General features: G+C 66.0%; 114 protein-coding genes and 1 tRNA gene (1 of these 115 cut by a window edge). 63 read left to right on the top strand and 52 right to left on the bottom strand.

Features of this window, described 5'->3' with window-relative positions; all coding sequences use genetic code 11:
• The 25 genes from ACW2Q0_RS00575 to ACW2Q0_RS00455 form a co-directional block, all read left to right on the top strand.
• Positions 1–704, top strand: partial view of a hypothetical protein gene (locus ACW2Q0_RS00575; protein ID WP_457184953.1) — the 3' end only. Its footprint begins 859 nt before the window's first position; only the last 704 of its 1,563 coding nucleotides appear in the window; its start codon lies off the left edge, out of view; it ends in the stop codon at positions 702–704.
• Between the two features lie 11 nt (positions 705–715).
• Complete coding sequence (locus tag ACW2Q0_RS00570; protein WP_457184951.1) at positions 716–2,086, top strand: phage portal protein family protein; 1,371 nt, start codon at positions 716–718, stop codon at positions 2,084–2,086.
• On the top strand, positions 2,083–3,570 hold the full coding sequence (locus tag ACW2Q0_RS00565) for a phage protease (RefSeq protein WP_457184949.1): 1,488 nt from the start codon (positions 2,083–2,085) through the stop codon (positions 3,568–3,570). Before ACW2Q0_RS00570 ends, ACW2Q0_RS00565 begins: the two co-directional genes overlap by 4 nt.
• A 1-nt stretch (position 3,571) precedes the next feature.
• Entirely contained in the window at positions 3,572–4,024 is a 453-nt protein-coding gene (locus ACW2Q0_RS00560; protein WP_457184947.1) for a hypothetical protein, read from the top strand.
• 28 nt (positions 4,025–4,052) lie between these two features.
• Positions 4,053–4,985, top strand: a complete 933-nt coding sequence (locus ACW2Q0_RS00555) for a phage major capsid protein (protein WP_457184945.1) — start codon at positions 4,053–4,055, stop codon at positions 4,983–4,985.
• Positions 4,982–5,392, top strand: coding sequence for a hypothetical protein (locus ACW2Q0_RS00550; RefSeq protein ID WP_457184943.1), 411 nt, complete (start codon positions 4,982–4,984; stop codon positions 5,390–5,392). Before ACW2Q0_RS00555 ends, ACW2Q0_RS00550 begins: the two co-directional genes overlap by 4 nt.
• Positions 5,392–5,769 carry a hypothetical protein gene (locus ACW2Q0_RS00545; RefSeq protein WP_457184942.1) on the top strand — a complete coding sequence of 126 codons (378 nt, stop codon included), beginning with the start codon at positions 5,392–5,394 and terminating at the stop codon, positions 5,767–5,769. Before ACW2Q0_RS00550 ends, ACW2Q0_RS00545 begins: the two co-directional genes overlap by 1 nt.
• Complete coding sequence (locus tag ACW2Q0_RS00540; protein ID WP_457184940.1) at positions 5,766–6,080, top strand: hypothetical protein; 315 nt, start codon at positions 5,766–5,768, stop codon at positions 6,078–6,080. Before ACW2Q0_RS00545 ends, ACW2Q0_RS00540 begins: the two co-directional genes overlap by 4 nt.
• Before the next feature lie 2 nt (positions 6,081–6,082).
• Positions 6,083–6,334 (top strand): hypothetical protein, encoded by a 252-nt coding sequence (locus tag ACW2Q0_RS00535; RefSeq protein ID WP_457184938.1) that lies wholly within the window; start codon positions 6,083–6,085, stop codon positions 6,332–6,334.
• Complete coding sequence (locus ACW2Q0_RS00530; protein ID WP_457184936.1) at positions 6,331–6,735, top strand: hypothetical protein; 405 nt, start codon at positions 6,331–6,333, stop codon at positions 6,733–6,735. Before ACW2Q0_RS00535 ends, ACW2Q0_RS00530 begins: the two co-directional genes overlap by 4 nt.
• 35 nt (positions 6,736–6,770) lie before the next feature.
• Entirely contained in the window at positions 6,771–7,304 is a 534-nt protein-coding gene (locus tag ACW2Q0_RS00525) for a hypothetical protein (RefSeq protein WP_457184934.1), read from the top strand.
• 95 nt (positions 7,305–7,399) lie between these two features.
• Positions 7,400–7,759 (top strand): hypothetical protein, encoded by a 360-nt coding sequence (locus tag ACW2Q0_RS00520; RefSeq protein ID WP_457184932.1) that lies wholly within the window; start codon positions 7,400–7,402, stop codon positions 7,757–7,759.
• A 116-nt stretch (positions 7,760–7,875) separates the two neighbouring features.
• Positions 7,876–8,145, top strand: a complete 270-nt coding sequence (locus ACW2Q0_RS00515) for a hypothetical protein (RefSeq protein ID WP_457184930.1) — start codon at positions 7,876–7,878, stop codon at positions 8,143–8,145.
• Positions 8,142–11,552, top strand: a complete 3,411-nt coding sequence (locus ACW2Q0_RS00510; RefSeq protein ID WP_457184928.1) for a phage tail tape measure protein — start codon at positions 8,142–8,144, stop codon at positions 11,550–11,552. Before ACW2Q0_RS00515 ends, ACW2Q0_RS00510 begins: the two co-directional genes overlap by 4 nt.
• Positions 11,549–12,451, top strand: a complete 903-nt coding sequence (locus ACW2Q0_RS00505; RefSeq protein WP_457184926.1) for a phage tail protein — start codon at positions 11,549–11,551, stop codon at positions 12,449–12,451. Before ACW2Q0_RS00510 ends, ACW2Q0_RS00505 begins: the two co-directional genes overlap by 4 nt.
• Positions 12,451–14,085, top strand: coding sequence for a Gp37-like protein (locus tag ACW2Q0_RS00500; protein WP_457184924.1), 1,635 nt, complete (start codon positions 12,451–12,453; stop codon positions 14,083–14,085). Before ACW2Q0_RS00505 ends, ACW2Q0_RS00500 begins: the two co-directional genes overlap by 1 nt.
• An 8-nt stretch (positions 14,086–14,093) precedes the next feature.
• Complete coding sequence (locus ACW2Q0_RS00495; protein ID WP_457184922.1) at positions 14,094–15,134, top strand: hypothetical protein; 1,041 nt, start codon at positions 14,094–14,096, stop codon at positions 15,132–15,134.
• 10 nt (positions 15,135–15,144) lie between these two features.
• The gene (locus tag ACW2Q0_RS00490) at positions 15,145–16,221 is read left to right on the top strand and encodes a hypothetical protein (RefSeq protein ID WP_457184920.1); all 1,077 of its coding nucleotides are present in this window, start codon (positions 15,145–15,147) and stop codon (positions 16,219–16,221) included.
• Positions 16,218–17,258 carry a hypothetical protein gene (locus ACW2Q0_RS00485; RefSeq protein WP_457184918.1) on the top strand — a complete coding sequence of 347 codons (1,041 nt, stop codon included), beginning with the start codon at positions 16,218–16,220 and terminating at the stop codon, positions 17,256–17,258. Before ACW2Q0_RS00490 ends, ACW2Q0_RS00485 begins: the two co-directional genes overlap by 4 nt.
• Positions 17,255–17,887, top strand: coding sequence for a hypothetical protein (locus ACW2Q0_RS00480; protein ID WP_457184916.1), 633 nt, complete (start codon positions 17,255–17,257; stop codon positions 17,885–17,887). The genes ACW2Q0_RS00485 and ACW2Q0_RS00480 overlap by 4 nt, the downstream gene beginning before the upstream one ends.
• Entirely contained in the window at positions 17,880–18,695 is an 816-nt protein-coding gene (locus ACW2Q0_RS00475) for a peptidoglycan recognition protein family protein (RefSeq protein WP_457184914.1), read from the top strand. The genes ACW2Q0_RS00480 and ACW2Q0_RS00475 overlap by 8 nt, the downstream gene beginning before the upstream one ends.
• The gene (locus ACW2Q0_RS00470) at positions 18,695–19,081 is read left to right on the top strand and encodes a hypothetical protein (RefSeq protein ID WP_457184912.1); all 387 of its coding nucleotides are present in this window, start codon (positions 18,695–18,697) and stop codon (positions 19,079–19,081) included. Before ACW2Q0_RS00475 ends, ACW2Q0_RS00470 begins: the two co-directional genes overlap by 1 nt.
• Positions 19,071–19,343, top strand: a complete 273-nt coding sequence (locus ACW2Q0_RS00465) for a hypothetical protein (protein WP_457184910.1) — start codon at positions 19,071–19,073, stop codon at positions 19,341–19,343. The genes ACW2Q0_RS00470 and ACW2Q0_RS00465 overlap by 11 nt, the downstream gene beginning before the upstream one ends.
• Position 19,344: 1 nt before the next feature.
• Positions 19,345–20,787: a hypothetical protein gene (locus ACW2Q0_RS00460; RefSeq protein WP_457184908.1), complete on the top strand. Its 1,443-nt coding sequence runs from the start codon at positions 19,345–19,347 to the stop codon at positions 20,785–20,787.
• 5 nt (positions 20,788–20,792) lie between these two features.
• On the top strand, positions 20,793–21,221 hold the full coding sequence (locus ACW2Q0_RS00455) for a hypothetical protein (protein ID WP_457184907.1): 429 nt from the start codon (positions 20,793–20,795) through the stop codon (positions 21,219–21,221).
• A 93-nt stretch (positions 21,222–21,314) separates the two neighbouring features.
• On the opposite strand, the gene ACW2Q0_RS00450 is transcribed toward ACW2Q0_RS00455, so the two are convergent.
• The 6 genes from ACW2Q0_RS00450 to ACW2Q0_RS00425 form a co-directional block, all read right to left on the bottom strand.
• Positions 21,315–21,902, bottom strand: a complete 588-nt coding sequence (locus ACW2Q0_RS00450; protein ID WP_457184905.1) for a DUF2510 domain-containing protein — start codon at positions 21,900–21,902, stop codon at positions 21,315–21,317.
• A 101-nt stretch (positions 21,903–22,003) separates the two neighbouring features.
• Positions 22,004–22,339, bottom strand: coding sequence for a Clp protease N-terminal domain-containing protein (locus ACW2Q0_RS00445; RefSeq protein ID WP_457184904.1), 336 nt, complete (start codon positions 22,337–22,339; stop codon positions 22,004–22,006).
• 16 nt (positions 22,340–22,355) lie between these two features.
• Positions 22,356–22,700 (bottom strand): hypothetical protein, encoded by a 345-nt coding sequence (locus ACW2Q0_RS00440; protein ID WP_457184902.1) that lies wholly within the window; start codon positions 22,698–22,700, stop codon positions 22,356–22,358.
• A gap of 217 nt (positions 22,701–22,917) precedes the next feature.
• Positions 22,918–23,205 carry a helix-turn-helix domain-containing protein gene (locus tag ACW2Q0_RS00435; RefSeq protein WP_457184900.1) on the bottom strand — a complete coding sequence of 96 codons (288 nt, stop codon included), beginning with the start codon at positions 23,203–23,205 and terminating at the stop codon, positions 22,918–22,920.
• Positions 23,187–23,465: a hypothetical protein gene (locus ACW2Q0_RS00430; protein ID WP_457184898.1), complete on the bottom strand. Its 279-nt coding sequence runs from the start codon at positions 23,463–23,465 to the stop codon at positions 23,187–23,189. The genes ACW2Q0_RS00435 and ACW2Q0_RS00430 overlap by 19 nt, the downstream gene beginning before the upstream one ends.
• A 162-nt stretch (positions 23,466–23,627) precedes the next feature.
• A complete protein-coding gene (locus tag ACW2Q0_RS00425; RefSeq protein WP_457184896.1) occupies positions 23,628–23,810 on the bottom strand; it encodes a hypothetical protein in 183 nt (60 codons plus the stop codon).
• Between the two features lie 338 nt (positions 23,811–24,148).
• Between ACW2Q0_RS00425 and ACW2Q0_RS00420 the strand changes: the two genes are divergently transcribed.
• The gene (locus tag ACW2Q0_RS00420) at positions 24,149–25,375 is read left to right on the top strand and encodes a helix-turn-helix domain-containing protein (RefSeq protein WP_457184894.1); all 1,227 of its coding nucleotides are present in this window, start codon (positions 24,149–24,151) and stop codon (positions 25,373–25,375) included.
• A gap of 268 nt (positions 25,376–25,643) precedes the next feature.
• On the top strand, positions 25,644–25,859 hold the full coding sequence (locus ACW2Q0_RS00415; protein ID WP_457184892.1) for a hypothetical protein: 216 nt from the start codon (positions 25,644–25,646) through the stop codon (positions 25,857–25,859).
• Positions 25,860–25,905: 46 nt separating this feature from the next.
• On the opposite strand, the gene ACW2Q0_RS00410 is transcribed toward ACW2Q0_RS00415, so the two are convergent.
• Positions 25,906–27,513 carry a multicopper oxidase family protein gene (locus tag ACW2Q0_RS00410; protein ID WP_457184890.1) on the bottom strand — a complete coding sequence of 536 codons (1,608 nt, stop codon included), beginning with the start codon at positions 27,511–27,513 and terminating at the stop codon, positions 25,906–25,908.
• On the bottom strand, positions 27,510–27,917 hold the full coding sequence (locus ACW2Q0_RS00405; protein WP_457184888.1) for a hypothetical protein: 408 nt from the start codon (positions 27,915–27,917) through the stop codon (positions 27,510–27,512). The genes ACW2Q0_RS00410 and ACW2Q0_RS00405 overlap by 4 nt, the downstream gene beginning before the upstream one ends.
• Before the next feature lie 62 nt (positions 27,918–27,979).
• On the opposite strand from ACW2Q0_RS00405, the gene ACW2Q0_RS00400 reads away from it, so the two are divergent.
• Both ACW2Q0_RS00400 and ACW2Q0_RS00395 read left to right on the top strand, forming a co-directional pair.
• Entirely contained in the window at positions 27,980–28,417 is a 438-nt protein-coding gene (locus ACW2Q0_RS00400) for a MarR family winged helix-turn-helix transcriptional regulator (RefSeq protein WP_457184886.1), read from the top strand.
• A gap of 236 nt (positions 28,418–28,653) precedes the next feature.
• Positions 28,654–29,175 carry an anthrone oxygenase family protein gene (locus ACW2Q0_RS00395; RefSeq protein WP_457184884.1) on the top strand — a complete coding sequence of 174 codons (522 nt, stop codon included), beginning with the start codon at positions 28,654–28,656 and terminating at the stop codon, positions 29,173–29,175.
• Positions 29,176–29,514: 339 nt separating this feature from the next.
• Here the strand turns inward: ACW2Q0_RS00395 and ACW2Q0_RS00390 are convergent, their stop codons facing one another.
• Together ACW2Q0_RS00390 and ACW2Q0_RS00385 are read right to left on the bottom strand one after the other, a co-directional pair.
• Positions 29,515–29,784, bottom strand: coding sequence for a hypothetical protein (locus ACW2Q0_RS00390; protein ID WP_457184882.1), 270 nt, complete (start codon positions 29,782–29,784; stop codon positions 29,515–29,517).
• 50 nt (positions 29,785–29,834) lie between these two features.
• The gene (locus tag ACW2Q0_RS00385) at positions 29,835–30,272 is read right to left on the bottom strand and encodes a hypothetical protein (protein WP_457184880.1); all 438 of its coding nucleotides are present in this window, start codon (positions 30,270–30,272) and stop codon (positions 29,835–29,837) included.
• Between the two features lie 102 nt (positions 30,273–30,374).
• On the opposite strand from ACW2Q0_RS00385, the gene ACW2Q0_RS00380 reads away from it, so the two are divergent.
• Positions 30,375–31,655: a helix-turn-helix domain-containing protein gene (locus tag ACW2Q0_RS00380; protein WP_457184878.1), complete on the top strand. Its 1,281-nt coding sequence runs from the start codon at positions 30,375–30,377 to the stop codon at positions 31,653–31,655.
• Here ACW2Q0_RS00380 and ACW2Q0_RS00375 read toward each other — a convergent pair.
• Both ACW2Q0_RS00375 and ACW2Q0_RS00370 read right to left on the bottom strand, forming a co-directional pair.
• Positions 31,652–31,960: a putative quinol monooxygenase gene (locus ACW2Q0_RS00375; RefSeq protein WP_457184876.1), complete on the bottom strand. Its 309-nt coding sequence runs from the start codon at positions 31,958–31,960 to the stop codon at positions 31,652–31,654. The genes ACW2Q0_RS00380 and ACW2Q0_RS00375 overlap by 4 nt on opposite strands.
• A gap of 621 nt (positions 31,961–32,581) precedes the next feature.
• Complete coding sequence (locus tag ACW2Q0_RS00370) at positions 32,582–32,983, bottom strand: carboxymuconolactone decarboxylase family protein (RefSeq protein ID WP_457184874.1); 402 nt, start codon at positions 32,981–32,983, stop codon at positions 32,582–32,584.
• A gap of 104 nt (positions 32,984–33,087) precedes the next feature.
• On the opposite strand from ACW2Q0_RS00370, the gene ACW2Q0_RS00365 reads away from it, so the two are divergent.
• Complete coding sequence (locus ACW2Q0_RS00365) at positions 33,088–33,990, top strand: LysR family transcriptional regulator (RefSeq protein WP_457184872.1); 903 nt, start codon at positions 33,088–33,090, stop codon at positions 33,988–33,990.
• Between the two features lie 500 nt (positions 33,991–34,490).
• Here ACW2Q0_RS00365 and ACW2Q0_RS00360 read toward each other — a convergent pair whose 3' ends face one another.
• From ACW2Q0_RS00360 to ACW2Q0_RS00350, 3 genes are read right to left on the bottom strand one after another with little or no spacing between them, the layout of a single operon-like run.
• Positions 34,491–34,862: a hypothetical protein gene (locus ACW2Q0_RS00360; RefSeq protein WP_457184870.1), complete on the bottom strand. Its 372-nt coding sequence runs from the start codon at positions 34,860–34,862 to the stop codon at positions 34,491–34,493.
• Between the two features lie 52 nt (positions 34,863–34,914).
• Positions 34,915–35,331: a roadblock/LC7 domain-containing protein gene (locus ACW2Q0_RS00355; protein ID WP_457184868.1), complete on the bottom strand. Its 417-nt coding sequence runs from the start codon at positions 35,329–35,331 to the stop codon at positions 34,915–34,917.
• Positions 35,328–35,768, bottom strand: coding sequence for a hypothetical protein (locus ACW2Q0_RS00350; RefSeq protein WP_457184866.1), 441 nt, complete (start codon positions 35,766–35,768; stop codon positions 35,328–35,330). The genes ACW2Q0_RS00355 and ACW2Q0_RS00350 overlap by 4 nt, the downstream gene beginning before the upstream one ends.
• Positions 35,769–36,861: 1,093 nt before the next feature.
• On the opposite strand from ACW2Q0_RS00350, the gene ACW2Q0_RS00345 reads away from it, so the two are divergent.
• From ACW2Q0_RS00345 to ACW2Q0_RS00335, 3 genes are all read left to right on the top strand, one after another.
• Positions 36,862–38,832, top strand: coding sequence for a serine/threonine-protein kinase (locus ACW2Q0_RS00345; protein WP_457184864.1), 1,971 nt, complete (start codon positions 36,862–36,864; stop codon positions 38,830–38,832).
• 1,375 nt (positions 38,833–40,207) lie between these two features.
• Positions 40,208–41,077, top strand: a complete 870-nt coding sequence (locus ACW2Q0_RS00340) for an EamA family transporter (protein WP_457184861.1) — start codon at positions 40,208–40,210, stop codon at positions 41,075–41,077.
• A gap of 101 nt (positions 41,078–41,178) precedes the next feature.
• Entirely contained in the window at positions 41,179–41,946 is a 768-nt protein-coding gene (locus ACW2Q0_RS00335; protein WP_457184859.1) for an SDR family NAD(P)-dependent oxidoreductase, read from the top strand.
• A 169-nt stretch (positions 41,947–42,115) separates the two neighbouring features.
• On the opposite strand, the gene ACW2Q0_RS00330 is transcribed toward ACW2Q0_RS00335, so the two are convergent.
• Complete coding sequence (locus ACW2Q0_RS00330; protein ID WP_457184857.1) at positions 42,116–42,748, bottom strand: TetR/AcrR family transcriptional regulator; 633 nt, start codon at positions 42,746–42,748, stop codon at positions 42,116–42,118.
• A gap of 89 nt (positions 42,749–42,837) precedes the next feature.
• Between ACW2Q0_RS00330 and ACW2Q0_RS00325 the strand changes: the two genes are divergently transcribed.
• Positions 42,838–45,003, top strand: a complete 2,166-nt coding sequence (locus ACW2Q0_RS00325) for an MMPL family transporter (RefSeq protein WP_457184855.1) — start codon at positions 42,838–42,840, stop codon at positions 45,001–45,003.
• 726 nt (positions 45,004–45,729) lie between these two features.
• Here ACW2Q0_RS00325 and ACW2Q0_RS00320 read toward each other — a convergent pair.
• Positions 45,730–46,761: a stage II sporulation protein M gene (locus tag ACW2Q0_RS00320; RefSeq protein WP_457184853.1), complete on the bottom strand. Its 1,032-nt coding sequence runs from the start codon at positions 46,759–46,761 to the stop codon at positions 45,730–45,732.
• A 41-nt stretch (positions 46,762–46,802) separates the two neighbouring features.
• Here ACW2Q0_RS00320 and ACW2Q0_RS00315 point away from each other — a divergent pair, with 41 nt between their 5' ends.
• Positions 46,803–47,609: an RDD family protein gene (locus tag ACW2Q0_RS00315; RefSeq protein WP_457184851.1), complete on the top strand. Its 807-nt coding sequence runs from the start codon at positions 46,803–46,805 to the stop codon at positions 47,607–47,609.
• A gap of 169 nt (positions 47,610–47,778) precedes the next feature.
• On the opposite strand, the gene ACW2Q0_RS00310 is transcribed toward ACW2Q0_RS00315, so the two are convergent.
• The 5 genes from ACW2Q0_RS00310 to ACW2Q0_RS00290 form a co-directional block, all read right to left on the bottom strand.
• Positions 47,779–49,074, bottom strand: a complete 1,296-nt coding sequence (locus ACW2Q0_RS00310) for a DUF58 domain-containing protein (RefSeq protein ID WP_457184849.1) — start codon at positions 49,072–49,074, stop codon at positions 47,779–47,781.
• Between the two features lie 3 nt (positions 49,075–49,077).
• Positions 49,078–50,061 (bottom strand): AAA family ATPase, encoded by a 984-nt coding sequence (locus ACW2Q0_RS00305; protein WP_457184847.1) that lies wholly within the window; start codon positions 50,059–50,061, stop codon positions 49,078–49,080.
• Entirely contained in the window at positions 50,058–51,113 is a 1,056-nt protein-coding gene (locus ACW2Q0_RS00300) for a DUF4129 domain-containing protein (RefSeq protein WP_457184845.1), read from the bottom strand. Before ACW2Q0_RS00300 ends, ACW2Q0_RS00305 begins: the two co-directional genes overlap by 4 nt.
• Positions 51,110–51,976, bottom strand: a complete 867-nt coding sequence (locus ACW2Q0_RS00295; RefSeq protein ID WP_457184843.1) for a hypothetical protein — start codon at positions 51,974–51,976, stop codon at positions 51,110–51,112. Before ACW2Q0_RS00295 ends, ACW2Q0_RS00300 begins: the two co-directional genes overlap by 4 nt.
• Positions 51,977–52,336: 360 nt before the next feature.
• A complete protein-coding gene (locus ACW2Q0_RS00290; protein ID WP_457184841.1) occupies positions 52,337–54,115 on the bottom strand; it encodes a DUF4407 domain-containing protein in 1,779 nt (592 codons plus the stop codon).
• A 295-nt stretch (positions 54,116–54,410) separates the two neighbouring features.
• Here ACW2Q0_RS00290 and aroQ point away from each other — a divergent pair, with 295 nt between their 5' ends.
• The 4 genes from aroQ (at position 54,411) to ACW2Q0_RS00270 (ending at position 63,379) form a co-directional block, all read left to right on the top strand.
• The gene (gene aroQ, locus ACW2Q0_RS00285; RefSeq protein WP_457184839.1) at positions 54,411–54,965 is read left to right on the top strand and encodes a gamma subclass chorismate mutase AroQ; all 555 of its coding nucleotides are present in this window, start codon (positions 54,411–54,413) and stop codon (positions 54,963–54,965) included.
• Positions 54,966–55,729: 764 nt separating this feature from the next.
• Positions 55,730–60,382: a glutamate synthase large subunit gene (gene gltB / locus ACW2Q0_RS00280; protein ID WP_457184837.1), complete on the top strand. Its 4,653-nt coding sequence runs from the start codon at positions 55,730–55,732 to the stop codon at positions 60,380–60,382.
• A gap of 248 nt (positions 60,383–60,630) precedes the next feature.
• Positions 60,631–62,100: a glutamate synthase subunit beta gene (locus ACW2Q0_RS00275; RefSeq protein WP_457184835.1), complete on the top strand. Its 1,470-nt coding sequence runs from the start codon at positions 60,631–60,633 to the stop codon at positions 62,098–62,100.
• Positions 62,101–62,479: 379 nt separating this feature from the next.
• Complete coding sequence (locus ACW2Q0_RS00270) at positions 62,480–63,379, top strand: cutinase family protein (protein WP_457186027.1); 900 nt, start codon at positions 62,480–62,482, stop codon at positions 63,377–63,379.
• Positions 63,380–63,926: 547 nt separating this feature from the next.
• Here ACW2Q0_RS00270 and ACW2Q0_RS00265 read toward each other — a convergent pair.
• The 3 genes from ACW2Q0_RS00265 to lysX form a co-directional block, all read right to left on the bottom strand.
• Positions 63,927–64,544 (bottom strand): histidine phosphatase family protein, encoded by a 618-nt coding sequence (locus ACW2Q0_RS00265; RefSeq protein WP_457184833.1) that lies wholly within the window; start codon positions 64,542–64,544, stop codon positions 63,927–63,929.
• 290 nt (positions 64,545–64,834) lie between these two features.
• Complete coding sequence (locus ACW2Q0_RS00260; protein WP_457184831.1) at positions 64,835–65,062, bottom strand: hypothetical protein; 228 nt, start codon at positions 65,060–65,062, stop codon at positions 64,835–64,837.
• A 127-nt stretch (positions 65,063–65,189) separates the two neighbouring features.
• Entirely contained in the window at positions 65,190–68,504 is a 3,315-nt protein-coding gene (gene lysX / locus ACW2Q0_RS00255; protein ID WP_457186025.1) for a bifunctional lysylphosphatidylglycerol synthetase/lysine--tRNA ligase LysX, read from the bottom strand.
• A 152-nt stretch (positions 68,505–68,656) separates the two neighbouring features.
• On the opposite strand from lysX, the gene ACW2Q0_RS00250 reads away from it, so the two are divergent.
• Positions 68,657–68,878, top strand: coding sequence for an RNA-binding S4 domain-containing protein (locus ACW2Q0_RS00250; protein ID WP_457184829.1), 222 nt, complete (start codon positions 68,657–68,659; stop codon positions 68,876–68,878).
• Positions 68,879–68,882: 4 nt separating this feature from the next.
• Here the strand turns inward: ACW2Q0_RS00250 and rraA are convergent, their stop codons facing one another.
• From rraA to ACW2Q0_RS00205, 9 genes are all read right to left on the bottom strand, one after another.
• The gene (gene rraA / locus ACW2Q0_RS00245) at positions 68,883–69,371 is read right to left on the bottom strand and encodes a ribonuclease E activity regulator RraA (RefSeq protein WP_457184827.1); all 489 of its coding nucleotides are present in this window, start codon (positions 69,369–69,371) and stop codon (positions 68,883–68,885) included.
• Between the two features lie 78 nt (positions 69,372–69,449).
• Entirely contained in the window at positions 69,450–69,815 is a 366-nt protein-coding gene (locus ACW2Q0_RS00240; protein WP_457184825.1) for a DUF5313 family protein, read from the bottom strand.
• A gap of 63 nt (positions 69,816–69,878) precedes the next feature.
• On the bottom strand, positions 69,879–70,259 hold the full coding sequence (locus ACW2Q0_RS00235) for a DUF5313 family protein (RefSeq protein WP_457184823.1): 381 nt from the start codon (positions 70,257–70,259) through the stop codon (positions 69,879–69,881).
• Positions 70,260–70,312: 53 nt separating this feature from the next.
• Positions 70,313–70,771, bottom strand: a complete 459-nt coding sequence (locus tag ACW2Q0_RS00230; protein ID WP_457184821.1) for an SRPBCC family protein — start codon at positions 70,769–70,771, stop codon at positions 70,313–70,315.
• 51 nt (positions 70,772–70,822) lie between these two features.
• The gene (locus ACW2Q0_RS00225; RefSeq protein WP_457184819.1) at positions 70,823–71,758 is read right to left on the bottom strand and encodes a copper resistance D family protein; all 936 of its coding nucleotides are present in this window, start codon (positions 71,756–71,758) and stop codon (positions 70,823–70,825) included.
• 13 nt (positions 71,759–71,771) lie between these two features.
• Positions 71,772–72,326, bottom strand: a complete 555-nt coding sequence (locus ACW2Q0_RS00220; protein WP_457184817.1) for a copper resistance CopC family protein — start codon at positions 72,324–72,326, stop codon at positions 71,772–71,774.
• Entirely contained in the window at positions 72,323–72,982 is a 660-nt protein-coding gene (locus ACW2Q0_RS00215; protein ID WP_457184815.1) for a YcnI family copper-binding membrane protein, read from the bottom strand. The genes ACW2Q0_RS00220 and ACW2Q0_RS00215 overlap by 4 nt, the downstream gene beginning before the upstream one ends.
• Positions 72,983–73,025: 43 nt before the next feature.
• Positions 73,026–73,571 (bottom strand): hypothetical protein, encoded by a 546-nt coding sequence (locus ACW2Q0_RS00210; protein ID WP_457184813.1) that lies wholly within the window; start codon positions 73,569–73,571, stop codon positions 73,026–73,028.
• An 8-nt stretch (positions 73,572–73,579) separates the two neighbouring features.
• On the bottom strand, positions 73,580–74,230 hold the full coding sequence (locus ACW2Q0_RS00205; protein WP_457184811.1) for a DUF6474 family protein: 651 nt from the start codon (positions 74,228–74,230) through the stop codon (positions 73,580–73,582).
• A 304-nt stretch (positions 74,231–74,534) separates the two neighbouring features.
• On the opposite strand from ACW2Q0_RS00205, the gene ACW2Q0_RS00200 reads away from it, so the two are divergent.
• The 4 genes from ACW2Q0_RS00200 (at position 74,535) to ACW2Q0_RS00185 (ending at position 79,841) form a co-directional block, all read left to right on the top strand.
• Positions 74,535–76,208: a TM0106 family RecB-like putative nuclease gene (locus tag ACW2Q0_RS00200; protein WP_457186023.1), complete on the top strand. Its 1,674-nt coding sequence runs from the start codon at positions 74,535–74,537 to the stop codon at positions 76,206–76,208.
• Positions 76,209–76,229: 21 nt separating this feature from the next.
• A complete protein-coding gene (gene htpG, locus ACW2Q0_RS00195; RefSeq protein WP_457184809.1) occupies positions 76,230–78,185 on the top strand; it encodes a molecular chaperone HtpG in 1,956 nt (651 codons plus the stop codon).
• A gap of 245 nt (positions 78,186–78,430) precedes the next feature.
• Positions 78,431–78,913 (top strand): N-acetyltransferase family protein, encoded by a 483-nt coding sequence (locus ACW2Q0_RS00190; protein ID WP_457184807.1) that lies wholly within the window; start codon positions 78,431–78,433, stop codon positions 78,911–78,913.
• A gap of 91 nt (positions 78,914–79,004) precedes the next feature.
• The gene (locus ACW2Q0_RS00185) at positions 79,005–79,841 is read left to right on the top strand and encodes a methyltransferase domain-containing protein (protein WP_457184805.1); all 837 of its coding nucleotides are present in this window, start codon (positions 79,005–79,007) and stop codon (positions 79,839–79,841) included.
• A gap of 137 nt (positions 79,842–79,978) precedes the next feature.
• Here the strand turns inward: ACW2Q0_RS00185 and ACW2Q0_RS00180 are convergent, their stop codons facing one another.
• Entirely contained in the window at positions 79,979–80,746 is a 768-nt protein-coding gene (locus ACW2Q0_RS00180; RefSeq protein WP_457184803.1) for an SDR family NAD(P)-dependent oxidoreductase, read from the bottom strand.
• A 216-nt stretch (positions 80,747–80,962) separates the two neighbouring features.
• Here ACW2Q0_RS00180 and ACW2Q0_RS00175 point away from each other — a divergent pair, with 216 nt between their 5' ends.
• Both ACW2Q0_RS00175 and ACW2Q0_RS00170 read left to right on the top strand, forming a co-directional pair.
• A complete protein-coding gene (locus ACW2Q0_RS00175; protein WP_457186021.1) occupies positions 80,963–81,109 on the top strand; it encodes an SDR family NAD(P)-dependent oxidoreductase in 147 nt (48 codons plus the stop codon).
• A 28-nt stretch (positions 81,110–81,137) separates the two neighbouring features.
• Complete coding sequence (locus ACW2Q0_RS00170; protein ID WP_457184801.1) at positions 81,138–81,809, top strand: TetR/AcrR family transcriptional regulator; 672 nt, start codon at positions 81,138–81,140, stop codon at positions 81,807–81,809.
• Positions 81,810–82,021: 212 nt separating this feature from the next.
• Here the strand turns inward: ACW2Q0_RS00170 and ACW2Q0_RS00165 are convergent, their stop codons facing one another.
• The 4 genes from ACW2Q0_RS00165 to ACW2Q0_RS00150 all read right to left on the bottom strand — a co-directional run bounded on the left by ACW2Q0_RS00165 (position 82,022) and on the right by ACW2Q0_RS00150 (position 85,340).
• Positions 82,022–82,744, bottom strand: a complete 723-nt coding sequence (locus ACW2Q0_RS00165) for a TMEM165/GDT1 family protein (protein ID WP_457184799.1) — start codon at positions 82,742–82,744, stop codon at positions 82,022–82,024.
• Between the two features lie 417 nt (positions 82,745–83,161).
• Positions 83,162–83,689: a peptidase gene (locus ACW2Q0_RS00160; RefSeq protein WP_457184797.1), complete on the bottom strand. Its 528-nt coding sequence runs from the start codon at positions 83,687–83,689 to the stop codon at positions 83,162–83,164.
• 172 nt (positions 83,690–83,861) lie between these two features.
• Positions 83,862–84,485, bottom strand: coding sequence for a superoxide dismutase (locus ACW2Q0_RS00155; protein ID WP_457184795.1), 624 nt, complete (start codon positions 84,483–84,485; stop codon positions 83,862–83,864).
• A 243-nt stretch (positions 84,486–84,728) separates the two neighbouring features.
• Positions 84,729–85,340 carry a hypothetical protein gene (locus ACW2Q0_RS00150; protein WP_457184793.1) on the bottom strand — a complete coding sequence of 204 codons (612 nt, stop codon included), beginning with the start codon at positions 85,338–85,340 and terminating at the stop codon, positions 84,729–84,731.
• 530 nt (positions 85,341–85,870) lie between these two features.
• On the opposite strand from ACW2Q0_RS00150, the gene ACW2Q0_RS00145 reads away from it, so the two are divergent.
• The 4 genes from ACW2Q0_RS00145 (at position 85,871) to ACW2Q0_RS00130 (ending at position 89,427) form a co-directional block, all read left to right on the top strand.
• Positions 85,871–86,257: a rhodanese-like domain-containing protein gene (locus ACW2Q0_RS00145; protein WP_457184791.1), complete on the top strand. Its 387-nt coding sequence runs from the start codon at positions 85,871–85,873 to the stop codon at positions 86,255–86,257.
• Between the two features lie 94 nt (positions 86,258–86,351).
• The gene (locus ACW2Q0_RS00140) at positions 86,352–87,392 is read left to right on the top strand and encodes a DUF4328 domain-containing protein (protein WP_457184789.1); all 1,041 of its coding nucleotides are present in this window, start codon (positions 86,352–86,354) and stop codon (positions 87,390–87,392) included.
• The gene (locus ACW2Q0_RS00135) at positions 87,389–88,156 is read left to right on the top strand and encodes a glycerophosphodiester phosphodiesterase (RefSeq protein WP_457184787.1); all 768 of its coding nucleotides are present in this window, start codon (positions 87,389–87,391) and stop codon (positions 88,154–88,156) included. Before ACW2Q0_RS00140 ends, ACW2Q0_RS00135 begins: the two co-directional genes overlap by 4 nt.
• A gap of 347 nt (positions 88,157–88,503) precedes the next feature.
• Positions 88,504–89,427 carry a DUF5926 family protein gene (locus tag ACW2Q0_RS00130; protein WP_457184786.1) on the top strand — a complete coding sequence of 308 codons (924 nt, stop codon included), beginning with the start codon at positions 88,504–88,506 and terminating at the stop codon, positions 89,425–89,427.
• Positions 89,428–89,697: 270 nt separating this feature from the next.
• On the opposite strand, the gene ACW2Q0_RS00125 is transcribed toward ACW2Q0_RS00130, so the two are convergent.
• The 5 genes from ACW2Q0_RS00125 to ACW2Q0_RS00105 all read right to left on the bottom strand — a co-directional run bounded on the left by ACW2Q0_RS00125 (position 89,698) and on the right by ACW2Q0_RS00105 (position 94,079).
• Entirely contained in the window at positions 89,698–90,246 is a 549-nt protein-coding gene (locus ACW2Q0_RS00125; protein WP_457186019.1) for a ferritin, read from the bottom strand.
• Positions 90,247–90,317: 71 nt separating this feature from the next.
• Positions 90,318–90,866 carry a ferritin gene (locus ACW2Q0_RS00120; RefSeq protein ID WP_457184784.1) on the bottom strand — a complete coding sequence of 183 codons (549 nt, stop codon included), beginning with the start codon at positions 90,864–90,866 and terminating at the stop codon, positions 90,318–90,320.
• Positions 90,867–90,876: 10 nt separating this feature from the next.
• The gene (locus ACW2Q0_RS00115; protein ID WP_457184782.1) at positions 90,877–92,253 is read right to left on the bottom strand and encodes an LCP family glycopolymer transferase; all 1,377 of its coding nucleotides are present in this window, start codon (positions 92,251–92,253) and stop codon (positions 90,877–90,879) included.
• Between the two features lie 108 nt (positions 92,254–92,361).
• Positions 92,362–93,153, bottom strand: a complete 792-nt coding sequence (locus ACW2Q0_RS00110; protein WP_457184780.1) for a CPBP family intramembrane glutamic endopeptidase — start codon at positions 93,151–93,153, stop codon at positions 92,362–92,364.
• Between the two features lie 164 nt (positions 93,154–93,317).
• Positions 93,318–94,079: a DUF2470 domain-containing protein gene (locus tag ACW2Q0_RS00105; RefSeq protein WP_457184778.1), complete on the bottom strand. Its 762-nt coding sequence runs from the start codon at positions 94,077–94,079 to the stop codon at positions 93,318–93,320.
• A gap of 124 nt (positions 94,080–94,203) precedes the next feature.
• Between ACW2Q0_RS00105 and ACW2Q0_RS00100 the strand changes: the two genes are divergently transcribed.
• Genes ACW2Q0_RS00100 through ACW2Q0_RS00090 form a run of 3 tightly spaced genes read left to right on the top strand, consistent with a single transcriptional unit; the run spans position 94,204 to position 96,228 of the window.
• Complete coding sequence (locus tag ACW2Q0_RS00100) at positions 94,204–94,644, top strand: hypothetical protein (RefSeq protein ID WP_457184776.1); 441 nt, start codon at positions 94,204–94,206, stop codon at positions 94,642–94,644.
• A gap of 10 nt (positions 94,645–94,654) precedes the next feature.
• Positions 94,655–95,569, top strand: a complete 915-nt coding sequence (gene pheA / locus ACW2Q0_RS00095; RefSeq protein ID WP_457184774.1) for a prephenate dehydratase — start codon at positions 94,655–94,657, stop codon at positions 95,567–95,569.
• The gene (locus ACW2Q0_RS00090; protein WP_457184772.1) at positions 95,566–96,228 is read left to right on the top strand and encodes a histidine phosphatase family protein; all 663 of its coding nucleotides are present in this window, start codon (positions 95,566–95,568) and stop codon (positions 96,226–96,228) included. Before pheA ends, ACW2Q0_RS00090 begins: the two co-directional genes overlap by 4 nt.
• A 34-nt stretch (positions 96,229–96,262) precedes the next feature.
• Here the strand turns inward: ACW2Q0_RS00090 and ACW2Q0_RS00085 are convergent, their stop codons facing one another.
• The 6 genes from ACW2Q0_RS00085 to ACW2Q0_RS00060 form a co-directional block, all read right to left on the bottom strand.
• Complete coding sequence (locus ACW2Q0_RS00085; protein ID WP_457184771.1) at positions 96,263–97,090, bottom strand: ESX secretion-associated protein EspG; 828 nt, start codon at positions 97,088–97,090, stop codon at positions 96,263–96,265.
• On the bottom strand, positions 97,087–98,241 hold the full coding sequence (locus ACW2Q0_RS00080; protein ID WP_457184769.1) for a PPE domain-containing protein: 1,155 nt from the start codon (positions 98,239–98,241) through the stop codon (positions 97,087–97,089). The genes ACW2Q0_RS00085 and ACW2Q0_RS00080 overlap by 4 nt, the downstream gene beginning before the upstream one ends.
• Before the next feature lie 51 nt (positions 98,242–98,292).
• Complete coding sequence (locus tag ACW2Q0_RS00075) at positions 98,293–98,604, bottom strand: PE family protein (protein ID WP_457184767.1); 312 nt, start codon at positions 98,602–98,604, stop codon at positions 98,293–98,295.
• A 167-nt stretch (positions 98,605–98,771) separates the two neighbouring features.
• The gene (locus ACW2Q0_RS00070; protein ID WP_457184765.1) at positions 98,772–99,122 is read right to left on the bottom strand and encodes a metallopeptidase family protein; all 351 of its coding nucleotides are present in this window, start codon (positions 99,120–99,122) and stop codon (positions 98,772–98,774) included.
• Positions 99,122–100,261, bottom strand: a complete 1,140-nt coding sequence (locus tag ACW2Q0_RS00065; RefSeq protein ID WP_457184763.1) for a septum formation family protein — start codon at positions 100,259–100,261, stop codon at positions 99,122–99,124. The genes ACW2Q0_RS00070 and ACW2Q0_RS00065 overlap by 1 nt, the downstream gene beginning before the upstream one ends.
• Before the next feature lie 89 nt (positions 100,262–100,350).
• Complete coding sequence (locus ACW2Q0_RS00060; RefSeq protein WP_457184761.1) at positions 100,351–102,042, bottom strand: aldehyde dehydrogenase family protein; 1,692 nt, start codon at positions 102,040–102,042, stop codon at positions 100,351–100,353.
• A 92-nt stretch (positions 102,043–102,134) separates the two neighbouring features.
• On the opposite strand from ACW2Q0_RS00060, the gene serS reads away from it, so the two are divergent.
• From serS to ACW2Q0_RS00040, 4 genes are all read left to right on the top strand, one after another.
• Positions 102,135–103,397, top strand: a complete 1,263-nt coding sequence (gene serS, locus ACW2Q0_RS00055) for a serine--tRNA ligase (RefSeq protein WP_457184759.1) — start codon at positions 102,135–102,137, stop codon at positions 103,395–103,397.
• Positions 103,398–103,585: 188 nt separating this feature from the next.
• Positions 103,586–105,373, top strand: coding sequence for a putative bifunctional diguanylate cyclase/phosphodiesterase (locus ACW2Q0_RS00050; RefSeq protein WP_457184757.1), 1,788 nt, complete (start codon positions 103,586–103,588; stop codon positions 105,371–105,373).
• Positions 105,374–105,528: 155 nt separating this feature from the next.
• On the top strand, positions 105,529–106,929 hold the full coding sequence (locus ACW2Q0_RS00045; protein WP_457184755.1) for an MFS transporter: 1,401 nt from the start codon (positions 105,529–105,531) through the stop codon (positions 106,927–106,929).
• A 114-nt stretch (positions 106,930–107,043) separates the two neighbouring features.
• Positions 107,044–108,000 (top strand): DMT family transporter, encoded by a 957-nt coding sequence (locus tag ACW2Q0_RS00040; protein ID WP_457184753.1) that lies wholly within the window; start codon positions 107,044–107,046, stop codon positions 107,998–108,000.
• A gap of 79 nt (positions 108,001–108,079) precedes the next feature.
• Here ACW2Q0_RS00040 and ACW2Q0_RS00035 read toward each other — a convergent pair whose 3' ends face one another.
• The gene (locus ACW2Q0_RS00035; protein WP_457184751.1) at positions 108,080–109,618 is read right to left on the bottom strand and encodes a Rieske 2Fe-2S domain-containing protein; all 1,539 of its coding nucleotides are present in this window, start codon (positions 109,616–109,618) and stop codon (positions 108,080–108,082) included.
• Between the two features lie 42 nt (positions 109,619–109,660).
• On the bottom strand, positions 109,661–110,569 hold the full coding sequence (locus ACW2Q0_RS00030; RefSeq protein ID WP_457184749.1) for a hypothetical protein: 909 nt from the start codon (positions 110,567–110,569) through the stop codon (positions 109,661–109,663).
• 100 nt (positions 110,570–110,669) lie between these two features.
• Here ACW2Q0_RS00030 and ACW2Q0_RS00025 point away from each other — a divergent pair, with 100 nt between their 5' ends.
• The 5 genes from ACW2Q0_RS00025 to ACW2Q0_RS00005 all read left to right on the top strand — a co-directional run bounded on the left by ACW2Q0_RS00025 (position 110,670) and on the right by ACW2Q0_RS00005 (position 113,642).
• Complete coding sequence (locus ACW2Q0_RS00025) at positions 110,670–111,416, top strand: lysophospholipid acyltransferase family protein (protein ID WP_457184747.1); 747 nt, start codon at positions 110,670–110,672, stop codon at positions 111,414–111,416.
• A 15-nt stretch (positions 111,417–111,431) separates the two neighbouring features.
• Positions 111,432–112,181 (top strand): lysophospholipid acyltransferase family protein, encoded by a 750-nt coding sequence (locus ACW2Q0_RS00020; RefSeq protein ID WP_457184745.1) that lies wholly within the window; start codon positions 111,432–111,434, stop codon positions 112,179–112,181.
• A 207-nt stretch (positions 112,182–112,388) separates the two neighbouring features.
• Positions 112,389–112,748 (top strand): hypothetical protein, encoded by a 360-nt coding sequence (locus ACW2Q0_RS00015; RefSeq protein ID WP_457184743.1) that lies wholly within the window; start codon positions 112,389–112,391, stop codon positions 112,746–112,748.
• A gap of 47 nt (positions 112,749–112,795) precedes the next feature.
• Positions 112,796–112,871 (top strand) — tRNA-Gly (locus ACW2Q0_RS00010).
• A gap of 585 nt (positions 112,872–113,456) precedes the next feature.
• A complete protein-coding gene (locus ACW2Q0_RS00005; RefSeq protein ID WP_457184741.1) occupies positions 113,457–113,642 on the top strand; it encodes a hypothetical protein in 186 nt (61 codons plus the stop codon).
• Positions 113,643–113,779 lie beyond the last annotated feature (137 nt).

Below are 113,779 nucleotides of genomic sequence, written 5' to 3'. Positions count from 1 at the left end.
TCTCCACCCCAGCCGGGCGCAAGAGCTTCGACGTCGAGTACCTCGGCCGCGGTGATTGGCCGGAAGACCCGGAGGACGCTCCCGCGGTCATCGACCCGGAGGTGTGGTCGGACATGACGAACACCGCGCCGAGCCTGCGCGGCCAGATCGCGATGGCGCTGGACCGGACACCGGACCGGAACTGCTGGATCGTCGCGGCCGCGCAGGCCACTACCGACGGGCGCACGCACCTCGAGATCGGCTACTACCAGGCGGCCACGCACGACGAGGTGGTGGCGTACTTGCTGGCTGTCATCGCGGCGTGGGATCCATGCGCGCTGGTGATCGACCGCAAGAGCCTGGCCTTTGCGATCGTGCCGAAGTTGATCGCGGCCGGCATCGAGCCGGAGGTAACCGGCACTCCGCAGATGGCCGCGGCGTGTGGAGGGTTCTACGACGACGCGGTCGCCTCCCTGCTGTCGCACACCGGCCAGAAAATCCTCACTGACTCGGTCGAAATCGCGGAAAAGCACGAACTTCCGGGCGGCGACTGGGTGTGGAACCACCGCGCATCGCCACTGCGAGCCGCATCCCTCGCTCGCTGGGGCCTGCTGAGTTTCGGATCGACCATCTCGCCGCCTGCCGCGCCGTCGACCGGCAGCTCTACTGCGGCGTATCCGCCGCGTTCGTCCGGCGAACTCGACGTTTTCGCTGCCGCGTTCTGAGGAGGTGAGTTGTGCCGACCGAGATCAAGCCTCCGAAGCCGTCGTTCCGTGAGAAGGGGTACGTGTCGGGGCAGAATGCCGCGACCGGGCTCGGCGATTGGTCGCAGTGGGAGCAGTTCGAGCAGGTTCCAGAGCTGCAATGGCCTGCCGCGATCAAGGTCTATACCCGGATGGAGCGCGAAGACTCGCGTGTGACGTCGCTGCTGTCCGCGATTGGCCTGCCGATTCGCCGCACCCCTTGGCGGTTCGCGCAGGCGGGCGCTCGTGATGAGGTCACCGAGTTCTGTGCCCGCAATTTCGGTCTGCCGATCGTCGGTGGGCCCGATTTCAGCGACACAGGACGCCGTAAGGGCCGGTTCTCGTGGCCGCGGCACCTCAACTGGGCGCTGGGGTCGCTGCAGTTCGGGCACAGCGTGTTCGAACAGGTGTACCGGCCCGGTGACGACGGGTACGTGTGGCTGCACAAGCTTGCGCCGCGTCCGCAACGCACGATTTCGGCGTGGAATGTGGCCCTCGATGGTGGCCTGGACTCGATTGAGCAGATGGCACCGGCGTCGAACGCGAAAGTGCTGTATGGGGTTTCGCCGCTCACCATCCCGATCGGCCGTCTGGTGGTTTACAGCCGCAACATGGAGCCCGGAATGTGGGTCGGGAAGTCGATTCTGCGGCCGTCGTACAAGCACTGGCTATTGAAAGACGAGTTCCTGCGTATCGAGGCTGTCGCCGCGCGGCGCAACGGTGTCGGTGTGCCGGTTGCGACCGCGGCCGAGGGCGCATCGCAGGCTGATGTGGACATGCTTGCCGACATGGCGCAGCAGTACCGGGGCGGCGAGTACGCCGGTGCGGGCCTGCCGCACGGCGCGGACCTGAAACTGCTCGGCGTCTCGGGCAATCTGCCCGATATCCGGGCTGCGGTCGAATACCACGACAAGATGATCGCGATTTCCGGGCTCGCGCACTTCCTCAACCTCGCCGGTGGCGGCTCGTACGCGCTGGCGGATGCACAGAAATCGACGTTCGTCGACAGCGTGCAGACCGAGGGCGAGTGGGTGCGCGACATCACGCAGGAGCACATGGTCGAGGACCTCGTCGACATCAACTTCGGCGTCGACGAGCCCGCGCCGCGCTTGGTGTTCGACGAGATCGCGAGCAGACAGGACGCGACAGCCGCCGCGCTCAAGATGCTGGTCGAGGCCGGGCTACTCAGTCCCGACATCCTCGTCGAGCAGACCGTTCGACAGCGGCTCGGATTCCCGGCCAAGCCGGAAGGTGAGCCGGCCGCGCAACCGTCTGGCGGATACGCCCCCGTGACCCCAGCCGCGCCCGCGCCAGTGGCCGCGCAGCGGCGCCGCAACCCGGCCGAGCAGGAGGGCCTGTTTTGACCGCGCCGCTGCCGGTGCCTGCCGCGCCGCCCCTGTCGCACCTGCCACAGGTCGAGCTGATGCATGTCGGCACCTGGGACGCATCGACTGGCACGCACACCTTCACCCCCGACGATCTCGCGTTCGCGGTCGCGGCGATGGACTGCCCGGCGGTGCACCGGCCACGGATCAAGCTGGGCCACACCGACCCCCGCTTCGACGGCGAACCGGCGGTCGGCTGGGTCGATCACCTGACCGTCGTCGACGGTCGCGCGCTGATCGGCGACCTTGTCGGTATGCCCGGCTGGCTGGCGACGCCGGACGAGTCCGGGCACACCGTGATCGCGTCCGCGTACCCGCAGCGGTCGATCGAGGGCGAGTTCGACTACCGCTGCGCCCTCGGCCACACCCACCCCTTCGTGCTGACCGGTCTCGCGTTGCTGGGTGTGACCGAGCCCGCGATCGGCACCCTCACGTCGCTGCAGGACGTCGGCGCCCTGTACGGGATCGCCGCGTCGACGCCGCACACCAGCGGCACCCGCATCACCGTCCACATGAAAGGGCAGCTCATGCCGAATCCGAAGGCGCTCAAGGTCGCCGCCGGTGTGACCACCGAAGACGTGCGGCGCAAGTTCTATGACTCCGCGCCGTGGTCGCAGTGGATCGAGGAGTTCCACCTCGAACCGCTGCAGCTGATCGTCCTGGACGACGACACCGGCACCCGGCAGCGCGTGCCGGTGAGCGTCGACGCGGCCGGTGACGGTACCGAGGGCGTCACCTTCGGTACCGCAGTCCCGGTCGTCGTCCGTTACGACGACGCCGCCCCGGCCACCGACCCGGCGGCACCCGACCCGACAACCGAGGAGGCCCCCGTGGCTGCATCGAAAGTCCTCCGGTACGCCAGCCGTGCCGAATCCCGCCCCGGCCATCCGGTCGCGGCGGCCGCCCCCGCCGACCCGGCGCAGGGCGACACCACCACCACCACGACGGAAGGGAGCTCGGGAGTGGAGATCACCAACGAGCAGCTCGCGGCGCTGCGGACGGCTCTCGGCCTGGCCGACGACGCCGACCTCGCCACGATCATCGCCGCGATTCAGGAGCTCGCGATCAGCGCCGCAGAGCAAGCCCAGACCGACGCGCAGGCGCAGGCCGACGCCGCCGCGCAGGTCGCCGCCGGTCGCGTCCCCGGTGCGGTCGTCGTCGACTCCGGCCGCCTCGCTGCGCTCGAGGCCGACTCGGCGCAGTTCAAGACGTTCCTCGCCAAGCAGCGCCGCGACGACATCGAGGTCACCCTGTCGACCGCGATCAGTGACGGCCGTATCACCCCGGCCAACAAGGAGACCTGGCGCGAAACCCTCGACGCCGACCTCGAGCGCGGCAAGACGTTGCTCGCCTCGATGGCGGCGAACTCGGCCGTGCCAGTGACCGAGCTCGGGCACGCCACTGAGGCGGCCGACATCACCGACGTCCGCGGCAACGCGGCCTACCAGAACTGGAGCATCTGACATGGCAGGAATCGTCCAGGCCACTCAGGGTGGCCCGAAGACCTTCACCCCGGCCGATAACGAGGTGATCCTCGGCGGGCAGCTCGTCGAGGCGCGCACCGGTGGCCGGATCGGTGTCGCCGCGGCGGGCACCGTGAAGTTCCTCGGCGTGGCGCTCAACGACGCCGTCGCGCCGGAGGACTTTCCGCCCGCCGACACCATCGACGCCCTCGGCCGGACTGTCGTGTCGGCGGTGGCGATCCCGACCACGGTCGCGGTCGCCTACGCCGGAACCGAGGTCACTGTTCAGTACTCGGCGAACGCCGCGTTCGGCGACAAGCTCGTCGCGACCGCGACCGGCAAGGTCGCGCCCGCCGCCGCGACTCCCGATGCCCGCACGATCGTCGGGATCTGCACGGAACCGCTCGGTGTCACCTTCGCCACGAATCCGCGTGGCCTGATGCGGATCGCCTGACCGGCGACTACGAGACAGGAGTAATCCCATGGCCACTTCGATCGTGAGCGTCAGCGATGGCAATCGGCTGACCGTTTCCGACCTGGTCAAGAACCCGCTGTTCATCCCGACCAAGCTGAAAGAACTGATGGAAAATCAGTTCATCAGCGAGGCGCTGTTCCGCAACGGCGGCAAGAACGAGGCCGGCATCGTCGCCTACCGCGAGGGCGACCCGATGTTCCTGGATTCCGACGTCCAGGACGTTGCCGAGTTCGGCGAGATCCCGGTCTCGTCCGGTCAGCTCGGCACACCGCGCGTCGCCTTCGCCACCAAGAAGGCGCTCGGCGTGCGCGTCTCCAAGGAGATGATCGACGAGAACAACATCGACGCCGTCAACAAGCAGATGAACGGCCTGAAGAACACGTTCATCCGTGCCAACGACCGCGCCGCGAAGGCGCTGTTGCAGTCGGCCGCCGTCCCCACCATGGCCGTGTCGGCGGCGTGGGACAACGCATCCGGCAAGCCCCGCACCGACCTGGCGAAGGGCATCGAGAAGATCTCGACCGCGGCCCCGGCCAATGCCACCGCCGACGAGTCCTGGGCGTTCGAGCCCGACACCCTGGTCGTGCATCCCGGGCTGCTGTCGATCCTGATGGACAACGACCAGATCCTGAAGGTCTACAACGGCAACGTCGCGAACGAGTCCATCGCCTACACCGGCGTGATCCCCGGCGAGCTCATGGGCTTGACCGTGATCAAGTCGCGGACGTTCCCGATCGACCGCGTATTCCTGTGCGAGCGCGGCACCATTGGTTTCTACAGCGATACCCGCCCGTTGCAGTTCACCGCCCTGTACGCCGAGGGTGGCGGCCCCAACGGCGGCCCGCGCGAGACCTTCCGCTCGGACGCCTCGCACAAGCGCGCGCTCGGTCTGGACCAGCCCAAGGCCGGCTTGTGGCTGACGGGAGTGACCACGCCGTGAGCGAATACATCCTGACCGCCGACTATTTCGATCAGATCGTCGAGGTGCGCGAGGACGGCACCGCCAAGCGGTACGCCAAGCGTCGCCGCGGCGACATCATCGTCGGCCTGCCTGAGGACGACGTCGACCGTCTGCTGCGCGCTGGGGCGATCAAGGCCCGCGCCGACGTGGCCGGTCCGGCGGCACGGCAGGAGCCCGACGGCGGCAACTCCGCACCCGTAACCGGCACCGAGGTCGGCAGCGCCAGCGCGGGCGGCGCGGAGACGCCATCACCTGACGCCTTCGACCTGCCGAAGCGGACAGCCAAGACCGAGGAGTGGCAGGACTACGCGGTCGCGCGTGGCCTGCCGCGCGCCGACGCCGAGGCCATGTCCCGCGCTGAGCTGATCGAGAAGTTCGGCGCCTGATGCCGCTCGCCACCGTCGACGAGGTCGCCCGCGGCTGGCTCGACCTGGACAACGATCAGCGCGCGGACGCCGAGCTGCTGATCGCGGCGGCCGAGCAATGGATCCGCCACCCGGACCGGCGACCGGACGTGCCCGACGGCGACCCGATCGCGAAGCGGGTCGTGCTCGAGGTCGTGCGGACCGCGCTCGCACCGCCAGCCGAAGTCACCGGGCACACCTCGTACTCGGACGCGATGGGTCCGTGGTCGCAATCGGGGACGCTGGCGACCCCGGCGGGGACGCTGGTGTTCACCGAGGCGCACGCCCAGCTGCTCGGCGTCACGTCGACCGCGGCGCCGTCCTGGCATTTCGGTGACCAGCCGCGGGGCTCGGTGTGAGCGAGACCGTGATCCGTCACCGCGGCGGCGGGATGGACGACGACGGCAACCCGATCCCGTGGGCCGACACTCCGCTCGTCGCGGTTGCCGTCGCGCCCGGCGCGACCGCCGAATACGTCGAGCGGGCCCGCGATGGCCAGCACATCGAGTGCACCGTGTATTTCCGTCCCGCTGTCGACCTCACCGGCGCTGACGAACTCACCGTCGATGGCGACCGGTACCGGGTGCAGGTCGAGCAGTGGAAGCCGCGCCGGACCGGGCGACCGGGCCGGACCGGCACCGTCGCTCTGTGTAGCAGAGGGGAGGGCTGATCATGGCCCGCAGCAGAATCCGTCTCAATCAGCGCAACATCGGAAAGCTGCTGAAATCGCCCGAGTTCGCCGCGATGACGAATCAAGCGGCTCGGCGTATCGCCGAGGCCGCGGGCCCGGACGCCGAGGTGCAGCCCTACACCACCGACCGCAAGGCGGCAGCGGTCGTGGTGCCCGCTGCGCAGCAGGCCCGCGACGGCGTACTCACCCGCGCCGCAGCAGCCGCCGGCCTCGAGGTCAAGCAGAAGCCGTGAAACCGGCGCGGCTTCCGGGTGATCCGGCGAAGGCGGCCAAGAACTATCTGGCCTCGGTAGTGCCCGGGATGGTGGCGGCCCCGGCCCCGACGTGCGGTCTGGTGCTCCCGGCTGCCTGGACCACGAAATCGCCGCCAGCTGTAGTGGTTTTCGACGACGGCGGACCGACACGGTGGCCGGTGTCGACGCGTCCACTGCTGCGGGTCACGGTGTGGGCCGACGGCCGCGACCGGGCCCGCGCGATCGCTGGTGCCGCGATGTCGGTGCTCACCTCTCACCGAGTGCCCGCCATCGCCACCCTGAGCGAACCGTCCGGGCTGCTGGAGACCCGCGACCCCAACACCGGCGCGACGCTCGTTTCTTTCACGGTGCGCGCTCAATCACGAACTCTCCCAGCCTGATCCGGCTGGACCCATCAAGTTAGGAGGTGCCTGCAATGGCACGAGATCCCGACAACGTCAAGATCTGGCAGGACGCGCGCGTCCGCCTTTCCGACGCCGCGGTGCGGCCCACGCTGCCGACCGATATCGACACGGCATTCACTGAGCTCGACTGGCCTGAGGTGGGCATCCTCGACGGTGACGCCGGTTTGGCTGAGGACCGCTCCCTCGCCGAGTCCAAGCACTACGGCTGGGGCCTGGGGCTGATCAAGTTCGGGTCCAAGAACTTCGAGGTCATGCGCAAGATGACCTTGCTCGAGGACAACGCCCAGACCGCAGCCCTGATCTACCCGGGCCGCACGCCTACCAAGGTTCCCATTCCGAAGCCGGTCTATCGCTGGGTGGCGTTCGAGACCGATAGCGATCTGGCTGACCGTGAGCGGCTCATCACCACCACGCGGGCGCGTCTGTGGGTGTCGAGCAACACCCGCAACGAAAGCGATCCGACCAAGTGGGAAGTCGAGATCGCCATATTCGCCGACGGCAGCGGCAACATCTTCGACCGCCAGGCCGGCGACCTCACCCCGTAGGTCGCCTCGCTCGGCGGCGCGCGTTCTGTGCGGGTTCCCGCGCCGCCGAGCACCCCCATTCGTGAATCCCGCACACCTCAGAAAGGAACCCGCACATGTCTAATCGTCGACCCCGCCGTCCGCGTCCCGCCGGTGCTCCCGAACCTCGCGACTACCAGCCGCCGAAGTCTGCGGCCCAGGCTGAGGCCGAAGGCGCCGACACTGTCACCGTCCAGTGGCAGGGCCTGTCGCTGAACGTCCCGGCACGACCGGAGGACTGGCCGTACTGGACGGTGATGCGGCATCTGCAGACCGATCTGCCAGTCGGCGTGTGCAACCTGATCGGCCCCCGACAGGTTACAAAGATCTACGCTCGCCATCCCGACCTCACCGCGCGCGAGGCGTCTCGCCTGTTCGGTGAGCTGTTCGAGGAGATCGCCAAGGCGGTCGGTTTCGGTGGCGCGGGAAACTCCTGACGCTGCTGTGGCTGATTCAGCATCACGAGAATCAGCTCGAGGCTGATCTCGCGCACCACTGCAACGGCACCCGCTACACCGACCGCTGGCGTCGCGATGAACTCGGTGTCCCGCGGTTGACGTTGCGCGAGATCTGGGTCCGTATTCAGCAGCTACCCGCCACCGCCGAGTTGGTGATGCTCGGCAACGAAGGCCGACCCCGCTGGTCGGACACCGACTATCTGCTGTCCGACGTCGTGCACGTCTTGTCCGGCAAGCCACACCCGGCGCGCCCGAAACCGCGCGCCAAACCGGCTGATTCACGGCGCGAGGAGCTGCGCCAGCGCCGTATCCGTGAGAAGCGGGAGCGGGAGCGCCGCCAGCTCGAGGAAAGGGGGAGCCAGTGACTGAGCCCATCGGCTACGCGGCCCTACAGGTCATCCCGACTGTGCAGGGCATCGCTGGCCAGCTCGATAGCCAGCTGAGCGGACCGCTTGCCAGCGCTGGACGCAGCGCCGGGCAAGCCGCCGGTCGCGCGGTCGCTCAAGGTATCGAGCAGAAACGCGCCGATGTCCAGCGGGCGTCGGCGACGCTGGCGGCTGCCCGCGACAAAGAGGCCGACGCCGCGGGCAAGGTTCGTGTCGCCGAGGCGAAGCTGCAAGAGCTGCGCGACTCCGGCAGGGCGAGCGCGACCCAGCTCGCCCGCGCCGAGGAGGCACTCGCTACCGCGCAACGCAACGCCGACCGCGCATCGCAGACGCGCCAGCGCGCGGTGCAGGACCTGTCGGACGCGCGGATCCGACTTGCCAACCACACCGAGGAGGCTGAGCGCGCCGAAGGGCGTTTCTCAAACGCTTTGTCGGGCATGACATCCCGCCTCGGCCCGGCCGCCAAACAGTTGCTCGCGGTCAGTGCGGCGACCGCCGGTGTCGGCTCGGCGATGGAAATCGCATCCGATGCGATGCAGACCGACAAGCTCAACGACAAGCTCGCCGCCCAGCTCGGCGCGACACCGGAGATGGCCGAGCAGTTTGGGCATATCGCGGGCCAGCTGTATGCCAACGCCTACGGCGAGGACCTCGGCCAGGTCAACGACGCACTGAAAAACGTCTGGCAACAGGGCCTCGTCGGCGAGAACGCCAACGACGCGGAAATCCAGAAAGTCACCGCGTCGGTGATGACCCTGGCGAGCGCGTTCGACGAGGACGTTTCCGGCGCTGCCGCGGCTGTCGGAACCATGCTGAAAACCGGTATGGCACCCGACGCCGAAGCCGCGATGGACATCCTCACCCGCGGTTTCCAGCAGGGCGCGGACAAGGGCCAAGACCTGCTCGACACGTTCGTCGAGTACCCGACCCTGTTCCGATCGCTGGGTATGGACGGCCAGGAGGCTATGGGTCTCATCTCCCAAGCCCTGCAGGCCGGCGCGCGCAACGCCGACCAGGTCGCCGATGCGCTCAAGGAATTCCAGCTACGCGCGATCGACGGCAGCGACACCACCGCCAGCGCCTATCAGGCTCTCGGCCTGGACGCGCAAGCGATGGGTGCGCAGATAGCCCAGGGTGGCGAGGCCGCGAACCAGGGTCTGGCGACCGTGCTCGAGCGGCTGCGCGCCATGGACGACCCGCTTGCCCAGAACGCGGCGGCTGTCGGCCTGTTCGGCACCAAGGCCGAGGACCTCGCGCAAGCCCTGTTCGCGATGGATCCGACGACCGCTGTCGCCAGCCTCGGCCAAGTCGACGGCGCGGCCCAGAAGCTCGACGAAACCCTCAGTGACAACACCGCCACCACGCTGGAGAAATTCAAGCGGGGCATCCATGAGGCGATGGTCGAAAAAATGGGTGAGGCGGTGCACTGGGTCGAGGAAAACAAAACGGCCACAATGGTTTTGGCGGGCGTGTTCGGCACTGTGGCGGGCGCGATCGTCGCCGTCAAGGTCGCCACTATCGCGTGGAACACCGCCCAGACCGTCGCCGCTGGCGCTACCAAGGCTTGGACGGCGGTGCAGTGGCTGTGGAACGCCGCCATGTCGGCGAACCCGCTCGGACTGGTCGTGATCGCGATCGCCGCCCTGGTCGCCGGAATCGTTGTGGCCTACCAGAAGTCGGAAACATTCCGGGAGATCGTGCAGGGCGCGTGGGAAGGCATCAAGACCGCCGCCCTGTTCGTTTGGGACAACGTACTCAAGCCGTTCTTTTCCTGGTGGGTCGGCAACCTCCAGAAGGCGGGCGAGATCGCAACCTGGTTGTGGCAGAACGTCATTCAGCCAGGGTTCGACGGGATCGGGGCGATCATCTCCGGCGCGTGGTCGAACGTGATCAAACCGGCGCTCGATGCACTGGGCGCGGCCTGGTCGTGGATCGGCGACAAGGCGGGCGAGGCGAAGGACTGGATCGTCGACAAGTGGAACGCGATGGTCGATTTCGTGACCGAGCTTCCCGGTCGGGTGACATCGGCCGCGTCCGGGCTGTGGGACACCATCAAGGAAAGCTTCAAATCGGCCATAAACTGGCTGATCAAGGCGTGGAACGATTTCCGCCTGAGCTTCGATTTCACCATCCCGATTATCGACAAGCGGATCCAATTCTCGATCGAAACTCCAGACATTCCGATGCTCGCTGGCGGCGGTATCGCTGGACGCGGCGCGGACGGCCTGCTGTGGGGGCCGGGCACCGGCACCTCCGACAGCATCCTCGGCGTCGACAGCAAGGGCACGCCGACCGCGTTGGTCTCGACCGGTGAGGGTGTGGTCACGCAAGCAGCGATGGCGCGCGGCGGCGCCGAGCTGGTCGCCGCGCTGAATGCCGGTTGGGTGCCGCCCATAGAGCTGTTGCGTGCGATGCTGCCGGGCCTCGCGGACGGCGGCCTGGTCGAGGTCCAGGACTGGGTGCGCGGTGAGGCCGGGAAGCCGTATCAGTACGGCGGCACGGGCAATCCGTCGTGGGACTGCTCCGCGATTCAGGGCGGCATCTGGGCGCAGCTGAATGGCAAGAACCCGAACGCCCGCTACTTCAACACCGAATCCGATTTCACACAGTTCGGATTCCTGTCCGGCCCTGGCGGTCCCGGCGACTTCACGATCGGCGTGATGCGTGGCGGTGGCGGGCCCAATAGCCACATGGCCGGCAGGCTGGGTGACCTCAAAGTCGAGTCGAGCGGCAGCGATGGCGTCGAGGTCGGGCCGGGTGCGACCGACCCGTCGGAGTTTCCGCTGCAGTGGCACTTCCCGATTCCAGGCAACCCGCTCGCTGAGGGCAGCCCTGGTCTGGGTGGTCCGGGCTCTGGGGCATCCGGTGGGCTCGGCGGCAGCAGCTCTGGATCCGGGTCGGGCAGTTCGGCGGGCGGATCCGGAAGCGGTGGCACCCGCCCATCGGGACAGGCCGTCCCGGTGTGGGTGGACAACTGGCCGGCCAACTTCGGCGGAACTGGCGCCAGCGCAAGCACCGGCGCCGCGGACACCTCGAGCGGTGCCGCGGCGGATGCGGGCACCGCCACCGGAGCATCGAGTGGTGGCGCGGCAGCGACGCCGAAGGAGCATCCGCTAAAGGACAACCCGTGGGAGTACCTGCAATCGAAGTCGACCGAGAAATGGGACGCCACACAGAAAGACGTGCAGTCCTATTTCGAAAACAACTGGAAAGAGATGGTCGACAGCGGTCTGTCGCTGCTGGGTATGGGCGCCACCGGCGCCGCTGATGCCGCTCCGACGTTCAACATCTCGGGCACCGACCCGATGGGCGCGGCCGCCGCGGTCGATCGCGTTATGCGGCGCCGAACGCTGGCGTTGCAGCGGGGAGGGGGGATCTCGCGATGAGGCTGCACCCCCTGCTCGATCTGGAGCTGACGAAACTTGTCTACCTCTCGCCCGAGGGCCGGTGCTGGCATCTGGCTGGACCCAATGCTGGCGCCGAGGGCGTTGTGCTCGGCGACAGCATCGGCGGGCATTTCGATACCCCGGTGTCGCTGCTGCTGTCCAAGGGCGCCCGCCAGGACGGCGTAACCGTGCTGCGGTCAGTACGCAGCGAGAAGGAAATCGACTTCAACGTCTCGATCGGCGGGGACGCGATCCCGCTGATCTTCCGGTCGGCGCGGCATTTTCACGCCGTGCATGACGCCTGGCTGCGCGACTGGTCGACGGACCGGCCGGGCACGTGGGCGGGGTTCACCCGCCATCAGGGCTGGCGATTTCAGCGTGTCCAGCGTGACGGGCCCGTGGTGCCGCTCACCGGCATCGATCCACAGCTCAATTACCACGAAATCCTGCAGATGTCGGTGCTGGCCGCGGATCCGGCGATGCGCTCGTTCGACGAGATGAGTACGTGGACGAATGTCGACGGGTTGAACGAGGGAATCGTGGTCGCGCGCAACGCTGCCGACCAACCGGCGCACCCGCGGTACACGATGAACGGCCCCGGCCGCTGGCATATCGGCGACCCGGTCGACGGCGACGTGTCCCGTCTGGTGCAGACCCCGGTGATCGCGGCCGGTGAAACATTGCGCATCGACACGCACCCGCGCCATCGTACGGCCCGCGTCTACTCCGAGGCCGCGCCGTCGGGGCGCAATGTGTGGGCGCAGCTGGCCGGGCGGCGCTGGCTCGCCCCGATCCCGCCGTGGTCGAGCGTGCCGATACCGGTCGCTGTAACCGATGGCGGCACAACGGAATCAAGCATCACGGTCACCGTTACGCCGCGCTCGTCGAGGCCGTACTGATGGCCGCGTGGAACGCGGCCGCCGAAGTGCGGCGCATGGACGCCCTCGAGCGGGCAGATGACCAGTGGCGCACCGACCAAACCGCGATCGTCACCTGGTACGACAAGTGGCTCGACGAGGTCGGCGAAGAGGGCCGCTACCTCGACCTGCAGTTCTCGAAACTGAAGAACCGCGCGGGTGGGCTCAAGATGTCGTGCCCGCGCGACATGGTGCATTTCGACCACCTGTTCAACAACCCGGACGGCGAAGACGCGACGATCCCGATCACGGTCGAAACCAAGGCCTACAGGTGGGATGGGTACATCACGAAGGCCTCGCTCTTGCGGGCCGCCGACGGTACCGAATCGGTCGATATCGAGGCGATTCACTGTTGGAATCACGTTGCCACCACGGCACTGTGGGCGTCGCCATTCGCGCCGATCTTGGCGCAGTGGCCCCGTCACATGATCTTGGTCGGCCCGGTCGAGGTTCTGTTCGGCGTCTATATGTCGTGCAACATCCTGCGTCAGCAGTCGACGGCCATGCCGGCGAAGTGGGCCGACGCGCCTGATTGGGTGGTCGGCGGGGGAGATGGCCTGTGGCCGATCGCGATCGTGCCGGTCGACATCCTGACCAACACGAGCAAGTGGGCCGCGGGATCGGCGCGGTTCGACATGGCGGATGTGTTTTTCGAGCCGATGCTCGATGACTCCGGCGTGATCGTAGAGGCCTCGTTCTACCTGCCCGACAAGGGTGACGAACAGCCTGCGCCCGAATGGTTCTGGCTGGACCGCAACACCGTTGTGCTGCGCACCCGCGACCACAGCGCATCTGTCGGACCGACCGGCACCCTGCTCGATGGCCTCGTGAGTTGGTTCGAGGATTTCATCGACGACACCTCGCCGGTGCGGTATCCGAATTTCGACGCGCAGACCGAATACGAAGCGGTGTACGCCAATTACGGCCCGCTCGGTACCGCGCGCGGGCTGCCGTGGGTGTGGTACCGCGAGGGTGAATATTCCGGGCTCGGCGAGTCTCAGGTTTCGATTCACAAGCCCACCGCGACCCATGTCATCGTGGGCGGCAAGTCGCCGGGCTGGGTCAATGCCGGCATCGAGTTCGCCATGAAAAATCTGCTCAGCTGGATCGGTCTGCTGATCGGCATTCCTGGCCTGGATTCGCTGTATCAGGGGCAGCTTGACGACGTGTTTCTCGCGTGGATGCAGTACGAGGACGTCGGCCGCACGCAGCGCGCCGGGCCGTTCGCGCCCAAGGAATTCGTTGCCACCAACAGCCAGAAGGCGTTCACGTTGGACGGTCTCATGGCGGGCCGCCAGGCGCTGCACACGACCCGCGGCTACACCGCGAACTCGGTCACCGTGGCCGACGGCGCCCCCTATCTGCCGGGCAAGGACTTCGACATCGGGCATCAGATCGGTTTCGAGGTCGGCGGCCAGATTTTCACCGACTACGTGACCGAGATGACGTTCACCGACGACCGAACCGGCGGCGGCCGCTGGGAACTCAAGATCGGCGACGGCGCGGATGAGGAGGACACCCTCGTCAAGGCGTGGGGCCGCCTGGGCAGCCTGGCGACGATCGTCAAGACGATCTCGACCGATGTCGGCGCCGACCTCGATCTCATCATTTTCTAGGAGGTTCGTTGTCCGACATCGTGTTTCCCGCGCGGCTGACCGCGACGCGGGAGGTCGACCTCGACGGTCTGCCGATCCTGACAGCCACCGTAACGCCGGACGGTGAGGCGGCCGCGCTACCGCTACCACCCGGCCAACCCGGCCCGCAGGGACCGCGCGGGCGCCCCCGGTCGACGTTCGTCAAAGCGGGCACGATCACAGGCGTGGGCGCGCGCCCGACCGGACTCGGCCCGGACGACCGCGGCCGCTGGTGGCATCGGCTCGACGACAACGGCATGGACGTGTGGACCGGCGCGGGCTGGGTGCACTCACCCGGTGCCGTCGGCGCACAGGGGCCCGTCGCCCCGGCCGCCACCATCGCCGCGGTCACCACCACCCACGACCCGGCACTGACCACGCCCGCACTACGCGTCTCCGCCGAGGGGGCGGCGCTCACGATCACCGCGACGGCTCCGGCCGGTGTCGCCGGTCCGGCCGGACCGGCGGGCGCGTCGGGCTCGATCGCTACCGCGACCGACTACGACGGCACGACGGGCCCGACGCAGCGCGGCATGTTCGCGCTCAGCCTGGGCGGGCGTCGCTGGTCGGCGACCGCGCCGCCGAATGGTTTCGGGCCGTGGTCGTGGTGGGACGCCGACCTCGCCGCCGATCAGCTGGCCGACACCGATCAGCTCATAGCGCTCACCGCGACCGTGCCCGCGATGCCGTTTCAGTGGCGGCCGCTGTGCTACGGGAATCTGTCGACCTACTGCGAGTCCTCGACCACCGTCGATGCCGAGGTGCGTGTGCGTCTCGGGTCGGCGACCGGGGTGATGGTCGCCAGCGGTGCTGGCCTGCGCGTGGGTGTCAGCCAGTACCTGATGATCCCGTTCAACCCGACCTTCGGCGACGAGGGCACTAAACCGCTGTCGCCGAGCTCGACATACGCATGTGTCCCCGCCGGTGTGCCCGCGACGCTGCTGCTCACCGTCGAGCGCGTCGGCACCGGCCTCGACATCGGATACGCCCGGTCGCGCGGCTCTTTGACCGTGTGGGCCCAACCCGTCTAGGAGGCAACCCGTGACCACTGTCGGCGACTATTTCGCGGCCGCGCTCATTCGCGGCATCGACGAGGGCATCGGCGGCGAGGGCATCGTGCAGTCGCTACACGTCACCCCGGCCGATGGCGCCCTCGAGCTACCCATCGGCTCGATCGGCCCCGACGGCGACGACGGCGCGGCCGCGATCCCGTTTCGCTGGGAGGGCGATATCGCCGACGTCGCGGCCCTGACCGCGCTCTCTGCGAACCTCGGCCCCGCCCAAGCGGGCAAGGCATGGAGGGTTGTGTCGACCAATGCCCTGATGTATTGGGACGGCCGGCTATTCGAGATCTTCCCCGACGCATTCGGCGGCACCGGCCCGCAGGGTGTGCCGAACTCGCTGTCGATCGGCACCGTCACCACCGGCGCCGCAGGGTCCGACCTCGTCGCCAGCATCACCGGCACCCCGCCCTCGCAAACGTTGAATCTCACGGTGCCCCGCGGTGTGGCGGGCGCGCAGGGCCCCGACGGGCCGCCCGGACCGATCACCGGCGCCTCGGATTTCGACGGCACGGTGACCCGAACCGACGGCATGGTGCCGCTGTGGTCGGCGGCGGCGTCGAAATGGGTCCCGACCGCCTATCCCGGTTGGCGTGGGCCGTGGACGATCACCGAGGGGGAGGCATGGAACGGTGGGGCCGGTTTCGTGGCCTCGGCGTCGGGGGTGTCGACCTCGCCGTACACGATCGCCCAACTCGCCATCCCGGCCCAAGACACCGCCTGGCGGCCGTTCGTGACCGGCGGCGCGGTCGTCCGCACGGCCGCCACCGACCACACATCGCGGGTCGACATCGAGGCGTGCATCGGCTCCGCGGCCGGCCAAATCGTCGCACTCGGCGTCGGCGTCCCCTACGCCACCGACTCATACGCCCGGATGCAACCCCAGTTCCAGAGCTCGGCGATGACACCCGCCTCATCGGTCGGCGTGATCGCCGCCGGTGTCGCGACCACCCTGCACATCGTGATCCGCCGCAACCTCGGCAGCGCGAGCTTCACCTACACCCGCACCGGCGCGCACGTCGCCGCGTGGGCCGTACCCGTGACAGGAGCGCCATGACCGTGTACGACGAGACCGTCTCGATCACCATGCGGTCGGTCGACGACCCGGTCGGGCTGCCCTACACCGTGCACCCGCTCGAAGTGGTCGACCGCGAGGCGCTCGTCGAGCTACGCGAGGGACCACCCGGCGAGCCCGGCCCACAAGGCGCACCCGCCTGGCCGTGGCTCTGGCAGGGCGATATCGCGACCCCGGCGGCGCTGACCGCACTCAACCTCACCACCGCCGACGCCCGCAAGGCGTGGCGCGTCGTGTCCGAGAACGCCATCTACTTCTGGACCGGCATGGACATGATCGCGTTCGCCGCGGCATTCCAGACCCCCGGCCCGCAAGGCGCACCGGCCGCGCCCGCCGGCTCGGCCGTGGCCGGTTCTGTGGGCTCATCGGCGGCCGCGACGCTCACCGGAACCGCGCCAACGCAAGCCCTCGAGGTCACGATGCCGCGCGGCGCGACCGGCGCAACCGGCGACCCCGGCGAGGCGGGCAAGATCTCCGACGCCGCCGATGTCGGCGACCTGACCGCAGCCCGGCAAGGGTCGGTGCTGGCATGGTCGGCGACGGGCAGCCAGTGGCGGCCGATCCCGGCACCGCGCCTCGGCGGACCGTGGGCAATCGCCTCATCGCAATTCGTCGGCGGCTCGAACCTCTCGGCCACAACGAAAACCATTGCGACCATGACGATCCCGGCGCAGCCGATCGCCTGGCGCCCGATCGTGCTGGCCGGGAACATCACCACACAGGTCCATGTGTCGGTGCTCAACGAAGCACACGTCGAGATCGAGATCCGTCTCGGCTCACCCGAGGGCGACATCATCGGCGGCGGCTACGGCATCGGAGCCGCCAACCGCTTCGAGGTGCAGCTCTACCCGCGCTGGCCGCACGCCGTCACACCCGAGTCCGACCTCGGCATCGTCGGCCCATCCGAGACCGCCGTGATCTATGTGATCGCCCGAAAAATCGGCGACCGCAATTACTCGATCGTCACCGCCGGCGCGCAGCTCGTCATCGCCGCCCAACCATTGAGGAACCAGCCGTGACCGACACACCCGAACCCGAGGTGCTACGCACCTTCACCACCGAAGCGGGCCGCAAAGAACAGCAACGCGCCGAAGCTGAACGGCAGCGCGCGACCGAACAGGAACGGATCACCGAGCGCTACCGCGAATTCGCTCGGATGGCGCTCGACGGCAAGCTCCCCGACCCCGGCGAAGTCGCCCCGCTCGACCCCGCCGTCACCGACCTACTCAGCGACCTGGCCATCCTGCACCTGCCCGAGTGGCACAACAGCGCGGGCCGAAAGCTCGCCGATGCCACCGTGTTCACCTTGCCCAGCTCGGCGCGGGTCGCCGCCTACCTCGTCGAACGCGGCTGGCGACGCGACCCCGCCCACGAACAGATCCGGTGGACACCGACACCCGGCGGGCTGCCCGGCCCCCACGACCTCGGCCTGCACATCCGTCCCGACCCCGACACCGGCGAATGGCCCGCACCCGACCCCGAGACGTTCTGGGACGTCGACGAGGTGAAAACTACCCAGCTCCCCGACGGGAGCTGGAAAGCAGAACACCCCCGCGGCTTGGGATTCCAGGCCGCGACCAAGAGCGAGGCACTCGCCGGGATCGTCGAGCGCATCCGCACCAAGATTCAGGAGGCAAACGATGGCTGATCCCACCTGGCTACCCGACGTGCTACGCGCCGCGGGCCTGCAGGTCCGCGAGTACCCCGGTTGGCGCGACCGCGGACACGGCGATTTCGGCGACATCTGGGGTGTCGTCTGCCACCACACCGGCAGCTTCGGCGAATCGCCACGCGGCATCGCCGAGCACCCCGACCTCGGGCTCGCCTCTCAGCTGCACCTCTCACCCGAGGGCGTGTACACGGTGTGCGGTGTCGGCGTCGCCTGGCATGCGGGCATGGGCTCGTACCCGGGCCTGCCGACCAACGGCGCCAACCAGCGCACCATCGGCATCGAGGCCGCCAACGACGGCGGCGGGACCCCCGGATTGCCGCACCGCGAGAGCTGGCCCGACGCCCAGTACGACGCCTACGTGCGCGGTGTCGGCGCGATCCTCGACCACCTCGGCGAGCCCGCCTCGCATGCCATCGGTCACAAGGAATGGGCCGGTGCCGCGCAAGGCAAATGGGACCCCGGCGCCATCGACATGAACATCTTCCGCGCCGACGTGGCACGAGCCATGGACGGCGGCACCCCCACCGAAGGAGACGACAACATGCTCGACGCACTGATCAAGAACTTCAAGGGCTCGACCCTGAAATTCCGAGACCTGTTCTGGTGGCTGGACAAGAACACCAGCCTGACCAAGGACCAGCTCATGGGCCCCGACGAGAAGGGCTGGAAGATCCTCGGCGCGTCCAAGATCGACGACCAGCGCAACAACACCCTCGTCGAGGCGCTGGCCGAGGTGCGCGCCGATATCGCCGAGATCCGCCGGACCCTCGCGGGCGGCAAGTGATGGGACAACACAGCGCACCCGAGGACGCCAGCCAAATCCGCTACCCCTGGCGGACCATGGCGCGCACCATCTTTCAGCTCGTCGTCGGCCTGGCCGCTGCCATGCCGATGCTCATCGCATCGACCGGCCTGCCGACCACCGCCGCCGGCATCGGTACGGCCCTTGCGGTCTCGGCCACGATCACACGGATTATGGCCATCCCGGCCGTCGCCATCCTGATCGCGCGATACGCGCCATGGTTGGCGGCCGAACCGCGAGCCGCTACCGCCCCGACGTTCAACATTTCCGGCACCGTCGACGACGTGGCCGCCGCGGTCGATCGCGTGATGCGCCGCCGAACGCTGGCGCTACGGCGGGGAGAGGGTACCTCGCCCCGTGAACCCTGATCAGATCGCGGCTGTCGGCGCGATCGTCGCAGCCATCATTGGCGGCGCGACAGCCTGGCAGGGCAAGCGCGTCAACGAATTACAGGGCCGCATCGAGAAACTCGAGCAGGAGCTCGAGGCGGCGCACGCCATCGGCCGAGCGGCCATGAAGTACATCCGCAAGCTGTGGCGGTGGAGCGATCAGCGCGACATCGCGCACCAGCGCGGCACCGAACCACCGCCGCAGCCCGATCTGCCCGAGCTGCTGAAAGACGAGGTGTGACATGGCCGAACTGCACCCCCTGGAGTACGGCAAGGTCGTCGGACGCTACCTCGTGAACATCGCCGACGGACCCGACATCGGCGACCTGCCCGAGTTCCTGCCGCTCGCCGGAACCATAACGTTCACTGCCGGCGCGCCCAAGGTCCTTGTCGCCGCAGCCGAACCGGATCCAGCGACCTACGTCCAGCTCCCCGACTACTACGTCGCGAGCCTCGACGAATTCGGTTACCTGACCTGGCGCGGTCGGCGCGGCATCCGCCTCGTCGCCCCCAACGGCGATACCAACCCGACCGGGTGGACATGGCGCGTCTCGTTCGACCTCACCTACGAGGGCAACCGGGTTCCCATCGACTCGTTCGCGTTCATGGTCCCGCCGTACACGCCGGGCCCGGATCCGGATCACCCGGACATCGACGCGACCGGCCTGGTCGATCTGACCCTCGTCTCACCGGTCCCGGCGTCCAACGGCGAGGCCGTCGTGCGCGGGTTGTCGGTGGTCGGCGTGCACCTCGTCGGCGACGCCCTCGTTTTCGAGCTCGACAACGGCGAGGATCTCGACCCGGTTACCGTGCCCGCCATCACCTCGGCCTCGGCCGCCGCGTCGGCCGCCGCCGCCAGCGCGGGCACCGCGTCGACTGCTGCCAGCGACGCGCAGGCCGCGATCAACTCGTTCACGCTCGGCATCGGCACCGTGACCACGGGCCCGGCCGCCGCCGCGGTGCACGGCGGCCCGCCCGGGTGGACGCTGGACCTCACCCTGCCGCCCGGCCCGACCGGGCCCGCCGCACCGGACGCCAGCGCGAGCACCAAGGGCATCATGCGGATAGCCGGCGACCTCGGCGGCGATGCGAACTCGCCGACCGTACCCGGCCTGGCTGGCAAGGCCCCGCTCGTGCACACGCACGCGGCGACGGATATCTCCGATTCGACGTCGACCGGTCGCGCCGTCCTGACGGCAGCCACCCAATCCGCGGCACGCAGCGCGATCGGTGCGGGCACATCGACTCTGGCGATCGGCACCACCGCCGGTACCGCGTGTGAGGGCAACGACTCTCGGCTCTCGGATGCCCGCACCCCTACCGCGGCGGGTCAGGTGTACGACTTCACGATCAAGTCGCACTCCGGAGCCCGTGCCACCGGGGCAGGCAACGTCATCCCCGAAGGCGTGCGCATCGAACGGAACATCTCGATTCAAGCGATCACCATCCGTGGCGAGACCGCGGGCACCGGCAACCTCGTCGTCGAACTCCGCAAGAACGGCAGCAACACGGGTATGCCCGCCGCCTCGACGATCGCGGCGGCCAACCATGCCGCTGATACGACCGTCGCCGCTGGCGGACCGTGGGCAGTCTCAGCTGGCGACAGGCTCATTCCGTACATCACCACTGCCGACAGCCCTGCGGGCAACGGCTTGCAGGTCAGCTTCAAGGCGGTCACCACGTGATGTTTGTGGTGGCGGGCCGCCCAACCTTCCTGCCGTCCGGGATGACCAAGAACGGCAGCACCCAGCCGTGGGCGAGCTCGACTACCTGGGTCGCGATCACCGGCTGGACGGCCAACACCGGGCCCTACCCCGGATCGACTGTCTCCTCGGACAAGCTGGTCGTCCAGGGCACCAAGTCGAACGCGACGATCACCGCCTCTGTGCCGTACAGCAACAATTTCTCGTCCGCGTCGTTGACGATCCGCGTCGTCGATCAAAGTGGCAACGCAATCGGGTCGGCAGGGGTCAGCGTCACCGCGGCGTCGGGCACAGCAACGTGCACGGTGACCGGCGTCAACCTCGCGTCGATCACGAGCGTCGGCATCCAGATGCAGGCGAACTTCTCCGGCGGTGCCGTCGTCTCGGCGACCACCCCGTCGCTGACGATCACATAGCGGAACCCTCACCATCACCTGACACCAACCCACCCCGAAACCACAACGCGCCCCGACCTTTTTCGGTCGGGGCGCGTTTCGTCGTTCCTGGACTCAACGACCAATCGTCTTATTCACCACACACTGGTCTACGGCCTGAACCACGTCGTCGCCCGGCGAGATGTTGAGCGGCGCGGCCGAGGCTTTCGGAAACGTCGTGTTGTTGCGGGCACCGCCGGTCGAGGCGTAGACCGTTCCGTTCGCAATCACCCACACGTCCGACCGCTCTTTCGTCGCGCCGCTGCCGTCGACGATTGTCGCGCCGAGGAACGTCTTGCCGCCGTCGCTGATGACCATCGCATTGGTGAGCGTCCACCCGGCATGCGTGAGGCCAGCCTGCACAAGCGCGGTCGCGTTGTCGGTCGCGGGCGCGCATCGTGGGTCGGACACTGTCGCCGGTCGGGCGGTCGGCGACACTGGCGCCGGGGCCTTGGTAATCGGCGCGGCGGACGTCGCCGAGGGCGGCGCGGGCGAGCTGCTCGCGGCCTGGTCGTCGTCACCTCTGCCAGCGATAGCGCCGACGAGGACGATCAGCACGATCAGGGCCAGCGCGCCACCGAAGATGGCAAGTATCAGCGTGTTCGCCCGCCGCCGACCGGGATTCGGCGGGGCTGGCGTATGTCGTGGTTGCTGCTGGGTCAATGAATCCCCCTGTAATGGCTAGTCGTTACCGCACTGGATCAGGGCGGTGAAGCTGTGCGCCCCAACCGGTATCGGTTGGGGCGCGTTCAGCGTTTCAGAGGTCAAATTGGCGGTTCATAGTGTTCGGTGATCGTGCCATCTGGATATCGAGTGACGACGCGACCATCCGGGAAGTGCTCGACCTCGCGACCATCGAGGAAGCGAGCGCGGTTGCGGACCTCTCGGAAACTCTCGCTATCCATCGTTTTCCTCAGCTGCGCGATGATGCCGTCGAGATCGACCCCCATGCGTTGCAACTGTCGCGTGGGCACCGTTTCGAGGTCGCTGAGGATGGCGAGAAACAGGTGCTCGACGCCCATGTACCCGTCACGCTGTCCGAGCTGCTCGGCGGCGGCGATGATCTGGTCGACCTCCGGCGTGCGGGGGATATCGTTCATCAACCCATCTTCCTGCTCAGGTGCCGAGAACTTCATACCATTGCCAATAGGTCTGCCCCATCTCGGTTATCTGCATGCATTTCCATTTCCGCCAGCCATTGCCTGCCCACGTCTTGACTCCCGCTCCCTTGTTGAGCCGGGAACACGACAGCGTGGGGCTTCCGTCCGGATTCGCCTCTGATTCCGGCCAGTTGGCGGAGTCGCTGCCCTTGCAGGCGCTGTTGTCGTTGTTGGGGTCGACGTGCCCGAACAGGCATGGCCCGTTGACCGGTGTCGGTGCCGCGTCGGCTGGCGGGGTGATCGCACCGAACATCGATGCGGCGATAGCGCAAGCCGCGAGGGCGGCTCTGATGACCTTCAATTTGTTCCTCCATCAGGGATTCCAAGAAGACGGCCCGACCCTTGTGCGTTGGGGTCGGGCCGCTTTTCGCTGTGCAGAGCGACTACTTACTTGGCGGCGGGTTATCGCCCCCACGGCCGAATCACATCGTCACCGCGGTCTTCGCGAGGGTCTTGATTCCAGTTGTCGCCGCTGTTGCCGTCGGGTCCTGGCGTGCAGAGCTCGTTCACCTTGGTTTTCACCTCCTTTCCGTGGTCAGGCGTGGGTGATCTCGGTATTCGAGGTAGGCGGGGCGGCCGATGACCGAGCGGCCGGTAGCGGTGATCTGCCAGAACGTGGGGACCGTGGTGCCACTGGACACCAAGCCTCGGGTTTCGAGGGTGCGCAGCGCAGTGCGAATGGTGGGCGCGCCGAGACCGGTCAGTTGTGCGAGGGCTGGCGCTGTCTCTGTGCGCTCGAGCGCGTGGAGGATGCCCAGCACTTTTGCCTGAGATTCGGTGAGCGCCATCAGGACTCCTGTGCCCATTCACGGACCGCGTCAGCGAAGCGTTCGATGAGTTCGGCCGGTTGACGCTCCAGGGGAAGCGGTGGCCCAGTGAGGGGGGTCCGCTGCGGCAGGGGCTCGGTCTGTATGTCGTGCATCCCGAAATCGGGAAGCTGGTAGATATCGGGCAGGTCGACGATGAATCCGTCGTCGTCGACCATTTCCCATGTGCCGGTGGTGTTCTGCAGGTATCGGCCCGACCAGTCACGCGACACTTTGGCTTGTGGCTCACTCGGCGCCATCGTGCTCTCCCGGTGGGCGTATGCCGTGTCTATCCAGGAACGCCAGCGCGGCCGATTTCCGGGGGCATGGCGGCGTACACCGGGCGTGGAGCCTGACCAGTCCGAGCGCGTGCTTGACGTCAATGGGCGGGTTGCTGTCGGTGCAGTGGTCGTTGATCCAGCTCATCCGAGTGCCACCGAGACAGCGCTGAGAGCATCTTGGAAAGGCTGGCATTCGCCGCCGTGACCGGAGTGCGCGGACAGAAGGTAGCGCGCGTGCTCCTGGCCCTCGATGACGATGTCGCGCGAGCAGTCGCGGGCCGCTGATGCCCACAGGTCGATCTGCTCCCGGCTGGCGCGGGCCATCATCGGACCCTCGCTGGAACGAAATGCTCGGCAACAACGATCAGAATTGCGGGCATCTTGTACCCCCTACGTGTTTGTGTTCTGGAGTTGGAAGCACTCACCGCTGGGGTCCCCCGGCGGCGCGGCGTAGGTGAATCGTGCTCGCCTGGCGGCGTCCGAACTGGTGGCCGCGCCCCACCATGCGAAGTGGGGGGAATCTCCCTACCTGTTCATTTGCCATATCACCACGCGCACAACGCCGTTATGCTGGGGGAACCTCTTCGCGGAGGACATTCGCCCCCGGCCGACGGGCCGGGGGCATTCGCGAACGAGGCCAAACCGCGAAGAAGGACAGGCCAATGCCGAATCCTGACGAACTCGCCGCACGCGCGATAGGCGAGCGCATCCAGAACATTCGCACCCGCACGGGCAAGCCGCGTGCGGTCGTCGCCGGTCTCGTTGGCAAGTCCGAGGATTGGTTGCGCGACGTAGAGAAAGGCCGCCTACAGCACCCGCCCGGCCTCGAGATGCTGCTGCGCATCGGGCAAGCTCTTGGCGTGCGAGACCTGACCGAGATCACCGGCGAGCATGAGCTGCTCGTCGGAATTGCCCGCCGCGCAGGGCATCCCGTCGTACCCGATATTCGCGAGGCTATCGAGTCTGTCGAACTCGCCCCGTTGCCGTCGCCCATCGACCCGACCGAGCTGCGCGTCCGCGTCGAGCGAGCATGGCGGCTGTGGCACACCAGCGTCACGCCGCGCGCCGACGCGGGCGCGATGCTGCCCGAGCTGATTCGCGACGGCCGTCGCGCGGTGCGCACCCTCGACGGGCAGGAACGTCGCACCGCCGCCGCCGCGCTGTCGGGCGCCTACGCGCTGTCCGAGCAGGTGCTCGCCTGGGTCGCTGACGCGCCGCTGCTGTGGCTCGCGGCCGACCGGTGCATGTCCGCGGCCGAAATCGCCGACGACCCGGTCACGCTCGCCGCCGCGAGTTGGGTACTCGGCAACGTTTGGCGCTCGACCTCGCGCGAGGCGGATGCATACCGCCTGGCGCAGGATGCGGTCGCGCTGCTAGAGCCACGCCTCGACAGCGACCGGGAAGCGCAATCGCTGTGGGGTGCCTGCCACCTGCACGGCGCGATCAGCGCGGCACGCCTCGGTCGCGAGGGCGACGCACTGAGGGGTATCGATCAGGCCATGGGCATGGCGCGGGCGTTACCCGCTGGCAGCACTCACCCATGGACGTTGTTCGGCGTCGCAAACACCGAGTTCTCTGCCGTGTCAGTCATGGTCGATATGCGCAAATCCGGTGGCGCGCTCGAGGCTGCGAGCATCGTCGACCCCGATGCGGTGCCGAGCGTCGACCGGCGAGCCCGTCTGTGGCTTGAGCTGTCGCGAGCCTACGGGCAGCAAAAGGACTGGATCGGCACACTCGGGGCGCTGCGGACTGCGGCGTCGGTGTCGGAGGAGTCGATGCGCTGCCATCCGTTGTCGCGCAGTCTCGCGGCCGAGCTGGTGACGCACGGCGGCAAGATCGTCGAGCGTGAATCGAGGGCGCTCGCCGGTCGGCTCGGCGTCACCGCATAGGGCGTGGACGCGGTCCACAAAACGGGCTATTCTCGCCTCTACCAATCCCGGTGAATCCCGATCAATCCCGATGAATCCCAAGGTCACGCGGTGCGAGCTGGGGCGATATGGCGGTTCAAGTCCCCCTTCGCCCACATTCGTTGCGGCTGGTCAGGGGTAAGATCGAATCGGATCTCTGACCGGCCGTCAACATTCCGGTCAATACTCTTGCATCCCACGGGATTTGTCGGCATAGTCACCCTTTCACGGTGGACTGTGTGCCCACTCCATGTTCTGTCCTCACCACGATGGTTCCATCGCCTGGAAAGTGCTGTTCCGGCTGCCCCAGCCCGGCGGCAAGCTCGAGCAGACTTCCGAGACCTTCGACGACCTCGAGTCCGCGCGTAAGTTCGCCGACCTGGTCGAGAAGCATGGAGGCGTCGAGGCCCTGCGAGTCCTGGAAGCCCAGCGCTCCGCAGTAGTCGCCGCGCCGAAGGGGCACTGAATGGTGCGACTTCGTCGTCGATCACCTCGACGGAGTTGCGCGAGCTTCAGCTCTCGCTCGGTTTTCGGGTGGTGAAGTTGGCCATCATGGCCATGTCTTCGTGTTCGAGGTTGTGGCAGTGGAAGACGTATTTTCCGGGGTAGCCGTCGAATCGGATTGCGATGGCTGCTTCTTCGGCGGGTCGTAGATCGATGGTGTCTTTCCATCCGGCGTCGAATGCCTCGGGCTGGCCGATGCCTCGGGAGAGCACTTGGAAGGGGTTGAGGTGGATGTGTACCGGGTGGTAGAAGTCTGCCGTGAGCCGCCATATCTCGACGGTGCCGAGCTCGGGGGCGGCGGCGGTGTCAGTGGGGCTGAACGGGTGTGCGTTGATGAGCCAGCCGCTTTCGTGGTTGACCTCGCCTGGTTGGAAGCGGAAGGTGCGGGTCGCGGCGGCTCGAGCGGTGGTGAGCGTTTCGATCGTGGCGAGACGGTCGGGAACAGTGAACGGGTTGTCGGCCTTGTCACCGACGATGAAGCGCATGATCTGGGATGTGCTGCCGTCTCCGAGGTCGTTGAGCAAGGTGACCGCGGTTCCTGGTTTGTAGCTGGAGAAGTCGATGATGGCGTCGAGGCGTTGTGCGGGAGCGAGTTCGAAATGCTCGTGGCGCAACGGGGCGGCGAGTAGACCGCCGTCCGTGCCGATCTGTGTGAGGGCGGTTTCGGGCTGCGGATCAAGGCGCAGGTCGAGACGCCTGGCGTTGCAGGCGTTGAGGATGCGCAGGCGGTAGGTGGTGCGGTCGACGTTCGCGACTGGCCAGGGCGTGCCATTGACGAGTATGACGTCGCCGAGGACGCCGGCAACGAACGCGCCAGTGACGCCGGGGGTCATCAGTAAGCTCGCATCGATACTCGGGTAGGACAGTGAGCCGTCGGCGGCGAAGCTGCGGTCGGCGATCATCAGGGGAAGTTCCCTTTCCCCTGAGGGCAGGCGTAGGGCATCTTCTTCCTCGTCCCGCACGATATGGAGCCCGGCGAGTCCACGCCACACGCTCGGCCCCGTGAAGTTCATCCGATGGTCGTGGTACCACAGCATCGCCGCGCGTTGGTCGAGCGGATAGATGTAGGTGCGGTGACCATCGGTGGTGTCTCCGAACATCGATGCGCCCATATTCGCGTGGCCCATGCTCATGTACTTGTTCAGGTAGGACCGGTCGATGGGGTAGATGTAGTCGATCGGGTACCCGTCGCTGTCGTGCGGGGTGCGGCCGCCGTGCAGGTGCACGACCGTGGGCACGGGCAGGTTGTTGGTGTGGGTGACCACGGTGGTGCGGGCACGCCGGCTGATGATGGTGGGACCGGGAAAGATCCCGTTGTAGCCCCAGATTTCCGTTTTCACACCGGGCAGGATCGAGGCCATCGCTCGGGTTTGGGTGATCTGGTAGTAATCGGCATCGGCGTCGCGGTGCACCGGGTGCAGCACGGGCGGAACCTGTAACGGCATCGTGAACGGCTCAGGAAGCGGCGCCTTGCTGCGGAGCAGACTGCCGGTCGAGGAGGACCCACCCAGGCCGAGTGCGAATGGAATTCCCACACTTGAACCGATGGCAGCGACAAGCCCGGCACCGACGAACGTGCGGCGGCTGAGTGCGAATCGATGGCGCTGCTCGGTCATCGCTGCCGCCAGGCCCAAACCGGGAGGGCGGTGGCAAGCATGATGATGGTGACACCGAGCGGTATGTGCACGCTGATCGCTCGCGCGAAACCGAGCGTGATCTGCATCGCGATCAAGCCGAAGATGCCGACGTAGGCCAGGATCGGCCACCAGGGACCGCGACCGGGCCACCGCACCAGCACAGCTGCGACGACCGCGACAATGACCGAGATACCGGCGAAGGTCGCGTTCTCCCGATGGGTGTGCAGGGAGTTGTAAGTGCCGGAAAGGAACTGACCGGCGAAGATCGCCTGATTGAACAACATGATCGCTGCGAACGTGCTCGTTGCCCGGAAGGCCCAGCGCGGCCAGCTCGGCGCAGGTGCGCGTTCGGTAGCGATCTTTATTTTTGCATGTGTCGTCACAGGCTGCCCCGATCTCCACAATAGGTTCAATTGAATTAGATTCATATGAATCTAACATACAGGTGTCGAAGTCACACGGGGTCGATCTCCAACTCGGTCTGCTGTTGCGCCAGTCGCATCAACGCGCGGCCGGATCGCTCAACAACGCCCTGTCTGCACTCGGTCTCACCGGTCGGCATTTCGGCGTGATGCTGCTGCTGCGCCGCGACGGCGTCTCGACTCAGCGTGACCTGATCCGACAGATGGGCAGTGATAAGGCGGGCATGGTTCGCACCGTCGAAGACCTCGAAACACTCGGTTACCTGAGCCGAACTCAGTCGACCACCGACAAACGGGTCGCCCACCTCACCCTGACCGACAAAGGAAACCAGGCGTTCGACAACGCCGAACGCCTCGCCGCGAGCGCCACCCAAGAACTTTTCGGCGCATTCACGCCAGTCGAACTGGGGACCCTCGAAACGCTCCTCAGCAGGCTCATGGCATCAGTCGAACGCGACTGACTGTTTCTGTGTCGACGTGCCATCGCGGGCCGGCAGCATCATGACGCCGAAATGCCTCCCGCTCAGCTCGAGTGGAGCCCAGCGCAGCCGCGAGCGTCGCTGCGGCCGGCCCGGCGGTGCGCCTGCCGCGAGTGCAACCCCAATTGCGGATCGACTGATCGCAGACTCCCGCTGGACATCCCGAGTGTGATAGATTCAAATGAATCGAGTTCATTTGAATCTATTTGGGAGTAGTCATGGCCATCTCGACCGAACCGCAACGCCGAACATCGACACCCGTGACCCCATTTGTGCGGATCGCGGCGTTGCTCACCACCGGCATACTCGCCGGCGCGTTTGCCTATGGGCGATTCGTCGTGTTCCCCACCTTCTTCGATGTCCCGACCGATATCCAGCTCAGATTCCGGGTTCCGCTCATGGACCGCAATGCTCCGCTTATGCCGCCTCTCATGGCGGGCGTGCTGATCAGCTGCCTCCTCCTGGTCGCCTTCGCCAAGGGGCGGGAACGGGTGCTTGCCGGACTTGCCAGCGCCTCAGCGCTCGCTTGCATGCTCATTACCTTCTTCGGGAACGTCCCCATCAACACGGAAGTCAAGACGTGGGACCTCGCAGCTCTACCCGCCAACAGCGCTGATCTGCTCGACCGCTGGAATATGTACAACGACCTGCGCTCCATCGCCGCGATCGCTCCGTTCCTACTGATACTGGGCGTGCTGCTCCCAGCGATGGCGCGGACGACCTCAACTCCTGCGCAGTGATTGCGATCTCCGCTGTCCAACCGGCGGTCGCGGCCCTCGGCGCAGTGCCGGTCCGCGAGCTGATGACTCCAGGATGAGGAGCTGTAAGTCGGGCAATCACAACAACTCGCGACCGTGCATCGACTGTGGATGCACGGTCGCCGTGTGTCGCGCGGCGGAGTTTCGAGACTGCGCCCATCCGATCGCAGCGCCCAACGGGATGCGGTACTGCCCATCACGCAGCCGGAGCCCGGACGCTGTATCCGGATTACTGGACTTATTTCTCCAGCTTCTCCAGCGTTATTACCTACTACTCCCGCACCCGATGGGAGAGATCGGAACCGCTTCGAGCGAGGCGCCCTACCGCTCGACATATGCGGCGGGCCGGAGCACCCCCGCGTCGATCAAGGTCCAGACGACCTCATATTTTGCGCCGCATGAGTCGGCGTCGCAGTTGATGCGCGCACGGAATACGCGGCGCGCTTCATCGACGCTGTACGGATAGTCCGGTGCACGGTGGCACGCGTCGCGAGCGATGCGAGCGAGTATTTCGGTGCTGGGGCGCTCCCCGTCGACGTGCACCGGGCGGTCGACGAGGTACGGCAGCAGGTAGAAGAGCACGGCGCCCAACGTCAAAACCCCGGCGACGGTTGCGCATACAATTCCGTTCGTCGACACGGCTAGTCGACCTCCGTGTCGATCGAGATCGGCTCGACGGTGATCACTGCGTACTTGTCGAGTTCGTGGTGGTCATCCAATTCGAATGCGAACGTCTGGCCGACAAACCCGTCATCGTCGACAGGCGCCCATGATCCGTCGTCGCGCTGCAACCAGCCCGCCGGGCGATCGGTTCCGGCGTTGGCGTTGCGGATCGCGACAAGCAGTGCGCCGCTTGCGCGTTCGATAGCGGCGGTGCAGTAGCGGCAAAGTCCGGGGTCCGGCTCGGCATTCTCGTAGATGCAGCGGGGGCAGAGCTTCGCTTTCGGCTCACTGTGCGCCCACTCGCGGACAGCGTTTGCGAATAGTTCAACCACATCGCCCGGTGCGCCGCTGTACGTACCGGGTGGACCGATGAACGGATCGCGCTGCGGCAGTGTTGAATCGGACGATGCGACCATAGGGCCACCCCCGGTAGGTAGACGGTTGATGCGCCCCGCCGCCGAGGATGAGGGCCGACCCGACGACGCGGCGTGTGTAGAACGATGGCGCAGCTTCCGACTGTGAAGTACGAAGGATTTTCGTACTCTTGGCATTACGGACTCGGCACGGCGTTCAATGAAACGGTGGTGACCATGAGCGCGGATCGCGCGGCATTAGCGGCCCGAGTCTGCGAGGCCCGACGACTGGCGGGACTCACGCAAAAAGAACTGGCAGAGAAGGCGAACGTGTCGACGGCGCTCATCCGCTCTGTCGAACAGCGGCGAGCGCCAGCAACGCCCGCGTTTCTCGGTGCCGTGTCGAAAGCCTTGCGGCTGTCGGTGACCGACCTGACCGGGCAACCGTACGTGCCCGCGCCTGGTCCTGACACCGAAGTGCACTCTGCGATCGCCGTGCTTCGTACTGAGCTGGCCGCCTACGACATCGACAATGCTGCTGTGGCCGAGCCTCGCCCCCTTCCACAGCTCACCGCCGAAGTCGACAAAGTATGCAATTGGCGGCGGGCGGCCAACTTCCACAAGCTTGGCGAGTACCTGCCTGGCTTGCTCGGTGAACTGCGCGCCGCTGTACACCGTGCGACCGGCGTCGACCGTGATCACGCTTTAGTGATGCTGTGCGAGCTGTACTACTCCGCGCACTCACTAGCGCATAAGCTCGGCTACTCCGATCTCGCCTCGCTCGCCGTCGATCGAATCGCATGGGCCGCGGCCGAAGCTGACAACCCGCTCTGGAAGGCAACAGCCCAGTTTCAGCGCGCAGCGCTGCTCACTTCTGGCGGTGACTGGACCGCTGCGCTCAGCTTCCTCGAGCGATGCCGCGGCGATATCGAGCCTCGGCTCGGCGTCGGCCGCCGCCACGACCTGATCGCGTGGGGTGGGCTGCACTTGCAATCCGGCTTGGCTGCGTCACGGTCTGGCCGCCGGAGCCTGGCGGACGAGCATCTCGGTGAGGCTCGAGCCATTGCCGAGCGACTTGGCGACGACCGCGATCGGGTCCTCAGCTTCGGCCCGACGAATGTCGGCATATGGTCGGTCGCGTTGGCAGTCGAAGCGATGGACGGCACCGAGGCGCTAAACCGCGCCCGCGCTCTGGTGCTCCCCGCCGACACACCGAAGGAGCGTGCAGGCCATCATTACATCGACCTGTCGCGCGCCTACCTACTTCACGGTGACCGTCGTCGTGCGTTTCACGCGCTGCTTACTGCGAAGTCGATCGCACCGGCGCAGACCCGGTACAACCCGATGGTTCACGAGACCGCTCGAGCGCTTGCTCGCGCTGAGGCCCGGGCCGTCGACAGCGTGCACGGCTTCGCCGTGTGGTGCGGAATTGCGCAGCGACTCTAGACGGGCAGGCCTTTCGCGACGGCCGGGGCCAGGAACTCGACGCGGAATGACTCAACGTACTCGCTGCGCTTGTCCAGGAAACGCCGAGTGTGCGGCTGGCGCTCATGCTCTTCGAACGCATCGCGGTCGCGGTAGACCTCATAGAAGATCCGCGAGAGCGGTTCACCCTCAACGGTGTTAGTGGCATAGACCAGCGTGCCGGGCTCTCGGTCGATGATGCTCTTCACGGTCTCGGCAACGAGCTGGTCGAAGGCGGCGGCCTTGTCTGCGTCGAACATGTCGAACTTCACCACAAGTGCAAACATCGGCCAACCGTACTTCCGCTTCACCCATCCGCGCCAGCGCTCGAACTCCGTAGCAGAAGTCGTCGGTGTGTGGTCCTGGGGCGAGGTCGAACTCATCTTCGGTCAGGTGCGATTGGACGCGCCGCGCTGAGCCCGTGTTCTTCCGTGGGAATGGGTCCCCTTTCGGCTTGGCCGTGCGTGATTCCCCGTGTACGGCAGTAATTTTGGTGGACGCCACCGATGTGGTCGGTGGCGGCTGCTAGGTGAGTAGGGGAAGGGACCACTTCGAAACCGGTTTTGCCATGAGTATGGGTACTGGCGCAGAAACCGTGACGGCGCCGTCGAGGTGTTGCTGTCGGATGCTCGCTGCTGGTAGTGACGGCGGGCGTGAGTTGGTGATCTTGTCCGAAAGTTGTTGCCGCACTTGGTTGTTGTGGTTATCAGCTATGTCCGGAGCGATGGCTACGGCGTCGTCGTGGAGGCTGCTGTTGCCACATCGATGGGTGCGGCGTGGCGGACGTATGCGACCGTGCTGCGGCACGGACCACACGCCGTCCGATCGACATCCTCGCTATAGAACCGCCGAAAGGGGCCCACTGCTGCGTCAATTGTGCAGGTGGGCCCGGTCCGCCCGCATCCAGGTCAAACGTTGCTGACGGGCAACAGGCCGCGCTCGCCGAAGACCTTCTTGGCGACCAGGGTTGCGTTGATGGCGCGCGGGATGCCGCAGTAGACGGCGGCGTGCAGGACTGCCTCGGAGATCTCTACCGGGCTCAGCCCGACGTTCAGGGCCGCGTTGACATGCACCTCCAGTTCGATCTCGCAGCCGCCCAGCGCGGTCAGTACGCCCAAGGTGACCAGTTGACGGTCTCGGGGCGGCAACTCCGGCCGAGAGTACATGTCACCGAAGGCCCAAGCCACCACCTGGTGACCCAGTTCGGGTGAAGTGTCGGCAAGGGCGTCGACAACGCGCTGGCCGGCCTCACCGTCGACCTGTTCCAACACCTTCATGCCGTGCTCGTAGCGATCCTGTTTCGTGGTCATCTCAGGTCCTTTCGATCTCGATGGCTTCAATGCTCGCCCGAAAACACCCAACATTCGCCGATCAGGCATTGCTGGATATAGTTACCATGCCCAGGAGGTATGGAGTGGAGCTACGTTTGCTCGGCTATGTGGTTGCGATCGCCGAGGAAGGCAGCATCAGCGGTGCGGCGCGGCGGCTGAATCTGACCCAGCCGACTCTGAGCCGCCAACTCAACAAGCTGGAGCGACGCGTCGGCACCGAGCTGTTCGCTCGGGAAGGGCGCGGTCTGGTGCCGACGGCAGCAGGGGCAGCGCTGGTCCGGCGCGCCACCATCGTGCTGGCCGAGGCAGAGGCGGCGCTGGAGGATGTCCGGCTCGCCGCCGAGGGCCGCAGTGGGCGGCTGACCGTGACTTTCGCCGGATCCGGCATCAACGGCCCGCTCGGCGCGGTGCTCGGCAGGGTGCGCCGCGAACTCCCCCGCGTGGCACTGCGACTGGAGGAGAGCTTCAGCGACACCGAGATGTCAGCTGGGGTGCTCGACGGCCGTTTCGACATCGCCGTCCAGCGCTTGCCGGTCCGGGATGCACGCCTGACCACCCAGGTCTGGTGGCACGAGCCGATGACTCTCTTCCTGCCCGATGGCCATCCTCTGGCTTACGGCAAGGACCCTGCACCCTTGGAAGCGCTCGGGCAGGTCCCGCTGGTGCTGTGGCCACGGGAGGTCTCTCCCCAGTCCTACGACGAGATCCTCGCGCTTTGCGCCAAAGCCGCTGTCGTACCTCGAATCGGCGCTGAAGGCCGTAGCGTCCAGACTATCCTGGGCTTGGTCGCCGCAGGCTTCGGCGGCGCCGTCATGTCGGACTCGCACCGCGCCCTTCGACGCGTCGGAGTCACCGCACGCCCATTGGCCGGCACTCGCACAACCCTGCACCTGGCCTGGCGCGCCGCCGACCGCAGCCCGATCGTGGCGCGCTTTCGCTCCGTACTCTCCGACATACACACCCCTGCAACGGCACGCGAATCCTGAACACCTCTTGGCCCGTATCCAACGGCACCACATCGACCGGCGGCATCACGGTTTCTGCCGCCAGAACCGGGGAAGGGAGCATTTGGAGCCGGTTTTGCCTCGAGTATTTCCTACCGGGAAACACTCAACGACGTCATCGCTGGGTTCGAAGTGGCGTGGGGATTCCGGACAACGTGAAGGCGATCGCGGAGGCCGCGAACGCGACCGAGGTTCGGTTGAACGATTCGCTCCGCGAATATGCCGAATCCGTGGCTTCGTCGTTGACCCAACCAGGGTCCGCAGTCCCCAGGACAAGCCGCGCGTCGAACGCGGTGGTCCTTATGTGCGGTCGAATTTCTTTGCAGGAGAACAGTTTCGGGATCTCGACGATTGCCGGGAACGGGCTGTGCGGTGGTGTCGGGAGACCGCGGGCATGCGCATCCACGGCACCGCGCGACTACGCCCGTCCGAAGTGTTCGGCACCGCAAGGCGCCGAAGCTCAAACCGTTGCCCGATTGGGATTAGACCTGCAGCTGGTCTTCGATGCTCTTCAGGCGGTGCCTCGCCAACGCGAGGTTGGCGCGGTTGCGGTCCAGGGCGAGGTAGAGGAAGAGGCCGTGGGATTGGCGACCGCTCAACGGGCGGATGAGGTGATACTGGCCCGACAGCGAGATCAGGATGTCCTCGATATCTTGCTGGAGTCCCAACTGGGCGAGAGTGCGTTGTTTGGCGCGGACGATTTCGGTATTGCCCGCCGCGGCGATCTCGAGATCGAGCGCTTTGGAGCCGCCAGCCGTGCCGAGGGCCATTCCGCTTTCATAGTCGACGACGGCGGCCCCGAGCGCGCCGTCGATGGCCATCATTTCTTTCAGCGCCGTATCCATATCGGACATGAGTCATTCCTCTACTGTCGTTCGATTCATCGGGGTTGTGTGGGTACACACGTCAGCTATCGGGAGCGTGTAACTTGGCGATGATCTTGCGTGCCGCGGCACTCAGGCGACCCAGGCTCACCGACTGGGCACTGCCCACCACCAACACCAGGGTGCTGGTCAGAGGGAAGACTCCGAAGCACCCGCGATCGGCTTCGAAGAGTACCGATTGCGATCGTCCGTGCGAGGCTAGTGCGGAGAAGTGGTCGCCGATACTGGCCGCCGCCGCAGCGATCACCGATCCCCGCAGCGAGACTTCATCTTCTTCGCCGTCACTGGAATTGCCCGATGCCACTACGAGGCCGTCACGGCTGGCGACGAAGATGTATTGCGCGTCGTCGATCGACTCGCGCGCCTCGGCCAACAATTTCGCGACGGAGTCGGGGTCGCTGAGCCGTATTTCTTTGCGCTGTGCGTGTTGTTGGTTCATATCCGGACCGCCTGCTCGATATGACGTAGGCGTCGGCGAGCCAAGGCCAGATTTCCTCGCGCGCGATCGAGCACGAGGTACAGGAACAGCTTGTCGCGACGATCGGGAACGGCCGATATGCTATCGAGCCGGCCCTCCAGCGGCATAACGATGTGATACTGCGATCCCAGGGTTACGAGAATGTCTTCGATTGAGTCGTCGAGTTGCAGCGCCTCGATTGCGCGCATCTTCGCCTGTACTACCTCTGCGAGTGCTGCACCGGCGATGTCGAGATCGAGTAGCGAATTCCCACCCTGCTTGCCGACAGTCGAACCGGTATCGCGGTCGACGATCGCGACACCTATAGCTCCGTCCACCGACATTCCGTCGCGCAGAGCATCATTGAGATTCACGCTACCTCTACATATGAAAGATGTCCGAACACCGGCCGAAACCAATGCGGACGGTATCATTCGATCTGTGCGACTACAAGTCATTGTCGGGACAATCGCGCGTGCTGAAAGTGATGCACTTTAGCTGTTAACGCTCCGGCCGGATATCTTTTGGCTATTAGTCAGCGGAAGGCAGTCGAGCCGACGCTTCGGAGCGCCTACGACGCGGCCCTGGCACCCCGGCAACATTTGCTGCTCGCGGTGGTGTGTTCGGCCACTCATGTTGGTCTCATTCATGGCGGACAGACCCGCGATGCCAAGGAACTGGGGCGCGCGCAATCGCGTCGCGCCGTGAACCAAACGGTTGTACCACCGCCGTGGAATCGGTGCCGACCAGCCGTTTGCCACCACCCAGGGCGGGAGATGTTGCCCCAGGGGGTGAAAACGATCTCCACCTATGGTGGCTATCCGGGGCGAGCGCCGGCGGCGAAGATTTTCGTCGAGGCTGCGACCAACGAAGCGGCAGACCTCACACAGCGCGCCGATACCCGAACCAGCTTCTCAGGAGTTCACGAATGCCGTCCACCTCTGTTGCGGATGTTCGCGACCGAGCCGATGCCTACCGCGCTACTTTCTCTGCGAGGAGGGCCGCGAACTGGTCGCGGCGGCGGTGAACTACCGTGCACTCGACCCCGACGCACAGGTGGTGGCCGTCCGGTCACCTTGCCGTCCGGAGGCGATGCCGTATCCGCCCGGACTCGAGTTCCTACGCGCGTTGTTCGGTCGCCCATACGCCGGCGCGATCGCGGTGCCGACCGCATGCCGCGCGCAACATGCAGCGAACCGAATTGGCGAGTCTGTGGAACGAGACGGTGCCGCCATCAGCGGTAAATCACCAGGATTCGCTGGATGTGTCGGCGCGAGAGGCTGTCGATACCCGAGTGGTCGTGCCAGGTCGGTCTACCCCGTTGGACTACAATGGGACGGGGTATAGATCGTGTGGCAACGGGGTCGCACTTTCGCCGAAGGGGCCGAAGTCGCGTCGTCGACCAGTTGGCAAGTCGACAATGTTCAAGCGCCGATTCTCGATTCTGACCAACCTGCGCAGATTACCCACAACGCAGGCGAGGCAGTCGTGAATAACCTACGGCCGCCACTGATGCCAGGGTCGACGTTCGGGAAGTATCGCCTGCGCCGGCTGATCGGCTCCGGCGGGATGGGCCGAGTATTCGAGGCACTCGACACCACCAAGGGCCGGGTGGTCGCGGTGAAAGTGCTGCCCGAACAGTTGGCCGACGACCCGGTCTATCGGGCCCGGTTCCGGCGCGAATCCCACATCGCCGCGCTATTGCAGGAGCCCCACGTCATCCCGATTCACGACTACGGCGAGATCGACGGGCTGCTCTACATCGACATGCGGCTCGTGCACGGCGAAAGCCTCCGCTCGGTGGTGCGCAGCCACGGCCCGCTGCCGCCCGAGCAAGCTGTCTCGGTGATCAGCCAGATCGCAGCCGGACTCGACGCCGCACACCACGACGGCCTGATCCATCGTGACGTCAAGCCGGACAACATTCTGCTCACCCACGACGGGTTCGCCTACCTCGCCGACTTCGGCCTGGCCAACACCAACACCGACGAACGCCTGACCCAGACCGGAGCGGCGATCGGCTCGTTCAACTACATGGCACCCGAACGTTTCCAAGCCGGCCCGACCACCCCGGCTGTCGACGTGTATGCCCTGGCGTGCGTGTTGCACGAATGCCTGACCGGCACCCGCCCGTACTCGACCGACGGCGGCGACGCCGCCGTCATGCGGGCCCACATGGTCGAACTTCCACCCCGAACGAGCAGCTACGCACCGGGAATCCCGGTCTCGATCGACGCTGTCATCGCCCGTGGCATGGCGAAATCGGCCGATGACCGCTACGCCAGCGCCGGCGAACTGGCCGCCGCCGCCCACGCCGCACTGGAATCGTCTACCGGTGACGCCGAAGATAATAGTCCCCTCGCCGTATTCCAATACGATCCCACCGTGGCGGCGCATCCCACACCCCGGGCGACCTCCACACCCGGGGCGAGATCCGTCCCGGCGCCCAGGCGCTGGCCACGCCGCCTCGGGATCGCCGCTGCCGTGGCCGTCGTGGCGGCCGGGGCGGTCGGGGCCTGGCCGCTGCTCCACAAGCCCGCGCCACCGGCCCCAGGGGCGGCGAAAACCGAATTCACCGACGACGACGTCACCCTGCTGAAGCTCCTGCAAGATCCGTACAACCGCAGCATCTGCCACCACACGAACCCACAGGCGATTCTGGGGGAGAAAGCCCATCTCACCTGCGACGAGATTCCCGAAATCCGCGTGCCCAGCGGTGAGTTCTACCTGTTTCCCAACGCCGACGCACTAGGCAAGGCCTATCACGGCATAGCGTTGGAGACCAGCAACTGTCCGGGCTATCCACCCGGCCCCGACGGCCCCGCGACGAGGGCCGGCAGGCAGGTCGGGCGGATGGCCTGCTTCACGAATACCACGACGACACCACCGACTGCGGGGGTGATCCAAACCGACGATGCGGCTATGAGCATGGCGGTCTTCTCCTTCACCGAGTCGGTGGGCGGTAGCGCCGCCTCCTACTCCACAGTGCACGACACGGGCGAGGGGAATTCGCATTTCCGGACCATTCCGAGGGACCCGGACGTGCCCGCCCCTACTCAGGCCGACCGCGACCTGATTGCCAAACTGCCCAAGGCCTACGACCCGCGATACTGTCGACGTGAGCCACCCGAGAGCGATGCGACCGCCGTGGTTCTGTGCTTGGGCAACGAGTCCGGTGCGCCGACAGCAACGTTTTTCCAATTCCCCAACCACGCGACCGCGACCCAGTATTTCGATGGTGTCATAAGGAAGTCCGGTGGGCGCGCGTGCGACGGTGCAACGCTTCCCGAGCAACCCTCGATTCGAAATGGCACGACCGTCGGCCGGGTCACCTGCATCACCGATCCCTCGCCGACGCTCGTTGCGTTGGATCAGAGCAGCGACATCGCCATCCGAGCCGAATCCATCGGTCCCGATTCCCCGTCCAACCGTCCCAAGACCGATCAGGGATTATTCGATTGGTTCAAAAAGAACTCGCTGTAGACGCCGCGTCGGCAAACCAGCGTCGACCGACCACACGCCGATAACTCGCGTCATGCGGACTGGCGAAGTCAACTGATCTTCGATGCCGATGCCGATGCCGATGCCGATGCCGATGCCGATGCCGATGCCGATGCGACGTGCGAACCCGGTCGATCCGGGCGGTGGCTGCTGTCCGTTGCGACCTCAGCGACACCAGCACCAGCCGGCTGAGGCGGGGGCCTGTGGCTCTGGCCATGGATCCTTGGGCTTCGGTTGCTCGCAGGACAACCGTATCCGGCCTCGAAGCCGCTGCGCTCGTGTCACAGTGTGGGTTGCCGGGGTAGCGCAGCCCAGTCCGCCCTGATCCGGGGCTGGGCCGTGACCTTCCGAATGAATCGCGCAGGCGGCTCTGTCCTTCCGCGACCTCGAGAACCCCCCCGCCGCCCGGTCGGGAACCGAGTTAGCAGTCGAAGCGAGGGCACCGAAGCATCGGCGGATGCCCGTGGCCTTGCGAGGCGACATCGAACGACGACGCGGAAGCCGCCGGTAGTGCCGGTAGCGGCAGCGACCCCGACACTCCCAAAACGCTGGGGCCGAACAGCATGAGTCCACCGGTAAGAGTCATCGTCAACAGGATGCGGCGCCGGGTAGGCGAGCACATTCGCCAGCCGGGCGGCCGAGGGATCGATTCGTGACTCCCTGACCGCGACGCAGGCCCGGGACGAGAAGACAGAAACTGAAAAACGAGAGGCATCTGCATCACTTCCCTGGCGCGGTATCGATCACGACGTGCACAAGGGCAATCCTCGTCGGTGAACGGATCGCGCAACACCCACCCCAGGGTGAAAACCCGCACCCTCCCTGACCTGGCCGATCGGATTTCGGTCAACAGGGACACTCCTGCGGTGACCGATTCGGTGGTCACTGCGAACCCCGTACGGGCCCGTGGTCCCCGGTAGGGATGTTGACCGGTCAACACGTGAGAGGGCGGCAGCGATCGTCAGCATGCCGAAAGCACGTGAACCGCCGGATATTGCGCCGAAACGAACGGACGAGCACGGCGACCGGAAGTTCAAGTCCCTCTTCGCCCACAGATACACGGAAAGCCACAGATCAGTCGCGGAACCGGCGATGACTCGAAGCCCGCATCGAAGGCGATAGAAAATCGAATGACAACCTATTCGGCGGTACCTAACATCGGGCGCGTGCACCGATAGCCGACGATTACCCCGCCGCCGCCCTCCTGAGCGAGGTGCGGGACCGCGCGTCCCCCTAGGTATGGGCGCCGCTCATGTGTCGGTTGTGCACCTCGCTTCCGCGACCCCAATCCATTTCTGTCGCAGGAGCGCGAACTCTCATGTCCACATCTATTTCTACGACCAGTCGATCCGGGTTGGTGAGTCTTGTCGGCGCCGGACTTTCAGCGGGCACCGGTGGTCTACTCGGCACCCTGCTGCACCGTGCGACCGGTCTTTCGCCGGTATCCGTCGCCGCCTGCCGACTAGCCGTCGGCGGGCTGCTGCTGATCGCCTTGCTGACCGTGACGCGACGGCCATTGCCGCGAAGCACCGCGGCCTGGCAGCGGATCGCTGCGGTCGCGGTCCTCGTCGCGATCATCCAGGCCAGCTATTTCGGTGCGGTCGCGGCATCGTCGGTGAGTCTGGCGACGCTGATCACCCTCGGCATGTCCCCGGTGGTCGTGTCACTGCTGGAACATCTGACCCGCAGGCGGATCCTGGATCGTCGGCGTGCGACGACAATCGGCATCGCGGTATTCGGGGTGATCCTGTTGGTCGGCGCGCCCGCCGACGATACGGCGGTCGGCGCGCTATTCGCCGGTGCGGCAATAGCATTGGTGTCCGCCTGTGCTTTCGCGACCTTGACGCTGATCAGTGCCCGTCCGGTGCCCGGACTCGACGCGATCACGACAGCAGGATTCGCTGTCACCGGTGGCGCCGTGCTGTTGCTGCCGCTCGCCGCGATATCCGGGCTCACCTTCCAGCCGACTCCGCACCGCGTTGTGCTGGTAATCGTGTTCGGGCTGATATCCACCGCAATGCCATACACGCTGTACCTGCGCGGTCTCGCCGATGTCGGTGCGGGCACAGCCGCGGTGCTCGCGCTCCTCGAACCGCTGACCGCCGCGATACTGGCCGCCGCCATGCTAGGTGAACGACTGACACCGTCCGGTCTGGTCGGCGCCGCATTTCTGACCGCCGCACTCGTCCACGCCAGCCTTCAGCCGCAAACCGGCGACAAGCAGTAGCGCCGGGTTCAGCGGTTCGGCACTCGGAGTTCGGAGCTTGACGTTGATCGGTTCCGCCAGAACCTGTTGACTCCTAATGAGAACCTGTTCTAATTCTTGGCATGCGTAGATTTGACGGCCGCCGAGTGTTGGTCACCGGAGCAGGATCGGGTATCGGGCAGGGGATCGCCCTGCGGCTGCTCGATGAGGGGGCGACATTGGTCGCCGCCGATATCGATGCGGACGGTCTGGAAAGCACCGCGGCGAAGGCGGGTGACGCGGCCGAGCGCCTGCGCACCGTGCAGGTGAATATCGCCGATATCGAGTCGGTGCGCACCGGGACGGGCGAGGCGGTCGAATTCCTCGGCGGACTGGATGTGCTGGTGAACGCGGCGGGCATTCTGCGGTCCGCGCGCACCGAGGAGATGCCGCTCGAGGTTTGGAACCAGGTGATCGGGGTCAATCTCACCGGCACCTTCCTGATGACCCAGAGTGCGTTGCCCGCGCTGTTGGAGTCCGGCCACGGCGTCGTGGTGAATCTCTCCTCGACCGCGGCCTTCAGTGCGGCGCCCTATCTGGCGTCGTATGCGGCATCGAAGGGCGGGGTGAACGCCTTCACGCACGCGATCGCACTGGAGTACGCCAAGCAGGGGTTGCGCGCAGTGAATATCGTGCCCGCGGGCATCACCAGTGGGATCACCACCAAATCCATCCTCGATCAGCCGGAGGGCTTCGATCCGACGCTGTTCTCGCGCCTGACCGGCTGGCTCAACGGCGGTGCGCTGGGCACTCCGGAGGATATCGCCGGTGTGGTCGCCATGGTCGCCTCCGATGACGGTCGCTATATGACCGGCAGCGAGATCCGCATCGACGGTGGTGCCCTGATGTAGTCATGGGTCGGGCGACGAGCAGGCGATGCGGAACCGGCGGATTCGGCAGTTGTCGATGGTCGACGGTGCAACCCGCGCCTTCGAGTCCTCGAGCAGTATCGAAAGCCCTGCGCCGCCACCGGATCCGATATCCGCGACCGTCGCACCCGCGCCGATCCCGGCGGCGTCGTCAGCTGAAGTCGGAGGCGTTCGGTCCGGTGGCCAAACCCCGCTCGACGCCCGCGAGGGCCCGCTGAATCGCCTTGTCCCGCGCGGCATCGTCGAGGTCGTCGAGTACGCCATCGATGATCAGCGACGCCATGCCGTGCACGGTTGACCAGGCGGCGTATTCGGCGTCCGGTCGGTCCGCGGGATCGAGGAAGCCGACGTCGACGAGTTCGTCCAGAACGGTGGCCAGCAGATCGAACGCGGGCGATGGCCGCTGGTCGCCGCAGAAGGCGGTGCGAAACAGGCCGGGTTCGCGCAGCGCGAAGCTGATGTAGCCCCGGCCCACCGCGCCGAGCCGAGTGATCGCGTCCGCCTGCGGCGCCAGGCTCGCCATCGTCTCGGCCATTGCGCCGAACAGGGTGTGCTGGGCCTGTTCCTGCGCCGCGTTGAGCAACTCCTCGTGATTGGTGAAGTGCCGATAGGCCGCGGTCGGCGTGACGCCGACATGCCGGGCCACCGCGCGCACGGTCACCGCCTCCGGCCCGCCGGTTTCGGCGAGTTCGGCGGCCGCGCGTACCAGGGCATTGCGCAGGTCGCCGTGGTGGTACGGGCCGCCGCGGCTGGCGCGCTTCGTTGTGGTTTTCGAATCTGTCATCGCATCAATGTTGACACCCGCACACATCGCGTGGCAAGTTAACACTCATAAAGTTTACGCATGACAACATGCCTGATCGGAGACTCGATATGTTCGAAAGACTCGGCAGCTTCGTTGTCCACCGCGCCCGCTGGATCCTGGTCGTCGGCGTGTTCGCCCTCATCGCGGGTGGCGTGGTCGGCGCGACGGCCTTCAGCAAGATGCAGCCCGGTGGCCAGGAGGATCCCAATGCCCAATCCACTACCGCGGTAACCCAATTGGCCGATAAGTTCGGCACCGATACCGACTACGTCTTCCTGGTCGAGGCGAAACAGGGAACCGTCGACAGCACTGCGGTCGCCACCATCGGCCGCGATCTGGCCCGGCGGCTCGCGGCCGACCAGCGCCTGACCAATATCGTCTCGTATTGGGATACCGGATCACCGGCCATGCGCTCAGGAGACGGGACCGCGGCCGTCGTCCTGGCGGGCAATGTCGATAAAAACGCTACCGATAAGGAGAAGTCCGCCGCCTCGATCATCGAGACCTACCGCGCTGATGGCCCGGTCGCGCAGATCAAGGTCGGCGGTGGCACCGCGATCTTCCACTCGATCACCAAGCAGATCGGTAAGGATCTGGGCCTCGCGGAAGCCGTTGCGGTGCCGCTGATTCTGGGGCTGCTGGTGCTGGCCTTCGGCAATGTGGTCGCCGCACTACTCACGCAGGTGGTCGGCGGAATCGCCATCCTCGGCACCTTCACCGAACTCTCGATCTTCGGGTCCGTGACCGATGTGTCGATCTACGCGGTGAATCTGACCACCGGACTCGGACTCGGACTCGCCGTGGATTACGGCCTGCTGATGGTGAGCCGCTTCCGCGAACGCCGTGCGGCCGGAGCCGAACCCGACGCCGCGGTGATCGCGGCCGTATCGACGGCCGGACGCACCATCGCATTCAGTGCGGCCACCGTCGTGGCAGCCCTGTCCGCGCTGGTCATCTTCCCGCAGTACTTCCTGCGGTCCTTCGCCTACGGCGGCATCGGCGTCGTCGCCATCGCCGCCGTTGCCGCGGTGGTCGTCTTGCCCGCGCTGCTTGCGGTGCTCGGTACGCGGGCCGATGCGTGGCGGGTGCCCGGTATCCGCGGAATCCGCGGTGACGCAACGCCGTTCTGGGCCGCAGTGGCCGAATTCGCGATGCGCCGGCCGCTGCTGGCGGGTGTACCGGTGGTGGCGATACTGCTGCTCGCCGCCGCGCCACTAGTGCATGTGCAGTTCGGCACGCCCGACGATCGGGTGCTGCCGACGAGCACCGAGGTGCGCCAGGTCGGTGACGCGATGCGGGACGGTTTCGGCGGCGGCGATGTCAACGCACTGTCGGTGATCACCGAAACCGGTGTTGCCACAGCGCCGCTCGCGGATTACGCGCGCACGCTGTCCCGGGTCGAGCACGTCACCCAGGTCGAATCGAGTGCGGGCACCTTCGTGCGCGGCGAGCTGACGGCGAGCACACCCGCCGATGCCCGGTTCGCCCGACCGGATGCGCAGCGCCTGACCGTGCTTACCGATCTGGACCGCAATTCGTCCGCCGCCCGCGATCTGGTCGATCGGGTGCGTGAGGTACCCGGTCCGGCGGGGGCCAATGCGCTGGTCGGCGGACAGGTCGCCGAATTGCGCGACAGCCTCGCGTCGATCGGTGCGAAGCTCCCGATCGCTATCGGGTGGATCGTGGTCACGACCTTCGTCCTGCTTTTCCTGTTCACCGGCAGCGTCGTGCAGCCGCTGCGGGCACTGCTGTCGAATGTGTTGAGTCTGGCCGCCACGCTCGGGCTGATGGTGTTCATCTTCCAGCAGGGGCATCTGTCCGGACTGATCGGATTCACCCCTGCGCCACTTGATGTTTCGATGTTGCTGCTGCTGTTCTGCATCACCTTCGGACTGTCGATGGACTATGAGGTCTTTGTGATCAGCCGGATCAAGGAACTGCACGATCGCGGTGCGTCCACGAAGGAAGCGGTGATCGAGGGCCTGGCCCGCACCGGACGCCTGGTGACTACTGCGGCGGCCCTGATTTCGATCAGCTTCCTGGCCTTCACCACCAGTGATGTCCGGTTCATCCAGTTCTTCGGACTCGGCGCGGGCCTGGCGATTCTGATCGACGCGACGCTGGTGCGCGGCCTGCTGGTGCCGGTGGCGATGCGCCTGCTCGGCCGGGCGGCCTGGTACGCGCCGAGGCCGTTGCGATTGGCGCACGGGCGGCTCGGTCTGGCCGAAGCCTGAGACGTACATCACGCGGCTCCGCACGGGTAGTGCGGGGTCGCGTTTCGGCTGTCGCACCGTCGTTTTCGCCCGATACGGCGAGGTCGAGCGGAGAAGGTGGCGGAAATCACAGAGCTCGTTATGGTTGCGGTCATGGTGCTGACCGTGGTCCGATTCGGCACTCGGGCGCCCGCATTTCCACAGCTGGTTAATCATGATCTTGACTGGATGTAAGTCCATCTCGGAGGGCTGCGACGGGACGTGGATCACGTTTATTACTCAGTAAACCAACCTGAAGTCTTTTTTATCTCATCCAACTGTCAGCAACACCAATTATCGGGAGACAATCGCTCAGGTCAGAGCGGGATTTATCGGCCATCGAGCGGTCTGTGTTAACAATGCAGCTAACTGCTCGAATAACGTTTGTTATCGGCCGTTGGTTTCGCGATTGTGATCTCGGATCGGGTGCCCGAGGTCGGTTCCGAGGTCTGGCGTGGTCGACCCGAATCGCCGCCAAAAGTTTGCTGGAGGACTGGAAAACGATGTCCCCACATGGGTTTGCTGGGGCGCTGCTTTATACGCTTGACGTTGGCGGGGAGGGTTGCATCGGGATAACGATTGTGTAGAGTTGACGGTAACGCTGGCCGCAGCTGAGCTGGACTCGCTGCGGCCAGCGGAACTCAATTGGGGGACTTCGAAACTCATTCGCAACATGGCGTTGCTACCGGTTACCCGGACCCGTTTCACTCACCGTGTGCTCGGCGTTGTCTGCCAGCGTTGTGCGGAATCCTCCTCAGCGCCACCGAATCCCGATGCCGCCGCGGCTCGGGCGTCCTGTTCGAGTGCCGCCCGGCGACCCACGACGAACACGTAGCCGAGAAACAAAGCCTCCACGACGAATCCGATGCCGACCTTCACCGGCACGGGCAGCGAACTCGGTGTGACGAAGCCCTCGAGCAGCCCGCAGACCAGCAGTACCGCGATCAGACCGAGCGCGACTGTCGCGGTGGCCCGGCCCTGGCGCGCCACTGCCTCCAGTCGGCTCGACCGTCCCGGATCGATCAGCGTCCAGCCCAGCTTCAGTCCCACCCCGCCCGCCACGAAGACCGCCGTCAGCTCGAGCGTGCCGTGCGGCAAGATGAATCCGAAGAACGAGTCGAGCCGACCGGCATCGGCCATCAACCCGCCGGTCACCGCCGTATTGAGCGCGTTGCCGAACAGCAGGTACACCGCGGGCAGGATCAGCACTCCGGTGAACAGCACCATCGCGGTCACCCAGGCGTTATTGGTCCACACCTGCGCCGCGAACGCGTCATGCGGATGTTCGGAATAGTAGGTCTCGAATTGGCCGCCGGGTGCGGTGAGCCAGTCGTTGTGGTCGGAGATACCGAACAGATCGCGCGCCGAACCGGATCCGGCGATCCAGACCGCCAGGCCGGTGGTGACGATAACGAAGACCGCCGCCACCGCGACCCACCACGGCCACGCCCGATACAGCGTCGCGGGGAAGCGGTGCGTGAAGAACCGGCCGACCTGACGCCACGCATCGCCCGTGGTGCCGAGCACCCGGCCGCGTGCCTTGGTCAACAGTGCGCTGAGTCCGGCGATGAGTTCCGGATCCGGACTGTGCGATTGCAGCCGCGCCAACTGCTGTGAGGTGCGCCGGTACAGCGCGACCAGTTCGTCGGCCTCCGCGCCGCTGAGCTTGCGCCGCCCGGCCAGATAGGCCAGCCGATCCCATGCTCCCCGCTGTGCGTAGCTGTACGCGTCCACATCCATTGGTTGCCTCCGATACCGCCGGTCGGAAGAATGCTATCGACATGGCTGAATTCACCACCGGCGAAGCGGTCGCACTCGAATTGCCGATCGCCCGGATCCCGACCAGGGCCACCGCGTTCCTCTTGGACGTGCTGGTGCAATTCGTGCTGGGCAGCATGCTGATGCTCGGACTCGGGGCCGCGCTGCTCTTCTTCGGCGCCGACTCCGCGTGGTACAGCGCGGCGGCGATCACCACGATCGTCGGGACACTGGTCGGTTATCCGGTGACCTGCGAAACCCTCATGCGCGGACGCACCGTCGGCAAGCTCGCGCTCGGGCTACGGGTGGTGCGCGGTGACGGCGGGCCGATCGATTTCCGCCATGCCCTGACTCGCGGTCTGGCGGGTGTCATCGTCGACTTCTGGATGTTGGGGGCATTCGGTGCGGTCGGGGTGCTCACTTCGATGTGCTCGCCGAATGCGCGCCGGGTCGGTGATGTGCTCGCGGGCACGGTTGTGGTGCACGGTCAGCGCCGCGTGCCGTTCCCGCTCCTGGCCGTCGCACCGCCCTGGCTGATCGCCTGGTCCGGACAGTTGGACCTATCCGGCATCACCGAGGATCTCGCACTCGCGGTGCGCCAATACCTGTCTCGCGTCAACACCCTCACCCCCGCCGCCCAGGCGAACCTCGGCCACACCCTGCTCATCGCCGTCTGCGACCGCCTCCAGATCCCGATCCCGCCGGGCTACCCGCCCGTCCAGATCCTCGGCGCGGTCATCGCCGAACGCCAACGCCGCACCCTCGCCCCGATCATCACCCCGATGGTGATGGCAGGTCAGCGCCCGATGCCGATCGCCCGCGCGCGCTGAATCTCATCGAATCCATCCCGGCACCACGGTTATTCGGCTGGGCGATTGTCGTGCTCGCCAAGGTTTGTCCGCGCCGGATCGGGAGATAGCGATCCGGGTTCCGATGATGCCTCGGTCCAGAATCGACGTCGACGCCAAGGCATCATCCCGCCGACCGAGGTAAACGACGTTACATAGTGCCGGACTGTTTGAGCTCGAGGTATTCATCGGCCAAGGCTTCCGGGAGGCGTTGCGGGAATGCCGCGACGACGGCAATGCCCATACGGCGCAGAGATTCCTGGACCAGGGTGCGTTCGGCGATCAAGGATTCAGCGGCGGCGGCCGGGTAGAGCTCGGCCAGGGTGTCGCGTTTGGTGGCGGCCGCCGCGACATCGGGATCAATGACCGAGACGATCAGCACGCGGTGGCGTTGGGCAAGAGTCGGCAGTACCGGCAGCAGATTCTCTTCGACGGCGGCACCGTCCAGACTGGTGAACCAGACCACCAGGCTGCGGCGGCGGGCGCGCTGGATGGCGGCGCGCACCAGGCCCGCACTGTCGGTATCGACCAGTGCGGGGGTGACGCCCGCCATGGCGTGCATGAGTTTCAGTTGCAGGCGGCGGCCGCCGACACCACGGACCTCGGCGCGGACCTGCCGGTCATAAGCGAGCAGGTCTACCGAATCGCCTGCGGCGGCGGCCAATCCACCGAGCAGGAGAGCGGCCTCGATACTCGCGTCCAGACGGGTGCCCGTGCCGACGCGGCCCGCGCTGATGCGGCCGGTATCCAGCACCATCAGCATGTGCCGGTTGCGCTCCGGACGCCAGGTGCGCACCAGCACATCGGTGGCGCGAGCGGTGGCACGCCAGTCGATGGCCCGCACATCGTCACCGGCGACATATTCGCGGAAGGAATCGAATTCGGTACCCTGACCGCGCATATTCGCGACATTGCGGCCCTCGAGATGCTGCAGCCGTTTGACCTTCGAGCGCAGCAGCCGCTCGCTCCGGAATTCGGGCAGCGCACGGACCCGCGCGGGCACAGCGTGGCGGCTCTGCCAGCCGGCCATGCCGAGCAGGCCGAACAATCGCACCGTCACCGGCCCGGCGACTCGATCCCCGCGGTACGTCGGGAGCAGTGTGGTGTGCACGCGCAGACGGGTGTTCGGCGGCAGATCCAGCCGGTGCGTGCGGGTTTCGGCGCGGGCACTACCGGGCCAGTCGTCCCACAGCCGCCCGCGCACGGTCCTGGTTCCGTTGTTCACCACGCCGAGTTGCACCTCGGCGCTGCGCCCGAGCCGGATCACGGTCAACGATTCCCGGGTCAACGTGAGGTCGCGCGCTCGCGCCACCGTGCCGAGATCGAAAAGCACAAGGGCGGCAAGCACACTCGTCATGAGGACGACACCGAGCCACGACGGCATGACGAAGCAGACGAACAGCGCGAGCACCGTCGCCGTCAGGGCGAGCCGACCGGTTACGACCACGAGCTACACCGGAACCGGAACCGAAAGCAGCAGTGACGACATGACACTCTCGGTCGTCACACCGTCCAACTCAGCCTCGGGCCGCAACTGCAGCCGATGCCGAAGTACCACGACCGCAACCATTTTCACATCGTCGGGGGTCACGAATCCGCGGCCGTTGAGCCAGGCGAAGGCGCGCGAGGCCGCCATCAGCGCGGTCGCGCCGCGGGTGGACGCACCGTGTAGCACCGCGGGCGAGTTGCGGGTGGCCCGGCAGATATCCACCGTGTAAGCGAGCACCTCCGGACTGATGGTAACCCGGGTGATCGCCGCCCGCGCCGCGGCGATATGCGCCGGACCGGCGACCGGACGCAGACCGGCCGCGGTCAGATCGCGCGGATCGAAACCGGCCGCATGCCGCTGCAGAATACGGAATTCGTCATCACGGCCGGGCAATTGGATATCGACCTTGAACAGGAAGCGGTCCAGCTGCGCCTCCGGCAGCGGATAGGTGCCCTCCTGCTCGATCGGATTCTGGGTGGCGACCACGACGAACGGATCCGGCAGCGGCCGCGGTTTACCGTCTACCGACACCTGCCGCTCCTCCATCGATTCCAGCAGCGCCGATTGGGTTTTCGGGGGCGTGCGGTTGATTTCGTCGGCGAGCAGCAGATTGGTGAAGACCGGGCCGTGCCGGAAAGTGAATTCGGTGGTGTGTGGATCGTAGATCTGCGAACCGGTCACATCGCCCGGCATCAGATCCGGGGTGAACTGGACCCTGGCGTGCTCGAGATCCAAGGCCGTCGCGAGCGCACGGACCAGCAGCGTCTTCGCCACGCCGGGTACGCCTTCCAGCAGCACATGGCCGCGGCAGAGCAGCGCGAGCACCAGGTACATGATGGCGTTGTCGTTGCCGATCACCGCCTTGCCGATCTCGGCGCGCAGCGCGGCGAATGCGGCGCCCGCCGCCTCGGCGGTCGGGGTGTGGTTGGTGTCCGTGCTGGTCATCCGACCTCCGCCTCTATCCATTCGAGTTGTGTGGCAACGAGTTGCAGGGTGCTCGCATCGGGCACCGGCCCGAACAGCGCGGCCCCGACCATGTCCGGATCGGCCCTGGTGCGCGCGGCGACGGTCGTGACAAGCCGGTCCGGGGTGATATCGGTGCCGACGCCGAGCATCGGGCGGATGCGGCGCAGGGTGGCGGCGCGCAGCCGGGCCGCGATATGTTCGTAGTCCTTCGACCGGCGGTAGAGCGCCGCTTGGCCGGCGAGCAGTTCGTTCGCCGCTACCTCCACCGGTCGCGGTTCACCGACCAGCGCACCGCGACGGCGCGCCCGCCACCACACCAACACCGCCGCGGCGATGAGGAATTGCAGGCCGCCGAAGGCGACCGGTGCGGGCAGTCTGCCGAAGATGGAATCCTTGCCCGCGCCGAAGCCGGAGTCGTCGCGGTTGTCGTCCGGATGGTGCTCGGATGGTTTGGGCGGCGGAATATCCGGCGGTGTCGGCTGGCGCGGCGTGGGCGCGGCGCAGGAATTCAGCACCGCGTACAGCAGTACGACCAGCGCGATGGCGGCGAGCAACGCGGCCCAGAATTTCGGATTGCGCAGCAGATCGGGTAGCGGCGGAAGTTGCCTGCGGGACTTGCTTTTCTCGGCGATCGTCGTTTCGACCGGTTCCGGTGCGGGCGGTGGGGCGCTGCGCGAGTAGCGGTCGGCATATTCGAGGCGGCGGTATTCGTCCTCGGTGGCGCGGCGGCCGCCGTAGACGACCTCATCGAAACTGTGTGCGGCTGGATGCAATTCGCTCGCATCCTCGGCCGACAGCGCGATGGTCGCATCGTCGGCGGTTTCGCGCGCCGTCCGCGAGCGGCGGACCTCCAGCATGCCGCGCTGTTCCAGGCCGCGCAGTACCGCGCGGAACCGCTCGCGTAGCGCGGTATCGAAATCCCGGTGCCGTGCGGCATTTTCGGCGGCGTCGCGGTGGGCGTCGGCGGGGCCGAGTCGTGGCGGGGGCGGGGCCGCGGGCTCGTTCGGTGTGGGTTTGCCGAGGTCTGTCATTTTTCCGTCCCAGGGATCCGGATATCCAGCCCCTCGCGACGGCACCGGCGATCCACATACGACACCACCCGCGTCGCCGACTCGACCACCTCACCGAAGGCGATGATCAACAGTGCGGACGCCGACAGCAGGACGATGACCTGCCAGCGATGGGTGCCGGTGAAATCGGAGAGGTACCACGGAATGCCGAGCAGCGGCACGGCGACGAGGACGACCAGTGCGCGGCACGCGAACCACAATCCGGTTATCGACGACTGCGCACCCTCGACGAGCAGTTTCGAGCGCGTGACCGCACCCGCGTGCGTGGTCCGTTCGACGAAGATCACCGGCACCGCGACGAACCGTCCGGCCCGCAGATAGCCGAGCCAGATCAGCGCGAACGGATACGTGATGATCAGCAGGCCGCCGACGATCAGCACGCCGATGCCGACCAGGGTGAACAGCACGTGGAAGGCCAGCAGTGGTCCGATGACCGCGCTCACGCGGCCCAGTGCCGTGCGCCAGCCGATCGGCGATCCGGCGATCGTCGCGAGTCCGAGCGCGACCGTCATCCCGCGCAACAGGAACCGCAGCAGCCATGCGGCGGCCGCCGTGGCGAGGATGGCCGCCCATGCGGTGCCCGCGTCGGAGCCGTCGGTCAGATGAGAAATTCCGCCGGTGACCGCGACGACGAGCAGTTCGGCGAGGACGAGTCCGAGCGCGGTCGTGCCCGCCAGCACGACGACATTCGCCTGGATCAGCGCGAACGGCTCGTCGAGCAGTTCGCGCAAGCTCAGTGGGCGGATCGGCACCGTCGTTCCAGGGGAGGTTGGTACCGGATCGTTCCCCGCCCCGACGGTACCGGCCGGCTCGGCGGGTAACACGCGGCCGAGTCTAGCCGTCGGCGACCCGGCAGGTGGGCCACGGCATACGGCTGGTGCGTCGGGTCAGCGTTCGAGCAATCGGTCCGTGACTTCCCGGTAGCGCGTCGGATCGACCGGCAGGAGGTCGACAGCGCACCCAGTAGACGCCGTCGCCGACCGAACGGATGTCCGCCCACCGCGGATCATCACTGTGGCGATGGCGTTCGACGGCCGTCCGCCCGCAGCCGAGTCCGCCGCGAGCCCATAGGTCCGGCGTGGTCGGCGCAGGTACCTTGCTGCGGCCGCCGGATATGTCAGTAGGTGGAGCCGCAGCTCTCTCGGGCCGCGGTTGCCGGGAGTTCCTTGCGGTGACGGGATATGTCAGTGCGCGGGCGGCAGTTCTCTCGGGCCGCGGTGGCCGGGGAGTTCGTTGCGGTGGCGGGCCGAGAGTTCGTGGTGTCGTTCGGCTTGCGGTAGCCCGTAGCCCTGTGGGGCGGCGGTCGGCGGGAGGGCCGGGTACCGGGGGTCATGGCTGTAGTCCGCGTCGACGGCGGTGGACGCGACGCGCTGTGCGTGCCACGACTCGGGGGTTCCGGGCGCCTGGTAGCCGGGGTTCGGGGGCTGGGCGATGGCCTGGGCGTGCGAGTCCTGGGAGTCGACGGTCACCTTGCGGGTGCGGCGCAGGGTGAAGGTGATCTCCTCGACCTCTTCGAATGCCTGGCGTGCGGTGCGCAGCGGGTGGGTGGCGGTGTCGATCGCGTTGGCGACGAATGCGGGCACCAGCGGTCGAATGAAGCGTGCCGCGGTATCGGAGAACGGCACCGTGCCGATGAGCGGAAGTTCCAGGCCGCCGCCCTTGGGTGCGGCGGATGCGGCCGAGGCGGTGTGCGGCACCATCGCGCCCGCACCGCTGGCCGGTGCCAGCGCGCCGGCGCTCACGGTGGCCGGAAGGTTGGGTGGCACGGTGTCCTGCTGAGACACGGAACTGTCCTCTCGGTCGCCAGCCGTTGCGGCTGGAAGTTCGCCTCGTCGGCCCGGTTCCGAAATACCGATTTCCAACCCGCCGATGGCGGCGATGATCCGGGTGCGCTGACGCTCCCGATCGATGGCGGTATCGGTCTCGACGGCCAAGCGGGCGGCGGCCAATTGTTGTTCGGTGCGCAGATTTTCGGCCTCGGCCCGCACTTCGGCGCGCTTGACCGCGATGGCGGCATCGGCGCTGCGTTCGGCACGGTCCTGCACGGTGTGGAAGGCAAGTCGCCGATCGAGTGAGGTCTCGCCGCGCCACCACCGCAGGATCAGCGGTAGCAACGCGAGCAAGATGAAAATGACGATGGTCAGCACCCGCAGCAGGAATGCGCCCGCCGTAGCGGTGGTGTAGTCGTTCATGGCCAGCCAGCGCGCGCCCAAACCGCGATCAGCGGTGGCGAAGGCGGCGGAGCCGGCCGTGTCGACGGCCTTCTGGTCCTCGGAGATCCGCTGATTCAGTGCGGCCGCCCGATCCTGCGCCGAGGCCAGCTGCTTGCGCGCATCGTCGAGCATCGCGTTGGCGGTCTGCGATTCCGGGCCGCGGCCCGGCACACCGGTGATCCTGGTCTGCGGGCATTCCGGCGTCGGGTTGTATTCACAGCGCGCGATCACCAGCGCGCGGTCGATATCGGCCTGCGCCTCGGTAATCGACCGATCCAATGCGGCGCGATCGGCCTCGGCACGATCGAGTTCGGTCCGCGCGGTGATCACGGCGGGTGCGGAATCGACCGCATGCTGGGCTTTTTCATCGAGCAGCCGATCGATAGTGCCGCCGAACAGCACCGTCGAGGCGAGTTCGGCGACCACTGCCCCGACCGCCACCGCGACGGCGACGCGTCCGGCAAGGCCGCGGCGATCCGGACCATCGGCCGGTCGTGCGGTTGCCGCGGCGCGGGCCACCGCACCGGCCAGTAGTGCGACGACCACCGCGACGAACACGATCGCGAACAGCGGTATGCCATCGGCTGCGCCGAGGGCGAGCGCCGTGACCGCCCCGGCCACCGCTGCGATGAGCAGTACGACGGCGCCACTCACGGCATACCCCGCCCGCTCATGCGGGTAACCGAGTGCTGTCTCCTGCTCGCGCCCGAGACCTCCGCCGAACCAGGTGAACAAGCCGGTGACTGTCATGGGATCCCACATCCTCTACATCCCAAGTCGAGGTGGCCGCGCGCTGGCGACTGCTTGCAGGTCGCTCGAAAATCCTGCCGAAGCTGTCGCAGATTCGTCGTCACAGCGTGACAGGCGCGACAGCGACACACCGAGTACGGAGCCTGGTATGTGGTAAGGCTCACAAATTCCGGTGAAGTGACCGGGCCTATGCGCCCGCTCGCCCTTAATCTGGCATGGATGACCGAATCGGAACGAGCCGACGGACGGGGTGTTGTGAGTGGTTTTCCGAGGCTCGGCAAGGGTTCTGGTGTGTATGGCGGCGGCTCTGTTGGTAGCTGCCCCCGATAGCCGCGCGCAGCCACTCGACGACGATCCAGCCTTGGATCGCATCGTCGCATTGGTGACCGAACGCCTGGATACCGCCGACGCCGTCGCCGCGGCCAAATGGGCGACGGCCGCCCAGAACGGCGGTCGGCCCTCTATCGACGATCCGGAACGTGAAGCCCAGGTATACGACGCGATGACGCGTCTCGGCGCCGACCGCGGGCTGCCCGAAAGCTGGATTCACCAGGTGTTCTACGGACAGATCGAGGCCAATAAGATCGTGCAGCGCGGCCTGGTCACCCGCTGGCGCTTCGATCCGGCCGCGGCGCCGACCACACCGCCCGAGCTGGCGGCGGTGCGCCCGGTGATCGACCGGGTGAATGTGGAAATCATCGACCAACTCGCATTGCGCCGCGTCGAACTCACCGGGCCGAACTGTGCCGTGCGCCTGGCGTCGCCCGTTTTCGGGATGTTCACCTCCGGCCGCGATGCGCTGCATCAGGCGGCGCTGGTCCGGGCAGTCGCCGCGCTGTGCGGTCCCTAGTTCGGTGTGTTGTGACCCGCAATTCCCCGGCACCGCGTGTCTCGCGGCGGAAATGTGTCGTAAACCACTCCGGTGTGATTGCTGGAAATGTGCTGAATCCCACATCGGACAAAAGAGTCCGGACGGTCGGATCGGATCGTGTGCTTGTCACACCCCTGTCGGAAATCTCTCATCCAGCCCGCTGACCAGTTAGCCACCGCGAATCGGGTTTGCGTCGAGGGGAGCGGGGGAAATCCACTGCGATGCAGGTGAGCGCCGGTTCCCGGCTGCGCTGTGCGCTGCTGCGAGGGTCTCGGGTGCCCGTTCTCGCTGGCTGGCACCCGGTGCCAAGGGGATCGATCGGACCGCGTTCGCTGCTTTACACTGGACGGCGCGCACACGTGGAGGACCGCTTGAAGAAGCCCAGCTAGACCTAATTATTAGCACAACCTAAGTTGGTTGGGCTATGGACCTGACTTATCGTTTGCTCTTACGCCGAACACAGAATGTTCGGCACTAGCGCCCGCTGGGGCTCGGCGATCCGGTGCCCAAGCGTAGCGGGCGCACACCCGTGCGGAGGTAAGGAACACGTAAGCGTTCCGTTACCGACGAGCACCCCAACGTCATCGCAGCGGGTGGACAACTGGAGACGTGACTGCACGAAGAGAAGACCATCAGCGCGGCTGGTTTCGCAACGTACGGGCGCAGTCTTGACGGAGGCAATCGACGAAAGGCCCTTTCCCATAGGCCGATTCATCGAGGCCGACTTTCTTGAAGGCAGAGGCATGACGCAACTTCCTGGCCACAGGTCCCCCGGACCCATCGGGCTCTATGACCCGGCGAACGAGCACGACGCCTGCGGTGTCGCATTCGTCGTCGACATGCACGGCCGCCGCAGCCGCGACATCGTCGACAAGGCTATTACGGCTCTGTTGAACCTGGAGCACCGCGGTGCCGCGGGTGCCGAACCCAATAGTGGTGACGGCGCCGGCATCCTGATTCAGATTCCGGACCGGTTCTTCCGTGCCGTGGTCGATTTCGAGTTGCCGCCGGAGGGCTCCTACGCCACCGGTATCGCCTTCCTCCCGCAGGCCCGCCGTGAGGCGACCAAGGCCGCCTACGGCTTGGAGCGCATCGTCGAATCCGAGGGTCTCGCCGTGCTCGGCTGGCGCGAGGTGCCCACCGACGAGTCCACCCTCGGTGCGCTGGCCCGCGACGCCATGCCGACCTTCCGTCAGGTCTTCATCGGCTCGCCGAAGGGTTCGGCCGAACAGCTGTCGGGCATGGATCTGGAACGACGGGCCTACGTCGTGCGCAAGCGCGTCGAGCACGAACTGGGCAAGGCCGGTGCGGGCGAGGGCGCGGTCGGCAAGGAGTCGGTGTACTTCCCGAGCCTGTCCGGTCAGACCTTCGTCTACAAGGGCATGTTCACCACACCACAGCTACGCGCGTTCTACCTGGACCTGCAGGACGGCCGGATGGAGTCCGCGCTCGGTATCGTGCACTCCCGGTTCTCCACCAACACCTTCCCGTCGTGGCCGCTGGCCCATCCGTTCCGCCGGGTCGCGCACAACGGTGAGATCAATACCGTCACCGGTAACGAGAACTGGATGCGCGCCCGCGAGGCGCTGCTGCGCTCGGATGTCTTCGGCATCGACGAGGCGGGCAACAACCGCCTGCAGAAGATCTTCCCGGTCTGTACCCCGGGAGCGAGCGATACCGCGCGCTTCGACGAGGTGCTGGAATTGCTGCACCTCGGCGGCCGCAGCTTGCCCCACGCGGTGCTGATGATGATTCCCGAGGCCTGGGAACGCAACGAGAACATGGACCCGCAGCGGCGCGCGTTCTACCGCTACCACTCGATGCTGATGGAGCCGTGGGACGGCCCGGCATCGGTGTGCTTCTCCGACGGCACCGTGGTCGGCGCCGTTCTCGACCGCAACGGCCTGCGCCCCAGCCGCATCTGGGTCACCGATGACGGTCTGGTCGTCATGGCCTCCGAGGTCGGTGTCCTCGATATCGATCCGGCCAAGGTGATCAAGAAGGTCCGGCTGCAGCCGGGCCGCATGTTCCTGGTCGACACCTCGCAGGGCCGCATCGTCGGCGACGAGGAGCTCAAGAGCCAGCTCGCCGGCGAGCACCCCTATCAGGAGTGGCTCGACGCCGGTGTCACCAAGCTCGCCGATCTGCCCGACCGCCCGCACGTGCACATGTCGCACGATCGCGTGCTGATCCGGCAGCAGATCTTCGGATACACCAATGAAGAGCTGAACCTGCTGATCTCGCCGATGGCCAAGACCGGCGGTGAGGCACTCGGCTCGATGGGTACCGACACCCCGATCGCGGTGCTTTCGGCACGCCCCCGGCTGCTGTTCGACTACTTCTCCCAGCTCTTCGCGCAGGTGACCAACCCGCCGCTGGACGCGATCCGCGAAGAAGTGGTGACCAGCCTGCGCCGGGCGCTCGGTCCGGAGGCCGATCTGCTGCATCCGGGCCCGGAGTCCTGCCACCAGATCACCACTGCGCAGCCGATTCTCGACAACGACGAGCTGGCCAAGCTCATCCATATCAACGACGACGGCTCGCATCCGGAGCTGCGCTCGGTAGTCGTGCACGGCCTGTATCCGGTGCGCAAGGGTGGCGAGGGCCTGCGCAAGGCGCTCGAGGCCATCAACACCCAGGTCTCGGCCGCCATCGAGGGTGGCGCGCGGATCATCGTGCTGTCCGACCGCGAGTCCAACGAGAAGCTGGCGCCGATTCCGTCGCTGCTGCTGACCGCGTCGGTGCACCACCACCTGGTGCGCGAGCGCACCCGCACCATGGTCGGCCTGGTCGTCGCGGCCGGTGACGCGCGCGAGGTGCACCATATGGCCATGCTGGTCGGCTTCGGCGCGGCCGCGATCAACCCGTATATGGCCTTCGAGACCATCGAGGACCTGCTCGAGCGTGGCGGTCTCCAGATGCCGGGTAGCACCGGCGATATGGCCGCCGACTACCGCAAGGCGGTCGCGAACTACAACAAGGCCGCGAGCAAGGGTGTGCTGAAGGTGATGTCCAAGATGGGCATCTCCACCATCGCCTCCTACACCGGCGCGCAGCTGTTCCAGGTCATCGGCCTGTCGCAGGAACTGGTGGACGAATACTTCACCGGCCTGCGTTCGCATCTGGGCGGTATCGGCCTGGACGAGATCGCCGCCGATGTGGCGGCCCGGCACACCGTCGCGTTCCTGGAGAACCGCAACGAACGCGCGCACCGCGAACTCGAGGTGGGCGGCGAGTACCAGTGGCGGCGCGAGGGTGAGTACCACCTGTTCAACCCGGACACCGTCTTCAAGCTGCAGCACGCCACCCGCAGCGGTCAGTACTCGATCTTCAAGGAGTACACCAAGCTGGTCGACGACCAGTCCGAGCGGCTGGCCTCGCTGCGCGGTCTGTTCAAGTTCAAGACCGGTGAGCGCAAGCCGATTTCGATCGATGAGGTCGAGCCCGCAAGTGCCATCGTCAAGCGATTCTCCACCGGTGCGATGAGCTACGGCTCCATCTCGGCCGAGGCGCACGAGACCCTTGCGATCGCTATGAACCGACTCGGTGGTCGCTCGAATTCCGGTGAGGGCGGCGAACATCCGGCCCGCTTCGAGGTCGAGGAGAACGGTGACTGGCGGCGTTCGGCGATCAAGCAGGTCGCCTCGGGTCGCTTCGGTGTCACCGCGCACTACCTGACCAACTGCACCGATATCCAGATCAAGATGGCCCAGGGCGCCAAGCCTGGCGAAGGCGGCCAGCTGCCCGCGCACAAGGTGTACCCGTGGGTCGCCGAGGTGCGGCATTCGACGCCGGGTGTCGGCCTGATCTCGCCGCCGCCGCACCACGACATCTACTCGATCGAGGACCTGGCGCAGCTGATCCACGACCTGAAGAACGCGAACCCGCAGGCGCGGATTCACGTGAAACTAGTCGCGGAGCCCGGTGTCGGCACGGTCGCGGCCGGTGTGTCGAAGGCGCACGCGGACGTGGTGCTGATCTCCGGCCACGACGGTGGTACCGGTGCCTCGCCGCTTACCTCGCTGAAGCACGCGGGCGGTCCCTGGGAGCTCGGCCTGGCCGAAACCCAGCAGACATTGCTGCTCAACGGACTTCGCGATCGCATCGTCGTGCAGGTCGACGGCCAGATGAAGACCGGCCGCGACGTGATGATCGCCGCACTGCTCGGCGCCGAGGAGTTCGGTTTCGCCACCGCACCGCTGGTGGTCTCGGGCTGCATCATGATGCGGGTCTGCCACCTCGACACCTGCCCCGTCGGTGTCGCGACGCAGAACCCGGTGCTGCGCGAACGCTTCACCGGCAAGCCGGAATTCGTCGAGAACTTCATGTTGTTCGTCGCCGAAGAGGTCCGGGAACTGCTGGCGGAATTGGGCTTCCGCACCCTGGACGAGGCCATCGGCCGGGTCGATATGCTCGACACTTCCATGGCCAAGGCGCATTGGAAGGCCAGCAAGCTGGACCTGTCGCCGATCCTCGACGATGTCGAGACGGCCTTCATGCGCCAGGACCGGTACTGCACGAAGACCCAGGACCACGGTCTGGACAAGGCGCTGGATGTACAGCTGATCGCGCAGAGCGCCGATGCGCTCGAGCGCGGCCAGGCGGTGAAGATCGAAACCAAGATCACGAACGTGAACCGCACCGTCGGTACCATGCTCGGTCACGAAGTGACCAAGCTCTATGGTGGCGCGGGCCTGCCCGATGACACCATCGACATCACCTTCACCGGTTCCGCGGGCAACAGCTTCGGCGCCTTCGTACCCGCGGGCATCACCCTGCGCGTACACGGTGACGCGAACGACTATGTGGGCAAGGGTCTTTCCGGCGGCCACATCATCGTGCGCCCGTCGCTGAACGCACCGGCCGACTTCGTCGCCGAGCAGAACATCATCGCGGGCAACGTGATCCTGTTCGGCGCCACCAACGGTCAGGCATTCATCAGCGGTGTGGTCGGCGAGCGGTTCGCCGTGCGCAACTCTGGCGCCACCGCGGTGGTCGAGGGCGTCGGTGACCACGGCTGTGAGTACATGACCGGTGGCCGGGTGGTCATCCTCGGTGAGACCGGCCGCAACTTCGGCGCCGGTATGTCGGGTGGTGTCGCGTTCGTCTACGACCCGAACGGCACCTTCGAGGCCAAGCTCAACCCGGAGCAGGCCGATGCCGTGGAGCAGCTCGCCGGTGACGACTTCACCTGGCTGCACGACATCGTCACCCAGCACCGCGATCAGACGGGTTCGACGGTCGCCGAACGCATTCTGAGCGACTGGTCCCAGCAGGTGAACCACTTCGTGAAGGTTATGCCGCGCGAATACAAGAAGGTTCTGCTCGCGATTTCCGAGGCCGAGAAGAACGGCACGGATGTCGACGAGGCGATTATGGAGGCGGCACGTGGCTGACCAGAAAGTTCTAGAGATGATGTCGACGAGGCGCTGTGACTATTCGGGGGCGGCACGTGGCTGACCAGAAAGTTCTAGAGATGATGTCGACGAGGCGCCGTGACTATTCGGGGGCGGCACGTGGCTGACCAGAAAGTTCTAGAGATGATGTCGACGAGGCGCTGTGACAATTCGGGGGCGGCACGTGGCTGACCAGAAAGTTCTAGAGATGATGTCGACGAGGCGCTGTGACTCTTCGGGGGCGGCACGTGGCTGACCCGCAAGGATTTCTGAAGCACACCAAACGGGAACTGCCGACGCGTCGTCCGGTTCCGCTGCGCCTGCTGGACTGGAAAGAGGTCTACGAGGGGGATTTCTCCCACCAGACCCTGCAGAACCAGGCCAGTCGGTGCATGGACTGCGGTATTCCGTTCTGTCACAACGGCTGTCCGCTGGGCAATCTCATCCCGGAGTGGAACGACCTGGTCCACAAGGGGCAGTGGCGTGAGGGCATCGACCGGCTGCACGCGACCAACAACTTCCCGGAATTCACCGGGCGGCTGTGTCCCGCGCCGTGCGAGGCGTCCTGCGTTCTGGGCATCAACCAGGATCCGGTGACGATCAAGCAGGTCGAGGTCGAGCTCATCGAGAACGCCTTCGACGAGGGCTGGGTGACCCCGGTCTACCCGACCCGCCTCACCGGCAAGAAGGTCGCCGTGGTCGGTTCCGGTCCGGCCGGTCTGGCCGCCGCACAGCAGCTGACCAGGGCCGGGCACACCGTGACCGTTTTCGAGCGCGCCGACCGCATCGGTGGCCTGCTGCGCTACGGCATTCCGGAATTCAAGATGGAGAAGCGCTTCATCGACCGTCGTCTCGCGCAGATGGAGGCCGAGGGCACCATCTTCAAGACCGGGGTGAACGTCGGTGTCGATATCACCGCCGCGCAGCTGCGTGAGCAATTCGACGCGATCGTGCTGGCCGGTGGCGCCACCCTGGCGCGCGACCTGCCGATCCCGGGCCGGGATCTGGACGGCATCCACCAGGCTATGGAATTCCTGCCGTGGGCCAACCGGGTGCAGCTCGGCGACGATGTCACCGACGAGAGCGGTCTGCCGCCGATCCACGCGAAGGACAAGAAGGTCGTCATCATCGGTGGCGGTGACACCGGAGCGGACTGTCTCGGCACTTCGCACCGGCAGGGCGCGGCGAGCATCCACCAGTTCGAGATCATGCCGCGGCCACCGGAGGAGCGCGCCTCCTCCACCCCGTGGCCGACCTACCCGCTCATGTACCGGGTCTCCTCGGCGCACGAGGAGGGCGGCGAACGGGTGTTCTCGGTGAACACCGAGCGTTTCGTCGGCACGGACGGCAAGGTCACCGCGCTCGAGGCGCATGAGGTCAAGATGGTCAACGGGCGCTTCGAGAAGGTCGAGGGCACCGACTTCACCCTCGAGGCTGATCTGGTGCTGCTCGCCATGGGCTTCACCGGACCCGAAAAGCCGGGCCTGCTCGAAGGTCTCGGCGTCGGCTACGACCAGCGCGGCAATGTCCAGCGCGATAGGAACTGGTCTACCAATATCCCCGGCGTCTTCGTCGCCGGTGATATGGGCCGCGGCCAGTCGCTGATCGTCTGGGCCATCGCCGAGGGCCGCGCGGCCGCATCGGCGGTCGACAAGTTCCTCGAGGGCGAGACCGCGCTGCCCGCGCCGATCGCGCCGACGGCTGTCGCGCAACGTTAGAAAACCTCTCTTACCGGAGCGGAGAGGGCGCCTGTGGATTTCGGTCCACAGGCGCCCTTTTTTCGTTCGTCGGCTTCACTACGCATTTGCCGTGCTTAGTTTCGACGTCGGCGCGTCGCACGGAACATCGTGGAGCGGAACCGATTTCGGCGTATGTGGTGAGGGGAACCAGACACGGTAACGAACTCGTATGGCGCTGGTTGTGGTGTTGCCTTATTGTGATCTGCGGCGTGGTGCGTGATCTTGGGATGTGGGTCGCGACGTGCAACTCGTACCGGTGAACCGGTGTGCGCTGGACCGACATCCGCCGAGGTCAGCACGGTTACAACAACTGTCGGTGCTTGCTCTCGCAAGGGGCAATGTTTTGAACTGGAGCAGTATGCGGTTGAAGAAGGTTGCCGCCGCCATCGGTGCGTGCGCGGCTGTTGCATCCGGCGTAGTCCTTGGTAGCGGTTCGGTAACAGCCGATCCGGGCTGCCCGAGCCTCTATGTGGTGGCGATTCCCGGCACCTGGGAGACCGGAAAGGATAAGACGCCGCAGCCCGGCATGCTGTCCGGTGTCACCAATAATCTGCCCCGGTCGGTGGATGTCGATTATGTGACATATGCCGCGACCGCATTCCCGTGGGAAGGCGATGTCTACGGTGCGTCCAAGAAGGAAGCGACCGACACCGCGCGCGGCCTGGCCACCAATATGGTGCAGCGCTGCGGCGACACCAAGATCGCGATCGTCGGTTACAGCCAGGGTGCGGATGCGGCCGGCGATCTCGCCGCCGAGATCGGCACCGGCCTCAGCCCGATTCCTGTGGACCGGATCGCGGGTGTCGGCCTGATCTCCGATCCGCGCCGCTCGCCTACCGACATCCAGGTCGGACCGGTCGCGCCGGGCGCGGGCGCCGGTGGTGCTCGGGTCGGCGGCTTCGGCTGGCTCAGCGATCGCACCCGCACCGTCTGCGCGCTCGACGATCTGTACTGCGCCACCGCCACCGACGATTTCGTAACCCGGTTCGCCGGCTTCCTCGCGCAGACCTCCGAGGCGAATCCGGCCAACCTCTGGCGCTACCAGCTCGAGGCGGGCACCATCGTGAACGACCTGATGAACCTCGGCGGTATCCCGACGCTGCAGTCGCAGCTCACCGACTCCGCCAACCGGCAGCGGGCGAAGGATCTCGAGCGGTTCTACAACTCGCACGCGCATACGCTCTACGGCAGCTACCCGGTGGGCGGTGGCCAGACCGCAATCTCGTGGATGCACAACTGGATCGCGGGCATGGCCTGATTCCAGGTCCCGGACACATAGCGAAGGCCACCTCTCCCGATGGAGGGGTGGCCTTTCGGTTTCCGCTATCCGTACTCAGCCAGCAGAGCCGGTCGGCGGCTGGAACGGTTGGAAGAACTGCGGTCCGGGGCCGGGGAGGCCGTTATCCGGTCCGGGGAACCATGGACCCTGGTTGTCGTCGCCATTACCGAACTGGTGGTGACGATGGTGGTGACCGTCGATTTCGGTGCCTTGCCATGGAGTCGGACCCGATACGGACTGGACAGATGAATCAGGTTCGGCCGCGGAGGCCGTGACGGCGAGTGCGCCGACTGGCACCGCGATCAATGCGGCTGCGACTGCGATTCGGGCTACGTTGCGCCTTGTCCTGGAAAGCAAAACGGGGTTCCTTTCTCTCGGATGGTGAGTCGCCGGTGCGGCGGCTTACCACTAGCGACTGCTTGCAGGTCGCTCGAAATGACCTGCTCCCATGGAAGGCTCCGTCACTGGGACCGTGGTGCGATCAATCTGGCAGTCGACTGTGAATGGCCGAGTCTGGGAAGCAGCGTCAAGGTTGCTGTGAAATATTGCGCGGCAACAGATCCCAGACATGGCCGTTCTCGTTGATGGTCGCGGCGGTCCGGCGGCCGCTGCGGGAGAACAGGATCCGGGTGATCGAGCAGTAGTCGATCGGGAAGGTCAGCGGCCGGGCCAGGCCGAGTACGTCCTGCAGGAGCACATTGATCACCCCGCCATGCGCGAAGACGACCACCGTATCGGCCGGATCAGTGTGCGCGGCAATCGAGGTGACGGCATCGCGCACCCTGGTGATGAAGGCGGGCGCGTCGATCTGTTCGGGCAGATGTCCGGATTTGATCCGCTCGTAGACGGCCGCGAATTCGACCTTGGCATCCTCGATCGGAATGTAGGAGGGCAGATCGCGATCGTATTCGGCCAGATCGTCGATCACATCCATCGGCAGCCCGAGCTTCGCCGCGGTCGGCTCGGCCGTCTCCCGTGCCCGCCGCTGCGGACTGCTCACGATCCGACTGATCCGATGATGCCCCAACGCCGCAGGCACGCGCTCGGCCTGTTCGACCCCGACCGGCGCCAATTCGGGATCGGCTGGTCCATCGCAGGCCCGCGCCCGCACCGGCTGAGCATGACGAACGAGAATCAACTGCACCCAGCCCACTCTGCCCTACCATGGGCGTTCACTCGCACCAGGGGGATATGCGACGTATGGGGGCCATCCTCGAAGCCGTGACCGTCGAACTGTTTCCGCAGTGGCCGCGCCCGCCGCCGGGCGGTTTCGTCGCCGAGGATCTGGACCGCCTGCCCGACCTGCCCGGGTGTCGCCGCAGCCGCACGGGCCGCAGGGTGCTGGGGGCCGAGGTGGCCTCCGAAAGCAGCGCCATCCAGTCCAGAAGCCGAAATGGCCCGTTCGCTATCCGCGAGCCGGGCCGTTTGTCCCGTTTACTGCTGCCTCTTGCGTTGGGTCAGCAGGTAGATGCCGCCGACGATCAGGGTGACGATGACCAGGCAGCAGATGCCGCCGATGATCAGCCCGCTGCTGCTCTTCCTCTTTTTCCTGGCCGCGAATTCCATTGCCGACGTGACGGTGTCGGAGTCGGTCCAGGTGTCCGCACTGGTCCACACCTGCGGGTCCAGCAGAGCGGAATTGGTCAGCAGGTCAAGGTACATATGCATCCCCATGATCGGAGGTATCGGCCTCCTCCCGGGGTCGAATTACCAAGACTATCGGGCTGGTACGCATATGGAACTATTCGCTCCTGGAATATTTCATGATGAGATCCTCGATGGGGGATCGTCAGCGCGGCCTGACCAAGGGGAACGGCAGCGTCTCGCGGATGCTGCGGCCGGTGATCAGCATGACGATGCGGTCGACGCCCATTCCCAATCCGCCGGTCGGCGGCATCGCATGCTCGAGCGCCTGCAGGAAGTCCTCGTCGAGCTCCATCGCCTCCGGATCGCCGTTGGCCGCCAGCATCGATTGTTCGGTGAGCCTGCGGCGCTGTTCGATCGGATCGGTGAGTTCGCTGTAGGCCGTACCCAATTCGACGCCCCAGGCGACCAGATCCCAGCGCTCGGTCACGCCGGGAGTGCTGCGGTGTGTGCGGGTCAGCGGGGAGACCGAGGTGGGGAAGTCGATGTAGAAAGTCGGCTTCTCCGTATGAGATTCGACCAGATACTCATACATTTCCAGGACAACTTGTCCGGCATCCCAGCCGTGCTGATAGGGCACGTCCGCCTTATCGCAAAGTTCGCGCAGTTCCTCGAGTGTGGTCTGCGGGTCGATCGGCGTGCCGAGTGCCTCCGATACCGCGCCGTGCACGGTCTTCACCGCCCACTCCCCGGAGATATCCACCTCGTCGAAGGAGCCGTCCGGCTTGGGCCGCAGCGCCACCATCGAACCATTGGCGGCCTGCGCGGCATTCTGGATGAGCTGGCGGGCCAGCTGCATCATCCGCTCGTAATCGGCATGTGCTTCATAGGCTTCCAGGCTGGTGAATTCCGGGTTGTGGCTGAAGTCCACACCCTCGTTGCGGAAGTTGCGGCCGATTTCGAAGACCTTCTCCATGCCGCCGACGCACAGTCGCTTGAGATATAGCTCGGGCGCGATGCGCAGATACAGGTCCAGATCGTAGGCATTGATATGGGTCAGGAACGGTGTCGCGTTGGCGCCGCCATGCACCTTCTGCAGGATCGGGGTCTCCACCTCGAGATATCCCCAGGCGTTCAACGAATCCCGCAGCGAGCGCACCACCGCGGTGCGCTTGCTCAGCACCTCGCGGACATCGGGATTGATCGCCATATCGACGTAGCGCTGACGCACCCTGGCCTCGGGATCGGATAGACCCTTCCACTTGTCCGGCAGCGGGTGCAGGCATTTGCCGATCATCCGCCAGTCCGCGGCCAACAGTGAGAGTTCGCCGCGGCGGCTGTGTCCGATCTGGCCGCTGACCTCGATGAGGTCACCGAGGTCGAAGAATTCGCCGAATTCGGCGCTGCGTTCGGCACCGACCCGATCGCGGTCGATGACCAGCTGGATATCGCCGGTCCAGTCCCGGACCACCGCGAAGATCACACCGCCGTAATCGCGAATGCGCAGCAGTCGGCCGCAGATTCGCACGGTGGTGCCCCGCGGTGAACGGCGCGCCGCCGCGACGGTATGCGTCGGAGGATAGGCGACCGGATAGGCATCCACGCCCGCGGCCGTGAGCCGGTCGAGTTTGTCCATGCGCACCCGCACCTGCTCCGGGCGGCGCGGACGCTGTTCTACCCCAACGTTGTCCGGCAGATCCGGCGGGCTGCCGTCGGCGCGCAATCCGGTGATGCCCGCGGGAACCGCACTGTGCAGACCGGTGTGGGTGATGGTCTCGGGTGCCTTACCGAAGCGCGGTAGGAAGCCCTCGGCAAGCCCACTCGCGATGGCCACCCGAGGTAGTTGTCTGCGCTCCTCGAACAGGAAGAACCGGGGCACCCAGTGTGGCTGATACTTCACATTCGACCGGTACAGCGCCTCCAGCTGCCACCAGCGCGAAAAGAACAGCAGTACACCGCGCCACAGCCGCAGCACCGGTCCGGCACCGATGCGTCCGCCCTCTTCGAATACCGAGCGGAATACCGCGAAGTTCAGCGAAACCTTGGTGATGCCATGCTGCTCGGAGGTCAGGGCGAGCTGGGAGATCATCAGCTCCATGACACCGTTGGGGCCGTGTGGATCTCGGCGCATCAGCTCGAGTGAGGCACCGGTGCGACCCCACGGCACCAGTGACAGCATGCCGAGCACACGCTCCTGCGGATTCACCGCCTCCACCAGTAGGCAGTCGCCGTCCAGCGGATCGCCGAGGCGGCCGAGCGCCATCGAGAAGCCGCGCTCGGTTTCGGTATCGCGCCAGGCATCCGCGCGGGCGATCACCTGCTGGAATTCCTCGGCCGGGATATCGCGATGGCGGCGGATCCGCACGGTGATCCCGTGCTTGCGCAACCTGTTCGCGGCCTGACGGACCTGCTTCATCTCCGGGCCCGCGAGCGAGAAGGACCTGGTGTCGAGAATTGCCTCATCGCCGAGCCGCAGCACCGAAAGTCCGGCCCGCTGATACGCCGTGGCACCGAGTTCGCTGGCGCCCATGACCGCCGGGGCCCAACCGAATTCATCGGCGAGCCGCAGCCATGCGTCGATCGCCTGCGGCCAGGCCTCGCGAATGCCGATCGGATCACCACTGGCGAGGCACACGCCCAACTCGACGCGATAGGTGAGCGCCGCCTTGCCGCTCGGCGCGAATACCACCGCCTTATCGCGCCGAGTCGCGAAGTAGCCCAGCGAATCCTCGACATCGGCGCGTTCCAGCAGGCCGCGGATGGCGGATTCGTCGGTGCCGGTCATCGCGTTGCCCGCCCGTTGTGAGCGCAACAGGATGATCACCGCGGCCAGCAGGGCGATGGCGCCGAAGAGGCCGAGCAGGAAGTTGACGAACGGGCGCGGATGGCCGTCGAAATGTTCGTTGTCCACCAGCACCGCGGCCGTCACCCGATAGATCGACCACAGCGGCCGTTGTACGCCGCGCGGCAGCGAACCGGGGAACAGTTCCACCAGACCCCAGCCGAGCAGACAGCCGGCCGCGAGGCCGCCGACCAGTACGCCCAGTGCCTTCCAGCCCGCGCCCCGGCGCACCTTGGTGTAGAACTCCCGCCAGGACGCGAGCAGTACGCTGAGCACGGCGATCTGCACCGCCGCCGCCACCAGCGCGTGCATATTGTTCTCGTCGGCGAATTCGAGCACATTCGCCAGGGCGTAGAGCGCGATGTAGCCGACCAGCAGCCACCAGGCGATCCGCTTGCGGCTGGCCGTGGCGCCCGCGAGCAGACCGACCACCAATGCCCACACGAGGCTGGTATCCGGTGCGTCGAAGTAGTACAGGTCGATGTAGCGACGCGGCACATGCGTCAGATATCGCAGTCCGGGCGAGAGACTCCACAGGAAGCAGAGCACAGCGAATACGCCCAGCAGCAGGCCCGCGACATGCGGGACCTCGCGCAGTCGTCCGTGGCCGCGATGCGGAACCGGTGGTGCCGATCTCTCCGAGGGGGGTTCGGTATCGATATGTTGCCCGGCGTGCATGGTTGTCACAACACCAGTGTGTACGGTGCCGCGGTGGTGGTGCTCGAAGGCCACCCGGGCATGTCGGTTATCGGTGTGTCATTCCTACATGTCGCTCGGCTGTGTGGGGGCGGGATTTCCGGTTCGACGGCGACGGAGTAAGGATGTATCCCATGTCCGATGCAGTCGATGTGCCGATCGATGACGAGGTCATTCGACTCGGTCAGTTCCTCAAGCTGGCCAATCTGATCGATTCCGGATCGGAGGCCAAGACCGTGATCGCGGCGGGTCTGGTACGGGTGAACGAGGAGGTGGAACTGCGTCGCGGACGGCAACTGCACGTCGGCGATATTGTGGCCATCGCCGGTCATAAGGCCAGGGTGGCGGCGGCCTAGGCGTTCAGTCTTCGGCACGGACCACGATGCCGTCGTGGTCGCTGTAGAGCATTTCGCCGGGCACGAAGGTGATACCGCCGAATTCGACCGGGACATCGCGCTCGCCAGTGCCGGTCTGGGTGCTCTTGCGGGGGTTGGTGCCCAGCGCCTTGATGCCGATATCGAGCGTGCGCAGGATGGCCGAGTCGCGCACCGCGCCGTTGACGATGACGCCGGACCAGCCGTTGGCCACACCGCGTCCGGCGATGATGTCGCCGACCAGTGCGGTGTGCACGCTGGCACCGCCGTCGACGACGAGCACGCCGCCGTCGCCCGGCTCGCTGAGCGTCTGTTTGACCAGTAGGTTGTCCTGGAAGCAACGGATCGTGGTGATCCGGCCGGCGAACGTCGTATGTGCGCCGAACTGGATGAACTGCGTATCGCAGCTACGGATTTCGGGGCCGATCTCGTCGGCGAGGTCCGCGGTGCCAATGGTGTTCTGCGATTCGGTCACGGGTGTCAGCTTAGAGTTCGAGCCGCAACGCACTCCGAACAGACCATCCGGTCTGCCCGTTCCGTGGATTCGACACCGCTAGCGGTGTCCGTAGTGCATCTCGTATTTGATCCGCTCGGTTTCGCGCATCTTGTTGTGGTCGATCCAGCCTTGATCGATGCCGTGCTGGGCCAGCCGGAACCGACGCCAGACGTAACTCAGCGACACCGTGAACAGGATCAACGGCGCGATCATCATGACGATCATGCCGATCTTCAGCCCCATCGGGCCGGGGAACAGCAACCACAGCGCGAAGAACGGGATGAACGGTACGAGGAAGCGGACGAGATAGCGTTCCATGGCCCCATGTCCGACAAGGTCGTGGATAACCCACTCGTGCAGCTCCTCGGGGAGCTCGCGGCCGAGATCGTAGGCGATCCGCTGGCCTAACGTGGGGCGCTTCATATGTTCAGGCTATGCCCGTGAGATGCGTCACCGCCAGGTTCGGCGAATATTCGGCAGGCGAAATCAGGCGCGACCGTGGCGCCGTTCATAGGCCAGCCGCTCGGTTTCCGCACGCTTGCTGGACGCTGAGTCGGCCAGTGCCGGATCGAGGCCGTGCTTGACCAGACGCGCCCGGCGATACACGTACATCAGTGCCGCGGTGAAGTAGATCAGCGGCAGATACAGCAGCGCCATCATCGCCAGTCCCATCCATTTCGGTCCGGGTACCAGCAGGAACAGGCTCAGTACCGGGATCATCGGGATGAGCGAGCGCATCAGATAGCGCCGTGCCGCGCCGGGGCCGGTGAGATCCTCGAGCACCCACGCCGACATCGATTCCGGCAGCGTGCGCCCGCAGATGTAGGCGATGCGCTGCGGGAATGTCGGTGTCGTTCGGTCAGCCATAGTGCCCAGCATTCTCCGGCCGGACCGGCCCGGACAAGTTCGCTGATCGGTGGCTAGCCGTGTCGGCTGACATGGAATTCGGCGATCTGGGTGGTCAGGTTGTGCGTGGAGTGTTTGACCGCGATCTTCACGAACGGCTCGATGGTCTTGCCGAGCACCTTGCCCGCGATTCCGCCCGGCACGCGGTAGTCGACGATCGCGTCGACCGTGCAGCTATCGGCGCCCTTGGCATGGAACAGGAAGGTCGATTCGATCTCGAAACCCTTGATGGATTTCACCGCGATCGCGAAGTTCGCCTCCCACCGCACGACCTGCAGGCGCGAATGCAGCGCTGCGGGACCGAGTTTGATGGTGCCGCCGAAGGTTGCGCCGACGCCTTCGACCTGTTCGGTGATCGGCGTGAAGTCCTGGACCTCGGTGATGAAACGCGACAGATTCCGGTAGTCGTTGACATAGGCGAAGGCTGTTTCGGCCGATGCTACGCAGTCTTCGACGATCTTCACCTCGGTCATGGCACAACTGTAAAGGGTTGTTGACAGCCCCGCAGCAGGCGTTTGCGAGCGTCAGGCGGTAACCGCCAGGGTCGCCGCCAGTCCGAACGCCACCGCCATTACCGCCGCCTCGATAACCGCCCGTCGCAGCGAGGATTCGGCAGGCATTCGATGCCCCATCGCCTGCCGTACCCAGGACCGTCGCCACCACCAGCCCAGTGCCAGCAAGCTAACCAGCACAAGGGTTTTCGCCAGCAGAATGCGGCCGTAGCCGGTCGTCACGAACGGTGCGATCCCGCCGACCCGCACCAACCCGTTGACGAGGCCGGTGACCGTGACGATGCCGACCAGCGGCAGCGCCGCGGCCGAATACCGCGGCAGTGTCACCGCCCACTCACCTCGGGTGCGCACCACCAGCGCCAGCGCGACCAACAGGCCGAACCAGGATGCCGCCGCCAGTGCGTGCACCGCGGCCAGCACCGAGCCGAATGGCTGCTGCGACATATGCCCGGTGATCGGTCGCAACGCGAACGCCACGGCGGTGAAGACCAGCACCAGATCGGCCGATGCGGTCTCGGGTCGCCGGAACGCCATGGCCCCATAGCAGGCGACCGCACCGCTGCCGATCAGCACCGCGATACCGACCTGACCGCCGCTGATCTCGATCAGGAAATCACCGAACTGCTTACCGCTGAGCTTGCCGACCGGCACCCCGACCACGGCGGCCGCCTCGAAGACCAGCACCGTGAACTCGGTGACACACCAGATCCCCGCCACTACCGCGAGCACCCGCCACGGCGGCCGCAGCCGATCGTGCAGCCGGGGCAGTGCGGCCAGTCCGAGCACGGTCGCCCCGGTGCAGTCCGCGAGCACCCGAACCACGCTCTCGGTCTGCGCCGGGGATGGGACCGCCAGGATCAGCGCGAGCGCCACCCCGAGTAGTCCGGCCGGGACGACCAGCAGCAACGCTTGCGCATTTCCACTGGTCGCCCGTTGCGCCTTGTTCACTCGTGTGCTCTTCTCACCGCGGCGATTTGCGGCTCCTGCCGCCGAACAGGGCGAATGCCAGACCACCGCCGAACAGTACGACGGCGCCGATGATGAAGACCCACAGCGGGATACCGCCGGAATCGTCACTATCGCCGGAGTTGTGCTGGCTGTCGGCCTTCGGGCCCGGGGTTCCGTTGCCCGCCTTGGTCAGCGTGAAGCTCCGCTCGCCCTTGACCGGATGACCGTCGGCGGAGGTGACTCGGTACCCGATTTTGTAGACGCCGGTCGGGCCGAGTTCGCCGACCGCGACGCTGACCGTCGGACCGTCCACCTTCGGATCGCCCTTGGACCACAGATTCCCGTCCGGTCCCACCACGGTGAGTGCCGGAAAGCTCTCCTGCAGTGGCTCGTTGAAGGTGATGCTCACCCGCTCCGGACCGGTTTCGACGCTCGCGCCGTCGGCGGGCACGCTGCTGACCGGCGTCGAATGTGCCGACGCCGGGCCGGCCGCGAGCGCGCCCATGCTCAGCAAGAGCAGGCCCGCGACCAGCCCGGCGACCATGCGACGCATCGCGGTGTCATTCATGCCCGGCGTCCGCGGAGCACATTGCCGAGACCGAGCGCGACGCCGAGCAGGCCGAGCGCGAGGCCGATGCCGCCGAGCCAGCGTGCGGTGTTGTCGGTGTCCTCGGACTTCTCCTGGGCGGCGGCCGAACTGCCGACGTGGTGACCGTCATGGCTACCGCCGGTGGCCGCCGCGAGGGTGAGCGTGGGTGCCGGGTGCTCGGGTTCGGAACCGTCGGCGCTCATGGGCTGATCCCATGTGACGACCTTGCCGTCGCTGTAGGTCTGGGCGGCCGGGAAGCTGATCTGGTCCTGGGTCGGCAGCGGGCCGACCGAGAGGACGAAACGCTGGAACTGGCCGGGCCGGACGCCGGGCGTGCCGGGATCGGCGGTCCAGGTGACCGAGGTGGCCTCGGCCTTGTCATTGTGGTCGACCTTGGAGCTCCAACCCGGAATGGGTTCGGTGCGCGCGCTCTTGAGGTTGGGCAGGGCGACAGTGAGCGCCGTGGTGTTCGCGGTCTCCGATTCGGTCGGGACTTTGAAGGTGATCACCGAGTAATCGCCCTGGGTCGCGCCGGGTGCGTCGGCGGTGACGTGTGCGGAGGCGGTGCCGCCCGCGAGGAGAACGAAGCCAGCGGCGGCCACCGCCGTACAGGCGCGCGTGATCTGCGTACGCATGGGTGAAGTGCTTTCTGTCCGAAGGGGTTTGGAGTGTGGCGGGTCAGGCCGACACCGGTGGCGCGCGCGGACCGATCGCACCGTTCGGATGAAAGCGGGAGGGCCGGAGGATGGGATCGGACCAGCGGACCGGGCGGGTGAGCGCGAGCGGCGGTACGGTGGCGGAAACCGCGCGAATGACGCTGGAGGCCATCGCATACAGCCGCTCGGCCAACAGGATCAGTGCGGCGCAGCCGAGTGTTGCGATCAAGTGCGCCGACAGCATCCAGCCGGTGGGCAGATATGGGTCGAGTTCTGGTGCGCCGGCGGCGGTATGGGTGTGGGTGTGGTCGATCAGTCCGGATAACACGGCATGTCCGGCGAGTTGCCCGAGCGCGAGCGGACCGAGGAGGACCCAACGGCCGATGCCGCCCGGACGCAACCACCCTGCGGCCCAACCCGTCAACGCCGAAACAACAAGCAGCAGTGCGGCTTCGGCCGATTCCGGAAGTCCACCGCCGGCCGCACCGTGCGCGGCGATGGCGAGTGCACCGACCATGCCGCCGACCAGACAGCCACGCGGGCTGTCGGAGAGCTGGCCGGGTGACATCGGATCGATCAGTTGACGCCGAGGCGCGCCAAAACGTCCGCCTCGATACCGGACAGCTCGCTCGAGATCGACGCGTGGACGGCGCGGCGACGCGGGGCGGGCATCTGCTCCGCGGTCCGAATCGCGGCGGTCAGATTGCCGAGCCGATCCTGGGTGGCCGCGACGAATTTCTGTGTCTCACCCTGTCCGGCCTTATCACCGGACTGCGTGCCGATCTTGTCGAGGGCGGCTTCGGTATTGGTGATCCGCGCCTGCAATCGACCGCCGTGACCGCTGAAATCACCCAGTTGTTCGACACCGATGCCGAGCTGATGCGCCCGACGGGTATCAATCTGGCCGCGGATGAAGGTCGCGGCACGGTAGGCCAGCGGTGCGAGTACGGGGACCAGCACGCGGGCGACACCGAGATACTTGCGGACCTGGCTCGCGGTGAACGGATCCCGCTCGGCCTTGGCGGCCACCTTGAGTGCGGCCTTCTCCTCGGCCTGCAATGTGGCGATCTGCGCGTCGGCGACCTTGCGTTGGGTGCGGGCCTCCGCGCGGCGGGCCTTGCGGTCGTTCCTGGCGCCGAGCTTCGCCTCCATGGCTGCCTTGTGTCTCAGGGCCTTCGCCTCGGCCCTGCGGCTCGGCCGCCGATTGCGCTTCGTGAACAACCCCATCGAGGCCCTCCGTCATGCTGGTTTCGCCATGGGCAGTACGACGTCGGGGGATGTTGGTCCGCCCAAGCCACACGTATCGTCAGTACCCTATCGGGTCCATGGTCGCAGCTGCGAGTGGGTGAGTGCGCGACTCGAGCCGGGTATCGGGTCGTGTCATGCGGTTCACAGAGTTGTCAGGGGTCTGGACCATACTGCATACGTGTATTCGGGCAGCGGTGACCGCGACGGTCGCAATCACGAAGGCGGAGCCGCCGAGCGGCAGGCCGAGGTCCATACTGCGCCGACGTCCGTCGAGCCCGCGCCGATATCCGCCGAGTCGGCCGCATTCGTCGATGCCAGGGCATTGATCGGCTGTCGGCACCGATTGCATTTGAATGCGGCGTATCCGGACCTGCTGACCGGGGTGATCGAGGACGCCGGGGTCCGTCAGCGCCGGGAGGCCGCGACCGCGCACCGCAGCCGAGTGCGCGAGGCACTGATCGCCGCGGATCCGGACAACTGGATGGTGATCGATCCGACATTGCGCGCGAGAGAGCGGGCCGCGGCCACGATGCGCGCGTGTGCCGAAGGCGCACAACATATCTGGGGCGGACTGCTGCCGCAGGAAGCCGATACCGGTCGGCGCGGTGGCTCGGAGATCCTGTTGCGTGACCGTGATCGCGGCGGCTACATCCCGGTCATCGTGGTCAACCACAAGGTCACCGACCCACGTCAGCCCGAACCGGCCGATTTCCACCCGTCCACCTCGGATCCGTATCACTGGGATCCGCAACCGGATCCGCATCGCAAACTGCGCCAGCAGCCCCGCGACCAACAGCGGCTCGCCCATCTGTACCGCATGCTGCAGCGGCACGGGCTGGCCAGTCCGGCGCTGGTCGGCGGCGTTATCGGCTATAACTTCGACCGCATTCTGGTACACGATCTCGGCCCGCTGCTCGCCGATTACGACCGGCGCTATGCCGATCGAATCGCGGTGGTGCGCGGGGATTTGCCGACGGTTCCGTCGAAGGTGCCCGAATGCCGCCAGTGCCCGTGGTGGACGCGCACAGCGCCCGCCGACGAGGCGCGGGTCGCCGGACGCAGCTGCGAGGGCTGGCTGACCGAACATCGGGACGTGAGCCTGGTCGCGCCCGGTTCCCGCGCGGAGGTGCTGCGCGGGCACGGCGTCGAGACCATCGACGATCTGGCCGCCTGGGTCGGCGACGATCCGGAGGACTGGCAGCACGGACCATTCGACGAGGCCGTGGTGACCGCCCGTGCCTGGCTTGCGGGGGCCCCGCTCGTGCGCCGAGTCGAGCGGGTCCGGGTGCGTCGTGCCGACGTCGAGGTGGATGTCGATCTGGAGAGTTTCCAGGAGTACGGCGCGTATCTGTGGGGCACGCTGCTCGACGGTGTGTACCGCCCGTTCGTCACCTGGGATCCGCTGCCCACCGAGGATGAGGGCCGCTCCTTCGGCGAATTCTGGACCTGGTTGATGACGGTGCGCTCCGATGCCGTCGCGGCAGGGAAGACCTTTGCCGCCTACTGCTATTCGCGTACCGCCGAGGACAAGTGGCTCTATGAGTCGGCGCGCCGGTTCGCGGGGCGGCCCGGGGTGCCGACGGTCGAGCAGGTGCGCGCGTTCGTCGACGGACCGCAGTGGGTGGATATGTTCCAGGCCGTCTCCGATCAGTTCATCTGCCCGAATGGCAAGGGGCTCAAGAAGATCGCGCCGGTGGCCGGTTTCTCCTGGCGCGATCCCGAGGCGGGCGGTGAGGCGTCGATGAGCTGGTATCGGTTGGCCGTCGGCTACGAGGGCGAACCCGATCAGGGGCAGCGCACCCGCCTGCTGGAGTACAACGAGGACGATGTGCGGGCCACCATGGTGCTGCGCGAGTGGATGCATCCGCGGCCCGCGCGGGCGGATGATCCGCACCGTGCCGACATCGAAGTGCCCGGACTCGCCGACTTCGGGCAGATGTCTGCCGATGTCGGATAGGTGCAGCGGTACCATCGCGACGTGACAGAGCACGTCGAACAACTCGAGTTCCAGGCAGAAACCCATCAGCTGCTCGAGCTGATGATCCATTCGGTCTACTCCAACAAGGACACGTTCCTGCGGGAGCTGATCTCGAACGCTTCCGACGCGCTGGACAAGTTGCGGCTGGAGTCCTTCCGCGATAAGGATCTGCACGTCGATACCGCCGATCTGCATATCGAGCTGGAGGTCGACAAGGACAATCGGATCCTGACGGTCAGGGATAACGGCATCGGCATGTCCCGCGCCGAGGTGGTCGATCTGATCGGCACCCTGGCCAAATCCGGCACCGCGGAGCTGCGCAAGAAGCTGAACGAGGCCAAATCCGAGGCGGCCGCCGAGGAGCTGATCGGTCAGTTCGGCATCGGCTTCTATTCGACCTTCATGGTCGCCGACAAGGTCACACTGACCACCCGCAAGGCGGGGGAGACCGAGGGCACCCGCTGGGAGTCGGCCGCGGGCAGCTCTACCTACACCATCGAAACTCTCGACGAGGCCCCGCAGGGCACCGCCGTTTCGCTGCATCTCATGACCCCGGACGAGGACGACCACCTCTTCGACTACACCCTGGAGTGGAAGCTCCGCGAGATCGTCAAGAAATATTCGGACTTCATCGCCTGGCCGATCCGCATGCAGGTCGAGCGGACCGTCACCGAGGGTGAGGGCGAGGACAAGACCGAGAAGACGATTCTCGAGGAGCAGACCCTCAACTCCATGAAGGCGTTGTGGACCCGCCCCAGGAGCGAGGTCAGCGACGAGGAGTACAAGGAGTTCTACAAGCACGTCAGCCACGGCTGGGACGATCCGCTGGAGATCATCCCGATGAAGGCCGAGGGCACCTTCGAATATCAGGCGCTGCTGTTCGTTCCCTCGCACGCACCGTTCGACCTGTTCACCCGCGAGCACAAGCGCGGTGTGCAGCTGTACGTCAAGCGCGTGTTCATCATGGACAACTGTGAAGAGCTGATGCCGGAGTACCTGCGCTTCGTCAAGGGTGTGGTGGACGCGCAGGATCTGTCGCTCAATGTCTCGCGCGAGATCCTGCAGCAGGACCGGCAGATCCAGATGATTCGCAAGCGCCTGGTGAAGAAGGTGCTCTCGACGGTCAAGGAACTGCAGGGCGCCGAGGACCAGGAGAAGTACCAGAGCTTCTGGAAGGAGTTCGGGCGCGTCCTCAAGGAGGGCCTGCTCTCGGACTTCGACAACCGCGAGACGCTGCTGCAGGTTTCCTCGTTCGCCTCGACCAACTCCGAGCAGGAGTTGACCTCCCTCGCCGCCTACGTCGAGCGGATGAAGGACGGCCAGGACGCCATCTACTACATGACCGGCGAGACCCGTCAGCAGGTCGAAAGCTCTCCGCATATGGAAGCCTTCAAGGCCAAAGGTCGCGAGGTGCTGATCCTGACCGACCCGGTCGACGAGATGTGGGTCGGCTCGGTCACCGAATTCGACGGTAAGCCGTTGCAGTCCATCGCCAAGGGCGAGGTGGATCTGGAGACCGAGGAGGAGAAGAAGGCCACCGAATCGCTGCGCGAACAGCAGGACAAGGACTTCGCCGAAGTGCTCGGCTGGCTCGGCAAGACCCTGGACAGCGTCAAGGAGGTGCGCCTGACCAACCGGCTCACCACCTCGCCCGCCTGCCTTGTCGGCGATGTCTTCGACTTCACCCCGATGCTGGAGCGCATGTACCGCGCCTCCGGTCAGTTGGTGCCCGAGTCCAAGCGGATCCTCGAGCTCAACCCGACCCACCCGCTGGTCACCGGTCTGCGCGACGCCTACGACACGCGCCGAGACGACGCTGACGCGGGTAAGGTTCCCGAACTGAACGAGACCGCCGAATTGCTCTACGGCACAGCGGTTCTCGCCGAGGGCGGCGAACTGAAGGATCCGGCCCGCTTCGCCCAGATCCTCACCGAGCGGCTGACCCGCACGCTCTGAAGGTCGACCTGCCAAGAATTGGGGACACATAACCAGTGAGCGGCTCACATAGGTGCCAACCTGTGTGAGCCGCTCACCAGGTCTGCGACGACCCGCAAGGTTGTCGGACAAGACAACTGATTTCCGTGGCATATCGATAACTCATCGGGGCGGGCTGAGCCGTGCACCGATTCACCGCTGGGCGCCGACGCGACTATCGTGGCACTTGATCTGGCTTGAATATGCGGGGAGGCGGGCTAGCTAACGTGCCGAATGCGAACGGGCCGGTCATTCGGGCCGCACGTGCCGATGACTACGACGCCATCGTCATTGTCATCGATGAATGGTGGGGGCGGTCGGTGTTACCGCACCTGCCCAGGTTGTTCCTCGATCATTTCCATCGGACCAGCCTGGTCGCCGAGTTGCCCGGCGCCGGGTGGCGGGAACCGACCGAATGGCTGGCCGGATTCCTGATCGGCTTCCTCTCGCCGTCGGAATCCGATGAGGCCTACATCCACTTTGTCGGCGTCGATCCGCAGTCCCGCAAGACCGGTCTGGCGCGTGAGCTCTACGAGCGGTTCTTCGCGATAGCCAGGGCAAATAATCGCCATGTTGTGAAGGCGATCACCTCGCCGGGCAATGATGCGTCGATCGGCTTCCACCGGCATCTCGGTTTCACGGTCACCGGACCGGTGCGTAACTACAACGGACCGGGCCATCACATGGTCACCTTCGAACGCACGATCTGATCCGCTCGGCGCGCAGCGAGATCGGCCGGAGTTGGTAGGTTCGGTGGGTATTGCCCGGTTAGCCTTGGACGGTCGAAAGGATCGTCAGCTGATGTCTGGTAACCCGCTTGCCGTCGCCGAACCGTGGGATCTCGTCGCCGACGGATATGCCGAATTCGGACCCGCGATCATGGCGCCCTTCTCCGCATGTGCACTCGAGCTCGCCGGGCTTTCGGCGCAATCACAGGTGGTCGATATCGCCGCCGGGCCCGGCACGCTCAGCCTGCCCGCCGCCGAGCGGGTGGCGCGGGTATCGGCCATCGACTTCTCGGAGCCGATGATCCAGCGACTCACCGAGGACGCGCGGGCCGCCGGATTGACCAATATCGAAACGTGCGTGGGGGACGGGCGGGCGCTGCCGTTCGACGACGAGAGCTTCGATGCCGGTTTCTCGATGTTCGGGTTGATGTTCTTCCCGGATCGGGCCAAGGGTTTCGCCGAACTATTCCGGGTATTGCGTCCAGGTGCCACCGCCGTGGTGTCGAGTTGGGCGCCGGTGGCCGAATCGCCACTCATGCGAATGATGTTCGGCGCGTTCGCGGCCGCCGATCCGTCTATTCAGGAACCCGAGCCCAACTTCCTCAGCCTGGAAAATCCCGAGGTCTTCGCGACCGAGATGCGCACCGCCGGCTTCGCCGGGGTGAGCATCCAACGCCACACCAGCACAGTGAGTTTCGCCGACTCCGACGAGATGTGGGAGACCATGCTGCGCAGCAGCGTCCCCCTGCTGCTCATGCGCCGCACCGTCGGTGAGCAGATGTGGGCCGAACGCGTGGCCCTGATGCGCGCCTACCTCGCGGCCAACTACCGCCCGAACAAGCCCCTGTCCACCACGGCATACCTCGGCATCGGCCTCAAGCCGACCCCTAGAGCCCAGCAGAACAACTGATTTCCTCAGTACATCGGTACTTCATCGGGTACGCCCAAGAGCCGAATGGGTGCCCGACCGCCGACCCTGCCACCAATGATCGTGGCACCCAACTGCTACGGCCTGAATATCCGGGGAGGCAGACGAGCGCTAGCTCCTCAGCGGGGAGCCATGCGCAGGGCACCGTCCATGCGGATGGTCTCGCCGTTGAGGTAGTCGTGCTCGACGATGTACTGCGACAGCTTCGCGTACTCGTCCGGGCGGCCCAGGCGTGACGGGAACGGTACACCGGCCTCGAGGCCCTTGCGATACTCCTCGGTGACACCGGCGAGCATCGGGGTGTCGATGATGCCGGGGGCGATGGTGTTCACGCGGATGCCGAACTGGGCCAGGTCACGCGCGGCCGGGACGGTCATGCCGTGCACGCCACCCTTGGAGGCCGAGTACGCGATCTGGCCGATCTGGCCCTCGAATGCGGCGACCGAGGCGGTGTTGATGATGACCCCGCGCTGACCGTATTCGTCGACAGTGTCGGTCTTGGCGATCGCTTCGGCGGCCAGGCGCATGACATTGAAGGTGCCGAGCAGGTTGACGGTGATGACGGTGCGGAACAGCTCGAGATCGTGCGGGCCGTTTTTGGACAGGATGCGGCCGGCCCAGCCGACACCGGCGCAGTTGACCACGATGCGCAGCGGCGCACCTGATTCGACGACCTGCGCGACCGCGGCGGAAACCTCGTCGTTGCTGGTGACGTCGGCGGGGATGAGGGTGACGCCGTCGGGCACATTGTCCCCGGCGCGCTCGATGGATTGGGGTACGTCGAGTCCGAAGACGGTTGCGCCCAGATCGGCGAAACGCTTGGCAGTGGCGGCGCCGAGGCCGGATGCGCCTCCGGTGATAATGGCGGCGGAACCCGAAATCTCCACGATGGTCCTCTCGTTCGTGACAGCCAGTTGGCCTTTCGTCAATTGCACCCTAACCGGTTTCAGGTGAGAGGCATATCACGGCTCCCTCGACTCGATACCCGCTTCGCGCAGCCCTCACGGATAAACAGAAATTATTTGCGAACGTATATGTTCACAGCTGGTATCGTCACGGGGTATGCAGCGTCGCGAAGCGGTTCGATCGAGGGTCGTCGGGTGATGGGCGGGCACCTGTTCTCCGCCGCGTCCGTGGCCGGGCGCCGGATTCTGATCACCGGCGCGGCACGCGGAATCGGTGCGGCGCTGGCCCGGCAGTTACACGCCAAAGGGGCAAAAGTAGCGCTCACCGACCGGCGTAGCCGGTGACCACCCGCCCGACCTCCGGAGCCACTGAATGACCGAATCCGCAAGCAGTGCACGCCAACTCCCGCGGGGGCGACACGGCCTGCCCAGGGAGGAAGTGGTCGCCTCGCAGCGCGATCGGATCCTGAGCGCGATGGCCGAGGCCATGGTGGAGAGAGGATACGTCGGGACCTCGGTTGCGGCCATCCTGAAGCGCGCCGGGGTTTCACGGGAAACCTTCTACGAGCAATTCCATTCCAAGGAGGATTGTTTCGAGGCTGCCTACGACCGGGCCGTCGAATTGCTCATCGCGAATATCGCGAATGCGATCGACGACGACGGGCGAGATTGCGCCGACCCGTCCGATCCCGATCGCCTGGGCCGCATCCTCGAGGCCTACTTCGACGGTCTGATCGCCGAACCCGCATATGCCCGCATCTACCTCGTCGAGGTCTACGCGGTGGGTTCGAAGGCGATCGCCAGGCGCGCCGAGTTGCAGGAATCCTTCGTCGCGATGATCGCCGACGTCCTGGATGCCCGCACCGATCGACAGCGCTTCGCCTGCCAAACCCTGGCCGCCGCCGTCAGCGCCATGGTCACCGCCCGCATCGCCATAGACGACCTCCCGGGCCTGCGAGCCCTCCGTGAACCCCTACTCGAACTGGTGCGCCGCAGCGGCGACCTCTACGGCGAAGCGATGCGTCAGTTCGAAGTCCGGGCCTGAGGGGCAGCCGGGCGAACTGTTCGCGCGCGACTCGCCGCGGCGCAATGCCGTGCTCGGCGGCCTGCCGGTCGCGAGGAGAACATCCCAGGGGCAGGAAGGGTGGCGACCGCAGCCTTATGCCCTTTCACGCGGTGCGGGGCGCAGCTTCTTATATGAGGGGCCCGGCAGGCAACTGCCTGTCGCCGCGTTGCGGATGCTCAGAGCGTGTCCGGTCAGGGCACCCTGTCGGCTTCCGGCGCCGCGTCGTTCTGGACTTGTGCCGAAGTGCGCCCCGCGCGCCGCGAACGAATCAGCAGGGCAATGCCCGCTGCGACCGGGGCGAGCGTGGCGAGGGCGCCTCCGATGAGCATGCCCAGGTCGGGGAGGGCGGCGGTGAGCAGGCTTGCGGTGCCGAAGTAGAGGAACAGCAGGCCGGACCCGATACCGATGACGTGTTCCGGGAGATGTTTGCCGACCAGAATGCCTGCGGCGATGGCGAGGGCGTCAGCGGCGACCATGCCGACGGTGGAGCCGATCCAGACGCTGACCCAGCTGTTGTCGGTGGCCAGGGCAGCGGTGGCGAACATGGTTCGGTCGCCGAGTTCGGCGAGCAGAAAGGCCGAAAGGACCACGAAGAACGGCGCGGTGGTCGAACGCGTCGGCTCGGGCTCGGTCTCCGCGTCATCGCCGCCGAATTGTTCGCGCAGGGTCCACAGGCCGACGGCCAGGAAGGTGAGTGCGGCCACCAGTGCGATGGCCCGGGTCGGCAGCGCGGCACCGAGGAAATAGCCGACGCCGACCGAGATCAGATGGACCACGGCGGTGGCGGTGGCAATGGCGCCGAGCACCACCCACCAGCGGTAGCGCAGCGCGAACGTCAACGCCATCAGCTGGGACTTATCACCCAACTCGGCGAGGAAGACGATTCCGACGCTGAGCAATATCGTCGCGATCATGTAGTAAGCGCTCCCGGGCTCCGGCCTGCCGGCCGGGAAATGGGTGACTCCTCCGGCCGACAACGCAATGGTTGTCTCGGCCGAAGGTCTCGCCCACCGGATCTACGCCGGTTCACGCGGCCGGGTCCGCACCCTCATGAGGCGGCGGACCAGTATGTCGACAGCGCGATTGCGGGCTACTCCCCTTCGCTGTCACCGACTGTACCCCCGCAGCCGCGTCCAAGCCAAGCCGCTGTTATCGAAATCGCAATGCGCACAATAATTTTGGCAATCCAACCCGCAATCTTCGGCCTCCCTCAAAGATTCCGCAGCAAGCCCTGATCCAGAAGTGAGCTAGCCCTTGGCAATCAGCGCGCTGCCGTGTACCGAGTGACTGCCTCGCATAAGGTGCGAGGCAGTCACCGGCTATGCGCGGGCTCAGGCGGCGAGGAGCATGGCCAGGACCGCGGTATCGGGGTCGCTGATCGGATCGAGGCCGACGCGGCTGACCAAAGAGATGACGGTGCCGTCGGATTCGGCCTCGGCCCAGGCTGCCCGATGTGCCAGTCCCAGATGTGGGACGCCGGGCAGGAGTACGCAACCCGATGCCACGCCGATGCATTCCGGCAGCGATGGCCGGGTCTCCGAGGGCGGGTGCAGCATCAATAGCGCCGGTGGCACATGATCGGCGAATCGGCCTGGTTCGAGCGCCTGGTCACCGAGCACCGGCCCCTCGGCGAGGACCAGTCCGACGGTGCCCGGTGCCGGATCATCCGGCAGCTCCTCGCGCACCCCGAAGACGGTCGAGGTGGTCAGCAACCCCGGAAACGAGGCCACCCGCACGGCGAGCACCAAAACCTGCGCCCATTCCCTGGTGGTGTCCGGCCAACGTCCGGAGATGACGAACCCCCGCAGCGATCCGCGGGCATGGAACGGCGTGATGCCGATGGGTCCATTCGTATGCATGACTGCCTCCCGTCATGGCACCGGGGGCGGCGTTGCCCGTCCTCGAACTCTGGATTCGGAGAGAATGCGCCAAAACTCACTTGGCACACAAGTACCAAAGAGTGCTAAACGGACACCACAAAGCAACGAGCCCGCGAACCGGCCGGTTCGCGGGCTCGAAGACGGAAAAAGCTCAGCCGAAGATGAGGCCCTTGGCCTGGCCGACCGCGCGCGCGAAGCGCTCCTGCACGTCCGCCCAGTTGACGACGTTCCAGAACGCGGTCACGTAGTCCGCCTTGACGTTCTTGTACTGCAGGTAGAAGGCGTGCTCCCACATGTCGACCTGCAGCAGCGGGATGATGCCCAGCGGCACGTTGGCCTGCTGGTCGTAGAGCTGGAAGGTCAGCAGCTTCTGGCCGAGGGTGTCGTAGCCGAGCACCGCCCAGCCGGAGCCCTGCAGACCATTGGCCGCTGCGGTGAACTGCGCGCGGAACTTGTCGAACGAACCGAACTGGTCGTCGATCGCGGCGGCCAACTCGCCGACCGGCTTGTCACCGCCGTTGGGGGAGAGGTTCTTCCACCAGATCGAGTGGTTGACGTGCCCACCGAGGTGGAAGGCCAGGTTCTTCTCGTTCAGGAAGATGGCGCCGTGGTCGCCCGCTTCGCGTGCGGCCTCGAGCTTCTCCAGTGCGGTGTTGACGCCTGCGACATAGGCAGCGTGGTGCTTGGAATGGTGAATCTCGTTGATCTGCCCGGAGATGTGGGGCTCCAGGGCGCTGTAGTCGTAATCCAGATCTGGCAACGTGTACTCAGCCACGATGTCCCTTTCCTGCTGTCGGGCCGTGTGTGCCCGCCGTCTCGGGCACACTCAACCATCATTCGTACACCCGCGCGGTTGCCACCGCGCCTTTGACCCCACATTGGGTCACGATGCGCTGGATGCTTGACGGTACGACTGATTTCGTGCGTGCATGGGCGACTTGGCGTCAGCTGTCCGGTCGGACTGGGCGCCTGAAATACGACCGCACACTCGGTGACCGGGTGTGCGGTCGGAACGGTGCTACAGCTGTGGCACGATTCCGGCGCGCATGGTCCGCGGATCGCCCGCTTCATGCGCCTTCCACCAGCGCACTCCGCCGGCGATGAATTCCTTCAGCGGGATTTCGGCGCCGTTGGCATGATGAATCGCGATGTCGTCGAACCACACCCGCACATCGAGTTCGCGCGGGTCGATGCCCTCCTCCTGGGAGAACTCGAGTACGTGCGTGGAGACGTGGGGGTCGATCTCGGTGTCGAAGCTGAGTAGTTCACTCCAGTGCACCCAGCCACTGTCGTCCACATCGATGAATTCCCAGCCGTGTAGCCGACCGCCGCCGAAGCTGCGAATGGCCGCGTCCAGAGTGTCCAGTTGCAGCGGCAGCACCCTGGCCGCCACATCGTCCCATTCCTGAACGCGCAGCGAGGCCGCGACTCGACTGACACCGGTGAGTATCAACTTCACGCGGTAGTCCTCGGACGCGGGTCCCTCGGCCGGAAGCGTCAAAACCTCCAGGTCGAGGCTCAGTTGCGCGTTCGCTGTATCGACCTCCACGCCTAGGCATGTGGCCTCGGAGAGTGCTGTGTTGAGTGCTGCCGTTTCGATTCCGTCGAGTAGCCCCCTGCTCACGTTCATGTGCCCAGGCTACCGATAGCCCCGGCGCGAACCCGGTATTTCAGTTATTCGTTGGTGTTCTGGATTTTGGTGGAACCGATCGGCGATCAGCGGCGTCCAAGTAGATATCGGGACCTGCACAGCCTCAGATCCCGAAGCAGTGGCGAATGACCGCTCCGGGATGGCAAGAAGGAGGGGAGTCTCGGATCGGTCGTTCGTACCGCGACCTGCCCCAGCAATCCCTCAGGAGTTCTGCCTGATAGCGCGTCCAGTGCATCAGCCCTTGTAGATTGGCAGCTTCGCGATAATTAATACTGGGAATTGTGTGCTGACAGATAGCTGATGCCTGTGGATCAAGCTGTGGATTATGTGGATAACTTCGACGCGGGTATGCACAAGTCAGCCTGGGACCGCGGCATCGGACCGAATCCAGAAGCACAGAACATACCCGAGGTAACGTGCTGATGTCGAGGCGGTGAAGTGCCCGTCGGGGCATCCCATCGCGGGGCCGGAACTCCCCGGTGGTGTGCCGGCCATGGCAGGATCGAAGCGTGACGAGCCCCGCAGTGTCGTCGGTGCCGGTGGAAGCCGTACCGGACGAATTCGACAAGACCGAGCGTATCGCGGCGGACGCCCCGGCGGCGATCCTGCTCGACGTGCGCGAGGACGACGAATGGCGGCTCGGACACGCGCCCGGGGCGATCCATATTCCGATGGTCGATGTGCCCGCCCGCCTCGATGAGCTGGATTACGACGCCCAGCTGTATGTGATCTGCCGCCAGGGCGGCCGGTCCATCGAGGTGGTCAAGTATCTGGCGCACATCGGATACGACGCGGTGAATGTCAGCGGTGGCATGGTGGCATGGCAGCGAGCGAGGCGACCAGTGGTTGCCGACGGCGATCGCCAAGCGAAGATCTGCCAAGCGAAGATCTACTGAGGCTAGAGAGAGGGGCACCCGGCATGAACGTCAGGCCCGGAGGCGGCAGCCTGCGTGACCACGTAGGGCCCGGGCATGCCGCAAGGGAGACGCCGTGAGTACGGTGGTACAGCCCTGTGCGCGCTGTGGCGCGCGCTGGGCCGTGCAGACGACACCGATGCACTGGTGCCCGCGCTGCCGTGGCGTGCTCTTGTCACCGGCGCCCATCGATGCCCCCGCCGAACGGCGCAATTACCGGTGGGTGGCGCGCCGTCCCGATCAACGCACCCGCAAGTTGAGTTCGGCTCGGCCGCGGCCACCGGTGGAAACGCCGCGCTACCAGCAGATTCCGCGCTGGGGCCTGCTGGATCCGCCGGTCGTGTCCACACCGGCACCGCGGCGTCGGCTGGACCGGCTGACCGATAGGGCCGGTGCGCTGCTCATCGCGACCGCGGCGGTTTTCGCGGTCGCCGCCGGTGCCGAATTCGGGCGCTATCTGATTCTGCTGCGCAACCGCACCCGGCTGATTCCGTCGTGGTCGCTGCATTTGTCCGATGCCTCGGTGTGGCTCTCCGCCTTGCTCGGCCTCATGCTCGGGTTGATCACCGCGATCGCGATGCTCGGCTGGTTGATCGAAACGCGTCGGACCGCCTTCGCCGCGGTCGGCCACCGCGACCCGCGGTTGGTGCGGACGCTCGCGCTCGGCTGCCTGGTGCCGGTGGTGAATCTGTTGTGGCCCGGCGTTTTCCTTACCGAGGCGGTCGCCGTGCGTCCGGATCCGCGGACGCTGCGCGCGGTGCGCATCTGGTGGGTGGGCTGGGTGCTCGGCGCGGGTTGCACGGTCGCGGCACTGCTGTGGCGGACCGCGGATACCCTGCAGGCCAAGGCCGATGGGGTGCTGTTCACCGCGTTCACCGATCTGGTCGCGGCCGGGGTCGCGGTGCTGACCCTCTGGGTGCAGCGGTCGATGACGGGTCATGATCTGTTCGGCCGCACCAGGATCGCGCCCCGGTGGGTGATCGCCGTCGATCCGGCGGTGCCGGTAATCGAACCGGTGCAGCCGGGTGGCGGCGCGCCGAGACAGCCGGTCGCCGAGCCCGTCGCGTTCGAAACACGTACATCGCACCGTGAGCACGAGGAGGTTTCGGCCAAGTGAGCCAGGGCAGTCGCGCACCGTTCGTCGTCGCGCATCGAGGTGCCTCGGCGGCACGCCCGGAACATACACTCGCCGCCTATGAGCTGGCGCTGCAGGAAGGCGCCGATGGCGTGGAGTGTGATGTCCGGCTGACCAGGGACGGGCACCTGGTCTGCGTACACGATCGCACCGTCGACCGGACCTCGTCGGGCTCCGGACTGGTCAGCGAAATGACCCTGGACGAACTCCAGGGACTCGACTTCGGGTCCGACGGCGCGCCCGCTTCGGTACTCACCCTCAGCAAACTGATCGAGCTCGTACTCGATTGGCGCAGTAGGCCGACCAAGTTGTTCATCGAGACCAAACATCCGGTGCGTTATGGCGCGCTGGTGGAGAACAAGCTGCTCGCCGAACTCCAGCGCTTCGGCATCGCCACCCCCGCCTCCGCCGATCATTCCCGCGCGGTTGTCATGTCGTTCGCGGCCACCGCGGTCTGGCGGATCCGTCGCTCCGCGCCGCTGCTGCCGACGGTCCTGCTCGGCGAATCGTCGCGCTACCTGGGCGGCAGCGCCGCGACCACAGTGGGCGCGACCGCCGTCGGCCCGTCGGTGAAAACCCTGCGCGAACATCCGGACCTCGTCGACAAGGCCGCTGCCGCGGGCCGCGCCACCTACTGCTGGACGGTGGACGATCCCGACGATGTACGTCTATGCGCGGACCTGGGCGTCAGCTGGGTCGCCACGAACCACCCGGCCCGCACGAAGGCCCTGCTCGCACCCGCTTGAGTCGAATCGGTCCGCATAGGTCGCAGGCGCGGGTCTTGGCTGGTGGGCGGGTATATCTCCGGTGTCGACTTGCCCGCTTGAAGCGACCCCGACGGAGCGATTCTTCCGAACGAGCGTTCGCGGCTCGTCTCGCGTAAGGGTCGTCGCGGCGCATGCGACGAAGTCGCGAGTCTCGACGGCTCGGACGCGAGGCCCATCCGTCGCCGACCGCCACCCCTCATCGAATCGCTCCACGATGCTGATGTTCGGGGCCGCGAACACGCGGCGTCGAAGGCTGCCAAAGACACAGAACACGCCGTAGGCGCTGCAGATCCAATACAGCGCTCGACACTGTATTTTGACGTGCCGTGGGTAAAAGTAAGCGAAATACTCCGAAGCCCGGAGGGAACCGGGCCCAGCGTCTCGCCGAGCGGCGGGCAGCCCTGGAACTGCAGACGGCGCAGGCCGTTGCGCGTCCGTTCGAAGGCTTGGCCGCGGAATGCGATCTGGTCGCATTGCGCGAATTCGTGCCGTCGGCGACCGCGACGCTGCCGCTGTCGCCCGATATCGCGGCAGAGCGTTCCGTCGTGCTGGCCACGGTATTGCCGGGCGCGGTCGCCGGATTGGTACGGGCGGGCGAACCGCCGATCGGATACGTCGCAACGCAGGTGCAATTCCAGGGTTCGGATCCGGCCGCCGATATCGCGGCGGCGATCCTGTGGACACAGTCCGCGGAGCCGGGCGAATCGCTGACCGTGGCCGAAGGTGCCGAGGGCGGACCGCGATTGGCCGATGTGATCGATGTGGACGCACAGCTGGAACTGACCGTGCACCAGGACTTCGACTGGTGGGTGCCCGAGGGGGTGCAGCCCGATCCGCAGGTCGCTGCGACCATCGAACAGGCCAAGCAGGCGATCATGCCGTCCGCGCGACTGGATCTCGGCCCCGATTCGATCGGTGCGGGCTGGTGGGTCGATGCCGGTGACAAGGCGCATCTGCGCTGGGTGCGCCCGGAGGACGAGGACGATCTGATGCTTGCGCTCGCGCGGTTGCACGCGTCGGGCGGACTACATCTCGGCGAGGGGTCCCGTTTCGCGGGTTCGTTCCGCACGCACGGCCTGCTCGTGCCCGTCTTCGACCTCGATCCGGAACTGCATGCCAGCGAGTGGACCAAACCGGCGATCGAGTTCGGGGAACGCCTGGCGGCGGCGCTGTCCGATGACGCTCCGCTCTCGGCGGACGAGCGTCGCTCCAGGGATGGGCTGCGGTCGCGTCAGGTCACCCTGCGGTGATTTCGAAAAATCACAAAGAATTTTGTGAAACATATCCCCTTATAATCGTTGGTCGGTGAGGTTCCTGCATAGCCGAAAGCTGGTGATGGTGAGCGAAGTCTCACCGAAAGGTGAGGCAAGTAGGACCATCATGGACGCCATTCTGACGCTGCCCAGTTCCATGAGCGCCACATAAGCCGTTATGCGGATCGCCGGGTTGCGACCCCGCTCGAATCACAGCGAAAGGGCCGGCTCGTCGCGACGAGCCGACCCTGATTCGTCAGTCCTGAATTAAATGCTGCCACCCGCGGCGGAAGGAGCGCCGGAAGCATCGCTCGGACCATTCATTTCGCGAGCGACGAAATCCTCCAGGTCGAACAGGTTCGACCCGGCGCGATCGGCGATGGTGAGCAGGGTCGTCATATTGGCGACCTCCTCCACCTGTTCCTTCAGGAACCACTGCATGAACTGTTCGCCCAGGTAATCGCCCTCTTCACGAGCGGTGCTCGCCAACTGGATGATCTGGTCGGTGACGTTCTTCTCCTGCCTGAGGGCCACCGCGATCGGCTCGCGAGCATTCTCGAATTGCGATTTCGCCGGATCGATGCCGGACATTTCGACGCTGATATCCCGGTCCAGGAAGTACTGCACGATCATCATCGCGTGATTACGCTCCTCGACCGCCTGGGCATAGAAACGCTTGGCCAGCTGCGGCAGATCCGCATTGTCGAACCACACCGCGATCGCGATGTATTGATGTTCGGCATTGAATTCGTGCCGGATCTGATCGTGGAGCAGGCCGTGAAATTTGCTGCTTGGGGTCTCCGGATGGCTGGACATAGTTGCGACATTAGCGCTGGTCATGCCGTGTGTCATCCAAGTGCAGCCTTATTGAGGCTAGTGTTGCCTAATCAATTCTTACTCGCGCCCGCCATTCGCGGTGCGGAAATATCGGTGCGCGATGTGGTGCGCAGCTCACGCGAGATGAAGTCCTCGACGTCGAACAGATCGCCCGCCGCACGGTCGATGACGGTCAGCAGGGTGGTCATCCCGGCCACGTCTTCCACCTGTTCCTTGAGGAACCACTGGATGAACTGCTCACCTAGATAGTCGCCCGAGGACCGCGCGGTACGGGCCAATTCGGTGATCTGCGCATTGCGGGCGCGCTCGGATTCCAGTAGGAAAACGACGGCGTCGCGCGGTGATTCGAAGGTGGACCGCACGTCGTCGAGGCCGCCGACGCACACCTCGAGATCGCGGTCCAGCAGGTATTGCACCATGCGCAGGGCATGCGAGCGGTGCTCGGCGGATTTGCCGTAGCTGTGCCTGGCCAACTGCGGCAGGCGATTCGAATCGAAGTAGACCGCCGCCGCCAGATACTGCTGCGAGGCGGTGAAGCCACGCCGGATCTGGTCGCGCAGCAGGTCCGGGAAGGGCTCGTCGGATTCGGTATCGGACATAGGCCCGACGCTACCTCGTCAGCAGATCTTCCGGGATCGGTTGGTCCTTCGCGAGATCGTCGAAGAATTGCCCCGCACGTTGCTTATCCCACAGCAATACATTTCCGCTATCGGTATCGGTGAAGCCGCCGATCGGGACAGTCGTCGCCACGGTGTCGCCGCGCATCGCCCAGCCGAGCTGGCCGAGATTCCAGATGTGATCACCCTTATCGACCTTCAGCGATTTGGCGGTGTCACTGGCCAGCGGCCACAGCGTGAACGGATTGGCCAGTGTGCCCGCGCTGGTCGCCTTCTTCAACAGGGCGGCCATGAACAGGCGCTGGTGGTTCATCCGGTCGATATCGGCGAGGGCGGTCGCCCGGCTGCGGACGAAACCCAATGCCTGTGGCCCGTTGAGGGTTTGGCAGCCGGCGGACAGATTGATGCCCGCGAGCGGATCGTCGATGGCCTTGGGCACGCAGACATCGATACCGCCGAGGGTATCGACAATGCCCGCGAAGCCGCCGAATCCGATCTGCGCGTAGTGGTCGATATGCACACCGGTGGCGGTTTCGACGGTCTGAACCAGCAGCGGTGCGCCGCCGAAGGCGAAGGCGGCGTTGAGCTTGTCCTTGCCGTGGCCCGGAATGCTCACATACGAGTCGCGCGGCAGGCTGACCAGCGTGGTCGAACCCGATTCCGGAATGTGCACCAGCATGATCGTGTCGGTGCGTTCGGGGCCGACCTCACCGCCGGTGGCGAGTTCCTGTTCCTGATCGGGTGTGAGACCGGCCCGGCCGTCGGAGCCGACCAACAGCCAATTCGTGCCCGGGGTGTCCCCGACACGGCCGGAGTAATCGGCGAGTGCGTCGATCCGATTGAGCGAGCCGTCGAGTTTGATGACCGCGCCGACAATCGCGAGGACCAGTACCACCAAAAGCACCAGGAACCAGCGGAAAAGGTGCAGTTTGCGACGGCGGCGCGGCGGGCGGGGTTCGCGTTCGCGGCGCGACGGCGGCAGGGCAGGCGGCGGCGGGGGGACATCGCGGCGCAGGTTCCGCGGTTCGTGATAGGGAACCGGCTGCTGCGGCGGCGCATAGCCGGGGACGCCGCGAGGCTGGGCCGCACGGTACGGCTGCTGCGCCGGCGCGTGGGGCGGCTGGGAATTGCGTAGTGGCCTGCGTGTTTCCGGCGGTATCTGCGAATACGCCAGTGGTGGTGCGTAATCCGACCCGTCGCGGCGGATAACGTTGGTGGGGTCGATATGCCTCGGGTCCGGACCGGGTCCGCGACGACCCGGCGGATGGGGTTCGCGCCGCTGCGGCGGCACGGATGGCGCGCCGGGATCTCCGAAGGGTTGCGGCACCCGGCGCGTCCGCGGGTAGCGGTGGGGGTCGTCGCCGTTCATCACACAGACTCTACTGTTCGAGGGCCGTCGGGGGGCTTGCCGAGCGGCCGGAAGTTGGTGCGCTCGACTGCGCGCTCGTCGATGAATTCCTTCTCGGACCAGCAGGCGTTACGGCAACCAGGAAACGTGACCGTGTAGCAATGTGTAACCGATATAGGCGACCGCATCGATCGTCGCATGGGCCAGCACCAGCGGCCACAATCGGTTGGTGCGCTGCCAGAATCGGCCGAAAATCACCCCCATGACCAGATTGCCGAGCCCACCGCCCAAGCCCTGATACAGGTGATAGCTCCCGCGCAGCAAGGCCGAGGCCAGCAAGGATCGATTGTCCGACCAGCCGAGCCTGCGCAGCCGGGTTGTGAGATAGGCCACTACCAGGATTTCTTCGGCCGCCGCATTCGCACACGCGGACACGATGAGTGCGGGCAATCGCCACCAGTGGTCACCGAGCGAACTCGGTACGATCGTCACACTGAGCCCCAGCGCACGCGCGGTCAAGTACAGTCCGAGACCGGGCAGTCCGATGGCCGCCGCGAGGATCAGCCCCGGCAGCACATCCGAACGCCAACGGACCCTGCCCAATCCGATCAGCCGCGGCCCGATCCCGCTGCGCCACAACAGATACAGCCCGAGTGCCGCCCACCCGACCAGTCGCAATGCACTGAGCAGCTGAAACAGCAGGTCGATGGTGGATTGCGCCGCCCGCGTCGGATTCAGCGCGACGGTCTGTCCGCCCACCCCGCCCGGCGACAGCGCGCTCTCGAGCAACGACAGCGCCGCGTTCAGCCCACTCAGCCCGAATGTCACTACCAGCACGACCAGGATTTCCAGCCGAATCCCCAGCCGCTCCCGATCGCTCAGCTCGGGCTCATCCCACCCGGAACCGGTCTCCGCACGCATGCGTCCGAATCTATTGCCCCCGATGATTCAGCGGGTGTTGTGCGTGTCGCGTCGTGCTGATCAGCGGTTCGAGGTGCCGCTGCTGCCCACATCGCCGTCGCACCGGCCCTTTGGGGCCGGCCCGCGGTGCAGGTTTCACACGGTTCGGGTACCCGCGGTCCGAATCAAATGCGGCGCAGGCCGTTGCGGAATGGGCAGCCCGCGAGGATGCGGACGGCGCGGCTGAGGGATTCGATGTCGTCGGCGGGGGAATCGAAGGGGAGGCGCAAGTCGTGGTCACCGTCGTGACCTTCGACGCGCAGGGTCATCCCGTAGCGGTCGATGGCGAGTGGGTGTACGGCGCCGGTCTGCAGACGGGGTGGGAGGTGGCGGGCGAGCTGGGCGACGATGTCGGCGTGGTCGGCGTCCATATGCCGCAGCCAGGCCGATTCCAGTGCGCAGAACGGATCCGGGTGGGCCAGTCGGAGTTCGTCGACGCGGACGGATTCGGCGCCGGTCGAGTCGGCCACCACCGCGGAGTTGATCACCACGCGTAACAGGGTCGAGCTGTGGCCGACATCGAGCAGGTCGGGATGTGGATGGTCCTCGGCGACCGCGGTGGCCAGCGCCCGCAGCGCCTGCGTCGGCACCGCCCGCACCCAGCCACGCAACCACACCAGCGCCCGCACCGGTTCCCGCAGCGGCAGCGGCGCATGATCGGTGATCTCGAGCACTGCGGGCGCACCGCTGGCCCCGGAACTTCCGGCCACTACCGCCGCCATGGACGCGGCCGGCACGGCGATCACCGCATCCCCGCACTGCCGCACGTGATGCACCGAAATCGGTGTCGGATCAATGCCCGGCATCGCTAGTATCGCCTGCTCCGCATGGGCACACGCACTCCGAACCCGCTCAGCGGTAGATGGTGCAACAGTCGGCTTCGGCATGCAGACCTCCAGTACGAATCAGGCAATTAATTAGGTAAACCTAACCTAAATTACGGGACTGGTTTTCCGCAATCGCTTCCCGCAGTTTGGGAGTCCGGGGGTCGGAGGTGGTTACGGTGGGGGCATGGCGGATGGAGTGCAGGCGGCGCATGGGGTGGCCGGTGAGCTGGTCTTGCTTTCGTTGGCAGCACCGTCGGCAGCGCGGCGGAGCTTGGCTGAGGGGCTGGTGCGAGCGGTGGAGACCGAGGCGGCGGGCGTTCGGGTGCTCGACGCGGACGTGAGCGATGCCGAAGTCGCCGATTTTCTGGTCGAGGTCGCACATTCGGAGGGCGGGTTCATCGCGCGCACGTCCGATGGGAACCGGGCGTTGGCTATCGTTGCGGGAACGGTTGCGGCGCTGTGTGGTGAGGATATTCGGGCGGCGCTGGCTCGACCCGATATCGGCTTCCTGACCTCATTGAAGCCGCCCGCGGTCGAGGCGGCGCGCAGCGTGTTGCTGGCGATCGAATCCGATGCGCCGGACGATCTGGCTGGAACTCTGAGCATCCTGCGCGCACGCAAGTAATGTCGTAACCGTGCCGCGAATCGCGTACTTCGGGCCGTCCGGAACCTTTACCGAGATGGCCCTCGCCGAACTCGAGTCCTCGCAAGCCTTCGACGGACCGGTCGAGCGGATTGCCGCGCCCAGTCAAGGTGCGGCACTCGAGCTGATCCGGTCCGGTGATGTCGAGGGAGCCGTCGTGCCGATCGAGAGTTCGATCGAGGGCTCCATTTCGGCGACCCTGGATTCGCTGGCCGTCGGTCCGCGGCTGCAGATCGTCGCCGAAACCGAGCTCGAGGTGAGCTTCGCGATCCTGGCCAGGCCGGGAACGCAGCTCGCGGATGTGCGCACCCTGGCCGCCTACCCGGTCGCCGCGGCGCAGGTGCGGCTCTGGATATCGCGCACGCTGCCGGATGTCGAGATGTTCACGTCGGCCTCGAATGCGGCTGCCGCCGAGGATGTCGTGGCTGGTCGTGGCGATGCCGCGGTCTCCACCGCGCTGGCCGGTGCCCGCCTCGGTCTGACGGCGCTGGCGTCGGGTGTCGCCGACCACGACCAGGCGATCACCCGCTTCGTGCTGGTGACCCGTCCGCGAGTCGCGCCGCAGGCAACCGGTACGGACCGCACCTCGATCGTGCTCGAGCTGCCCAACGAGCCGGGCTCGCTCATGCGCGCATTCGCCGAATTCGCTACCCGCGGTGTCGATCTCACCAGAATCGAATCCCGGCCCACCCGAACCGGTATGGGCACCTACCGTTTCTACCTCGATTGCGTCGGGCATATCGACGACACCGCGGTCGCCGAGGCACTCAAGGCACTGCACCGCACGGCGCGGATCCGTTTCCTCGGCTCCTGGCCCGCGACGTCGGCGACCGGAACCCCACCGCCCTCGGATGAACGGGCTGCCGAGTGGTTGACCCAGCTGCGTAAGGGGGTGGCCGACCTATGACCGGCAGCTTGGTACTCGTCCGCCACGGCGAGACCGAAGGCAACGTCGCCAAGATCTTGGACACCCGCCTCCCCGGCCGACCGCTCACCGAACGTGGTGCGGCCCAAGCCAAGACATTCGGCTCGAGTCTGCTGAGACCCCCCAAGGCGCTGTTCTGCTCGACCGCGCTGCGCGCCCGACAGACTGCCGGATATATCGAGGCTGCTACCGGCGTTCCGGTCGAGGTGCTCGATGGCATCCACGAAGTGCAGGTCGGCGAACTGGAAGGCCTGAACACTGAGGAAGCCCACTCGCGTTTTCAGCGGATCTACCGCGCCTGGCACGAAGGCGATCTCGCCGAACGCGTCCCCGGCGGCGAATCCGGATACGACGTGCTGGCTCGCTTCCTACCGGTTGTCGAGGATCTGCGCACCAAATACCTGGCCGACGGCAGCGAAGGCGACATCCTGCTGGTAAGCCACGGTGCCGCCATGCGCCTGGCCTCCCGCAACCTCAGCGGTGTGGCACCGCCGTTCACCACCAACAACCACCTCGACAACACCGAAACCATCGAACTCGTCCCCCGCCCCATCGGCGGCTGGGAGTGCATTCGCTGGGGCCGTTTCGCCCCACCCTTCGCCTACGAGGTATCTCCCGTCGCCGACGACCCCATGGGATGAATTCCCTTGGGGCACAGTGCGCCCCGTCCGATCCTCAGGCAAACTTCGGATTCCTCGGGAACTCTTCCCGCTCGGGCAAGGAATGGATCAGATCCTCGACGGCGGCGCGCAGCCGGGCGGGAGTACCGCTGGCCAGCGACGACCACTTGGTGCCGTCGTCGGCCACGCTCGCCGTCGAGATGAATCGCCCGTTGCGGGTGTTGAACACAGCGATGTGGTTGTCGACGATGTTGCGGGTGCCGTCCCCGTACACCACCGCGGTGATCTGCGCATGCGAATGGATTTCGACCACGGCCGAGGCGAGGGTGTGTGCGTCCTGCGCGGGTTTGCCGACCTTTGCGAGTCGTTCGGCGGTGGCAGCGGTATCGCCGATGTCCTCGAAGATCGTGGCAAGCTCGTCGGTCGGTGCGTTCATGCCATAGAGCTCGAGCGGCTGGGCCGTGCCGAGCGCCGCTATCACGGTGCCGGCCAGGTCGATTCCCACTTCGTCGATCACATAAGAGTCCTGCCCGCGGAGGACAACGACGGAAAGCTCATCGCCCTTCGCCAGACAGAAACGACTCACATATCCCTCGACGATCAGCCGCATGGCGATGATCCAGTGTGGTCGGTTCAGTACCCGCAGCCGATCCTCCAAGTCGGGCTGAACCGCGTCGTCGATCAGCAGGTCCCGCTTTTCGAGCGACCCGGCCGCGGTGGCCATGGCCTTCTGATGTGCGGGCACGCTGTCGAAGCGGGCGTATGCGTTCAGCACAACCGGAAGGTCATCGAGGTCCAGCTTCTCTCGGAGAAACTGGACCTCGTCGAGCGACAGGACAACCGCCTCGAGTGCGGACGGCCCACTGGTGCCGAGGACGGTCACCCAACCGTCCCGGCGTTGGCGCCGATCACGCCGTCGGCGGCGAAGCGGCCATCGGTGAAGTGATCGGACCGCAGGTCCACCTTGCTGTCGTGCGCGTCCTCATCGTCCTCGTCGCTACGGGCCTGGTTCCCCATCAGCGGGTTGCCCGCGCTGTTGCTGACGGACCGAGCCGGCGTGGCGTCGACAGATGCGACTGTCTCGGGTGCCGCTGTCGCGGTGTTGCCGCCGATCACGCTGCCCGCACCCCAGCCTTCCGGCAATTTGAGCTGGACGCCACCCGCATTGGCCGAGGTGCCGGAGAACGAGACCGCACGGGTCGCGGCCGCACCGCCCGCCGCGGCCATCGCGCCCCCCATCGCCATCGGGGCCATGGTGGACATCGACATCGGCGCGCTGGCCGCCGTGGCGACCGCGTTGCTCGCCACACTGCCGACCGTTGACACACCGGTGCTGACCACCGACCCGACTGCCTGCGCGGCCTGCGTGGCGGCACTGACCACACCCGGGTTGGATACGAATGCCTGCACGGCGGCGACCGCCGTCGAGATCGGGTCGGTGGGCGCTTCGAACGCGGCATCGGCGGTCCCGCTCGGACTGGCCTGGCCCGCGCCCGCGGCGATCGGCGGCGGCATCATGAACTCGGCGGGTGTGGCTACCATCGCCGAGGTCGCCGCCTCATAGGTCTCCATCACCAGTGCCGCGCGGAGATCCATGGCATTCCTGGCGATTTCGGCGGCCTCATAGGCGCCGCTGATGGCGCCGGCCGGGTTCGTCGAAGCGACCAGCGCGGCATTGACGGCCGCGATTTCGGGCGGACTCGGCATCGCGAGTGCGGCAACGCCGTAAGCGATGGCGTTCGCCGCGGCCTTTCCGCCCATCGCTGCGGCCTGCACGCCCTGCTGTTCGGACCAGCCGAGGAATCCGGTCAGCTTGCCGAGCGCGGCGATACCGTTGACACCCTGCATACCGACGCCCAGTTCGGCCATGACGCGTGCAACGGTGGTCGTCGCGTCTACCCAGGCGGCGGTGAGTCCGCCCCAAGCGGTAGCGGCGGCCGAGATCGGGACCGCGTGTGCGCCCGCATGAAGTGTGGCCGAGTTGATTTCGGATGGCCGGGCGATCCACACGACCCCGGTGACTCCTGCAACCATGTTTGTAACTCCCCTGAATGTCTGAATGGTGGTTGAGGACAGCCGTGCGGGCTAGACCTGAATGGCGTTGACTCCAGCGGCGCGCACGACATCGCCGGCGATGTGCTGAGCCAGCTGCATTCGCAGCGTGTTGGCAGCATGGTGTAGTTCGAGAATGCCCTGGGCGATGGCGTGATCGTGGCTCACCGCGCCTTGGTTGAAGTGGCTGGCGGCCACGAGCGAAACCTCTTCGGCACCGGACGGAATCACGTGCGTCGCAGGCGCGGTGATCATGGACGCCGCGGACAGCCGCTCGGCGACCAGATCGAGTTCGGCCGCGGCGGCGAGAATGGCCTCGGGCGAAATCAGTACATGTCCAACCATGACTCGACTCCTTCTAGTGGCTGTGGGGCGGAACCACGAGAATTCCCCCTTCGAGTGATAGGACGCGACAGCAACCCGATCGGTTCCATCGAATCCCCAAGTTCCTTCCGATCTTCCATGCTGGTTTCGCGCTCGTCGAGCCGAGCTCGAATACAGCGTGGATAAGACTAGCCCCATCCCAACTCATGCAACCGGTCTTCGTCAATGCCGAAATAGTGTGCAATCTCATGGATCACAGTGATCGCGACCTCCTCGACGACCTCGTGCTCATCACCGCAGATGTCGAGAATCGCCTCGCGATAGATGGTTACGGTGTCGGGTAGTGAACCGCCGTAGTGACTGTCGCGTTCGGTCAGCGCGATTCCGTGATACAGCCCGAGCAGATGTGGATCCTCCGGATTGCGCGCTTCGATCAGCACGACCACATTGTCGATGGCGCGGGCCAACTCCGGCGGAATGAGATCGAGCGCATCGCCGACCAGCTCCTCGAACCGGTCCGCGGACATGGTCACCGACATCAGCGCGGTTGCGGCTGTGGTGGCAGCGGCGCGGCGCCGGGCAGCGGGGCGGGAGTCGAGCGTCCGGAGTTCGGCGGCGGCACCGGAGCCTGGCCGTTGATCAGGATGTCGCCCTTCGCCGATCCGGTGATCGGCGCGAAACCCTCACGGTCGGTGCCCTTTCCGATCATGCAGTCCAATTTGTGGCTGCCCGCCAGCCAGCTGCGCGCGTCGAGGTAGTCGAAGAACAGCGTCAGTGTCTTATTGCGCACCGCGTCGGGTGAGCCGAGGTAGTCGTTGGCCGCCCGCCCGCATTCGTCCTCCATGAACTTGTCCTGGTCTTCTTTGGCGGGCGGGCCGCCGGAGAAGTGCTGGCCGAGGTCGACGGTGGAGACGATCTCGACGGCGTGCGCCTGCGCGCAATCCACCGGATCGGTCGGCAGATTCTGATTGATGCCGAGGCAGGTGCCCGGATCGAAGACCTTCGACTGATCGTGTTCGGCGGCGGCGCCGCTGGTCGGCAGCGGGATGCCGGTACTGCCGGAGAACTGGAGTCCGCAGCGCAGTGTGCGGTCGCCGTGTTTCCACCCGTCCGGGCTCGGGTACATCAGGCCGACCACATAGCGGCCGCGCGGATCGAACTTGCCGTTCAGATACTGCTCGACAGCGGGGGTGCAGTCCTCCTCTTTGAGTTCGGTCAGTCGCAGCGAGTCCGGAAAGCGTGAGCCGGGACCGAATTCCACACCGGGATATTTGGCCATATCGACATCGGCCGCGACTTCGAACAGATGTTTGTTGGAGCAGGCGACCTTCACCAGATCGCTGCGGTCCTGCTTGCTCCAGCTGAGGCAATCGCCCTTGGCCGCGGTGCCGAACTCCTTGTCCAAGGCGGTCAGGCCGGGCGAACCGGGATTGTGTGCCTCCAGCCGCTTGTCATTGTCGTAGCCAGTGATGAACAAGCTGACCAACGAGATGATGACGGCGCCGGCCGCCGCGGCGAGCAGCACCCAGCGCAGCTTCGGCGCGGACAGGTGCAGTGTGCCGTCGGCCACGACGTCGCGGTCGATGATCACCGATTGTGGGAACGATTCCGTGCGCGACGACTCGCCCGAGGGCGGCTCGGATCCGTGCGGGTCCTTGGTCACATCATCAGCAGACATCGCGGTCCATCATGTCAGCGTCTGATCGCTGGTGCCACGACCTGGCCGAATCGATCCGAAGCGCCCCGGTCGGACCTATGCGCGGTGCGTCATCCGCGCAACGCGGACAGGAACAGGCCGGGCAGGCGCGCCGGATTGGCGGTCGCGTAGAACTCGGTCAGCTTGCGTCCGGTCGCAGCCGCGGTCGCGTTGTCGACGAACCACGGCGGCTTCGGCGACAGCGCCAGCTCGCCGCGCAGCAGTGACCGAGGCGACGGCCGGAACGGTCCGCGCACCACCGTGCGCTCCACATTGTCGAGCAGGAAGGCGTTGTGCACCACGCCGATTCCGCTCTGCACATCATCGAGTGTGTGGCCGGGGTACGCGCCCCAGGACGCCCGCGGAGCCAGGAAGGCCAGTGCGGTCCAGGCGTTCACCGCGATGGCGCCGTAGCGCAGCCGCTCGACGGCGCGGTCGAAGGCGATGCCGAGACCTTTGATGGTGTTCGGATCCGCGATCACATTGACACCGAGCGTCCCGATCACCTCGTCGTTCGCGAAATCGACCGCGCGCTGCAGGAATTCACCGCCGGAATGCGGCAGTTCGACCACGCCGAGCACCGGCGAGAAGTATTCGGTGCGCAGCAGCGGCGTTTCGGTCGACGGCAGGTTTTCGACGAGCACACGTTCGTGATCCGGTCCGAGCCGCTCGGCATCCGGATAGGAGGCCAACGCCGCGGCGACCCGATCGTCGCTGCCCGGATAGTACGCCCGGCGCCGCGGCGCGCGTTCGATCGCGGCACGAAGCTCGGCGAGGAACCGCTCCTTCTGCGGCCACTGCGCGCTCACCACCACCGCCTGGGTGGCGACGCAGTTGTAGCCGCCATTGTGCAGCCGTTGGGTCGCGACATGTTCGGCCTGGAAGCGCAGGTCGGCGTCGTCCCATTCGCCGGGCACCACGATGGCCGGCGAGACGCCGCCGAGTTCGCTGGTAATCGGCTTGTCCAGCAGCGGGCGGCCGGTGGCCTTGCCGTCCGGTCCCCAGACGATCGCGTCATGGGTTCGCATACTGCCGGTCATGTGCACATGGGCGATGTCGCGGTGGTGTGCCAGATATCCGCCTGTTTCGGCCCCGCCGGTCAGAATCCGCAGCACGCCGAGCTCGATCAGCGGCGCGAAGACCATCTCGTACACGGTGAACAGCGGGTCGGTGATCGGATTCAGCTTGAGTGCCACCACGCGGTTGTGGGCGTAGAGCTCGTAGAGCACGTCCAGTGGGGGAATGGAGGTGATATTGCCGGCGCCCAGGACCGCGCCGACGCCGCCGGTCGCGGTGGGATCGAGTTGTGCGAGTCCGGCGCGTCGGCGTGCGGTATCGGCGTCGATGCCGGGACGCAGCCACACCTGGCCGTGAAAACCACTGAGCAGCAGGCGGTCGTAGAAATCGAAGGGCAGAATCGGCACCGCGACCCGCTCGCCCGGTGCGTCGGTGAGTTCGATCCCGTCGAGCGGACTGCGCCCCTGCTCCAGTGCCGAGAGCGTGGCCGATAGCGCGGCAGTGGCCTGCAGCAGTGTCATCGGACCCGACATCCACTCCTCACCGACCAGCGGCGAGTCCGGATCCAGGCCCTTGATGGTGCGCGCGGCCCGCACCCATTGGTGGGAGAAGCGGCCGGTACGGGTATGGATATCGTCGAGAAGTTCGCGCCGCCGCCGCAGCGGGGTATGAGCCCAGGTTTTCTCGCCCGCGACCAGATCGGCTACTGCGTTATCAATAGCGGTTTCGTCGAAAGTTGTGCCCACAAGCCAACTATGCGCGCGTATCCCCTGGGACGGTCCGCATCCTGGGATATCGGCGTGAAACCGCAATATCGCGACCATTAGGCTGGTCACCCATGATCGACCTCCGATTCCTGCGGGACAACCCCGACGCGGTGCGCGCCTCGCAGCGCGCCCGTGGCGAAGACCCCGCCCTCGTCGACGCCCTGCTCGAGGCGGATGCGGCACGCCGTGCGGCGGTGGCCACCGCCGATAACCTCCGTGCCGAACACAAGGCGATGGGCAAGCTGATCGGCAAGGCGACGCCGGAGGAACGGTCCGTCCTGCTGGAACAGGCGCAGGAGATGTCGGCGAAGGTCAAGGAGGCCGAGGTCGCGCAGCACGCCGCGGACGCCGATATGGACGCCGCGCACCGCGCCATCTCGAATGTGGTCCAGGAGGGTGCCCCCGCGGGCGGCGAGGACGACTACGTCGTGCTCGAGACCATCGGCACGCCACGAGAATTCGACTTCGAGCCCAAGGACCACGTAGAGCTCGGCGAATCGCTCGGTCTTTTCGATATGGAACGCGGTGCGAAGGTTTCGGGCGCGCGCTTCTATTTCATGACCGGTTACGGTGCGCTGCTGCAGCTCGGCCTGTTGCAACTCGCCGCGCAGAAGGCGGTGGCCAATGGGTTCACCATGATGATTCCGCCGGTGTTGGTGCGTCCGGAGATCATGGCCGGTACCGGATTCCTCGGCCAGCACAGCGCCGAGGTCTACCACCTCGAGGAGGACGAGCTGTACCTGGTCGGCACCTCGGAGGTGCCGTTGGCGGGCTACCACTCGGACGAGATCCTGGACCTGAGCGCCGGTCCGAAGCGCTATGCGGGCTGGTCGTCGTGTTTCCGGCGGGAGGCGGGCAGCTACGGCAAGGACACCCGCGGCATCATCCGGGTGCACCAATTCGACAAGGTCGAAATGTTCGTGTTCACCACGCCGGATGAGGCTGCGGCCGAGCACAAGCGCCTGCTCGCCTGGGAACAGGACATGCTCGCCGCTGTCGAGGTGCCTTATCGCATCATTGATGTCGCGGCCGGTGATCTGGGCAGTTCGGCCGCGCGCAAATTCGACTGCGAAGCCTGGGTGCCCACTCAGCAGACCTACCGCGAGCTCACCTCGACCTCGAACTGCACCACCTTCCAGGCCCGCCGCCTCGCCGTGCGCTATCGCGACGAGAATGGAAAGGCGCAGATCGCGGCCACATTGAACGGTACGCTCGCGACCACCCGTTGGATTGTGGCGATTCTGGAGAATCATCAGCAGGCCGACGGCTCGGTGCGGGTGCCGGCAGCGCTGGTACCGTTCGTCGGCGCCGAGGTGCTGACACCGCCGCGGTAAACTACCGAAATCGCCCGTCCCACATTGCTTACAGGTAAATAGCTAGGGGTTCGCCATGCCGGATTCACGGGATGTGGCAACTATCGGTAATTGTTATGTCTAGGCTATTGCCCGTGCGAGGAATCGGGTCTCGCGGCGATACCCGAACGCGGGTGCGGGCCGCGTCTGCGTTGGCAACGGCGATGGTCATGTCCCGGACCACCGGTGCCTTCTATGTCATGGGGGGCGCGCTCGGCCTGCTGATCACGGGAATCGCCCCGGGCAGCGAAGGTAATCGAGCGCTGGTGGGTACCGCCGCCGCGGTGGCGCTGTTGCTCGGACTCAGCCTGCTCGGCTGGGGTCCGCGGCTGCCGCACGGGATTCACCATGGCTATGTCGCTATCGCGACGGTATTGGTAACGATCGCGGTATACGCGTTCCCGAATACTGTCGGCGCGATCAGTCTTGCCGCCTTCTATGTATTCGTGGCTTGTGATGCCGCATTGTTCTTCGCCTGGCCGCAGGCATTCGCGCACATAGCCTTCGCGATGGCCATGTGCCTGTGGGTGATGCCGACGCGGCCGATTCATCCCACCCTGCCGTGGTGGTCCGGTTTGATTCCGGCGGGAGTGACCTTCGGTGTCGGCGTCGTGGTCGGCATCCTGACCCGCATGGCCTCCGAGGCCGATATCGATGTGCTCACCGGCCTGCTCAACCGGCGCGGTTTCGACCGGGCGTTGAACGGCGCGATCGAAACCGCCACCCGCACCGGTCAGGGGCTCGCTTTGGTGCTCGTCGACCTCGACCGTTTCCAGAAGATCAACGATCACCTCGGCCATCGCGCCGGCGATGCGGTGCTGCAGCGGGTCGCCGATACCTGGTCGAAATTGGTCGCGCCCGATCAGCGACTGGCGCGCTACGGTGGTGACGCCTTCGCGCTGCTATTGCCGAATACCACCGAGCAAGCGGCGATTCTGCTGACCGAGCAGTTGCGGGCCTCGGTCACCACCGGATGTTCGGCTGGTGTCACCTCATGGCAGCCGGGTGAGTCGGGTTCGCTGCTGGTGAGTAGGGCCGACGTCGGTCTGTACCGGGCCAAGCAGGCCGGGCGCAACCGGACGGTGCTGGAATCGTCGCGGCAGTTGCCGCTGGCGGTCGAATTGCGGGAGGCGATCGACTGTGGCGCGCTCGATGTGCACTACCAGCCGATCGTCAGCCTGACCGAGGGCGGCGGTCGGGCGGTCGGTGTCGAGGCGCTGCTGCGCTGGTCGTCGAGTGCGCAGCCGGATGTCACCACTGAGGGGCTGATCCGAGTCGCCGAGGAATATGACCTCATCGCCGATCTGGACGAGCTGGTATTGCGCCGGGCGTGCGCCGACGCCGCCAGGTTGCAGGAGACCTTCGCACAACTCGACCTGACGCTGAACGTGAATGTCAGCGGCCTGGAACTGGCCGAAACCGGTTATGCGGACCGTGTCGCCGATATCCTGGCCAGCACCGGCTGGCCCGCCGACCAACTGGTGCTCGAGGTGACCGAAAGTGAGTTGGCGGCCGAATCCCAAACGGCCATCGCCAATCTGCACATCCTGCGCGAGCGCGGCGTGCGCATCGCGATCGACGACTTCGGCACCGGCTACTCGTCGCTGAGCCGCCTGGCCACTCTGCCCAGCGATATTCTCAAGGTCGACCAGTCCTTCGTCGCCGCGATCCGATCGGACTCGCCCGCGCCGCCACTGCTCGGCGTGATCGCTGCCCTGAGCAGTGCACTGGACCTGCAGGTGATCGCCGAGGGCGTAGAGACCGAATACCAGGCCGCGGTGCTGACCGAACTCGGATTCGCACTGGCACAGGGCTACCACTACAGCGATTCGCATCCGGTTTCGGATCTGATCACCGATCTGAACGAGCATCAGGGGCGGGTCGGCCCTGGGGTCAGTGATCGGGAACTCGGTGATGGTGACCTGCATACCGCCAACGGATGGTTGCCGCTCGGCTGAGCACCCCGTGCGGGCTGGTTCGGCGTCCGGAAAATCGCTTGACTTGCTCGGGGGCAGGTCGCCAGGCTGAGGGTATGCGTTTGATTATCTACGGCTGTTGAGCCGATAGGTCACTGACCGGCGGGATCGGGTTGCGCGCGCTTACGGTGCGGGCGGTGCTCTTCAAGGGCATCGGTGATCTGATTCCGCTGTATGCGCTGTACGCGGTGTTGTTCGCCGATCATGGGTTGAACACCGGCCAGATTTCGTCGCTGCTGGCTATATGGTCGGCGACCGCGTTCCTGCTCGAGGTGCCATCAGGTGTCTGGGCCGATACGGCGTCACGGCGTGGGCTGCTCGTAATGAGCGGTGTCCTGCTGACCGCCGGTTTCGCGTGCTGGACTGTGCTGCCAACCTATCTGGGCTTCGCCGTCGGCTTCGTGCTGTGGGGTACCTCGGGGGCGCTGGTATCGGGGACGTTCGAGGCATTGCTCTACGACGAACTCGTCGCCCGGAACGAGCAGCGGGCGTATCCGCGCATCATCGGATATGCCAGGGCGGCATCGGAAGCCGCGATCGTGATCGCCATTCTCGGTGCGACGCCGTTGTACATCTGGGGCGGCTATCCCTTGCTCGGCTGGTGCAGTGTGGGGTTCGCGGCGTTGCACACCCTGGTCGGTCTGACGTTGCCGAGTGCGCCGAAGGCGGTGTCCGCGGCGGTGGTCGAGGATCTGGATGATTCGGCCGAGTCCGAGATATCGCGAGCAGCGGTTGCCCTGGCAGGGGAGTCAGTCGGTGCGGTGGCGCGGGAGTCGAGCGGGTCCGGGCTGGTGGATGGTGACATCGGACCCCCAGGACCGCATGTGCGTCGCGTCGCGGACAGTGCAAGCGGGGCGCTGAGCACTGCCGATATGTCTGCGTCGATATCGGCACAATCGCGGCCGTTCGCGACGTATCTGAACATGCTGCGAACCGGTGTCGATGAGGCGATTCGAGTGCGTTCCGTGCGCAATGGGGTGGTGCTGGGGGCATTGCTGTTCGGGGTTACCGCATTCGACGAGTACTTTGCATTACTCGCCGCGGAGGTCGGGGTGGCGACGGCGGTGGTGCCGGTGCTGGTCGGCATCACGGTGGTCGGTTCGCTGGTGGGTTCGGTATCGGCCGGGCGCACCGAGGCGATGTCGGCGCGCACCATGGCGACCGCGGTGGGGCTGGGTGGTGTGCTGTTCATCGGGGGTGCGGTGGTTGCCGGACTCGCCGTCCGCTGGCCAGGTGCGGTGTATGTGCTTGCGGGCGTGGGTTTTACGGCGATCGGCGCGTCATACGGCATCGTCTACAACGCGAGCGTTGTGGCGGGGGCTCGGTTGCAGGACGCGATCGCAGGTCCGGCGCGTGCGACGGTCACCTCGGTGTCCGGACTCGCCTCGGAGGTTATCGCACTGGCGGTATTCGGTTTCGCCGCAATCGCCACGTCGTGGTTGTCGATGTCGACGACGGTCGCGCTGCTCGGCGCGTCCATGCTTGCGATCGCCCTGCTGATTCCGTCCTCGCTACCGCGCCGGAGGTCCGATTCGTAGTATCTGTTCGCGCAACACCGCGGCCGATGTGCGCCACCATCGCCCGTTCGTCATCGGCGCGGCGCGGTGTGTTGTGGCTCGGTCGGGGCGTTGCGGGGGCGGTACGGTGCGGGGATGGTGGCGCGGGCGAAGGTGGGGTTGGCCTTCGGGTTCTGCATCGGGGTCGGGGTTGCGGTGCAGGGCCGCATCAATGGGGCGTTGGGGGCGCGGTTGCAGGACGGGATCGCGGCCGCCTGTATCAGTTTCGGCCTCGGTCTGGTGGTGTTGGTGATCGCATTCGCGGTCAGTCGGCGGTTGCGCGACGGGCTGGTCCGGGTGCGGCGGGCGGTGGCCACCGGTGAGCTGCGGCCGGTGCAGTTGTTCGGTGGGCTCTGTGGTGCGTTCTTCGTTGCGTGCCAGGGACTTACCGTTGCGGCGATCGGCATCACGGCTTTCACTGTCGCCACTGTCGGCGGCCAACTGCTGAGCAGCCTGGTGGTGGACCGGTTCGGGTTGGCACCGCACGGCCGCACCCCGGTCACGGTTTCGCGCGTCGGCGGTGCGGCGCTGGCCTTGGTCGCGGTGGTCCTCGCCGCGACAGGACGGTCTGATGCGCCGGTCGGTTCCGCGGCGGTGCCGGAGTGGCTGCGTACCGGACCCACCGCTGTGCTGATCCTGTTGCCCGCGCTGGCCGGAATCGGATTGGCCTGGCAGCAGGCGGTCAACGGTCGCGTCGGCGCGGTCGGCGGCCCGTTCTCGGCCACCCTGGTGAACTTCGCCATCGGCACCGCGGCCCTGTTCGCGATCGAGGCAGGCATCCTGATCGGCACCGGCTGGCCGACCGAATTCCCCAGCGAGCCCTGGCTCTATGCAGGTGGACTCATCGGCGTCGCCTTCATCGCCCTGGCGGCCATCACCGTTCGCTGGATCGGCGTCCTACTCCTGGGCCTGACCTCGGTAGCCGGCCAACTCCTCGCCTCGATCACCCTCGATCTGCTCACCCCAACTGGCGCCGGACTCTCCCCAATCGCCGTAATCGGCTGCGCCCTCACCTTCCTCGCCGTCGTCGTCGCGACCCGCTCGCGAACCTGATTCAGCGACACTTCAGTTCCGACAGGGCCCAAATTTCCAAACCAACCGACAGTCGGTCCAATGCCTCCGGGGAGTGGTTTCAGACGAGCTTGCGCGAGCGCAGCTCATGCCCCTTGGAGGTTTTGCATCGCCCAGATTCCAGATCCCACTGCCATCCGTGCAAATTGCAGGTCAGGGTATTTCCTTCGATCACGCCGAATTTCGACAGATCCGCCTTCAGATGGGGGCAGCGACGCTGGACCTCCCAGCCGGCCAACTCCGCTGAGGCGGAATCGTCGTGCGCCTCGGCGAACCAACCGTCCGCGTAGGCGATCCGCTCATCGGTGAGGCATTTGAAGAAGGTGTACAGGAATTCGTTGTAGCCGCCGATGCGCCAGGCCTGGAATCGAGTGGACAAGAAGATGGTATTCACCCAGTCCGGCTCATCGTCGCGCAGCACGGTTCGCACCAGCTCCGGCGCGATCCGGAAACCGTAGCGATACCTGCCCTCGCCCTCGATCGGCTCGCGCACCACGCGCTCGGGGAAGTCCAGCACCACGGTTTCGTCACCGATGACCAACCCGACCGGATAGCCGATCCCGTCGCAGATCAGATCGCTCTGCTTCATGATCGGCTCGAACAGCGCCCGCAGCGGTTCCAGCAGCGGCTCGTCACCCGTTGCCCACGAAGCCTTTTCGGCCGCCAGCACCGGCGCGAGACGCTGCGCCATCAGCTCGATGTATTCGGCCTTGTTGTCATAGATCAGGCTCGGCTCGAACGGATGGGTCAGCGACAGCTCTGCACCGCGCACATCGGCCACCGAACCCGGAATCATGAGGATGCCGCCCTCGTTGCCGTGGATTTTCATCTGTTCCAGGAACACCATCTGGTCCGGGAAGATATTGCCCTCGTCGCCGCGATCATCGTTGAGGTAGCGCAATTCGTCGTCGAGGAATACCGGCGGACCGGCCGAGGGAACCACCCAGGTGGCGCCGACCTGCTCGATATAGCTGCGCGCCCGATCCATTCCCCGCTGACGCTTCTGCTTGCCGAAATTCGACTTGGTCCGCGCTGGAATGTCGTAGACCATCGGATACCAGATCGCGCCCGAGTACTGCAGCAGGTGGATATCGATGTGCCCGAACGCTTCGTGCAGCACATCCATATCCACCGGACGGGCATCGTTCATGTTGAAACAGGTGGTCTGGCCGTCGGAGACGACCAGTCCGGAGTCGCCGATCGGACCGTCGGCGGGTGCGCGCAGCGCGATGATCATGATGTCGATCTCGCCGCGCGGTCCACGCACCCGGTGCTTGACCGAATCCTCGGTCTCGAGGAACTTATGGAAGCCGAGTTTCTCCAGTTCCCGCCTCAGATCCGGCACCGGGTAGTCCGGCAGCAGCACGGTCGCGTCCTTGTTGACGTGCTCGGCCAGCGTCGCCGCGTCGAAGTGGTCGCGGTGCAGGTGCGAGACATACAGGAAATCGCAATTGCCCAGCTCGTCCCAGTCCAACTGGGTGTTGTCCGGAAACGGGAACCACGAACCGAAGTACGCGGGATTGACCCAGGGATCACAAAGGATCGTTCCGGCCGCGGCGCGGATGTGGAATCCGGCGTGTCCGACGCTGGTGATCTGCACGAGCTGCTCCTCCTGACCGTTACCAGCCATCCAGGGTAGTGGTTAGGCGGAAATGTCGCCGATGCAGTAGCCCTCGGCGCCCTCGGTGAGGGTGAAGGTGCGCGTCTGCGTAGCACCTGAAGAGTTCGTGACCGGAACCTGGACTGTGACGTAGCTCGCGCGCAGCCGCTCCGAGTCGATCTCCTGATCGGTGAATTTCGTGATTCCGGTCAGCTTGCCCGAGTTGTCGGCCAGTGGCGGAGCTGTCGGACTGCCGGTTCCGTTGGGATCCCAGTTCGCTGGGCTCGCCTTACAGATCAGCGGGTATGTGGCCTCTTTGTCCGAGGGATCGAGCGGGGTGCCGAGCAAACGTGCCAGGTAGCGCCGCACGGTATGCCTGGCATCGGCCTCGTTGGGTCCGGCCTCGGCACCATCCTGCGCCACCCACGGGCACACGATCTGGGACGAATTCTTCGTGGCTGCCATCACTTCGCTTCGATCGAAGGTGACGCTCGTGCCCGCGTTCTGCCAGCTGACGGTGTTCTGCGTGGTGGTCGCCGGCTGTGCGAGGGCATTGAGGATCGCCTTCTGCCCGGCGGCCATATCGGCCACATTGCCCGGCGCCAACATCCAGCATTTGGACCGCAATTCGGCGGGCGTCGAGCCCGCCAGGACGGCGCCGAAGCGGGCCGCGACATCCGCCGCGCCGGACAGGCCGGGAACCTCACCGACCGGCGCCGCGAACGCCTGCGCCAAAACCTTTCCGGTTGTGGTCGGCATCACGGCGGACTGTGTGGTGGTCGGCCCCGATGTTTGTTCGGGCTCATCGCCGGGAATGCCGGATACGGAATCGCAGCCGGTGAGCAGGACGGCGCCGGTCAGCAGACCACCCAAGATGGCCAGCCCTCTCCGGTGGCGTTCGCGCGGGTCCTTCCAGTCGCGTTCACGCGGTATCGGGCGGGCGCGTTCCACTTCGGGGGTCCTCTTTCGTAGACGTTGAGCGACGGGTCAGACGCGCGCAGTCGCAGCGGCTCTGCCGGATGGGACAGTCAGCGACTACGCTAGCGGAATTGTGGAACCCGTCTACCGGACGATAATCGGGCTCGCCCGTACCGTCTTCTTCGTCGAAGGTTTGAAGTTCAGCGTCAAGGGCGCTGAACATATTCCGGCGCGCGGTGGTGCCGTCCTCGTGGTGAACCACACCGGGTACATGGACTTCACCTACGCAGGACTGCCGGTGCGCACCCGCAAGCGGTACATCCGCTTCATGGCCAAGAAGGAGGTGTTCGACAACAACATCTCCGGCCCGATCATGCGGGCGCTCAAGCATATTCCGGTGGATCGGTCCGCGGGGGCCGAGTCGTATCTGGCGGCGGTCGAATACCTCCGCAAGGGTGAGTTGGTGGGCGTCTATCCGGAGGCGACGATCAGCCGCAGCTTCGAGATCAAGGAATTCAAATCCGGCGCCGCGCGCATGGCGATCGAAGCGGATGTGCCGATCATCCCGATCGTCATCTGGGGCGCCCAGCGTGTGTGGACCAAGGGCTTTCCGAAGCGTCTGGGCCGCACCAATACTCCGATCTCCATTGCCGTCGGCACACCGATCCAGCCCTATGAGCCCGCCGCCGATCTCACCGCCCAACTTCGCAGCACCATGCAGGCCATGCTGCTGGATTTGCAGCAGGACTATGTGCACGAACCCGGGGTGTATTGGGTACCGGCACGTTTGGGCGGCAGTGCGCCTACCCTCGAACAGGCAAATGCCATGGATGCGGCCGAGGCCGAGGAGAAGGCGGCGCGCCGGACGGCAAAGCATTAGCTGTAGGGGAAAGCTATGTCGCGGGAGCCGGTCTACGACATTCTCACCGGTCTGGTTCGGACGATGTTCGCGGTGCAGGGCTTGCGCGTCGATATCGTCGGCCAAGACCGGATCTTGCGCGCCGGTGGTGCCGTACTAGCCGTCAATCACACCGCCTACCTGGACTTCATGGAGGTCGGGCTGGTCGGGCGTAATGCCCGGCGCAATGTCCGCTTCATGATGAAGGCCGAATTAGAACACGGCATCGTCGGCTTTCTGATGAAGCACTGCAAGGCAATCGGCGTCGATCGCGAGGCCGGAGCGGCCTCATATCGACGCGCTGTCGAGGCATTGCGAGACGGCGAACTTGTCGTGGTCTATCCGGAAGCGACGATCAGCCGCAGCTTCGAACTCAAGGAATTCAAGTCCGGCGCGGCCCGCATGGCGATCGACGCGGATGTGCCGATCATTCCCATTGTCATCTGGGGCGCGCATCGCATCTGGACCAAGGGTTTCCCGAAACAGCTCGGGCGCCATCGTTTTCCGATCAATATTCGCATCGGCGATCCGATCCCGCCCGCCGAACCGACCGACAACCTGACCGCCGAAATCCGTACCCGGATGAGCGAATTACTCGAACAGGCGCAAACCGGCTATCCGATGCCCGAAGGCACGCCATGGGTTCCGGCTCGGCTCGGCGGCACCGCGCCGACACTTGCCGAGGCCGCAGTGCTCGAGCGGGAAGAGATGGCGCGCCGTCGTGCACAACGGCGGCGAGCCAACTGAATCGAAGCGGGCGGCACCCGCGGCAGGCCCTTCTCATGATCGTAATCACCGGTTCCACGAGCACCATCGGCAGTGAAATCGTCCGTCAGCTGGCCGCACGTGGTGTGCGGGTACGCGCGGTGACGCGGATTCCGCAGCCGCGGGTGCCCGCCGGGGTCGAGCGTCTTCGATCCACGCGACGTCGCCGCAGTCACCGCCGAGGCATTGGTGACACCCCGCACCGGCCGCGCGCTGCTCACCTGCACAGACCAGCTCACCACTCTGGCAACGGTCCTCGGCCATCCGCTCGACATGGTCGACGTGCCGGAAGACGTTGCGCGCGAACACACGATCTCATCAGGCATGTCCCTGGAATTCGCCGACGGCGCGCTGGTGGACCAGACCTACATCCGTACCGGAGGCAACGCCGTACGCACCGTCGCCGTCCGCCAAGTCCTCGGCCGCGCATCCCACAGCTACGCCGAATGGGGCGCCCCATGCCTCCGCCTCCACCACCCCCACAGCCCAGAGCGCCCCCGATCACCGCGGCGAATGTCCGATTTTCATTTACGCGTAGTGACGGACTAAAGTTCTGGACGCACAACGTTGCGGCCCCGGACCACAACGAAGCGTATGCGGATGTAGCGCAGCTGGTAGCGCATCACCTTGCCAAGGTGAGGGTCGCGGGTTCGAATCCCGTCATCCGCTCCACGAAAACGCCAGGTCAGTAGTGTGAGCACCCTGGTGTAGACGTGTATGTCACCACTTGTCTCACCACGTCACCACTGGTGGTCTCAACGGCTTCTCAGGGCAACTATCGGCTCTGGAGGCTTCATGCTCACACCCCGCCCGCGACCCCGCCGCATGGGTCGATCGCCTGGGGGGTTCCGTTTCACTTCTACGACGAGACCGGGCGTCGGCGCTCGACCTCGGAGACCTTCGACGATTTCGAGGCTGCGGTGGGTTGGTGTGAGCTGGCCGAGGTGGTCGGGGTCGCCGAGGCACGCCGGATCCGGGAGATCCAGCTCGGTGCCGGCGTGCGGTATACGACGCTGGTCGAGTGGTTGCGCGAGTACACCGCGCGGTTGACCGGTATCGAGGAACGCACCCGGGCCGGCTACCTCCGCTACATCGGTGTCGATATCGAGCTGTTCTTCGGCTCGTCGCTGCCGATCACCGCGTGCAACCCAGGATCTCGACGCCGCCTGGATCGTGCACCTCGAGTAGGACAAGGGCAACGGCGCGAAAACCATTCACAACAAACACGGATTCCTCTCCGCGGGTTTGAATGCGGCGGTGGCCGAACGCCCGTCGCCGTTGATCCCCTACAACCCGTGCCTGGGTATCCGGCTGCCCCGCCATGACGCGCCGGAGCTCGACATCTTCGACAACGACGAATGGGAGTTGTTCGAGCAGTTGATGCCGCCGCGGTGGCGCCCGCACGCCGAGTTCAACCTGGTCTCGATGGCCCGGCCGTGCTGAAAGCCGTCGACACCCGCACCGCAGCCACCGACACCTCGACGGGTGCCAGTTCCTTTGGACAACGGCGGAACATGCGAGGCCGCCGTCCCGGCCAGCGCCAGACCGCGCGCGCCACGCAGATACTGCGACAACCCCGA

It is taken from the genome of Nocardia citri, assembly GCF_054065835.1.
Note: the sequence above shows the minus strand (reverse complement) of the source record. Positions and strands in the feature narration are given on the sequence as shown.

Coding starts and splice junctions, on each gene's coding strand:
- ACW2Q0_RS00415 (WP_457184892.1), top strand. CDS start 25,644: ATGTTCTGTCCTCACCACGATGGTTCCATCGCCTGGAAAGTGCTGTTC.
- ACW2Q0_RS00125 (WP_457186019.1), bottom strand. CDS start 90,246: ATGTCCAGCCATCCGGAGACCCCAAGCAGCAAATTTCACGGCCTGCTC.
- ACW2Q0_RS00065 (WP_457184763.1), bottom strand. CDS start 100,261: ATGTCTGCTGATGATGTGACCAAGGACCCGCACGGATCCGAGCCGCCC.
- ACW2Q0_RS00150 (WP_457184793.1), bottom strand. CDS start 85,340: ATGAACGTGAGCAGGGGGCTACTCGACGGAATCGAAACGGCAGCACTC.
- ACW2Q0_RS00460 (WP_457184908.1), top strand. CDS start 19,345: ATGGCCGAACTGCACCCCCTGGAGTACGGCAAGGTCGTCGGACGCTAC.
- ACW2Q0_RS00500 (WP_457184924.1), top strand. CDS start 12,451: ATGGCCGCGTGGAACGCGGCCGCCGAAGTGCGGCGCATGGACGCCCTC.
- ACW2Q0_RS00330 (WP_457184857.1), bottom strand. CDS start 42,748: ATGACAGATTCGAAAACCACAACGAAGCGCGCCAGCCGCGGCGGCCCG.
- ACW2Q0_RS00475 (WP_457184914.1), top strand. CDS start 17,880: ATGGCTGATCCCACCTGGCTACCCGACGTGCTACGCGCCGCGGGCCTG.
- ACW2Q0_RS00260 (WP_457184831.1), bottom strand. CDS start 65,062: ATGTACCTTGACCTGCTGACCAATTCCGCTCTGCTGGACCCGCAGGTG.
- ACW2Q0_RS00080 (WP_457184769.1), bottom strand. CDS start 98,241: ATGGTTGCAGGAGTCACCGGGGTCGTGTGGATCGCCCGGCCATCCGAA.
- ACW2Q0_RS00240 (WP_457184825.1), bottom strand. CDS start 69,815: ATGAAGCGCCCCACGTTAGGCCAGCGGATCGCCTACGATCTCGGCCGC.
- ACW2Q0_RS00520 (WP_457184932.1), top strand. CDS start 7,400: ATGTCTAATCGTCGACCCCGCCGTCCGCGTCCCGCCGGTGCTCCCGAA.
- ACW2Q0_RS00470 (WP_457184912.1), top strand. CDS start 18,695: ATGGGACAACACAGCGCACCCGAGGACGCCAGCCAAATCCGCTACCCC.
- ACW2Q0_RS00435 (WP_457184900.1), bottom strand. CDS start 23,205: ATGGGCACAGGAGTCCTGATGGCGCTCACCGAATCTCAGGCAAAAGTG.
- ACW2Q0_RS00090 (WP_457184772.1), top strand. CDS start 95,566: ATGACCGGCAGCTTGGTACTCGTCCGCCACGGCGAGACCGAAGGCAAC.
- ACW2Q0_RS00445 (WP_457184904.1), bottom strand. CDS start 22,339: ATGAACGATATCCCCCGCACGCCGGAGGTCGACCAGATCATCGCCGCC.
- ACW2Q0_RS00505 (WP_457184926.1), top strand. CDS start 11,549: ATGAGGCTGCACCCCCTGCTCGATCTGGAGCTGACGAAACTTGTCTAC.
- ACW2Q0_RS00115 (WP_457184782.1), bottom strand. CDS start 92,253: ATGAACGGCGACGACCCCCACCGCTACCCGCGGACGCGCCGGGTGCCG.
- ACW2Q0_RS00425 (WP_457184896.1), bottom strand. CDS start 23,810: ATGGCCCGCGCCAGCCGGGAGCAGATCGACCTGTGGGCATCAGCGGCC.
- ACW2Q0_RS00185 (WP_457184805.1), top strand. CDS start 79,005: ATGTCTGGTAACCCGCTTGCCGTCGCCGAACCGTGGGATCTCGTCGCC.
- ACW2Q0_RS00165 (WP_457184799.1), bottom strand. CDS start 82,744: ATGATCGCGACGATATTGCTCAGCGTCGGAATCGTCTTCCTCGCCGAG.
- ACW2Q0_RS00560 (WP_457184947.1), top strand. CDS start 3,572: ATGGCAGGAATCGTCCAGGCCACTCAGGGTGGCCCGAAGACCTTCACC.
- ACW2Q0_RS00100 (WP_457184776.1), top strand. CDS start 94,204: ATGGCGGATGGAGTGCAGGCGGCGCATGGGGTGGCCGGTGAGCTGGTC.
- ACW2Q0_RS00325 (WP_457184855.1), top strand. CDS start 42,838: ATGTTCGAAAGACTCGGCAGCTTCGTTGTCCACCGCGCCCGCTGGATC.
- ACW2Q0_RS00370 (WP_457184874.1), bottom strand. CDS start 32,983: ATGACCACGAAACAGGATCGCTACGAGCACGGCATGAAGGTGTTGGAA.
- ACW2Q0_RS00305 (WP_457184847.1), bottom strand. CDS start 50,061: ATGACCAGCACGGACACCAACCACACCCCGACCGCCGAGGCGGCGGGC.
- ACW2Q0_RS00545 (WP_457184942.1), top strand. CDS start 5,392: ATGCCGCTCGCCACCGTCGACGAGGTCGCCCGCGGCTGGCTCGACCTG.
- ACW2Q0_RS00170 (WP_457184801.1), top strand. CDS start 81,138: ATGACCGAATCCGCAAGCAGTGCACGCCAACTCCCGCGGGGGCGACAC.
- ACW2Q0_RS00105 (WP_457184778.1), bottom strand. CDS start 94,079: ATGCCGAAGCCGACTGTTGCACCATCTACCGCTGAGCGGGTTCGGAGT.
- ACW2Q0_RS00430 (WP_457184898.1), bottom strand. CDS start 23,465: ATGGCGCCGAGTGAGCCACAAGCCAAAGTGTCGCGTGACTGGTCGGGC.
- ACW2Q0_RS00205 (WP_457184811.1), bottom strand. CDS start 74,230: ATGGGGTTGTTCACGAAGCGCAATCGGCGGCCGAGCCGCAGGGCCGAG.
- ACW2Q0_RS00485 (WP_457184918.1), top strand. CDS start 16,218: ATGACCGTGTACGACGAGACCGTCTCGATCACCATGCGGTCGGTCGAC.
- ACW2Q0_RS00235 (WP_457184823.1), bottom strand. CDS start 70,259: ATGGCTGACCGAACGACACCGACATTCCCGCAGCGCATCGCCTACATC.
- ACW2Q0_RS00250 (WP_457184829.1), top strand. CDS start 68,657: ATGTCCGATGCAGTCGATGTGCCGATCGATGACGAGGTCATTCGACTC.
- ACW2Q0_RS00345 (WP_457184864.1), top strand. CDS start 36,862: ATGCCAGGGTCGACGTTCGGGAAGTATCGCCTGCGCCGGCTGATCGGC.
- ACW2Q0_RS00420 (WP_457184894.1), top strand. CDS start 24,149: ATGCCGAATCCTGACGAACTCGCCGCACGCGCGATAGGCGAGCGCATC.
- ACW2Q0_RS00385 (WP_457184880.1), bottom strand. CDS start 30,272: ATGGTCGCATCGTCCGATTCAACACTGCCGCAGCGCGATCCGTTCATC.
- ACW2Q0_RS00210 (WP_457184813.1), bottom strand. CDS start 73,571: ATGTCACCCGGCCAGCTCTCCGACAGCCCGCGTGGCTGTCTGGTCGGC.
- ACW2Q0_RS00040 (WP_457184753.1), top strand. CDS start 107,044: ATGGTGGCGCGGGCGAAGGTGGGGTTGGCCTTCGGGTTCTGCATCGGG.
- ACW2Q0_RS00525 (WP_457184934.1), top strand. CDS start 6,771: ATGGCACGAGATCCCGACAACGTCAAGATCTGGCAGGACGCGCGCGTC.
- aroQ (WP_457184839.1), top strand. CDS start 54,411: ATGGCGGCGGCTCTGTTGGTAGCTGCCCCCGATAGCCGCGCGCAGCCA.
- ACW2Q0_RS00160 (WP_457184797.1), bottom strand. CDS start 83,689: ATGCATACGAATGGACCCATCGGCATCACGCCGTTCCATGCCCGCGGA.
- ACW2Q0_RS00120 (WP_457184784.1), bottom strand. CDS start 90,866: ATGTCCGATACCGAATCCGACGAGCCCTTCCCGGACCTGCTGCGCGAC.
- ACW2Q0_RS00215 (WP_457184815.1), bottom strand. CDS start 72,982: ATGCGTACGCAGATCACGCGCGCCTGTACGGCGGTGGCCGCCGCTGGC.
- ACW2Q0_RS00320 (WP_457184853.1), bottom strand. CDS start 46,761: ATGGATGTGGACGCGTACAGCTACGCACAGCGGGGAGCATGGGATCGG.
- ACW2Q0_RS00410 (WP_457184890.1), bottom strand. CDS start 27,513: ATGACCGAGCAGCGCCATCGATTCGCACTCAGCCGCCGCACGTTCGTC.
- ACW2Q0_RS00075 (WP_457184767.1), bottom strand. CDS start 98,604: ATGGTTGGACATGTACTGATTTCGCCCGAGGCCATTCTCGCCGCCGCG.
- ACW2Q0_RS00375 (WP_457184876.1), bottom strand. CDS start 31,960: ATGTTTGCACTTGTGGTGAAGTTCGACATGTTCGACGCAGACAAGGCC.
- ACW2Q0_RS00535 (WP_457184938.1), top strand. CDS start 6,083: ATGGCCCGCAGCAGAATCCGTCTCAATCAGCGCAACATCGGAAAGCTG.
- ACW2Q0_RS00050 (WP_457184757.1), top strand. CDS start 103,586: ATGTCCCGGACCACCGGTGCCTTCTATGTCATGGGGGGCGCGCTCGGC.
- gltB (WP_457184837.1), top strand. CDS start 55,730: ATGACGCAACTTCCTGGCCACAGGTCCCCCGGACCCATCGGGCTCTAT.
- ACW2Q0_RS00110 (WP_457184780.1), bottom strand. CDS start 93,153: ATGCGTGCGGAGACCGGTTCCGGGTGGGATGAGCCCGAGCTGAGCGAT.
- ACW2Q0_RS00555 (WP_457184945.1), top strand. CDS start 4,053: ATGGCCACTTCGATCGTGAGCGTCAGCGATGGCAATCGGCTGACCGTT.
- ACW2Q0_RS00230 (WP_457184821.1), bottom strand. CDS start 70,771: ATGACCGAGGTGAAGATCGTCGAAGACTGCGTAGCATCGGCCGAAACA.
- lysX (WP_457186025.1), bottom strand. CDS start 68,504: ATGCACGCCGGGCAACATATCGATACCGAACCCCCCTCGGAGAGATCG.
- ACW2Q0_RS00355 (WP_457184868.1), bottom strand. CDS start 35,331: ATGAACCAACAACACGCACAGCGCAAAGAAATACGGCTCAGCGACCCC.
- ACW2Q0_RS00300 (WP_457184845.1), bottom strand. CDS start 51,113: ATGACAGACCTCGGCAAACCCACACCGAACGAGCCCGCGGCCCCGCCC.
- serS (WP_457184759.1), top strand. CDS start 102,135: ATGATCGACCTCCGATTCCTGCGGGACAACCCCGACGCGGTGCGCGCC.
- ACW2Q0_RS00290 (WP_457184841.1), bottom strand. CDS start 54,115: ATGACAGTCACCGGCTTGTTCACCTGGTTCGGCGGAGGTCTCGGGCGC.
- ACW2Q0_RS00270 (WP_457186027.1), top strand. CDS start 62,480: ATGCGGTTGAAGAAGGTTGCCGCCGCCATCGGTGCGTGCGCGGCTGTT.
- ACW2Q0_RS00175 (WP_457186021.1), top strand. CDS start 80,963: ATGGGCGGGCACCTGTTCTCCGCCGCGTCCGTGGCCGGGCGCCGGATT.
- ACW2Q0_RS00020 (WP_457184745.1), top strand. CDS start 111,432: ATGTCGCGGGAGCCGGTCTACGACATTCTCACCGGTCTGGTTCGGACG.
- ACW2Q0_RS00220 (WP_457184817.1), bottom strand. CDS start 72,326: ATGAATGACACCGCGATGCGTCGCATGGTCGCCGGGCTGGTCGCGGGC.
- ACW2Q0_RS00315 (WP_457184851.1), top strand. CDS start 46,803: ATGGCTGAATTCACCACCGGCGAAGCGGTCGCACTCGAATTGCCGATC.
- ACW2Q0_RS00335 (WP_457184859.1), top strand. CDS start 41,179: ATGCGTAGATTTGACGGCCGCCGAGTGTTGGTCACCGGAGCAGGATCG.
- ACW2Q0_RS00360 (WP_457184870.1), bottom strand. CDS start 34,862: ATGTCCGATATGGATACGGCGCTGAAAGAAATGATGGCCATCGACGGC.
- ACW2Q0_RS00395 (WP_457184884.1), top strand. CDS start 28,654: ATGGCCATCTCGACCGAACCGCAACGCCGAACATCGACACCCGTGACC.
- ACW2Q0_RS00070 (WP_457184765.1), bottom strand. CDS start 99,122: ATGTCGGTGACCATGTCCGCGGACCGGTTCGAGGAGCTGGTCGGCGAT.